This window comes from Caballeronia sp. SEWSISQ10-4 2, assembly GCF_030464885.1.
GTDB lineage: Bacteria > Pseudomonadota > Gammaproteobacteria > Burkholderiales > Burkholderiaceae > Caballeronia.
Genome location: NZ_JALPRJ010000036.1, coordinates 1 through 94,599, shown reverse-complemented (window position 1 = coordinate 94,599; position 94,599 = coordinate 1). Strand labels below are relative to the sequence as shown.

Below are 94,599 nucleotides of genomic sequence, written 5' to 3'. Positions count from 1 at the left end.
ACCATGCGCTTATTGCGCGATGACGGTAATGCCGACATTTCTGTATAACGACATGCGTTCAAGGATGCAACCATTTTTAGCAAGTCGAAACGTACGGGCATTGGAAAAATAGCTAACTGCGTTGTGAGTTATCACATATGCGGCAGGTCGGGATAACTTTAAGATCCGGTGTGCTTGCTGCCGTTGATTTGAACTTACGTCCAGGGTAAGGAGAAGTCAGGATATAGAAAGCGCCTACGCGCCGATTCTCTCACTGCCGACTTTCTCGTGATGGCGGGTAGCTCGCTCACAGCCTGAAATGGTTTAAAGACAAGCGGAAGTCGAACAAACGACCTTCATGCTAGTCGCCTACGCAAATTAACGTGCGCCACCCGACCGGGTAGGCGCTGGACGTTCACGAACCCGAAAGGTCCGTTTTGATGTCAAACAATTTGTCTGCTTCCTCCTTCGACACCGTTCTCTACGAAAAGAAAAATGCAACGGCCTACGTGACGTTGAACCGTCCCGAGGTAATGAATTCGCTGAACCGGAAAGCGATTGCAGAACTAAGCACAGCGTTTTCAGATGCACAAGACGACCCGCAGATTCGCGGCGTCATCATCACCGGTGCAGGCAATCGGGCGTTCATCGCCGGGGCCGACATCACCGAGTTAGCCACCGCGACGCCGATCGAGGCCGAACGCCAGACGCGGGCTGGGCAAGCGCTTCTCAATCTCGTCGAAAATCTAGGCAAGCCAGTCATCGCCGCAGTGAATGGCCTGGCGCTCGGTGGTGGATGTGAAACCGCACTCGCCTGTACTTTCCGGCTGGCCAGTCCGAGCGCAAAGTTCGGCCAGCCTGAGATCAAGCTGGGGCTCATCCCCGGCTTTGGCGGAACGCAACGACTCCCTCGCCTCGTTGGCAGGAGTGTCGCGTTGCAACTCATCCTCACCGGCGAGATGGTGTCCGCGGATGAGGCGTATCGAATCGGTCTGGTAGATGAAATCGTGGAAGCCGGCAATCTGATAGCCCGTGCCGAAGCGATTCTGGCACAGATTGCCGCCAACGCGCCACTGGCCGTCGCTTACGCAATGGATGCCGTCAACCTCGGACTCAACGCTGCCTTGCCAGAAGGACTCGCCCTCGAAGGGAAGCTCTTCGCGCTATGCGCCGCGACAGAGGACAAGAAGGAAGGGACGACCGCCTTTCTGGAGAAGCGCCCACCGAGGTTTCAGGGGCGTTGATACCTGACAGTTATTAGTTAGTCTAGCTCACGATCCAGACGGGCTCACGCCAGCATGGAGTCACTATCTAACCCCGAATCGGGAACACTTCCATGACCGACGGACAACACGTGTTTTCAGGTCTCAAGGTGCTCGACCTTGCGAGCTACATTGCCGGCCCTGCGGCAGCGACGATTCTGGCTGACTTCGGGGCAGACGTCATCAAGATCGAGCCGCCGGGCATGGGCGACGTCTACCGGTTCTTCTCGGCCATGCCGCCGAATCCAGTGGCCGACACGAACTACGCCTGGCAATTGACGAACCGCAACAAGCGCAGCATTGCCCTCGACCTGAAATCCAGCGAAGCGAGAGAAGTACTGGTGCGCCTCGTTCAATGGGCAGATGTCGTGGTCGTCAATTTCCCGCCACGTGTGAAGGCCGCTTTAGGCGTGACCTACGAGGCCCTCTCGCCGCTCAACCCGAAGCTGATCTACGCGGACATTACCGGCTATGGTTCCGAGGGGCCTGAGGCTGACACACCGGGTTTCGATGTCACGGCCTATTGGGCTCGCTCCGGCCTCATGGAGGTCACCCACGACGCTGGCAGCCCACCGACACTTCCCATTCCCGGGATCGGCGACCACGCTACGGCCACGACACTCTATGCCGCAATCGTCACGGCACTCTATACGCGCGCCACGACTGGCAAAGGTAGTCACGTGTCGACTTCGCTGATCGCCAACGGCATCTGGGCCGCAGCAGCGTGGGTCGAGGGCGGTCTGAATGGCGGTCGATTCTTCGCCCAGCACGACCGAAAGAATCCACCCAATGCGCTGCTCAATCCTTACCAGACAGCCGACGGTCGTTGGATTCTGCTGGTAGCGGCCCAACGCAAGGACTGGCCCGCCTTCGCCCGCGCTATCGGTATGCCGGAGCTTCTGGAAGACCCACGGTTTGTCGATGACCAACGTACCCATAACGCAGCCGCATTGGTCGAGATTCTCGATCCGTTGTTCGCCGGCCAGCCGCTTGCCTTCTGGAAACAAGTGCTCAACGCGGCGCGCGTGATTTTCGGCGTCGTGCAGATTGCCGAAGAGATCATTCACGATCCGCAGTTGGAGGCCAACGGTATCGTCGTGCCGTTCGACGTGCCGGGCAAGCCCACCAGGCGCACGGTCAGCAATCCGATCCAGATCATGGGGGAACAGAAGGTCAAACCGTGCGTTGCGCCGCAACTTGGGGAACACGGCGCAGAGATCCTGCAAGAGATGGGCTTCACCCGGGACGAAATCGCACACCTTCACGACGCCGGCGCGGTCGCGCGCTTCGAAGGCTCGGCCTGATCTCACCGCGTTGGACGATTTGAGCGAACGCTTTTGGCAGCCAGGCACTGGCGAGCCATTGCCCAGCCACTCACCTGGAGCTTTACATGACTGAAGACGAAATTCGCGCGCGCGCTTACACGATGCCGATCAGCAGCCCGGCTTATCCCAAGCCGCCTTTCCGGTTTGTCGATCGCGAATTCATCATCATTACCTATCGCACTGATCCGCAAGTTCTGGCCAGCATCGTACCTGCGCCGCTGCTTCCCGCCGAGCCAATCGTCAAATACGAGTTCATCAGGATGCCTGATTCAAGCGGCCTCGGCTCATACACCGAATCAGGTCAAGTCGTGCCTGTGTCGTTCGACGGTGTATCCGGCGGCTTCACACATGCCATGTACCTCGACAGCGGGGCCGGCATCGCGTCCGGCCGTGAGTTGCTGGGCTTTCCGAAAGTATTCGCACAACCGAAGCTTGAAATCCGCAACGACGCGCTGGTGGGAACCCTCGACTACAACGGTGTACGCGTTGCGACCGCAACCATGGCGTACAAGTACGAGCCGCTGGATCTCGCCGCCGTCAAGAAAACGCTCGCGGCACCTGGTTTCCTGCTGAAAGTTCTACCTCACGTCGATGGGTCGGCCCGAGTCTGCGAACTGGTCAGGTATTACGTAACCGACGTCACGGTAAAAGGCGCCTGGAGCGGGCCTGCTTCCCTCGAGCTGCATCCCCACTGTTTCGCGCCAGTCGCAAAGCTGCCGGTGCTCGAGGTTCTATCGGCGATCCATATCCTGACCGATCTCACAATCGGTGGCGCAGAAGTCGTGCACGACTATCTGAGCCTCCCCTCAAACGCATCCTGATCAACGCTCGAATGGAACTCGCCATGACTGCCAGCTCAAAGCCAAACCACCCGCTTCCGGCCCCCGACAGCGACTTCTATCTGCTTCACGAGATTCTGAGCGATGCCGAGAGGGCCCTGCTAAAGCGGGTGCGTGCCTTTATGGAGAGCCGCGTCGCTCCCGTGATCAACAAGTTTTGGGCCGAAGACGCTTTCCCGTTCGAGCTCATCCCTGGCATCCGCGATCTCAATATCGTCGGCGTCGGCTTCGAAGGATATGGCTGCCCTGGCGGCAGTACGCTCCTCGATGGATTTATCGCCATGGAACTGGCGCGCGTCGACTCGTCCATCGCTACCTTCTATGGGGTCCATAGCGGGCTGGCGATGGGATCGATCTATCTCGGCGGTTCGGAAGAGCAGAAGCAGAAATGGCTGCCGCCGATGGTGCGAATGGAAAAAATCGGCTGCTTCGGATTGACCGAACCGCTGGTGGGATCGGGTGCCGGCGGGGGCTTGCTGACCACCGCCAAGCGGGAAGGCAATACGTGGATCCTGAATGGCCAAAAGCGGTGGATTGGAAATTCTCCATGGTGCGACCTGTCGATCATCTGGGCACGCGATGTCGATGACAATCAGGTCAAAGGTTTCATCGTCGAGAACAAAACAACTCCGGGTTTTTCAGTCGAAAAGATCAAGAACAAGATCGCACTGCGAGTGGTGCAGAACGGCGTGATCACGCTCGACAATTGCTGCGTGCCCGAAGAGAACCGCCTCCAGGGGGATCTGTCCTTTCGCGATACGGCGCGGGTCCTTCGGCTTACCCGTCAATACGTCGCATGGGAATCCGTCGGCTGCAGCATGGGCGCTTACGAACATGCGCTGCGCTACGCGCAGACACGCGAGCAGTTCGGCAAACCGATCGCGTCGTTCCAGATGGTGCAGGACCTCCTCGCGAAAATGCTCGGCAACATCACAGCGTCCCAATGCATGGTCGTACGGCTTGCCCAATTGCAGGATCAGGGCAAGCTGCTGGACCAGCATGCTTCACTGGCCAAGGCATTCTGCACGACCCGTATGCGCGAGACCGTTGCCTGGGCGCGGGAAATATTCGGCGGCAACGGCATCGTGCTCGACTACAACATCGCTCGCTTCTTTGTCGACGCGGAAGCGCTCTATTCGTACGAAGGCACACGGGAAATGAACTCCCTGATCGTCGGCAAGGCAGTAACCGGCTTCAGCGCCTTCGCCTGAACACACCCCACTCGAAGGATGATTAGAATGAGCAATAACATCAATCGCATCGCCATCATCGGCACCGGCGTAATTGGTGCGAGCTGGGCCGCGCTGTTCCTTGCCAAAGGTCTGGATGTCGTCGCTACGGACATTGCGCCGAATGCCAAACCGAAGCTCGAGGCATTCATTGAAGCGGCATGGCCCGCATTGGAAAGGTTAGGACTGGCGCCAGGAGCCTCGCGCTCGAGACTGGAGTTCACGGCGAATCTCGACGACGCGGTGGCCGGCAGCGACTTTGTCCAGGAGAATGGGCCCGAGCGGCTCGATTTCAAAAAAAACCTCTACAGGCATCTCGACGACATCCTGCCGCCCAGCACGATCATCGCGTCGAGCTCTTCAGGCCTGACCATGAGCGAAATCCAGTCGGCTTGCGAGCACCACCCCGAGCGGTGCGTAATCGGACATCCGTTCAATCCGCCCCATCTGATACCGCTTGTGGAAATCGTCGGCGGCGCCAGAACATCGGAAGAGACGATCGAACGCGTCGCGGCTTTCTATAGCGGCCTGGGCAAGCGCACAGTCCGGCTGCACAAGGAGGTGCCGGGGCACGTCGCCAATCGGCTGCAAGCCGCGCTCTACCGTGAAATGGTTTATCTGATCTCGGAAGGCGTGGTCAGCGTGGCCGACGCGGATACGGCCGTTTCCTGGGGTCCGGGTCTGCGCTGGGGAGGCATGGGGCCTAGTCTGCTTTTTCACCTGGGCGGAGGCGACGGCGGCATCGAACATTTCTTCGAGCAGTTCACTGGACCCATGAGCGCATGGTGGCACGTGCTCGGCACGCCCGAGCTGACCCCTGAAGTTCGTGCAACCATCATCCGAGGGGTGCACGAACAGACTCAATCCCGATCCACGCACGAACTTGCCGCGCATCGCGATGAGATCCTGCTAGGCCTCCTGTCCCTTCGTCGAGACGAGATCTGATGTCGTAGTGCGTCTTGCCGGGCCGTTTTGCTCGGGCAAAGCGATGGCTTGCCTTGTGCCCCGCATTGGTAACGACGGCAACTGGCGAAGCCGTTCTCGAAACCAGTGGGACAGCACGAGCATGAAGCAACAACACACACTCGTAATATCCCCGGCCTTGAGTACGTTGAACGGGTGCGCCGCGCGAGGCGCGCCCTCGTTCGCGCTATTCGGCGCCTTCTTCCCTGCCTGGAACATCGTGCAGAAGTCGTGGTGATCGAGGGCGAGTCCTGTCGTGTGAAGGAGGCACGCGAACACGCTGAGCGCCGCTCAACGTACGAGGAATCCATACTTGAGCGGATCCCGCTCGTCGATGATCCAGTTCGCGAATCCACAAACATGGGCTGAGCCTTCGATCTCGGGGATCACGGCGGGGAACTCGCCGAGTTGCGTTTCACCGACAACACGCGCACGAAACACCGTGCCGATGATCGATTCATTCACGAGTACGTCGTCTTGCCTGATCTCGCCACGCAGATACAGTTGCGCCACGCGGCCTGCGGTGCCCGAACCCGTCGGAGAACGGTCTACTTCCCGGTCCGCGAAAATGCAACAGTTCGCCTGAGTCGATTCGGGAAATCTTGGCGCGCCGTGAATGATCGTGCCGTAGATATGGTTGATTTCCGGAATGTGCGGGTGCACGAGCGGAAACGCCCGATTGGCGGCAATCTTCACCTCCGCGCCGAATTTCTTGAGCACGTCCACCGACGACTCGCGAATAGCGAGGCCATGCGGTGCGCCGTCTGTGTAGAAATAGAACGCACCCCCGAATGCAATGTCGCCTGTCACTGTCCCGTAGGTTGGCGTCTCGACGCTCACGTCGCGCCTGTAAATGAACGATGGCACGTTAATGAATCGCACACCATTGGCGTGCATGCCATCCCACTTGACGAATGCTTCGATAAAACCACACGGTGCGTCGATGCCGACACGCGTCTCGGGTGATTCGCGCTGCACCCAGCCGAGTTCCACCGCAGCCGTTGCCAGTGCGATCACGCCATGCCCGCAGTGGTCGCTATATCCTTCGTTATGCAGAAAAATGACACCGAAATCAGCCGTGGGTGAAACGGGCGGCGTGAGATAGCCCCCGTACATGTCCGCGTGTCCGCGGGGTTCGAACATCAGGGCCTGGCGAATATTGTCCGCATGTTCGCGTACCCAGGCACGGCGCTCCACGATCGAGTTGCCCTGCAGGCGGGGAAGGCCCGAGGTGACGATCCGGAACGGCTCACCGCCGGTATGGACTTCGACGGTACTGATTGTGCGACCGACCTGCATATCTTTATATCCTCTACGTGATGCCTGCGCGCCACTCCGGACGCCATGCGACGTGCATTATGCTGCGACGGGCTCAAGCAATTGTCCAGCGTGCTTGACGCAGACCCCTGCCTTGATCACCATCGGGATGTGCTCGCCCTGACCGAGCAAAAGCGACAGATCCGCAACCGGGTCACCTGCCACGACGACCAGATCGGCCTTCGCGCCCACGCTAACCGTGCCTCGCACGCCGGCTTCGCCGATGATCTCTGCTGCTACCGACGTGGCGGAACGGATCGCCTCCAGATTCCCGACTATCTGCGCGCGCGCCACGAACTCGTCGGACTGGTGCACATGCAGTTCGCCGAGCATGTCGGAGCCGAAACCCGCCTTGACGCCGACGCGTGCCAGCAACCTCAGTGCTTCGCGACCGACAGACCGGGCCGCATCGATCTTTTCCAGCGACTCGGGCGGAAAGCCGAGCGCAGGTCCGTGCGAGAGCAGATGGTCCAGCGTAGCAAGCGTCGGCACCATGTAAACGTTGCGTTCGACCATCATGCGTGCGGTCGCCTCATCCACCAGATTACCGTGCTCGATGCAACGCACGCCGCATTCGATCGCGCGGCGGATCGCCCGCGGTGTGTAAGCATGCGCCATGACGTAAGTGCCCGCCGCCTCGGCTTCCTCTACCGCGGCGCGAAGTTCCGCCTCCGAGTACTGGGTGTTAGTGATGGAATCGTTCGGCGACGCTACGCCACCGGACGCCATGACCTTGATTTGCGTAGCACCCTTGAGGATCTCTTCACGCACGGCGAGCCGGATTGCGTCTTCGCCGTCTACGACACGTGCAATCGCGCCCTGACGGCCCAGGCAGCCGCAAGCGTCACTCATCAACTGGTCACTGCGCGGACGGAAGTCGCCATGCCCCCCCGTTTGCGATAGTGCCTTGCCCGAGGAGAGGATGCGCGGCCCCAGGAGGACGCCGGTATTGATCGCCTCGCACATGCCGAAGTCCGCGCCGCCCGCATCGCGCACCGTTGTAAAACCGCGGTTGAGCATGCCGCGCACAATCGGCACAGTACGCAGCGCGGCGAGAAAGTTCGGCATCACCGCATTGGCGCCGAGGTTGGTTTTGGAGGCGACTACATGCACATGCAAATCGATAAAGCCGGGCAGCAGCGTGTGTCCCGGTAACGTGTACCGGACGTCGGGAGACACCGACGGCGGCACTGTGCCGATCGAAGCAATGACGCCGTCGCTCACGCAGACGTCGACGCCTTCGAGGCGCGTGCCGCTGGCGGGGTCGAAGACATTGATTCGTTCAAGTACGAAAGTGCTCATGAAATTACGATTCCGCTCGGGATTGATAGGGTTTCATCAACAAGGTGCCGACCAGGCTGACGGCAGCCGCGAAAACGATGTAATACGCGGCGGACTCTGCATTACCCGTAACCTTGGTCAGCCAGGTGATGATGAATGAGGCGAAGCCGCCAAAGATCGTGACCGCGCCGTTATAGGCGAGTGACAGGCCGGTGGTACGCACGCGGCTTGGAAACATCTCGACGAAGAGCGCGAGAATTGGACCCGTATAACCGGCGATCAATACGCCGAAGATCACCTGGAACACCAGAAGCGTCGAGAAACTGCGAGAAGCGTTGAGGTATGAGAATAGAGGATAACTGAAGACAAGAATCAGGACGGCCGCCACCGACAATACGCGGCGCTTGCCCACGCGGTCGGAGAACGCGCCGACGATCGGCGCCATGACCATCAGGACCACCCCGCTCACCACACCCGACACGAATCCCTGTTTTTGGCTTAGCCCGAGATAGCGCGTCGCATAGGTCGGCATGTAAAAGAGAATGACGTAGGTGCAAACTGTCCATAGCACTACCATCATCAGACTCGATAACACCTGGCGTGGGTAGACGCGTATCACTTCGCGCAAAGGTGTTTCGGCGTGTTTCTTCTGTGTAACGAACTCGGGTGTCTCGTCGATCTTCAGCCGGATGTAGTAGCCCACAGGTGCGATCAACATGCCCACAATGAATGGAATTCGCCAACCCCACCGCAGCACGGCATCTGCCGGCAGGGCCGACACGATCAGCGTGCCGACAAGACTGCCAATCACGACGGCAAAGCCGACACTGGTCTGGATCCAGCTCGAATAAGTGGCTCGGCGATCCTGCGGCGCGTGCTCAGTCAGGAAGGCCGTCGCACCCCCCATTTCACCGCCCGCGGAAATACCTTGCAGCAAGCGAGCGAGCACGATCAGGCACGGAGCAAGAAGACCGATGGATTCGTACGTCGGTGCGAACGCAATGATTGCGGAACCCAACGCCATGAGCAGCATTGCAAGCGACAAAGCGCGCTTTCGGCCGGCGCGGTCGGCATAGATCCCGAATAGAATGCCGCCCAACGGCCGCATCACGAAGCCAACACCGAATGTGGCCAGCGCAAGCAGCAGTGAAGTCGTTTCGTTGCCGGCCGGAAAAAACAGCTTGCCGATGATGGCCGCAAAGAATGCATACCCTGAGAAATCGAACCACTCGAGGCCGCTGCCAATCACTGTTGCGAAGATCGCGTGACGTCGCGTAGCGGCGGGAGAAGTCGCGGGCGCCGCTCCCGTGACACCGCTGCGTATGTCCATTGCCATGACTGTTTCCTTTCCGTTGTTTTTGCATAAAGCGAACGTTCGCGGTCTGCGCACCCCTTGAATGTAATTTTTGACATGGGGAGAGGGAAACGCTAATTTCGCATTCGCGTTTGCGATATTTGCAAACGCATGACAACGGAAGGTTTGCCTTCAACGTGCTTCGCTCACGGCGTCTGCTGCGCGATGGCCCATTCACGGAAGCGTCGTGCGGGCACACTTTCCGCGCGTTCCAGCGGGCGTGTCAGATAGTAGGCGCCGCCCATCGTGGCTGAAGCTGCCGACGCTTTGACGAGCGTGCCATTCTCGAGCAGCAGGTCGATGACCTTGCTCCAACCGAGCGCGATGCCTTTGCCGTGCGCCGCGAGTTCGGTGATCAACGGATAACTGTTCACGATGATCGTCGAGGTGGGATTGGTCCGCGTCACACCTACGCGTTCGAACCAGCTATGCCACGACATCCAGTTGCGTTCGGCATCTTCAAGCACGAGCAGCGTGTGCGACAGCAATTGCGCCGGTTCGAGGAGCGTGCCGTCCAGATAGTCGGGCGAGCAGACGGCATAGACCTGCTCATCGAACAGCTTCTGCGTGTGGGTGCCGGGCACGTCCGCCGTGCGCAGATAGAAGACGCCCACGTCGTACTCCGCGGGAGAGACAACGCCGAAATGGTCCCGCACGATGATCCGCAGATCGATGTCAGGATTGGCTTCGATAAAGGAGTCGAGCCGGGGCGCGAGCCACAATGCTGAAAGCCCGGCCGTGCAGGAAATGGTCAGCCGCGACTTGACGACCCGCGCCATCATATTCGACGTGGCGCTGCTGCAAAGCTCGAGAATGCTTCGCACGTCTATCGCATATGTTTCGCCGGCGGGCGTCAGGCGCAGGGCGTTGTGTTCACGTGAAAAAAGACGCCGCCCGAGGAATTCTTCCAGTTGGGAAATCTGGCGACTGACCGCACTCGGCGACAGATGCAACTCTTTGCCAGCACGAGTGAAACTCAGGTGTCGCGCGCTTGCTTCGAATGCAAGCAGGCAGCCGAGTGGCGGCAGTGGGGCTAGTGCCATGAATGGTAGTCCTTAGCCAGGCGCGTGGAGTAGCGGAAGTATGCACTGAAAGCCGAAGGCCTTATGCCGCCTGCCAAATCCACCTCGCCTCGACCGTGTTCTCGCACCCCGCTGGTCAGCATCGGAAATGGAAAGTAATGGCGGCATCTCATACCAATTCCTGTTGAAGTAATCCGGGAAGTAGTAGTTGTGCAAAGGACGCCACGCTTGGCAAATCAACGTTCTGATACCAACCCCTGTTGTGAAGCAAATTCAAGGTCCCGACGGTTCGACCATCCCAGCGAATTGGCATATTGAGTACGCTTTCGCATCTGAACAGCTGAAGTCGACCCGGACGGGCTTGCGGCACTCAGAAGCAATGACCGCGAGAAAGCAATTTTGGTTTCTTCATCGCGAAACCCTACGCGACCGCCTCGTCAGCGTGACAAATCCGCGCAGCGCCTTAAAATGTCCCCGTCTAACAGTTGCATCGAGTTCCGGCCGTCCGCGTCAGACGCGCTTCGCAGCTTCGCGCTCGCTGTCAGTCACTCGCGCAAGGAACCGCTCGGCCGCCAAGGTGAACGACTGTTTCCATATCTGCTCCGCGTGATCAAAATCGTGTTGTTTCAGTGCTTTGGCCAAGGCATCAATGCGCTCGACCGCATCTTTTTCACGATCCGTATAAGACATGTTCAGCAGGTTATTGAAGCGTACAACTTCAGCCGTCAACTCTTCAAAGTAGCGCGCCGTCTTCTCAAGGTGGCTCGCCTTGACGATTGCATCCTGGAACTCCAGGTGATTGTTGATCGAGGCATTCTGGTCCGGCTCCTTCGCAAACCGCAGCGCGTTGCGAGCCAATCTCTCCACGTCACGGAGCACGGTACCGGTCAACAGTTCCGGATTTGCCGCGAGCGCACGAAGGGCGATTGTCCCCAATGCGGACCGGAGCGCATACACCTCAAGGATGTTTTCCGGATTGATCTCTGCCACAACGGCGCCCCGGTTTGGCCGTACCTCGACAAACCCTTCCCGGCTCAAACGCTTCAATGCCTCCCGCACCGGATGGCGGGAAACGTTCAGTTGATCGGTCAGTCGAGCCTCGATCAGGCGCGTCCCGGGCGCAAATCGCCCGGAAACGATCGCGTCGCGGATCTGCATGGCAGCATACTCGACGCTGTCGATCGCCAGCTTGGGCGCGAGAACTCCTGCCTGCGTCTTTGTTCTCAGAGTCACCGAAAGTCGCCTTGAAAAATGTTGATAATCGACATTGTACGGTAGTCTGAGCAACCCGAAAATGACGGGCATCAGGCGTCGGCGAAGCATCCCTTTGTCGCTGGGTTCAGGGTGTCTGGACACCCGCCGTATTGAGAAATACCGCGTACAGTGACGTGCTGGCGGTAATAAACAAGCGATTTCGCCGCGGGCCGCCAAAGGTCAGATTTGCCACCGTTTCTGGCGTCCTGATCTTGCCGAGCAGTAGACCGTCAGGCGAGTAACAATGCACGCCGTCCTCTGCGGCCACCCAGACGTTGCCGTGGACGTCAACTCGCAAGCCGTCTGGCACACCCGGTTCGATTTCGGCGAACACACCGCCGCCCTTCAACGTACCGCTGCCCTCGACCTCAAACACCCGGATGTGGTGAGGTGCATGTGGATCGTGCGTACGGCCTGAATCTGCCACATACAGCAACTTTTCATCTGGCGAAAAAGCCAGGCCGTTCGGCTTATCGAAGTCGTCGCATACGATCGCAAGCTGACCGGACCGTGGGTCTAAGCAATAGACATTGCAACGTCCTATCTCGCTGTGCGCCTTGTAGCCTTCGTAGTCCGTCAAAATCCCATACGTCGGGTCAGTGAACCAAATGGTTCCATCAGATTTGACCGCTACATCATTGGGCGAATTCAGCCTGCTGCCTTCATAACGATCCGCCAGTACCGTGATCTTGCCGTCCGGCTCGGTACGTGTGACGCGTCGGCCGCCGTGTTCGCAGGTTATCAAGCGCCCCGACCGGTCGCGTGTATTACCATTGCTGTAGTTTGACGGGAACCGAAACACGCTGACGTTTCCGGATTCTTCTTCCCATCGGAGCATGCGGTTATTCGGTATGTCGCTGAAGAGAAGATAGCGCCCGTCCGCGACATACACTGGCCCCTCCGCCCAGCGCATGCCAGTATGAAGTTTCTCGAGACTACAGATAGGAATCAGGAATTCGGAAAACCGAGGATCGTGCACTTCAAAATAACTCACTGTGCCTCCTTCTTTTCAACGACCATGCACCCGTGTTGGTGACGCAGAACTGTCAAGATCCGCATGTCGTGCTCCCATCGCCCTTATGGTCAGAGCGAGATGGTCAGCCGCTTCTGTTCCTGTTCACTCGCGCCCCGGTACGCTGTGATTTCGATCTCGAACAGATATTCCGGGCCGCCCAGTGGCGAGCAGGTAACGCAGCTTGCCGGATCGATACCCCGGAAACGCTCGCCGATGAAACCCATCACGTCAGCCACGTCAGACTGACGAGGGATAAACACGCGGGAGCGCACCACGTCCCCAAGCGTTGCACCCACAGAGGCCAGTGCACCCTCCACATTCCTGAAAGCCTGCTCGGCCTGCCCCACTGCTGTCTCCGGCATCTTGCGCGTCTTGTAGTCCCGCCCGGCGGTCAGCGACATGAAGATCCAATTGTCCACTGCGACCACTCTCGAGTAGCTTTCACGGTCTTCAAGAATGCTGCCCGATTTGACTTTGGTAATCTGCGCCATCTCTCTCTTTTCCTTATTTCACAAAATGATTAGAATTACGAACTATTTCAACGAAATCAAGGGAGTCGACAACACCATGTCAGCTCCAGCCGCCGTCCACCACGAAGCTCTGTGAGGTGCACATGCGACTGTCATCCGATGCCAACCAGAGCGCCATGCGTGCGACGTCGTCCGGCATGACCAGTTCCTTGAGACACTGGCGGCGCTGGATCTCGGCCTTGCCTTCTTCCGTTACCCACAGTTCGAGCTGCCGCTTCGTCATGACCCAGCCCGGTACAAGCGTGTTGACCCGGATTCCCTGCTGGCCGAGGTCACGCGCCAGACCGCGGGTCAATCCCTCGATGCCGGCTTTGGCCGCAGTATAGATCGGCATTCCGCCGAGCCCCACCCGCCAGCTGAAGGAGCCGACATTGATGACGGATCCTCCTCCACGTCGAACCATGCCAGCCACGACCGACTGCGTGCAGAAGAACAGATGCCTCAGGTTCAGCGCAATGCGCTCGTCCCAGTACTCGACCGAAACACTGTCCAGTTCATGCCGTTCATCATGCGCCGCGTTGTTGACCAGCACATCAATATCGCCATACGCCGCGCAGTGGTCCGCGATAACAGCCCGGATGACTTCTATGTTGCGCAGGTCTGCGTGGAGGAAAACGGGCTTCGTGCGCCCCTGCTCGTCCAGCTTGTCGAGAAGCGAACGCGCCGCCGCTTCGTCACGCTCGATAAAGACAACCCGGGCACCCTGACGGTAGAACTGCTCGACGTGCGAGGCGCCAATTCCGCTGCCGCCGCCGGTGACCAGCACGTGGCGATTCTCTAGGCTGGGGTACTGTGCAAATTTCATCACGATTGCTCCTCTACCATTTACAACGGCGCGTGCAACGCCGGCATCGGCCTACGCCGACATCAACACGCTCAACAGCGAGCCTCGGTGATTGCCTGACCGGCAAGCCGTTCCCGCCCGACATTTCCGATCGGACCCATTTCCTTTTCCACCAGCGGCAGGACTTCAGAGACGAACCGCTCCATCGAACGTCGTGCCCGGTTGAGCGGCATGCATCCGAACTGAAAATTGCACGCATAGTGCGTCGGATTCAGCCGGCGCAGGTCCTTGACGATCCGCGCGGCCACTTCTTCAACATCGCCGACGACCGTATTAGCCGCGTATTGCTCGATCGTCTGCTCCCCTTTGAACGGCTCGTCACGGATGAAGCTGCCATCCATGGGAAGGTCGTTAAATCGGAGGTGGTGAGCCATGCGCCCAACATAGCGCGCCCGCTCACCTGCCTCGAGGGCCTCCGCACGACTGTCGGTGACATGCACGTACTGCATGATCGCGAGGGGTTTCGTTTTGGGATCGACACCGATTGATTGCCAGTTCTCCTCGAGCTGATCGACCATCTTGTACAGGACCTGCGATCCGAGCGTACTGGCCGCGAGAAACGGCGTAGCGTTGCTGTGCTGGATACGCTTGAGCAACGGAACCTGGCTCGTTGTCACGTACACCGGAGGCATCGGGTTTTGCAGCGTCCTGACCGCGAACGTCGATTTCGGCACCTTGATGTACTTACCCTCGAACTCGACCTCCCCGTGGAGCAGCACGCTTTCAACGACGTTCCAGTATTCAAGGAACATCTCGATCTTTTCTTCGATGGGCAGGCGAAAACGCTCGAATTCGAACTGCTGGTAACCCGTACCCATACCGATCACGGCGCGCCCTTCCGACTGGATATCAAGCAGCGCAATTTCCTGGGCAACACGCACCGGGTTGTACAGCGGCAGTACGATGACCCCGGTGCCGAGCTTGATGCGCTTCGTCCAACCCGATGCGTACGAAGCCATCATTAACGGCGACGCACACATCGAGTAATTGCAGAAGTGGTGCTCCGCAAACCATGCAATATCGAAGCCCAGATTTTCGGCCGCCTGGACCATCGCCTTGGTGTCGCCCATCACACCAGCGGCTCCCTCGGGGTGATCACGCAGCGTCATGAGACTGAAAATTCCTAATTCCATCAAATTCTCCAGATTACGTTCCAATCAATACAGCTACTGTTCAGCAGCCTTCGCGCACCGCTTAAGACAACCAGCCGTGGGAAGGCGCCGATGCAGAACCCATCACACATTCGCTAACGCAGGAAGCGCCGCCGTAGCGGCATACGCTCCATTTTGGTAGATGAGGGGACTGACCTCTTCCGCGAACCGGACCTCTTCAACCTCGCCGATCACGACCACGTGTGTGCCGTACTGGACCGTGTGTCCGACACGGCATCGCAGATTGGCCTGCGCATCGGTCAGGTAGGGAATCCCCTTCTCGTCGCGTTCCCAGTTGCCCGCACAGAACCTCTGCTCGCCCTTGAACTTTCCTCCGAACGCGCTCGAGACTTCCACATGGGATTGCTTCAGCACGTTGACGTAGAACCGACCCTCAGCCAGCAGCGGCCCAATCACGGACGAAGATGCATTCATGCATATGACCATCGAGCATGGTTCGACCGACAAGGATGTGACGGCAGTGGCGGCCATCCCAAACCAAACTCCTTCGCGTGCGCAACTGATCACGCTGACGCTCGCAGCCAGCCTGCGCATGCATTGACGGAAGTCGCTGTGAAGATCGACGGTACTCATGGCCTGTCTCGATAGAGTGTGAACATGCCTAAATATTGCAGATTATCTACAATCCGTCAAATGAAATTTCCTGGTTCACCAATACCTTCAGACCTATGGGCAAGCCCTTTATCTACCTACGCAGCCACCTCCCGCCGCCCTGCTAACGCAACGGCCAATGCCGGTGGCCCGGCAAGCGCTTTGAATATCAGAGGGTAATACCGCCGTCGATAATCACCGTCTGACCGGTCATCATCCGCGCACCGAATCCCAGGTAGGCGATGGTTTCCGCCACGTCGCCCGGTGTTGCCCAGCGCTTCAGAGGCGTCTTTTCGATTGATTCACTTCTATGCTCTTCCGTCCAGCCTATCCCCCATGAGCTTTCCACCACGCCCGGCGCCACGGCATTCACGCGAACGTCCGGAGCGAGTGCACGGGAAAGGTTTTTGGTGAGATTGATCACTCCAGCCTTCGACGCGCTGTAACAGATACTGCTGCTCACTGACCCGAAGCCTGCGATCGATGCCGTGTTCACGATCGCGCCTTTCGCCTCCGTCAGCGCTGCGGCAGCGAATTTTGAGCACCGAAACACGCTCATCAGATTGGTGTTCATGATGAACGACCAGAGATCCTCGCTGATAGAGTCGAGATCAGTGACCGGAATCGGCTTCGTGAGTCCCGGTACCCCCGCGTTATTGACCAGCAGATCAAGACGTCCCAGCTCCTCGACGGCCTTTTTGACCATCGCCTCGACGCTATCCGCATTGCCAACGTCACCAGGGGCCTCAATCGCGGTGCCTCCGGCCGCCAGGATGGCCTTCACGGCTTCCGGACCACGCGGATCACCTGGAAGGAAGTTGACCGCCAGCGCGGCCCCGGAGCGCGCGAGAAGCTTTGCGGTTTCCAGGCCGATACCCGACGCCGCGCCGGTAACCAGTGCTGCGCGATTTTTGAGGTCAAACGAAATCATGGGAGTCCTTGCTTGTTCAAGTGGATGTTGCTCGGCGAGCACGCAACCGGCGCGCCAACCGCTACGATTTATTGACTGTCTTTCAGGCTCTGCTCAGGCTCTGTATTCCCGCTGAAGGAAACGCTGCGTTCTCTCGTCGCGAGGATTCTCAAGAACCTCCGCCACCGTCCCGATTTCGCAAACCCGCCCCGAATGGAGGAAGGCGACGCGGTCTCCCGACTGGCGCGCGAATGAAATGTCGTGCGTCACTACGACCATCGTCATGCCCTCCGATTTCAGCAGGCGCATCGTGTCGAGTACCTCTCCCACCAGCTCAGGATCGAGTGCCGAGGTGACCTCATCGAACAGCATGTAGCTAGGTTCCATGGCAAGCGCGCGGGCAATAGCGAGACGTTGCTGCTGGCCACCCGACAAGCGGGACGGGAACAGGTTCTCCTTGTCGCCGAGACCCACATGCGCCAAGTGCTTCTTCGCAATCACGCTGGCATCGATACGGTTATGTTTTGCAACCAGCCGGAGCGCGAGTGCGACATTTTCGAGAGCGGTGAGGTGCGGAAAAGCGTTGTATTGCTGAAATACGATCCCAAGCTTCTGCCTTAACTTGTTCACGTTGGTGTCTCTTGCGTGAACGTCGATACCATCGACAAGGATGGATCCACCCTGAATCGGCTCAAGCCCGTTGATACACTGGAGCAGTGTCGACTTCCCGGACCCGCTGGCCCCCAGCAAGCACAGCAGTTCCCCTTTATTCACGTCCAGATCAATCCCTTTGAGGATTTCGACGTCTCCGAACTTCTTGTGGACCGAACGGATTTCGATCATGATGCGAGGCCTTTTTGCAAATGAGCGCTGTAGCGCGAGACGGGATAACAGATCGCGAAATAGAACAGCCCGACGCCGAGCAGAAGCGGCAGGGTCTCGTTGGTACGGGATATGAGAATCTGTGCCGATTTCATGAACTCCACGTATCCGACGACGCTCACGAGCGCGGTATCTCTCGTCAAGCCAAGCAGAAGCCCGATCCACGCACTGAGACCCGTGCGAAACGCCAGCGGCGCAGAGATATGGATGAGTGTCTGAAAATACCCGATGCCCAACGAGCGTGCCGCACGGATATAGGCGTAGGGCACCGTTGACAGCGCGCCCCGGACCACTTCGGACGTAACCACGGTCATGGACGAGCTCAGGACAATGATGCTCAACCAGAAAGTGCTGAAGCCGGTTCCCGACATCGAAAGCGCACTGTTGACGAGAATCAGCTGGATGATCAGCGGAACGCTGCGCGTGATATCGACGTATGGCGCCGTGACGATTCGGATACCTGACGATGCGTGTCGAAGCCATCCAAGCAGGATTCCTCCGATCGTCCCGATTGCCCCCGCAAGAATGGAAACCATCAGGGTATGGACCGCTCCGACGAGTAGGAACTGCGCGTCGCTCCAATGAAAGCCTTGGTCGATTAATACAAACTGCATATGTTATGTCCTCAACGCACGACGAAACACAAGCCTTAATCCGAACTCGGTGGCTTTCGCAAGCACGTAATAGATTGCCGCAGTCACGATGAAAAATTCGAAGCTGCGGAACGACACCGATTGGGCCGCATTGGCGGCACCGCTCAGTTCCCTCAGGCCGATGAGCATCCCCAGTGACGAATTCAACAGTGCCCATACCGCCTGGTTGGTGAATGGCAGGATCACGTGCCGGAAAACCTGCGGAAATATCACGGTCCGGTATGCCTGCCACTGACTCATGCCCAGTGACCGGGCCGCCCTTAGCTGCTGAGGAGGAACAGCGGTCAGGCCCCCGCGAAAAATCTCTGCGAGGTAGCCCGCGTTGTTGAATGTCAGTGCGATGAGCACCGAAGAGAAGCTCGAGATGTTGATGCCGAGCGCACCGGCACCGAAGTACATCATGTACACCTGAAACAGCGTCGGCGTATTTCTCGCCACCTCGATCCATGACGCTGAAAACGCGCGGGCGACTCCCCGTGCATTTTGTCTTACGATCGACAACGGCATTGCCAGCAATGTTCCAAACAGCACTGAGAGACACGTGATCTCGATCGTCAGCCACGCCCCGGCCATCAGTTGGGGCCATGCATCCCACACTAGAGACCAGTAAAAGGTATAGCCAAACACATGTACTCCCAATAAGGCGTGATCCTGATGGCGTTTGTATCGCTAGCTCAGTAATCGACACTCTTGAGGCTGAGCGGCGCCGGCTCGCCGGGCGCAATGTACTTGTTATAAAGCTCCTTATACCTGCCCGATGAGACCTGATTCCAGATGAACAGCTTCACCCACTGCAGGAACTGGTAATCGTCCCGCTTTACCGCAATCGAGTCCATATCGGCCAGGTCGGCTGTCGCGCCAATGACGAACGCCGGGAATTTGCCACTCTTGACCAGCAGGTTGGCGGTGGACGCCGACACCAGGATTGCGTCGACTTTCCCTTGCTGAAGGGCGAGATATGCTTCGGTATCCGAGCCGAAACCCGTATAGGTCGTCTTTGGATCCTTCCACTGTGCAATGGACTTATTGATGAACTGCTCCGTTGACGTGCCGTTGACGCCTCCTAGCGGATGTCCCTTCATACTGCCGGACGACTGGATGTTCGTGCCTTTTCGGGTAAGCACAACGGTAAGGTAGTTGATATACGGTTGACTGAACGCCACAGAAATTCCGCGTTGTGCTGTGTTCGTCGTTGAGGCCACCAGGACGTCAATTCGATTCGACACCAGCGCGGGAATACGGTCGGGAGATGGCGTGTCGACGATCTCCGCCTGTGCGCCGAGCGCCTGTGCCATATCCTGACAATACGCCACATCAAAGCCGTCCGGCTTGTTATCCGGCGTCCGGAAACCGGCAGGCGGCGAATCCAGCATGACACCGCAGCGCAGCTTCTTCGACTGGATGACAGAATCGAGCGTTGATCCGTAGCTCGGTATCATGGCCGCCGCAAGGGCGACCGCCATCATGGCGCGTACCAACACATTAACTTTTGACATGTCCTGTCCTTTGCTAAAAAGCAGGCCGCGATTCTTCGCGGTACTGTTCACTGGATTGATCCCGGGAGGTGAAGCGCGTGCCCGATACTGCGCTCCCTTGCTTGCTACTTTGCCGCCACCAACCGTCGGCTATCTGCACCCGGTAAACGCAATGCGATCCCCTGGCGAACGCTCGGTTCGCATCTTCGACAAACCCGACGCCTGTCAACTTCCCCATTTCAGGGACGTCGGAGAAGTCGTGCAGTGACACTAAATTAAGTAGATTATCTACAATTGTCAACTGAACAAAAACCCTACCAAGGCGGGCAATGGAGCAGGTTATGTTCATAGCGCATTGAGCAACGCTCGTGTTTTGGTGCTGGTGCGATGCTGGGGGCTTCCGATCCAACGATGGGAGCTCGCCATGCAGCCAACCGAACTGGTGACGTTGAACATGCGCGAACTCGACCGTCTTAAAGTGATTCAAGCTGTCGTGGACAGGATGCCCAAGACTGGGCTGGTGCCGAGCGTTTGCACCGGGCGGTGCGCCAGGTCGAGCGCTTGGTGCTTCGATACAAACAAGCTGGCGCGACCGGCGTTGGGTCGGCTGCCCGAGGACGTCCGGGCAATCGAAAGCTCGATGAGGCAACGGCGTACCGGGCGCTGATTTTGATCCGAGACCGCTACGCCGATTTCGGTCCGACGCTCGCGTGCGAGAAACTGCGCGAGTGTCAAACTTGAAGCTGGCCAAGGAGACCGTCAGGCGGTTGATGATCGATGCCGGCTTATGGACGCCTCGCCGACAGCGCCCGCCGAAGATTTACCAGCCGCGCTCGCGACGCTCGTGCCTGGGTGAACTCGTGCAGATCGACGGCTGCGAGCACGGCCAGTCAACAGCGGTCGCGGCACCCGCACCGGCAGCGCCCGGAGGTCAAGACAACTGTGTTGGTAGCTACCTCCACTCTGTACATGTCAAACAACGTTCTTCCCCGTCAGAATGTCCGTTCTTAAAAAACTCAAGCAATGTCGGTGTTTTGTAAGTTGACGGCAGGCTTTTGCGCGAGACAAGACACGAGGAGACCCGATGAAACAGACGACACTGGCCGAGGCCCCGCCTTCTGGCTCTGCGCCGCGATCCAGCCCCTCGCCGGCCGGACGTAAGCCCGCCCGCACGGCAGGAAACGCGGCGCTGTTATGCGTATTGTCGATGTCAAGCGTGCAGTTCGGCGCGGCGCTTTCCGCGCCGACAATGAACACCTTTGGCTCGTTCAGCACGACGTGGATCCGACTCTCCTGGGCGGCGATCGTGCTCGCTCTGATCGTCCGTCCGAAGATTCACACCTACTCGCGCTCGCACTGGTTTGCAGCAGGTTCACTGGGTGTCGCGATGGCTGGCATGACCCTATGCTTCTTCGTCGCTATCCAGCGCATCCCATTGGGACTGGCGGTGGCTATCGACTTTCTCGGGCCGCTCACGGTCGCCACCATCGGCGTGCGCCGCATGCGGGCTCTGATCTGGCCGCTGCTCGCCTTAGCGGGCGTGCTACTGCTTTCGCGGGATCGAGCGGGTTGGGTCGGGGAGCCGCTCGGCGTCCTGCTAGCATTTGGCGCGGCAACGGGCTGGGGCGTCTACATCGTGCTGATGAAAAAGACGGGCGCGATGTTCAGCGGGCTTGAAGGTTTGTCTGTCTCGCTGATCGCGGCAGCCATCGCCGCCATGCCCTTCGGCTTGCTGCAAAGCGGTGGCCACATACCGCTCGCTCAGGTGGCTGCGACCGCCGGTCTTGCGCTGCTTGTGCCCTTACTGCCGTACGCGCTCGAGATGATCGCGCTACGGCATATGCCGGCCTCCTCGTTTGGCATTCTGATGAGCGTCGAGCCGGCGATCGGCGCGCTCGCCGGCTTCATCGTGCTGCGTCAGCCGATGACCGCGATGCAGTTAGCCGGCATGTTTCTCGTGGTGTGCGCAAGCATCGGGGTGGTGGTGTTAGCGCCCTGAGCAGGATTGCGGCAAACCGTCGCAAGGAAGCCAATCGTAAAACATGCGATTGCCGCGGGCCCGCAAAGCCTCGCTTTACCCGCCAGCAATCCGTCCAGCCAACTGCTAACATGCGAGTCGCCGAGGCGAGGACGCGCACGCGTCAAGCCTCCCTCACCCTCTCTAACCTGCCATGTCTCTGCTAAACCTGCTCGCCCCATGGGAGCCTTCTTTCGGGCTCGTGGCAGTTTTCGTTGTTGCAGCGGTGCTGTTTGCGCGAGGGTCGCGGCGTGTTCATATCAGCGTTGCCCGACGTATAGCGTTTTGGGTCGGCCTTGCGTTCTTCTACATAGCGCTTCACACAAGGCTCGACTATTACGCCGAGCATGAGTTCTTTGTACATCGGCTACAGCATCTGGTGCTGCACCATCTGGCTCCGCTGATCCTGATGTCCGCCTATCCAGGTAGCGCGCTTCGAGCCGGCCTGCCGTTGCGATGGCGCAGTGCGCTGCGACGTTGGCAGCATCGCCGGCCAGTGCGCATCGTAGCCGCCGTCGTGCTCAACCCCGCCTTCATCTCCGCGGCCTTCGTCATCTCGGTTGTCTTCTGGCTGATTCCATCCGTACAGTTCGTTGCGATGCTGGACTGGCGTATCTATACCTTCATGAACTGGTCGGTCGCGGTGAGCGGCCTGCTGTATTGGTGGATGCTGCTCGATCATCGGCCCCATCCGCCAAGCCGTACCCGGCCGGGCTTGCGGGTTCTGTCGCCGGTCATCACGATGACGCCACAGATCCTGGTCGGCGCGATCATCACGTTCTCGTCGCACGACCTGTATCCGGTTTTTACGCTTTGCGGCCGCGCGTTCACATCGGTTCCGCCGACGCTCGACCAGAGCCTGGGCGGCCTGATCATGTGGGTGCCGGCCGGTGTACTTGAAGCCATTGGCGCAATGATGGCCTTGCGCCACCTGATGCGCCTGTCCGAACTCCCCGCGCGAGTGCCGCCAAAATCAAGGCCCGTGAAACGCGGGGCGAAGCCGGTCCTCAGAGATCTTTAACCAGCCGCAGCGCATCGTAGATAGCCGCGTGCGTATTGCGAGCCGAGACAGCATCGCCAATTCTGAATAGTTGAAACTTACCCTCGGCATTTGAACTGCGCGTCTGTACCTTGCCGTCAATGAGCTGGTCGTAGTCGACGGCGCCCAGGTTGCTCGATAGCGGCTTCAGGTCGAAATAGAGGTCATCCATGGGGATGGTGCCGTGATTCACCACGACCTGGTCATATCGTTGCTCTTTGCGAATGCCGCCGTAGTCGCTTCCCACCACCGCCACCAATTCACTCCCCTCCCGATAAACCGCCTCCAGCCGATAGGTAACCGTGAACGTGACATCGAGCTTCTGTAGCGAGCGCATGTATGGCACCAGGTTCATGCTCATCACTTCAGGCGAGAAGGACCTGTCCGGCGTCATGATCTCGAGCTTGCCACCGGCTTGGGCGATCACCTCTGCTGCCTGAAGGGCGGAATGGTCACCGGCGTCATCGAAGAGCAGGACGTTCGATCCGGGTTTGACATCGCCTGAAATAATGTCCCATGCCGACACGACAAGATCGTTACCCGCGCTCAGTACGTCCGTGTGCGGCAGGCCGCCGGTCGCAACGATCACAACGTCTGGGTTCTCCGCAAGAACGGCATCGGATTCGGCCCACGAGTCGAATTTGAACTGCACGCCATAACGCTCGCACTGAGCCATGCGCCAGTCGATGATGCCGATCATCTCCTTGCGTCGCGGGCTTTGCGCGGTCAGACGGATCTGACCTCCGGGATAATGCGCCGCTTCATGGACGACCACATCATGCCCACGCTCACCGGCCACGCGAGCGGCTTCGAGTCCTGCCGGCCCTGCCCCGATGATCACCACCTTTCGCCGGATGTCGGCACGCGCAATATGGTGGGGCATGGTGAGTTCACGCCCCGTCGCCGCGTTGTGAATACAGAAAGCGGCGCCGCCCTGATAAATGCGGTCAAGACAGTAATTCGCCCCGACGCACGGACGAATATCGTCCTCGCGTCCTTCGATGATTTTCCGGACGATATGCGGGTCCGTCATATGGGCGCGAGTCATGCCCACCATGTCGATTTTTCCCGAGGCGATCGCGTGCCTTGCGGTAGGGACATCGGAAATTCGGGCTGCATGGAAGGTCGGGAAAGCGGTTGCTTCGCGAATCTCCCCGGCAAAATCCAGATGCGGCGAACTCTTCATGCCCTGAATCGGAATGACGTCGGTGAGTCCCGCATCCGTATCCAGATGACCGCGAATCACGTTGAGAAAATCCACCAGGCCGCTTTCCTTTAGCTTGCGCGAAATCTGCAGACCATCCTGTTTCGTCAAGCCGCCTTCGATCATCTCGTCGGCTGTGTATCGCACGCCGACCAGAAAATCCGGGCCCACGCGCTTGCGAATTGCCGTGAGTACCTCGAACGTGAATCGAAGACGGTTATCGATGGAACCGCCATACGGTGCGTCCAGCGTGTTGGTCAAAGGCGACCAGAACTGGTCCATCAAATGACCGTAGGCCTCGAGCTCGAGTCCATCGAGCCCGGCAGCCATCATTCGTTCCGCCGCGTCTGCATAGTCCCGGATGATGCGCTCGATGTCCCAGTCTTCGAGCTTCTTGGGAAAGGCCCGGTGGGACGGTTCGCGATTATGCGACGGTGAAATCGCAGGCAACCAGTCGCCTTTGTCCCAGCGAGTGCGCCTGCCTAGATGGGTCAATTGAATCATCACGGCCGCGCCGTGCTCATGGCATTCGTCGACCAGTTCCTTCATCCAGGGCACGACCTCATCCTTGTAGACCAGGACGTTATTGAATACCGGTGGACTATCGCGCGATACCGCCGCCGATCCAGCCGTCATGGTCAACGCAATGCCAGCCTTGGCGCGCTCGACGTGATACGCCCGATAGCGCTCCTTGGGCAATCCGTCTTCTGCGTAGGCCGGCTCATGCGATGTTGTCATGATCCGGTTACGCAAGGTCAGGTGCTTGAGCCGATAGGGTTGCAGAAGCGGATCATTCGTCATGACGGTGCCTTCAGACGTTGTTAGGGACATGCGCGGTTCTATGGCGGCAATTACAGCAGCAGGCGCGGGATCGTTTCGTCCCAGCTACGCTCGCGCACCATCTGCCCGTTTTCTTCGGCGCGTAACGTGCCTTTTAGATAAAAGCGTTCTTTATCGGAGGTCATCTGCACTTCGCTGCGCACAAGGATGTCCCACCCTTCGCGCCCCATGCGCAGCGATTGCGTCAGCGTATAGCGGGCGCTCAGCGGGTCGTTACCTTGAATGTTCAGAACACGCTTCAGGTTGTGCTCGACGGTTGTATCGATCTCGGCGAACCGCTGAACGCCTTCCCCAAAGAGGCCGCCGATGCCTTCGGTAACGTACGTCCATTCGCCCGTTGTCAGGTCGTAAGACGAAGTGCGCGTCATGCTCCCTGTACGTACCTGCTCGGCGGGTGTCGCGGGACCCCGCACGGGGGCATGGAATTCGAGCGGCGGCTCGTCCGCTTTCGCTTCACGTACCGGCAAATGAAGCGCTGTATTGCCGAGCGTAACTTCAACCGTCGCGTCTTCCGGCGCGGGCCAGATCAGCGGCCAATAGGTCGTCGCCAACGACAATCGAATCCGGTTGCCGGCTCCAAATTCATGTGCGCACGCATCGAGTGTCAGCCGCACGCGATACCGTTCGCCCGGCGTCAACGCGGCAGGTTCAGCTGACCCGTCACGGTGCGTCAGGTTGAAAACGCCATAACAAACCCGTGTTACCGCGCCGTCCGGCATGACTTCGGAGAGCCGTGCGCAGAGGTAGGCGACCGGCCGGTCACTCGATACATCCACTTCGAGTTCCGGCATGCCAAGCAGCGCTAATGGTTCAGTTAGCGGGGCGCTGTCGAATACTTGTGCGAGGCCATCGTCGATACGCTGGTCGGCGGGGGACTCACCTGCCACGCCCGTTCCCATCCATTCGCCGGCAGCCACACCGTGTCCTTGCGGCGTATGAATGAGCACCCGCGTCGCAGTGTCGGGCGCTGTGCGTGTCAAGGTACCGTCGCCCAGATACAGGGGCTGCATCGAGACCGCGGGACTTGGCCATGCTGTTTCGGAGATCCATCTGCCGGGTGTCGTGGCGTAGGTCGTCTGCGGAGCGCGCGGTGTCTCCATCCATACGCGCAGCGCCGGGCGGTCCGGCGCATCATGCGGGCCGTCAGTGCGCAGCCATCGGTTCCACCACTCCACGGCTTCCTGCAGAAAACCGACTGCAGGTCCGGGTATGCCGTCATGCGGATAGATATGCGCCCAAGGTCCGATCAGACCTTGCCTGGGCACCTGCAAGCCGTCCACCAGGCGGAATACGGCGTTCGTATAACTGTCAGCCCAGCCGCCTATCGCGAACACCGGGCACTGGATAGCGGACCAGTCCTCGCATATCGAACCATGACGCCAGTAGTCGTCACGGTGCGGATGCTCCATCCATAGCGCGGGAAAGAACGGCAGCGTGTCGAGCCGCTCGATCCACGCAGCACGCCATTCTTCTCCATACAATAAAGGGTCCGGCGGACGGCCCTGATAGGCGAGCATGATGCTGCCCCACCACAGGTTGTCGTTGAGCAGGCAACCGCCTTTGTAGTGGATATCGTCTGCGTAGCGATCGTCGGTTGAATAGACGGTGATGATCGCCTTCAATGCGGGCGGCCTGCGCGCGGCGACCTGCAACGCGTTGAAGCCTCCCCACGATTTACCCATCAAGCCGACCGCTCCGCTGCACCACCGCTGCCGCGCGATCCATTCGATGACCTCGAGCGCGTCGTCCTGCTCTTGCAGTACGTATTCATCCGCCATCAACCCATCCGACTCGCCGCTGCCGCGCATATCGACGCGCACTGCGGCGAACCCTTCCGATGCGAAGTAGTGATGCATCGGCTCGTCGCGCGATCGAGTGCCGTCACGCTTGCGATACGGAATGTATTCGAGGATGGCGGGCACGGGTGCTGCGTCGGTCCCGGCATCGTCCGGCAACCAGATGCGCGCTGCGAGCCGTGTCCCGTCCGCAAGCGGAATCCAAAGGTGCTCGATTACCCGCACCCGTCCCGCCTGCTCATTGTTCCGCTGCATACTTCAACTCTCCCGTGAACGTCTTCGATTCAGCCGGCCGTGCGCTGTGCAAGAGGTTTTCGTCGAGCCATCCGATCCGCAGTTCGGGAACCGATGACAGCAGTCGCTTTGTATAGGGATGGCTCGGCGCATTGAACACATCGGCCGTGGCGCCTTGCGCGATGACTTCGCCACGCAGCATCACCGCGACGCGCTGCGCAATGCGCCTTACCGTGCCGAGATCGTGGGTAATAAAAAGGTACGACAGCCCGATGCGTTTTTGCAGGGACTCCAGCAACGAAAGAATCCCGTCCGCGACCAGCGGATCGAGGGCGGACGTGACCTCGTCGCAAATCACCAGATCGGGTTGTGCCGCCAGTGCGCGCGCAATACAAACGCGCTGCTTCTGCCCGCCGGATAACTCAGTCGGCTTCCGGTCGATGAACGTTTCCGGTAGTTCAGTCAGGCGCAGTAGTTCCAGCACACGGTCACGAACCTTATCCTTATGGATGCCGAAATAAAATTCCACCGGACGGCCGATGATCTCCCCGACGGTGTGCATCGGATTGAGTGCGACATCGGGTGACTGATAGACAAGTTGGATGCGTCGCTTCAGTTCACGTGAGCGTTCGGCCAGGCGATGCGGCAGCAGAGCGCCGTCGAAGCGCAACGTGCCGCTCTGCTGCTCGATGAGCCCCACGATCGATCGTGCAACCGTGCTCTTGCCGCTGCCGGATTCGCCAACGAGCGCCAGTGTTTCACCGCGTGCGAGCGTTAGCGCGACGTCACACACGATCGCCTTGCCGTGATAACCGGCATTCAGTCCTTCGATACTAAGCAGCGGCTCGGTCGCATGAGGAGGACCGGCGCGCAACATGCCGGTCACGCTGCGCTCAGCGACCAGACGCTGGGTGTATTCCTCACGCGGCGCGTTCAGCACTGCGTCCGTCGTACCCTCCTCGACCATCCGCCCGCTGCGCAACACCATGATCTTGTCCGCGACCTGCGCGACCACTGCCAGATCGTGCGAGATGTAAAGCGCTGCCGCGCCGAACTCACGCACGATCCTGCGCAACACGACCAGCACCTCTATCTGCGTGGTGACATCGAGCGCCGTAGTTGGCTCGTCAAGCACAAGGATTGATGGCTTGCACGACATCGCCATGGCGACCATCGCACGTTGCAATTGCCCGCCGGAGACCTGATGCGGATAACGTTGCCCGAAGGCGTCCGGGTCCGGCAGATCGAGTGACGCAAACAACTCGCGCGCCCACTTCTGCGCTTCGTCGCGGCTCATCAATCCATGCCGCAGCGGCCCTTCGCAAACCTGCTCGCCGATAGTCAGCGCCGGGTTGAATGCAGCGGCCGCGCTTTGCGCCACATAAGCGACCTTGGTAGCGCGTAGTGCACGCTGCCGTTGAGGCGTTACGCCCAGAATATTCTCGCCGTCCAGCAACACTTCGCCACCGGTGATCCGGCAGCGGCCCCGCGCATAACCGAGCGCCGCCAGTCCGATGGTCGATTTACCCGCACCGGACTCGCCGATCAACCCGAGCACTTCTCCTTGCGCGAGCGTCACGTCGACGTTGTCGACCAGCACCTGGCCATTGGGCGCCTCCACGCGCAACGCACGCATCCTCAAGACTGGATTCATGCAATTGCCCCCGCCTGTCCGACCGCCCGCACCGACAGCAGCCAGTCGACGACCAGATTGATGCCTACAGTCAGCAGCGCAATCGCCGCAGCCGGGACAAGTGGCGCGATGCCGCCGAAATTGATCACCTGCGCGTTGTCTCGGACCATGCCGCCCCAGTCGGCGTACGGCGGCTGGATGCCCAGCCCGAGGAAGCTCAAGCCGGCCACGAACAGGATCGTGAATCCGAAGCGCATGCCGAACTCCGCGAGCAGTGGAGGCACTGCGTTAGGGAGTATCTCGCGGCGGATGATCCACGCGAGCCCCTCTCCACGCAGCCGCGCCGCTTCTACATATTCCTGCACGGCGATCCCCTGTGCGACGAGCCGGGCGAGCCTGAACACGCGCGTTGAATCGAGAATCGCGATCGTCCCGATCAGCACCGGCATCGACGTGCCCAGCACCGACAGGATCATCAGCGCGAAGATCAGCACCGGCATCGCCATGAGCGTGTCGACGATGCGCGACAGCACATGATCGACCTTGCGTCCCAGCACTGCCGCCGAAAATCCCGTGACAATGCCGAGCGAGAACGACAGCAACGTGATCGCGAGTGCGAGGCCGAGCGTCGTGCGCCCGCCATACAGCAGCCGCGAAAGCATGTCGCGCCCGATGCTGTCAGTGCCTAGCCAGTGACCCGCGCCCGGCATCATCCATATGTCGCCGACGGTCTCAGTCTCTCCGTGCGGCGCGATAAGCGGCGCGCCCAGCGAGGCCACGGCGATCACCGCGACAATCGCCATGCCAATCGCGGCGCTCATGGGCATCTGCTTGCCGAACACTTTCATTGCCCCTTACCTCGCATGCCGCAAGCGCGGATTTGCCCATACTGCGAGCACGTCGGAGACGGTATTCAGTCCAACATAGGCCGTTGCAAAAAGCATCCCGCACGCCTGGACCACGGGCAGATCACGCTTCGATACCGCGTCCACCATCAACTGCCCGACACCCGGATAAACAAACACGACCTCGACCATGATGACGCCGACAATCAGATAAGCCAGGTTGAACGACACGGCGTTGATGATCGGCGCGAGCGCATTGGGCAGCGCGTGGCGCACCACGATCCACCACTTGGGCAAGCCCTTCAGGATCGCGGTCTCGGTGTACGCGCTGCCCATCACGGCAAGCACGGATGCTCGCGTGGTGCGCAGCATGTGCGCGGCGACGACGAACAGCAGGGTCAGGGTTGGCAACGTGGTTGCGTAGATACGCTCGGAGAACGCCATGTCGGGCGACACGGAGGCCAGACTCGGCAGCACTGGAAACTTGACCGCGAGCAAGAGCAGCAGGATGTAGCCGACAAAAAATTCCGGCATCGATACGCTCGCGAGCGACAGTACGCTGGCCGCCCGATCGAATACGCTGTCTTGCCAGATCGCCGAAGCAATGCCGACCAGCACTGACAGTGGCACCGCGACGATCGCCGCGTAACCCGCGAGAAACAGCGTGTTGTACAGCCGTGGCAACAGGTCCTCACCGACCGGACGCCCGTTCGTCAGCGACGTTCCGAGATCGCCATGGATGAAATGCAGAAGCCATTGCGCATAACGTTGAAGCGCCGGATGGTCGAGACCGAGCGATGCACGCAGCGCCGCGACCGTTTCCGGTGTCGCCGACTGCCCCAGAATGGCTGACGCTACGTCACCGGGCAACAGCTCGGTGCCCACGAAGATCAGCACCGAGACGAGCCACAGTGTCAGCACACCGGCCAGCAGCCGGTGCAAAACAAGACGCTTCATTACGACTCCAGCCAGACGTGTTCCGCGAGCCGGCCACCCATGAAGTTAAACAGCGGATGCGGCGTGGCGCCGTGAAGCTTGCTGCTGGTTGCGTCGATATAGTCGGCGAAAAGCGGAATCATCGCGCCGCCGTTATCGCTCACCATGAGCTGCATTTCGCGGTACAACTCGTGGCGCTTGGTGTCGTCGAGCATGGCGCGCGCTTGCAGCAGCAACGCGTCGAACTTCGGATCGCGCCAATGCGTGTCGTTCCACTTCGCGTCTGACTTGTACGCAGTCGAGAGCATCTGGTCCGCAGTCGGCCGTCCGCCCCAGTAGCCCATGCAGAAAGGCGCCTGCATCCACACCTTGTCCCAGTAGCTGTCGGCAGGCTGGCGCCGAATTGAAAGCTGGATGCCGGCAGGCGCGCATTCCCCTTGGAACAGCGCAGCCGAATCCACCGCACCGGCGAACGCGGCATCCGACGTAGACAACTCGATCTTCAACTCCGACAGCCCTGCCTTCTTCAGATAGAACTTCGACTTGTCGGGATCGTACGCATGCTGCGGCAAATCCGCGGCGTGGAAACGGTCGGTCTTCGGAATCGGATGGTCGTTGCCGATCGACCCGTAGCCACGCAAGATTGTCGTCAATTGCTTCTGACGATCGATGCCGTATTTGACGGCGAGCCGCACGTTGTTGTCGGAGAACGGAGCCGTCGCGCAATCCATCAAGAACGTGAAATGCTGACCGCCGGACGAGCGCACGATGTTGACCGTCGGGCTGCGCTTGAGCAGGTCTACAGTCTTGAAGTCGACCCGGTTGATTGCATGGACCTGGCCGGAGATCAGCGCGTTTGTGCGAGCGGTGGCGTCGTTGATCACGATCAGCTCGACCGCATCCACATACGCCGCATCGGCCTTCCAGTAGTTCGGATTGCGCTTGAACAGCGAGCGCACTCCCGGCGTGAATTCGCCGAACACGAAGGGGCCCGTGCCGATCGGGTGGCTCCAGTCCTTGAAGCCGTTCGGCACCACTAGCAAGTGATAGTCGGACAGCAGGTAAGGCAGATCCGCATTGCCGCTTTTCAGCTTCATCGAGATCTGCAGCGGGTCGATCTTCGTGATCTCGGTCACGTCGGCGAGACTCGCCTTGATCGCCGACTTCGAGGCATCGCCGCGATGCAGGTTGATCGAATAGATCACGTCGTCTGCGTCGAGAGTCTTACCGTTGTGAAATACAACGCCCTTGCGCACCTTGAGAATCCATTCGGCGGCGCCCGGTTTCGCTTCCCAGCTTTCAAGCAACTCGGGCTGCGCGTGCATCTTTGCATCGATCTCAACCAGGCCGTTCATCAGCATGTACGCCTGATTGAGCGGCACCCAGTCGGGCAGCAGGGTCGGATCGATGGAGTCTGTTGTGTTGCCCCCGCTCATGCCGAGCTTGAGCAGGCCACCGCGCTTCGGCTGCGGTGCGGCAAGCGCGCTGGCCGGGAGGATCAGGCCAAGCCCCGCGCCTGCGCCGAGCGCTGCGGCGCCCTGGAGAAACTGGCGGCGGTTCAAGTGGCGATCCGGATTCGTATGCAGCGGCAGGTCAGGCAAGTCCCCTTGATCGTCGAACGGCTTCATGCTTGAACTTCTCCTCAGGGTGTCAACGCGTGGGATTGGGGTGCTTTCGGGCTCGCTCAATGCAAGCGCTTTTTAATCGGCCAACGGGGTCAGAGCGGTGACCTCGCGGCGAGTATCGGTAGGCAAAACTATGCGGTCAACGCACTTTATTTTCACTCTCGCATAACAACAGGTAATATGAACGCCAGCACTCCGGACGCAAGTTGCCATGCGAGCAACTCAAGCGTGTCCCGCAGAAAACTGGAAGCGCGAGAAATGAAAGGTTACCGTCGCCTGATTCCTTCGCTAAACGCATTGGTCGACTTTGAAGCTGTTGCGCGGCTCAAGAGTTTCACGCTGGCAGCCGACGAACTGGGCGTTACGCAGGCCGCTGTCAGCCGGCAGATCCGGTTCCTCGAAGACGCCATGAAATTGCAGTTGTTTCATCGGCTGCACCGCTCTATCGCGCTCACGAAAGAAGGCGAAGACCTGTTTTTCGTCACATCGGAATCGCTCCAGAAGATCGCGGGCACCTTCGACAGCCTCAGCAGTAATACACGGGAGCAGGAGTTTGCAATCCTGGCGACCGCCGCGTTTTCACAGTTCCGCATCTTGCCCAGGCTGCCCCTGCTGAAGCGGTTGCAGCCGCAGCTCAAACTACGCCTGACCACGCAGATGTTCACCGCGGACCTGCGTCACAACGAAGTGGATATCGCCATTCGCTACGGATCGGGTAACTGGCGCGACGGTCACGCAACCCTTCTCTTCAATGAAGAGGTGGTGCCCGTCTGTTCACCGTCCTGGCTCGAGGCGCACAGCCAACCTCAATCTCTGCACGACCTGAGCCATGCCCCGCTCATTGCGTACGACTCCACCTCCGAAGGCTGGATGGGTTGGGAAGACTGGTTCGATACATTGGGCATCAAGCGCAGCCGCCTGAACTACGTGCTGCGTTTCAGCCTCTATACCGATGCCATTCAAGCCGCGCTGCAGGGACAAGGGGTTGTGCTGGGCTGGCGGCGGATGCTGGGCGACCTGCTGACCTCGGGACGCCTCGTTCCGCTCGGCGATGCCTCCATCAAGATGACCGACGCGTATTACGCCGTCGTGCCGCATGGACACGCTGTCACGCCGGCGGTGGATGCAGTGATCGAGTGGCTTCGCGACGAGCCGGTCGCGTGAAGCGCTAACAGTCTGAACGCCGGGCTCGCATGCTGTTGCTATTACCTATAGTTATGCGAGCGAGAAAATAAAGCGCGTTGACGGCTCGAATTGGCCTATCGATACTCGGTTCACTCCGCGACTCAGGTCGTGCCAGTCAACGTAGAGAATCTGATAAGGACCAGTGGATGTCGAGCATCAATGGCACTACGCACGGCGCTTTGTTTCGCAGTCGGGCTTTAGGTCACGGCATGCCCGGCGCCCTGTTTGGCCGGCAGGATGTCTTTGAAAACGACGTTGATATCTTCTTCCACAAACACTGGATCATGGTTGGTGTATCGGCCGATGTACGCGAGCCGGGCGACATCTCGACTGTCGATATAGGCCGGGCCTCGATCATCATTGTCCGCGACGACGACAAGGTCATTCGCGCTTACCGTAACGTGTGCCGTCATCGCGGCGCGCGCTTGCGGGAGCCGGGCAAGGGATCGGTCGGTTTGCTCGTCTGCCCTTACCATCAGTGGACCTATGGCCTCGATGGCGGCCTGAAACATGCCGCGCATATGGGACAGGATTTTGACCGCACATGCCGCAGCCTGATGCCTGTCCGTACGCGCGTAGTCGGTGGCTTGATCTTTGTGTGCCTGAGCGATGACGCGCCCGCGGACATTGCCGTGTTCGACGAGACCATGACGCCGCGCCTCGAACCGTACGACCTGTCCCGCACAAAAATTGCCTTCGAAACCGATCTTATTGAAAACGGCAACTGGAAGCTGGCAATCGAAAACAATAGGGAGTGTTATCACTGCGGCGCGACGCACCCCGAGCTCACCGTATCGTTCCTGGCTGAAGATTTCGGCTTCTGCCCCGACGGGTTGAGTGAGGAGTCCGAGCGCGCGCTCGACGAATATCGTGCGCTCAATGCGGCTTCGTTAAAGAGTTGGGAAAAGGATGGGCTGCTAAGCTCGAGCGTTGAGCAGATGGATAACATAGCAACGCTATTCCGAACGCAGCGCCTCGTCATTGCCGGCAACGGCGAGTCACAAACAATGAACACGAAGGTCGCCAGCACGAAGCTTCTCGGCAACAACACGCGCCGCGATCTCGGCGATACGCATCTGTGGACGCACAGCTCGTGGTCGCACTTCATGAGCGACCACGCGGTCGTTTCCTACCTCATACCGCTTGCGCCCGATCGGACGCTGGTACGAACCAAGTGGCTCGTTCACGAGGATGCAATCGAGGGCGTTGACTACTCACTGTCGAATCTCATCGAAGTGTGGCAGGCGACCAATGCGCAGGATGCCCGTCTCGTCGAGATCAATCACCAGGGTACGCAGGACCCGGGTTACAGGCCCGGACCTTTCTCGCCGTTCACCGAGTCGTATCTCGAACGATTCTCGCGCTGGTACGCGGCGCGGCTGGAAGCACACGGCCTTTGAATACCGTGCGATCAACCGTGGTTGCCGGATATCGCCCAATCGATAGCGGCATCGAATAACGCTGAGCCATCGGGACTCAATTTGTCGAACGCGCGATTGCCCAGGAACAGCCCGACCCTGCGCGCCGGAGCAATGAAGTCATAGTCCATCGTCGCCCCCTTTTCATAAGCGAACACGACCGCGTGTTGCGGCTCGCCGGGAATGGTCGCGATGATCGTTGCACCGGGCGCTGGTTTGCCCCAGCCCATCTCGTCGTCGCGTGGATAGACCCAGCGTTTTCCTGCGGCCAAGCCGCCCGCTAGTGGGCTAGGCGCATTAACGACGTTGATGTAATGCTCCTTCTCGACCTCGCCGAAATCCTCACCTTTCTTCGCGCCCGTCAAACGCAGTGAGTCGAACAAGTCCGCCTCCCACGTGACCAAGGGGACGTTCACGTTCTTGTAAGACGTTCCCGTCATGTCGCGGGCGCTGACGACCGACGAGATGACCACCAGATCTTCGCCCTCAGTCGCTGTTGCAGGCGCGCTTTCATCGACCATGGTCACGATCATGCCGCGCTTCTCCAGATGCTCGCGGACCTTGTCATCGATTTCCCGATCCTTGTGTTTAAGCCGGGTGACGTAAAGCACCTTTTTCTGCGCCGTCACCTGCTCGCCGGCGGCCTGCTGGGCAGGGACAACCGGCGCATGCAACAAAGCCGCCAGCAGCACGAGCGGGGGCATTCTGCGAGCGTGCTTCAGGAAGCGGTCACGGATGGGTAACACGGGTGGGATCGTGAAGGAGCGGTTCATTGGCGGAAGAAAAAGAGTTCAGGACGTGATTTTAGATGGAGAATGAGATTCATTCGCATTTATAAACCAGACATCCGTTTAACTCAACTGTTTTCCGGACTAGCGCCTCCTCTCTCGGACGGATCGGCTTACGAAAGCACCATTCGGATACGTCCCGTCGAACTCATGCAAACGGCTTCTGCGCAGTAAGGTAGGCGACCCGGTCCGCGGTGACGAACTGGCGCGCTTCGACCCGTGGGCGAAAAATGTGCTCGAACCATTGCCGTTCTTCCGCGGTGAATTGCTCAGCGAGAATCACGCTAAGCGGCGGCGCCCACGGATGCGGCGAATAGCCAAGAAACACGTCCCAGGACGGCACCATGGCCGGCCGCACATCGATATGAAATTCCAGGTGAATTTCGACGAAACCGGCGTCAAGCGCAAAGCGGACCAGATCGCGCTCGCCAAAATTCGTGATCGGGCTCCTGGCGATCTTCTCCTCAGTGTCAGGAAACTGCGCAGCTTTCCATCGATGCAAAAATGGAAAAAAACGGTCATCGGATCCCGCCGGCAGCGAGTCGACCATTATCTTCAGGGAGCTCGCTTCGAACGCATCGTCGCGAAAGATGGGCTCGGCAATGGAAAAACGCCCGCCCGGTTTAAGAATGCGGTGGAACTCCCGCAATGCGGCCATCTTGTCCGGCACGTAGGCGAGCACTGCGCGAGTGGTCACGACATCGACAGACGTGTCTTCGATACCTGTTAGCGCCTCGGCCGAACAATTAATAAAAGTGCATTGCTCGTAGACGCCATGTTGAATCGCGAGCGCTTCGGCATGCCTGAGCAACGGGACGGAAATATCGGTAAGGAGCACGCGAAGCGATGGACCAATGCGATCGATGGCGCGCAACGCAACAAGACCATCCCCGGCGCCGATGTCGGCCATGACCATTCCAGGAGCTAGCCGTGCGCCATTGATCACGCGATCGGCGTAGGGTTCTATCGCGGCACGGATAGCGCGTTCCTGCTCCGGATCGCCGGCGTGACGCGTGTGCAAAAGCCAATCGGACCACAGGTCGGACCGGGACTCGGGTGGGATGTTATTCATCGCTCGCAGCGGCCCTGGCGTAGAAATAAAAGGTATTTGCCGCTAAAGACCAAAGGCGGCGAACTTGCGCTTAGGGATTCGGGCCGTGTCGCCAAGCGAACCCTGGGTCGCTGCGCGCGAGTCTAGAACACTAAGCTTAGGGGACGCTGAGGGCGTCCTGTCTCAGGGCGAAATATTGTGGCCTTAGCGCTTGCGCCCCTCGCTAGCGACTTGCGCATCCGCTTCCCGCTGCCAGCTCCAGCGCAATACACCGCCTCGCGCTAAACTAGGAGGTTAAAGCGACGCGACATGCACGCGGTCAGCAGCAGTTGACTAAACACTGGGACCACCGGAGACATTCGTTCGATGAACGGCGCAGACTTACCAGGCATGCTTCCCGATATGCTGCCGCGACTGTGGGCATTCGCGCTTCGCATTTCGGGTGACCGGCACGACGCCGAGGATCTCGTCCAGCGAGCATGCGTGCGGGCGCTCGAACGCGCGCATCAATTGCAGCCCGATACATCCCCGTTAAGCTGGATGTTTTCGATTGTCCACTCCACCTGGATCAATGAATTGCGAGCGCGCAGCGTACGCAAGCGCTCCAGCATGGAATGGGACGACGACTTCCTGGAAAACGTCGCCGACCCGGTCGACAAGGGTCCGGAAGCTCAGCTCATGCACGGCCAGATCATCAGCGCCGTTGAACGGCTGCCCGAAGCGCAGCGTGTGGTCATGCTGCTGGTCGCGGTCGAAGGCTTGAGTTATCAGGAAGCTGCCGAGGTTCTGGAGGTACCCATCGGCACCGTCATGAGTCGTCTGTCGCGCGCGCGGCAGGCCGTGGGCGCACTGTTCGGCACGCATGGTCCTAAGCCCAAGGCTTCGGTGACGCGAAAGGACTCCATCGCATGAAAACCGATGACCTTTTGTTGATGGCTTACGTAGACGGAGAACTGCCGCCCGACGAGTGCCTGGAAGTCGAGGAGCACATCCGCGCGTCCACCGAAGCGGCGGAGCTCGTAGCACTGCTCCGAGCGTCGCGTCTTGACTACAAGCAAGCGTTCGCTACGCAAAAATTGCCGCCGGTTCCGGATTCACTGACGCGGAAGATCGAAGCAATGGCCCGCGCGCATAGCAATAAAAGCGCGGCTCAGGGTGCCAACGACTCTTCGGTTCCGACACCGTCCGTAGCTATCACCGCGGCACCGGTTCGCTCGCGTTTGCGCTCGATGCCCACGTGGCTGGCGGCTGCGTGCGTCGCGGGCGCGTTTTGCGGAGGGCTATTTCTACGGCTCGGGCCTCTTCTGAATACGGGTGCACCGGGTTCGGGCAGCGCCGCGATGGCGAACGCCGGCAACCTGTCGCCATGGGTCGCCGCGGCCGTTGGCTACCAGAAGCTTTACACACGCGATACGCTGGCTTACGTCGAAGACAATCCCGAAGCGTCGTCAAAAACAGTCGCAGATATTCATCGTGACGACGGACTCGCGCTGCGTATCCCCGATTTACGCAGCGCCAGCCTGACCTTCAAGTCCGTGCAACGCTTGGTGTTCAATCACAAGCCGCTCGTGCAGATTGTTTATCTGCCTGAGAAAGGACCGCCTATCGCGCTATGCGTGATGAAGGACGTCAAACCGGATCAAGCGGTCGCCGCACAGGTGGTGGACACCATGCACGTGGTCACATGGCGGCAAGCGGAACTTAGCTATGCGTTGATCGGCAAGACCGAAGGTGTTGACCTGGACGCGCTTGGCAAGCGCATTTCGAACCGCGAGGTGGATCAGTTATTCAGCAATGCGACGTCGGTTTTAATGGCGCTAGCGGGATAGGCGCTAGCGGGCTTAAGGCTTAGGCGCTAAGTCCCGAGCCTTAATCCCTAAGCCGCGCGTTTTCGCCAAGAATCCGCCGCAAGCGCTGCGCGCTGTTGATTTTGCGTAAGCGGAATGCTTAGTCAATCGAACCACGTCCGGTTGCGCGAAACGCACAATGCGTTGCTCGTCGACGAAACGCGGCTACACTTGTAACAGGCTTGACTCGTCGATTTTCGCCGGCTCTTGAATCGGCGCACGAGAAAAAGCGAAAATCCAATCATCAGCGAAAGCAAAGCTCAGTCTTATTCATGAAATCGGACGATACCCTCCTGATGGCCTACGTGGACGGCGAACTGCCGCCGCACGAACGCGAGGAAGTCGAGCGCGAACTGCGCGCGTCTGCCGACGTGGCCGAGCGCGTTGCGCTTTTGCGGGCTTCGCGGCTGCCGTATCGCGATGCGTTCGCCGGGCAAACGCTGCCGCCGGTGCCGCCAAGCCTTAGCGCGAAGATCGAAGAAATGGCGCGTGCTGCAAAGGCTAAAGCCGCGCAGCCAGGTGCGGGTCCGAAGGTCAGTCCTGACGTTAGCGTCAATGATCCCGTGGTTCCCGGCGCTCCCGGGAGCGCGTCCACTTCATCCATACGCTCGCGGTTGCGCGTTGCGCCGGCGTGGCTCGGCGTCGCCTTCCTGGCGGGTGCTTTTGCCTGCGGCCTTGTGCTTCGGCTAAGCACCGGCGCAGGTCTGGCATCGAATGCGGGCGCTTCGCTTGCATCGGTCGGCACGGGCGTGTCGCCTTGGGTGATGGCGGCGGCCAGCTATCAGCAGCTCTATTCGCGCGAGACACTCGCGAACGTCGATACCAACGCCGATCTGTCTATCAAGACCGTCAAGGAAATTCGTCAGGATGATGGTCTCGCGCTCCGCATTCCCGATCTGAGTGCGGCCGGACTCACCTTCAAGCGCGTCCAGCGTCTGCGATTCAACAACAAACCGCTCGTCCAGATTGTCTACTTGCCCGAGAAAGGCGCGCCCATTGCGCTGTGCGTGATGAAAGAGGTCAAGCCCGATGCGGCGGTCGCCGATCAGCGCGTTGCCTCCATGACGGTCGTCACCTGGCGGCAGGCCGAACTCGGCTATGCGCTGATCGGTCAGCCTGACGGTGTCGACCTGACGGCTCTCGGCAAGCAGATCTCCTCAGGCGAGGCCGCTCCGCTGTTCAGTCGCGAAACCTCCCCGGCTTCGATGTCTCCCGCCCTGGCGTCAGCAAACGTGGCCGCTGGCTCCCGCCAATTTATTTTGGCTAGCGCGGAATAAATTCAATGCTTAGCTGTTCGAGCGTCGCTTTGTCAAGCGATGGCCCGGGCAAAGCCCGGGCCGCTTTCGTAGTTAATATTACGCTCCGGCACGCACGCGTTCCACTTCCGTGCTCTGCACGTTGTCACGTTGCTTGAACAGCGTGAAGTCAAAATCGATCAGCGCGAACTGTCCTTCAACACCATACGGTTTCCCCTCGGCTCCCTCCGCCTTCTTCAGTGCGGGCACAAGACCGTCACGCGTAGCAAACGCGAAGTCATCCCACAGATACGGATCTCCGTCGATATTGATCTGCGTAGTCAGCTTGCGATAACCCGGCGCCGAGACAAAGAAGTGAATATGCGCCGGACGATGACCATGCCGTCCCAACTGATCGAGCAGTTGCTGCGTCTTGCCCGCAGGCGGCACGCTGTATCCAACTGGCACGACGCTCGTAAAGCTATAGTTACCGGCGCCGTCCGTGCGGATGGTTCGACGCAGATTGAACGCCGCTTGCGACGGGTCGAAGTATGAGTAGTTGCCCAGATGATTTGCGTGCCACACCTCCACCAGCGCGTCCTTCAGCGGCTTGCCGTCCTCACCCACCACCCGCCCGCGCATGACGAGCGTCTCGCCCGGATCGGTGCCGTCGTCCAGACGCGCATGCCCCACTGATTCCGGCGCGCCCGCTACATACAACGGTCCTTCGATCGTGCGCGGCGTACCGCCTTCTATCCCCGCCTTCGCTTCCGCCTCGTCCAGACGCAAGTCGAGGAAATGCTCGAAGCCAAGACCCGCAGCGAGCAGCCCAAGCTCGCCGCTCTTGCCCGCTTCGCCAAGATAGTTGAGCGCGGTCCAGAACTCATCGGGCTGCACATCGAGATCTTCAATTGTATAAAACAGGTCCTGCACAATGCGGTTCACGATCGCCTTCGTGCGAGGATTGCCCTCGCTGGTGGCGCTCTCGTTAATGGTCTTGAGCAACGCGTCGATGGCTTGGCGGTTCATGTTTGTCTCCGTGTGTTGTATGGGGTCGGTGTAAGTCAGTGTGGGCCGCGCCGCAGCCGTTCGATACGCTCCCAGTCGAGCGTGATGCCCAGTCCCGGGCCTTGCGGCAGGTGCAAGGAAAAGTCTTCATAACGCAGGGGCTCCGTGAGGATCTGCTCGGTCAGCAAGAGCGGACCGAACAACTCCGTGCCCCACTTCAACGAGCCGAACGTACTGAAGAGTTGCGCCGAGGCAATCGTGCCGACCGCCCCCTCCAGCATCGTGCCGCCATACAGGTCGATATGGGCTGCAAGCGCGATCGATGCGACGCTTGCCGCACCCAGCAGTCCACCGGACTGGGCTATCTTGACGGCGAAGACGTCGGCGGATTGGTTGCTTGCCAGCGCGAATGCATCGGCGGGACCATGTAGTGCTTCGTCGGCCATGATCGGCACGCGGGCGAGGTTAGTGAGGCGCTTGAGACCTGCGTGGTTCGCGGCTGATATCGGTTGCTCGACGAGGCTTACGCCGGCGTCGGCGAATCGCGGCAACGCCCAGATAGTGTCCGACTCGCTCCACGCCTGATTCACGTCCACCCGCACATCGCCGCGCTCGCCGAGTGCCTGCTTGATCGCCACGACATGCGCGACATCGTCGGCCACCGTGCGCGAACCGATCTTCAGCTTGAACACGCGATGCCGCCGCAGATCCAGCATCTGTTCTGCTTCATCAATATCGCGCCGCGTGTCGCCGCTCGCAAGCGTCCATGCCACTTCAACCGAGTCCGTCACGCGACCGCCAAACAACTCGGAAAGCGGTACGCCGATCCGCTGGGCGTGGGCGTCGAAGAGCGCCGTTTCCACCGCGCATTTCGCAAAACGATTGCCCTGGAATAGTGTGCGCAGCTTCGCCATGGCCGCACCGGGCCGCGTTGCATCCAGCCCTTTGAGCAAGGGTGCGAAGTAGGTATCGATATTGATCTTGATGCTTTCGGGGCTCTCCTCGCCGTATGCAAGACCGCCGATGGTCGTGCCCTCGCCTACGCCGCTGAAGCCATCCGAGCAGTGAATCCGGACCAGCACCAGCGTCTGACAGTTCATTGTTGCAACTGACAGGCGATGCGGACGGATCGTGGGAACATCGACGAGAAGCGTCTCGACGCTTTCAATTTTTACCGTTGTTGCCGACATGCGCTTCCTCCTGGAAGACACATGGTAGAAATAAACGGGCTATGAAGTCCAACACCCGTTCCGACTGTTTTCATACCCTGAAGGTATGAAGCCCAAATTCTTCCAATAGATACATATAAAAATCAATGGCTTACATTGCGTCTCGCCAAGCCGGCATCCTGAATTAGTCGCTGTACCCCCACTTTACCCCCACTCCGGATGCGGGCAAGTTTGAGAGTCTTCGGCAATGTCTGGCATCACCGGCAACATGAATCGCCCGAGAATCTCGGTCCGCCGGACCCTTTGGTCAAGTTCCCTAGTGGTCGCCAAATTCACGTGCCAGTCGCAAAGGGCGAAGTCACATCCGCTTTGCTTGCGATACCAATTTCGTCATTGACCGTTCTTCGGTTCTTCGCGCTTGTTCGAAAGCATGTTCGCACAATATGCGGCCTTCCCGAATAGCCGAATTGGTAGACGCACTTTTCAAATCCTAGTGGTCATGCGACGAAGGTTCGAGTCCTCTCTTGGGCACCAACGAGTAGTCCGGAGCAATCCGAGGAAGTTCGAGAAACCCCGTAAAGCCTTGAGCCTGCGGGGTTATTTGTCTTTTGCGTTCCGATGCGGTCCAGTAACATCCGGCATTTTTACGTATACTGGTGCGTATACCAGTTTCGGGGGCAACGCCATGCCCAGATACGTCGAACCGAAGTCGGAAGTGGCGTTTCGCAACGCCAAAACGAGGCCAAAGCCCTATCTCCTGTCGGATGGCCAGGGCCTTTCCCTGCGTATACGTCCGAACGGCGCGAAGACCTGGTTGCTCCGATATCGCCGTCCCGGTACCGGGAAAGAAAACTTCCTGAGCCTTGGTCCCTATCCCGATGTCGGCTTGACCGAAGCGCGGCGTCTCGCCGCCACCGCTCGCGATCTCGTACGCGAGGGAACCGACCCGGTTGAACAACGGCGTGCCGACGTCGCCGCGCGAAAGCGCGCCGCCGACGGGGCCTTCCATCTCGTTGCCAAGGCATGGCTTGAATTCAAGCGCAAAGAGTGGGCAGATGAAACCTACCGCAAGGCCGAATTTGTCCTGCGCGAGTATCTGACGCCGGCGCTACGTAACAAGTCGATCTCGACGTTGTCCACCGCGCAGGTCAAACCCATTCTTGAGACCATCGCGGCGAAAGCGCCCAACCTTGCATCGAAGGCCCGTCAGTACGTTGGCGGTATCGTAAGTTACGCCATCCACAATGACCTGCGCGAAGACGGACTGCCGCTGGCGCTGCGAGGCGTCCTTCCTCGGCACAAAAAAGGTCACATTCCCGCGATCACGAAGCCGGCCGACATTGGCCCGCTCGTGAAGGCCATCAACGCCTACTCGTCCCCCATCACTCGCGCCGCGCTGAAGCTCGCGATGCTGACCGGGTTGCGACCCGGCGTCATCGCATCGGCCCCTCGGAGCGAAATCGATCTCGACGCGGCCGAATGGCATATTCCCGGTGAACGCATGAAGATGCAGCATGACCACATCGTTCCACTTCCCCGGCAAGCGCTAGTTGTTCTGAACGAACTCAAAGCAATCACGGGCGACAGCATCTATGTTTTTCCTTCGCCGGCCAAGCAGAAAACACCACACCTGCACCGCGACGCTCTCAGCAAGGCGCTGCGCGATATGGGGTTTCAGGGCAAGCACGCAACCCACGGCTTTCGGGGCATGCTCCGCACCGTCGGGCGCGAGCGGCTGGGCATCGATATCGACGTGCTTGAAGCGCAGTTGGCCCACGCGAAACGCGGCGACGTGCAGAAGGCCTATGACCGAACAACCTTCGATGACGATCGCCGCCGATTAATGCAGGAGTGGGCTGATTACATCGACAGTTGTGTACGGGGCAAAAAGTGACGAGACGCCTCACTGACTGTGAAACAAAGAAGAGGTCGCGCCGGGTTGAGGGGCAAAATGGGTCGAGAAGAGGCAGTCGTACCTGTCTGACAGCCGCCGTTCGTAAGAACTGCAATGAACGACGGTCCGACGACTCCCGGTAAGAAGCGTTCGACAATCGTGCTATTGCGAGAACTCTTCCTGGCTCTCTCAGACCGAGTCACTGACTGACCGATCTCCTTCACAGCTGCTACTAAGTACGCACATTGGTCGCCGTATTCGTATATGCCGACACATACATAGCGAGGATATCTTCGCGAAGTCATTAGATTCTCAACGATCCATACGATCCTGTCGACCGACCGTTTATGGGCCAGCTTGCGACGATGATGCGTACTCCAGATCTATGATCCGATCCTCGCGCCATAGGCCAATGTGCCGAAAAGTAGTCAGGTTCCGCCCCTCTCTTGGCACCATTAAGCTGTCTTACACGACTGAGGTTCGACTAATCCTCCGCGTTTCAGCCGGAGTTCGGTCGTACACCGTTTTGATTGTTTTTCAGGATTGCCATTCACTGCTCTATACAGGCTCGGCGAAGCGCGCTACTTCTACATCTATTCCTCGATGAAGCTTAACCAATTGTCGAAAGCCCGGCCGCAAGGCGCGCCTGCAAGTCAGAGCCCACGCGACGGAACCCGAGCAATCTCGCTGCGGTACGGATCAAATCCGTGTCAGAGCCACCGGCGTTGTCATCCCGAGCAATCCTCAGCGCCGCGTTGATCTCAAGCATCGAGATGCTCATGGATTTCAAGGTCGCTCCGCTCTCGGCGGACCGGTCTCTGACCGGCGGCGCGTCTGAGTGCTCTCGTGTGAACCAGAAGTCTTCGTCGGAGAGGATATCTTGATCGCGCGACTGTGCTTGAACCAGCGCCGAACGTGTCGCCGTCAGAATACGGGAACCGGCCTTCTCCTTGCCGAAGCATGCTGCGAGGCGCCGCGCGGCCTCCTCAAGATGGATCGGCCCCTCGGCTGCCACGATGCGCTTGGCCAGATCGGCCAGCATCGAGACATCAACCTCATGAGGTTCCTGTCGGCTGTTCACCGGGAAATGCGCACGCTGATAAGCGGGCATCTGCCTCGCGACGACCTCGGGAACCTCAAAGGTGGGAGCAGCCATCTCGACGGCCGCGGTCGGTCGTGCCCGGTTTGCGCCGTCGATTCTCACGCCGGCCTCGGCGATCTCGCGCGCGGCGTTAAGAGCGACGCGCAACCGTTCGATCTCCGCACGACGGTTGTAGAACCAGTCGGTGCTCCAAATCCGGTGAAAGCGCCATCCAAGATGTTCGAGCACGTCTTGTCGCAGGCGATCGCGCTCCCGGGCCCACAGCGCGCTGTGATAGGTCGCGCCGTCACACTCAACTGCCAGAACGTACGTGCCTGGGCGATCTGGATGCCGAACTCCCATGTCAATGCGAAAGCCCGCTGATCCCACCTGCGGGTCGGCCAGATAGCCGAAGCTGCGAATGACGTCGGCGACATCCTCCTCGAATGGCGAATCAGCCATCTCACCCGTCTGCTTAGCGTCATCCATGTTGCCGTTCTTCGCGAACTCCAGGAAGCGCTTAAGGATGCGCGCACCTTCGCGGCTTACGCGACTGGGGTCGATATCGCCGGGATCGAACGAGGCGAACACCTCGCATCGCACACGTGCGCGGGTAAAAAGCACGTTGAGACGGCGCTCACCGCCCTCCAAGTTCACAGGTCCGAAGGACATGCTGGCAAGCCTACCGCCGGGTGTGGCGGGGCCATAGCAGACACTGACCAGGATCACGTCACGCTCATCTCCCTGCACGTTTTCGATGTTTTTGACGAACAAATCCTCGGTTTGTCCTTCGCGAAGGAATCCGTCGAGAGTCGCGTCGCTGCGTCGCGCAAGCTCCAAAAGCTCCGTGATCAGGTTCTTTTGAGTCGATGAGAAAGTGACGATGCCGAGCGAAAGCTCCGGATGCATACGGGCATGCTCGGCCACGCGGGCAATAATCGCCTCGCCCTCTTTCCGGTTGTCGCGCTTACCGCCCTTGTCGTAGACACCATCGACGCGAGTGAAACAAAGGCCGTAGACGGGGTCATTTTGCAGCGGTGACGGAGGCAGTATGAGCTCATCATCATAGAACTCCCTGTTCGACATCCGGATGAGCGAGGGATCGCGCGAGCGATAGTGCCACTGAAGCATGCGCGATCCGAGGCCGCGGGCCTCGCAGAGGCTGAGGATACTTTCCATCGAACTGATCTTCGCGGCGCCGCCGAGCAGATCCTCCTCCCCTTCCTCACCCGGATCATCGTCGGCCTCGTCGTCGAGAAGCCGGTCGAAAAAGGACGACGGCGGCAATTGTTTCTGGTCTCCGACCACCACGATCTGCTTGGCGCGTGCGATGGCGCCCAGCGCATCCTCGGGACGCACCTGCGACGCCTCGTCGATGACAAGCAAATCAAAGGTCAACGCCCCAGGCGGAAGATATTGAGCCACGGAAATCGGGCTCATTAGCAGGACGGGCTTGATCCGCTGCACGGCCGTGCCCGCACTCGAGAACAGTTTGCGGACCGCGATATGCCCGCGCTTCTTGCCGATCTCGCCGCGGATCACCTTCATCTCGCCCATCGCGCCCTGCGGAACCTGTGCCAAATGTCCAGCCAGGATGCCCGTCACATTCTCCGACAAGCGCTTCCTCTCGAGCAAGGCGAACGTCTCGACGAGCTCATGGCGCCTCTCCAGCCTCATATCGCGAAGCACCGGAGACGAGTCAAGCGCTACACGCCAAAGCCGCTCGGCGCGTGCGAAGCGAAGTTCCACTGCCGCCGCTGCCCCATCGAATTCACCAGATTGCATCCTTCGCATCAGGTCCGGCACGCCAGCAGACGTCATGCGATGTTCCAAAAGCCTCAGATTCGTCCAGGCCGCGTAACGGTCGGTCGATGATGCCATCGCACCGAGGCGCGCTGCCATCTCGCCAAGCTCAGCCCTTTCCAGGCCCAATTCGCCGAACACGGTTGGGTCGAGAGTCAAAACGCGGACAACCTCGTCCAACCCGCGACGGGTCGTCGGCTCTGCTTCGCGTAGCATGCGCCGCGTCTTCGCGACCACATCCGGTTGCTGCGCGAGATTCAGCAGTGCGTCATGCGGGCAACTCAGCGCAGCATCGCCGACGCGCTGGCACCACGTTGCGATCGTCAGGAGGGGCCCCAAGTCCGTCCGCTCGCCACGCCAGGCATCGCCCATGACGCGAAGGCAATAGTCTTTATCGTCTTCCCAGCGCGCCTTGCGAGATCCGACACCGTCGAGACAGTCCACCAATTCGACGCGCTTATCCGCCGCCTTTGGCAGGGCGCCGCGCAGGAACCCCGCAAGCACGCGAGACGCGGTGCGATAAGCACCGCCCAATCGAGCGAAGAAGGACCGGCTACCGGCCACCAACGGTCCGCGCAAAGCGATCGTCGGCGCGGCGAATGCCGCCTCCACGAATATCTCCTCGGCAGTGTCTTGTGCTAACCGCCACGCAACTCCGGCCTCGATCGCCTTCTTGAGCCTCGGCAAGTCGGGCGCGGAAAGGAATGCGAGGGCGGTGTCGGCGGCTCCCGCCGGCAGCCCTTCCAGACGGTCAAGGACGTCCGCCAGGCTTACCACCGACGAAATGCTGATGGGAACCGTAACGCCCAATGCTCGCGCGGAACTGCCCACAGCTTCTTCGAGCACGACCACGGCAGCACGCGCAGTTTCGAGCAGCGTGGACAGGCGGGTAAGGTCGAGCGGCTGGAGATCAAGGTTTTGGGTTCCCGCGAACGGATGCCGGTCGGCGTCACCCTCCTCCTTAAGCAGTTCACCATAGCGAGCAACGGTTTCGAGCAGGTGTCGCTCCTGTTCCCGTGTCATCTGCGCGAGGTTGTCGCTGGAGATGGTCGGAGCCGGTGCGCCCGAGCCGATGTGGCGCACCTGCAGGCTCAACACGGAGAAAGCTGTCTCCCCCGTTGTTCCGATCGGACAGTGCAGAGCTTCCGCGAACAGGTTCAGCTTGTCGCGGGTTTCGGTAAGGGCAATCGGCGCGCCGGGCAAGGCGGGGACTGCGGCGGCCGCCCCAATCGTTCGGGCGAGCTCTGCGAGCACCGCTTTCTTGTTAGCGCTCCTGGAATGAAGCTCAAGGCAAACGTCACGCAGACCAACCTTCATGAGACGGTCATGCACGACGGATAGTGCGGCCATCTTCTCGGCTATGAAGAGGACGCGCTTTCCCTCCTTGGCCGCCGCCGCAATAATGTTGGTGATGGTCTGTGACTTACCCGTTCCCGGGGGACCCTGCACGACCAGGTTGCGGCCCGACCTTACTTCTTCGATGACGCGCGCCTGCGACGCGTCGGCATCAACCACGTGGAACAGCTTTTCGGGCGGGAGCATCTCATCGAGCCGGTCGTCGGGGCCAAAGAGCCGGGCCTCGGACTCGAAACCTTCGAACAGCAGCCCACGCGTCAGCTCGTGCTCGGCAATTGCCCCGTCAGGCCATGCGTCGATCGCGAGATCGCGGTACATGAGGAGCTTGGAGAAAGAAAAGAAACCGAGTTGGATCCCATCACGATCGAGCTTCCAGTTGGTCCGTCCGGCAACGAGCTCCTCAACCTGTTCGAAGTAGATCGAAGGTTTCCACTCCTCCTCGACCTCAATGTCGGGCAACTCGATGCCGAAGTCGTCCTTCAACCTCTGCTGGAGCGGCAAATTGGTAAGGACGTCTTCATCTCGGATACGGAGATCGTAGGTCGAGGTGCGCTGGTTGCGAACGAGCTCAACCGGCAGGAGGACGAGCGGCGCCTCGCGCGCCACCGCCGAGGACTTGTCCTCAAACCATGTGAGGAATCCGAGCGCTAGATAGAGGATATTGACGCCTGACTCCTCCTCAGCGGTCTGTGCCTCGCCCGCGATTTTGAGAAGTTTCTTCTGCAGGGCATCGGGGCCCATGCGTGTTTCGAGCTGCGCATCTGTGTAGCGCTCGGGCTCGAAGCCGTCGCCACCGGCATCGGATAAGTGAATGCCGTCGGTGGAATCATCTCGGTCACGCCCGATGGCCAGGAAGCGCATAACCTTTCGACCGGCAAGGATTGCGTTCACGTCGTCCGCCCGCTCGTTGACGATGTTCACGACATTCCCGCGTGCGTTCGCGCGGTTGACGTGCACGAGCCGGTTTCGGGTACCCGTTTCGACCAGCCGCTTGCGGGTGTCGTTGAACAGGCGGATCAAAGCCGACCGATCTGACTTATCGGTCGAATGCTCGTCGATTGCAACGGTTGCCACTTATCTGCCCCCTGTCCGCCGGTTTCTCTGATGCCGGCTTTTTTAAGACTTCTTGACTGGTGTCGATTCGTCCTTCCCTGCCCCATTCAAATAATGTTCTTTGGCGGAAGATAGATTTCACCTCAATCGACGCGTGCTGAATTTACCAGAATTTCTGCGCGGACCCGGACACGTCCCTCAGCTTTGTTAGTTAGGTCTCTGAGATATCGGATGATCGGCCCATTTTCTTTAGCTTCATCGGATAACAGAGCGCGAGTTAACCCGCAGACCAAGCGACGAATGTCTCAGCGGCATCGAGCAACACCGAACAGAATAGGCAAAAATGTGTGATGCGCGACCGTTCGGCCATGCCTTCGCTCGGACCCTCGAACGTCGGCTCGGCTGAGACAGCGTTCCTTAGCGCGTCGACTCAATTCGGCGAGTAGTCGGCCAATGCTGTCGTTCGTCCATTTATCTTGTATGCCCGCTCACCGTTCTCGTACCAGTCATCCGTCGACGGCGGCAGAGGATGGCTGCTACCTGCTTCGACGAATGAATATTGGCGGCCCACTTCAGTCGTCTGGTCCGCGCCAGAGCGGCTATTCATGCGCAGAGACACGCGGCTCGCCCCCGATATCAGACCTTCCGGATAGCGTCACAGGCGGCTGTGAGCCATTGAATGACCTGGCGTTTCCTGATCATCGTATCAACCGGGCAACCGCATCGATCCGTACCGCTAACTGAACTGGCTGTTTGAACTGGCTGTTCCAGCGTCTCGCGTTTGTGAACACCGTAGATGACTACGACGCGCTGCTCCGGCAGAAGTTGACTGCCGATCTCCAATGACCCTCGCCGTTGCCACACATCAAGCGTTGAGTAATTCTGCACGTACGGATCTCTGGGGGAGCGGGGAGCAATCCCCGTCCCTACCGCGACCGACCGGGCGTCGCCGTAGTTCATTTCATGCCGGGTGGCGGAAGAAGGCGAACAATATCAGGCGCACTATCGTTGGCCAAGTTCATGAATGAGATCAACGAAAGCGCGGAGTCCCGCTGGTAGCTGCCGCCCAGGGGGATAGTAGAGCGCTAGACCACGGTAGCTGGGCGTCCAGTCCTGCAGCACGCGCACCAGCCGTCCTGCGGCCAGGTCGTCACGCACATACCAATCGGCCAGATAGGCCAGGCCCGTACCGGCCAAGGCGGCTTCAAGCATGAGGCCCGGGTCGTCGAGCGTGAGTGGCCCGCTTACCTCGATATTCATTGGTTCGCCATGACGGGAGAACTCCCAGCGCGACGGCGCACCACTGGGAAACCTGGCCCGTACACAGGGGTGCCCGGCAAGGTCGGCTGGAGAAGCCGGGATCGGGAACCGTGAGAAGTGCTCAGGCGAACCCACCACCGCCATTTGGAGATCACCGTCGATCGGTATGCGGACCATGTTTTGCGGCACCATCTCGCTCAGGCGAATCCCGGCATCGAAGCCCTCGGCCACGATGTCGATCATTCGCCCCTCGGTCAGGATCTCTACCTTCATATCGGGGTAGCGGCTCAGGTACACCAGTACGATGGGTGCAAACACCATGCGGACTGCGCCCAGTGAGGCATTAATGCGGAGCGTGCCAATAGGCGAAAGGCGATGGAGCGTAGTTTCCTCCATGGCGCCGCGAATCTCCGACAAGGCCGGCCCGATCCGGGCCACGAAGTGCTCGCCAGCCTCGGTCAGCGAGACACTGCGGGTGGTCCGGTGAAACAGGCGAACGCCAAGTCGCGTTTCCAGTCCCGCAACAGCGTTGCTCACGGCTGTGGTCGAGATGCCGAGTTCATTCGCTGCGCGGCGAAAGCTCTGGCATCGGGCGACAGCAAGTGCGGCCTCCAGGCCGACCAGGCCAGATTTCTGCATTATCCCGATTCTCGAACCAAAATATCAACTTTTATCTATCTTATCAGAACAATGAGGCCATCGTATGCTGCGCGCACCGCCTCCGGATTGCCCGGGGACACACAGGAGCGATCATGCAAACCATCCACCAGATCTACATCGACGGCACCTTCGTGACCCCGCACGGGATCGAGACCGTTGAAATCATCAACCCGACCACCGAAAGGCCCCTCGCACGCTCGACCCTCGCCGATGCCGAGGATACGCGTCGCGCCATCGCTGCGGCAAAAAAGGCGTTGCCGGCATTTGCGCAAACGACAGTCGGCGAGCGCGTCGCCATGCTGAAGCGGCTGCACGCAGCCGTCCTGGAATGCAGCGATGCTCTGCGCGATGCGACGATCGAAGAATACGGCGCGCCTGTTTCACGGGCCACCTGGATCTCTCACTTCGCGGCGCAATCATTTCTTGACGCCGCAGTGACGCTGGAGGCCTACGAATTCACCCGCGTGATGGGTACCTCGACCGTAGTGATGGAACCTGTGGGCGTTGCTGCCCTCATCACTCCGTGGAACAGCACTGCCGGTTCGATCTGTAGCAAATTGGCGATGGCCATCGCCGCAGGTTGCACGTCCGTGATCAAGCCAAGCGAGTTGAGCCCGATACAAAACAGGATCGTGACGGAAGCCATTCATGCGGCAAGGTTGCCGGCAGGCATCGTCAATATCGTCACCGGACGCGGCGACGTCGTGGGCGCCGAATTGAGCACGCACCCGGATGTCGCGAAGATTTCCTTTACTGGCTCCACGGCGGTGGGCAAGATCATCCAGCGGGCGGCGACCGACACCATGAAGCGTGTCCACCTCGCCCTGGGCGGGAAATCCCCGTCCATCATCCTTGACGATGCGGATCTGACGAAGGCAGTTCCGCTCGCGCTCAATGCGGCGTTCATGAACAACGGGCAGGCATGCATTTCGGGGAGCCGATTGCTGGTACCTGAGCGGCGCTTGGCAGAAGCGATCATGGTGGTGAAAGAGACGGTGGCGCAGATGAAGGTGGGCGACCCGGCCGACCCAACGACCGTCATTGGCCCCCTGGCCAATCGCAACCAGTACGAACGCGTTCAGAACTACATCAGGCTCGGTCTCGCCGAGGGCGCTACGCTTATCACGGGTGGCGAGGGGCGTCCGGCGGGGCTAGAGCACGGCTATTTCGTCAAGCCGACGGTATTTGCCGATGTGTGCAGCGAGATGACCATCGCACGTGAGGAAATCTTCGGCCCCGTTCTGTCCATCCTGACATATGGCAGCGACGAGGAAGCGATCGACATGGCCAACGATACGGTGTTTGGCCTGCACGCCTTCGTCATGTCGTCCGATCAGGCACGGGCAAAAGCGGTGGCGACAAGGCTGCAGGCCGGTCGAGTGATGATCAACACGCTGCAGCACGATCCTTTGGCGCCCTTCGGCGGATTTAAGCAGTCGGGCGTCGGGCGCGAGTACGGCGTGCTTGGTCTGGAGTCGTACCTGGAGGCAAAGACGTTGCTTGGAGTGTCGTGAAACCATGGCGAAGAGCCGTGGCCGCGCACGGTCCCACGCTCGCAAGCGGCCTCACTGCTGGCCGTCGAGATCGCAACCGTCGTCGGCTCTACGCGCCTGGAAAGAGATGCCGGTAAAGGTGACGCCAGTGATGGCGACATCGCTACGTTTGTCGAACCTCTAGCGCGATATGCCGCAGGGGGCGATTCCCCTGCGCGAAGTTCAAGGCCCAGGCCGTCGAGGCGTGCAGACAGCCCGGGCTTTCGATGCCCCTCCGTCGCGATGGCCGACGGCATCAATACCAATCTCCTTCGTCGCTGGGTGTTGGCCGCGGCACAACCCGATGCCTTGACGACGATGCGGCCCGCGCATCAGCACGCATTTGACGTGCATTCCCATTGGAAAGCGTACACCCCGTACACCGTTCTGCGCGCCACCCCTTCTGCAGTATCCCGGCGCGAAGTACCCATCGCCGCTACTTCCACTCCGGGCACTGCTCTCCACGCGTCATAGTGATTCAAGCAGTCACGCCCACACGAGGCGGTTCAATAGTCATTTCACGCGCCTCCTCAACGGTCTAGACCAAATACTTGCAAGGTCGACTCTCCAGCGCGCAGCCTCGTCAGAATTTCCCTCTCCGCCGCCTCGCGTTTCTCGGCGGCGAGAAGCACCTCACTAATCCGCTCATTGGGGATAGAGACCACTCCGTCGATGTCACCTACGATCAGATCACCTGGACTCACGAAGATGTCACCCATAAGAACAGGCTTGTTGAGCCATCCCGTCGCACCAAAATCTTTCCCGGTACCGCGGATGCATAAGCCTCTTGAGAAAACAGGAAACCCAACTTCCTCAAGCAGAGCGCCATCTCTCACGCCCGCATCTATGACCAGGCCGCCCAGTCGGGCGACCATTCCTGCAGTCGACATGACCTCGCCCCAATATCCGGCTTCGTAGTGGCCGCTCGCATAGACGACCAGGATATCGCCCGGGCTGGCCGCCTTGATGGCTCGATGAATCCACAGATTGTCGTTCGGCGGGCAGTGCACAGTAAAAGCCGGTCCTGCCAGCCTGAAACTGGCGGCTGTCGGCTTGATCGACGACGGCAACGCCCCGATCCGGCCTCCAGCTTCGTGAAGTGTCGCCGAGCCGAGTCTGGCGGCACGCTTGATCTGGTCTGCAGGTAGCGCTACCGTTTTGCGCACCGAGATCGACGTATCGGCCAACGGATCGTGTTTGTCACTCATGCTGAGTCCTTCAAAGATTGAAGGCGGTGGTACCCAAACTGACGGCGAGCCTCGTCTAGCCGAGCACCCTTTCCTGCGAGAGCGCGAATTGCGTCTTCGGCACGCGAAATCTCCTCAGCCGCATCAAGGATGGCGTCCTCATGGGCGCTGGGTAGGACCACTACACCATCCGCATCGCCGCGCACGAGGTCGCCTGGCGCGACGCGAACCGATCCAATTGAAACCACGACTCCAGTGGCCTCCACCTGCACACGATCCTTGCCAGTTCGCATCCAATGTCCGCGAGAAAACACCGGGTATCCGAGCTTGCGACAGAGCGCGACGTCGCGACAGATTCCGTCTATGACTGTACCGGCAATCCCTCTACGATGAGCGATCTCCGTCAAGATATCTCCCCACACTGTTACATCTTCACGGCCCCCGTTGTCGAGGACGACAACCGATCCGGGAGGAACGTCATCGATATAGTCGCCGACCGTACCAGCGGGCTTGGACGCCGGCCCGTAAAGAAGCGTGAAGGCTCGTCCCGTCAACCGGAACTCGTCAGCACGAGCCTTGATCCAGGCACATTGCCCGTGGATTCCAAGGCGATCCAATGCATCGCTCAAAGTTGCGCAGTCGAGCGAGGCTGCACGTTCAACATTTCGGTCCTGATTCATCGCTTCAGCATCTCCTCGTAGTCGGCACCCATGACATCCGTAATCGACATCCCCTCCATCAAAGCCTTGCTCATGATGCTTTCGCGAGCTGCTATCTGCTCTGCTGTGTCGAGGACAGCGGTGATGTGCGAGGCTGAAACGAACACGACGGCGGTTCCATCTGCAATCACGTAATCGCCTGTTTGCACAGTTGCGTCCGCGATCTGCACTGTTCCGCCCGTCTCCAGTTCGGCAACCCGGCCACGCGCTGTGAGGGCCGTCGAGCCACGCGCATAGATCGGGAATCCCAATCCACGCGCTTCGTCAACGTCACGCACTAGCCCGTCAGAGATAACACCTGCGATCCCCCGAACTTTTGCGCCAGTCGACAAAATTCCGCCCCAGGATCCAGCGACGATTCCGGTACGCTGTTCGACTACGATGACGTCTCCCTTCTGCGCCATTTCGATCGCCCGCGCACCGAGGTGCGGAGTCGGCGTTCCTTTGTTCGAAACCTCATCGACCTTCACCAGTTTCACAGTCATAACGCGTCCGTATACTTTCGCGAGACACGATAGCGGTGAGAGTCCTGTGACTGTGCCTTTGAGAGAGAGCTTGTCCAGGCTGTCGGAAACGGCACAGGTGTCAAGCCGGCCCAGCCGCTCCAGGATCGTTGAATCGTTCACGTTGGTCATTTCAGTACGGCTATGATTTCGAGTTGAACAAGCATGCCGCCTCGGAGCGCGGACACGACTGTATGGCGAGCGGGACGGTCATGCGCGTCAGGGAAAGCGCGCAGCCATTCTTCGTTAACAGCAGCGCGATGCCCCTCCTCGCTAACGAGCACCCGGACATGGCCGACATCGCCCAAATCGCCTCCAGCCTTTTTCAACAGCCTTTCCATGTTTGCGAAAGCGAATCGGACCTGCGCAGAGAGACCCTCGGCCAGACTACCTGTCGACTGGTCGACTCCCATGATTCCGGAGGAGAACAGCATGTCCCCGACTCGGGTGCCAAAAGGAATCGGCACGGTATGCGAAATCCCTTCCAGATCAAAAGACTCGCGGTGTGGTCGGTCTGGGTTCATAGCCATTTTGCGAACGCCATGCCTACGCCCGTCCCACCTTCCGAGCGATATCCGGGAATGTAGTCAACGAGCGTCATGCGCATCCCTTCGAGCGCCCCGCCCGCCGCAATCCAGTTCAGAACCTCCGAAGATCCGGACTGCAACTTACTCCTCGGTACTGAGGAGAGCGCCTCGCCATCTCCCTTGGCAAGCCCCTCCAGTATCTGGCGGTCAAACTCGCTGTCGATAACGAAGTGACTGAGTCCACCAGAGGCAATCACCGCTACGCGTTCCGCGCCGGGCCACGATTCGATCGCCTGGCGGATTGCCTGTCCGAACGCGTAGCAACGCGCCGCAGTGGGTTGGTTCGGAGGAACGTAGGTGTTGATAAGCACGGGGATCATCGGGATGATCCTGTCCTCGCGCATGATGCGGCGCCGCACGAACGTAAAGGCGTGTCCCAGAGAGCGTTGTTCGTGCTGGCGTGAGTACTGAGCCACATCGAAGTTTTGCTCCATCAGATTTTCAATGATGTGGCGACCGAACTCCGGATGACCCGGATAGGCCTCCGGCGCCTCGCCATGAAATGCCCACAGCACTGACGCTCTGGAAGGAACGCTCATATCGCCATGGATAAATTCCGGCCTGTCCCAGCTCTTGTCGCCCCAGAAGACTGAGAACGTCGGCATGCAGTCGTCGAGAAACAGTTCCTCCTGGTCATCACCGATCAACACGACGACGTCGGGGGCGACATCGTCGAGTGTCTGAGCGAGATCGGCGATTGCACTCTGGATAGCGCTATGCTTTCTCTTCCAAACCTCTGGACTGAGTTCCTCGTCAATCCAGTCAGGCTTGCCCTTCAGAAGCTCTTCATAGGGCGTGCGATTCTGGTCCATCCGCGCCTGCTCGCTCCACCACTTCGGCTCCTGGCTAACTTGAGGACTGTGCGACATAGCCAGTCCCAGCACGATCTCGGCCATAAAACTCCTCATTCCTCGTTTGAAGATGCGCGCGCTGCGCATCGATGTGTACGCCTATCCGTCAGCGTCAACGTCAGCTCGCGGTCCATCCGCCATCCACCGGAAGAATCACGCCGGTTATAAAGCTCGCGCCCGCAGACGCCAGAAATAGAATCGGTGGACCTATCTCGTCTGGATGAGCGGCGCGACCGAGCGGCACCCTGTGCTGAATGAGCATGCGCCAGCGCTCGCCTGCCTGACTCTGTTGCGACATGTCCGTTGCAAATGGACCAGGCGCAACCGCATTGACGCGAATACCACGTGGCGCAAGTTCGACAGCAAGCGCTTTTGTCATCTGCACCACCGCGCCCTTGGAGGCGGCATAGGCCGAGCGCTCGCTCATTCCGATCAGCCCTGCAGTGGATGCAACATTGACGATCGCACTGCCGGGTTTCATGTGCGCCACCGCGGCACGGCAAATCGACCATACGCCGTATGCGTTCGCACGCATGACCTGCTCGAACTCGCCATCCGACGTGGCCTGCAACGTTCCACGAGCAATCGCGCCAGCAGAATTCACGAGAATGTCGACGCTACCCGCGAGTCTGATCGTCGCTTTCACTACCTCTTGCGCAGTTCCCGGCTGCGACAGATCTCCAGCGACGCAGGAAACCTTCGCACCAGTGCCTGCGAGTATTTCGGCCCGTTCATCAAGCGATTGTTGGTTACGTGCTACCAACACCACATGAGCTCCCGCAGCGGCCAAGGCGGCAGCCGCCGCTGCACCCAGTCCTCTCGATCCCCCGGTCACAACGGCGACCCGTCCAGATAAATCAAATGGCGCGCCTGCGCTATTGCTCATACCGATTTCTCCCGCAGAACACGCCGTAGCACCTTGCCCGAATGGGTCTTAGGCAACTCGTCGAGGACCTCGATCAGGCGCGGCACCTTGTACGACGCCAGCCGCTCCCGGCAAAACAGCGTCAACTCCTCTTGCGTAATCGTCGCCGATGGACGCAAGACGACGAACGCTTTCGGTGCTTCGCCACGGTAACTGTCAGGCACTCCAATCACCGCGGCCTCGCTGATCGCTGGATGCTCAAGCAATACGTCCTCGACCTCACGCGGCCAGACCTTGAAACCCGACGCGACGATCATGTCTTTTGACCGGTCTACGACATAAAACCAGCCCTGTGCGTCGGCACGCCCGATGTCCCCCGTGCGCAACCAGCCGTCTTCAAATGCAGCCGACGATGCGTCGGGCTTCCGCCAATACCCCGCGACGACCTGCGGACCCGAGGTCATCAACTCGCCAACATCTCCGCCGAAAGGCACCGTGGCCCGCGACTGCAAATCGACTATCCGGCAACGTGTTCCGGGGACGGGTACACCTATCGACAGCGAGCCAGTTAATTCATCCACCGGAGCCCGGCGCCCCAAAGGCACCAGGTGCGAAGGCGACGTCGTCTCCGTCAGACCATAGGCGTTGTGGATATACACACCCGTCGCTGCCTCCCATCGCTCGACGATCGCTGGCGCCACGGGTGCGCCCCCGCTAAACAACTTGCGAAAATGGGTTAGGCGCGAGGGGTCGAACGCGGGCTGGTCGAGGAGCGCAATGTAAGCAGTAATGGCCGCCACCGTCGTCGTGCAGCGATGGCGCGCCAGCAAATCGAGTACGGTGGCTGCTTCGAACCGATAGCACATGACTACGGCAGCTCCCGCGACCAACCCTGCCGCGATATGGGCGACCAACCCTGTCACGTGCGAAAAGGGCGCGGCCGCAAAGAGGACATCATCGGAGGTAAGTTCCAGCCATTGACGATAGACCTCCGCGTTGGACGCCACATTTGCGTGAGTGATGAGTGCAGCCTTGGGCTCGCCCGTGGTTCCTGACGTGTACGTCAGGAAGGCGATATCACCCCGATCAATCGACCAGCCAGACGATGTGCCTGGCTCGTCGAGAAGCGTCGACAGATGGCTCCATCCGTCGGGCATCTCAATGTTCTCACTGACTTTCCCGAGAAGAGCAGGCGTGTCGCCCTCGCGAAGAAACTCATTGGCAAACGAGACTGCGACAGAAAGGCTGCCTCCCCAGTCCAGAATCGCACCATGAAGTGCCATGGTCTGCTCGGCCCCGACAATCGCAGCACACGGTTCCGCGTCGTGCAGATAGTGAACCAGCTCTCGCCGTGTGAGCATGGGATTGAGCGGCACAACGATTGCACCCAGACGCCAGACCGCGAGCACGCCGATTACCGTTGCCGGAGTGTTTTGATTCAGGATGACGACACGGTCGCCTTTCTTTACCCGGTCGGCCCACACCGTAACCAGGGCGTCGACCTTTTGGCCGAGCTGCCGGAAGCTAAGCGCGGCATCGAAATACCAGAGCGCGATCGCATCGGGGCGCCTCGACACGTTGGCCTCAAAAGCGTCAAGCGGCAATGCTGGCTCGATAGCGACGTCCGGGCCGATACCAGGGGCGTAGAGGCGGACCCACCGGCGATCGTCGGTTGTCTCTTCATTACTCGATACTCCATCGGAGGGGCGGATCTCAGACATGGTCATGCCATTTCATAGAGTTCACGGAAACGGGCGGCGATCTGCTGGAGCCGTTCGAGCTCCAGCGGTCCCGCCTGGGCGGCAGCGATTGCTTCGTCGAGATGTGAGCGCTCGGAGATACCCACCAGAACTGTGTTGATCAGGGGTTCACTCAGGGCAAAACGCAGCGCAAGACTGGCCATTGAGCCCCCTTCCGGCACAAAGGCGCGAAATGCGTCCGCCTTCACGCGGTCCGCATCCACTTCGGCTCGAGACAGTGACGAATAGGATTTCGCAAAACGATGAAGCTCACCGCTTTCGCTAAGAGCACCGGCCGCGAGAACGCGAATACCGACCACGCCAACATCGCGGTTCGACGCCTTCGAGATCATCTCCTCGTAGTCCTGAGCCCGCCACGCTGCAACCGTCGTGGCAGCCGCGCTCGGGTTGATGAGGTTGTAGTACGCCTGAAAAAGGTCGAAGCGGTCGGCTTCGATGACCTCAAGAATCGAGTCGGTATGACCCAGACCGGTGAAACCAACGGCACCGACAATGCCTTTGCGTTTTAATCCTTCCATGACGTCAGCTACCCCGCCGGGCTGCAATACGTCGTCTACGGAGAGAACGCGACCGGCCAGATCCCGTTGACGTCCCACGCGGCTATGCAGGTACAGGATGTCCAGGCATTCGCGGTTCAGCCGTTCCTGGCTGCGCTGGACGGAACGGACGATTGTACCTTCCAGGTCATCGAGGTCGCCAGGGGCAAAGTCGATCTTGGTACTGATGATCGGTGATGCTCCGAGGGTCTTGAGCGTTTTTCCCAGGTTAACTTCCGAGTGGCCGCCGCCGTACGTTGGAGACGTGTCGAAGATATTAATGCCTTGCTCCAGCGCGTTACCGAGAACGGCGCACTGTTCCTGCTCGCTACCGCGGACCATGAGCCCCGCAGTCCCGCCACAGCCGAATGAAATCTCAGAAACTTCAAACCCGGTACGTCCTAAACGGCGCTTACGCATCGACGTTGCTCCTTGATGAGGCTGCATCCTGAATGACGACATGCGCTCCACGAACTACACCACCTTCGAGCAATCCTTTGAGAACAGCTTCCGCGGCCTCAAATCCGTGGACCTCCCCTGCAAACCCCTTTAGCCTTTTTCGCTCGGTCGAAACAATCTCCACCGCCTTTTTCAGAGACTGAGCCGACGCACCACGTCCGCCTTTGAGGGTGAGTCCCTTGCGACGAATCGTCTCCGGCTCCATCCCAGACGGTTTGGTTGATGTACATGCCAATATCACTCGCCCAAGTGGACCCGCCATTTCCACCGCAGCCGCGACGTACTCCACAGGCGCCTCTGTCACGACCACGACCACGTCGTAGGGTCCTTCGAGTTTCGGCGCAGCGGGAAAGCTGCGCACGTCGGCTCCCATTGCCCAACAGGTTTTGATCGCGTCTACGCCACGTGAATCGCCGTACACGACGACTTTCGACGCTCCCGCGTGTAGCGCCACCAAAGCCGTTGCCGCGCCCATCCGACTCGTGCCGAGGATCGCCACTGATTCCCCTGCCTTGATCTCCGCGCCAAGGTGGAGCCATTCGACGCCCGACGCGACGGGAAACGCGAAAGTCGCGAGATCGATGGGCAAATCTTCAGGTACCGGAACCAGTACTGATTGCTCGTCGAGTGTCACTGTCTCTGCATATCCTCCCCAGTTACTGGAAGACGAGTCTTGAACAATGTGTCCATATCGCGGTGATTTGCAGAACCGCTTTTGATCGCGCAGACACCAATCGCACTTCCCGCAAGGCCGTGCGTCATCGATCAGAACCCTTGCACCGCGCAACGCCTGTAGCACACGCGGAGCAGTAGGACCAACATCCTCGACGCGCCCCACGATCTCGTGCCCGAGTACCAGAGGTGTAGCCATCACCGGACCATATCCATGGAGTGTTTCGGCATCTCCGATACAAACAGCACTCCCTTCCACCCGGAGAACCGCCCCACGCTCACCCGCTGATACCGCTGGGAGATCGCGCAACTCCAGCTTGCCGTCTCCGATGTGAACAAGGCCTCGCATCAAGCGCCCTTTTCCAGTGACGCCGTTGACGCGGCACCGTAAAGTTTTTCCCACCAATCGTCACCGCGATTGATCGTCGCCGCAGCGCTACGTACCTGGCGGTAGTCGCTATTCAGCGCGGGGATTTCTGGTTCCTTGCCGTCGCGAATCTGACGAGCTGTTGCGATGAGCATGCGTCGCATGTGAACAATTGCCTTGTCGGTCATCCCCAGGTGCTCGATGCTACGGTCCTGGACCGGCCCCATCGACTCCTGCACGGCAATGTCCTGCATGGTCGTGCCATACAACCCGGTGTAAGTCTTACCCGACTTGATGCCTTCGCGATCCTGGAACCACCGGTTGCCGGCACGTCCTGGACGGCGATAATCGGGCAGCAGATCCTCTCCCATCCGCAAGCCGAGGAAGGTTTCGTGCGCCTTCACTTCGACCGGCGAGAGTGGCTGTTCGTTGTCGTACCAGACAAGATACATTGCCGTGTTTTCGCTATCTAGCGGCACTGACGCTTGCATGTACACGGGAGGAATCATGCTGTAGAACGGCAACGCATAAGCCGTCGCCCTCACGTACGTGAGTTTCTCCGGATCAGCCATTGCCTTGCGGATTGCGCCATAGATAAAGCCGAACTCGGTTTCTCGTACATCGATCTCGGGTGACGTATCGGTTGAAGGCCGCGAACGTCGGCCGTCGCTGTGTACTTGATCCTGATCGTAATCGCCCGACGCACTTGTCTCTGCGCTATGCAGAAAATCACTGTGTGCCGAATCAAGTGAACCCTCGAGCGACTGCACAAAGTTGACGTTATAGAGCGTTTTTCTCACGACGTAATGAGTCGACGGCAAGTCCATCCACGGAAAGCGTGGAAGTGGAGGTGGCTCTCCGGGTCCCAGGTAAGCCCACAACAGTCCACCCGCTTCGACGCACGGGAAGGTCGTGTTATTCACCCGTCCGCACATCCGGCTATCTTTCGGCTCGCCGGGCATTTCACATACATGTCCGGCGACATCAATCTTCCAGCCGTGATAAATGCAGCGCAGTCCGTCACCTTCATCGCGCGCGAGCATGAGCGATACACCGCGATGGGGACAGGCCTCGGACATCAAACCTACCCGGCCTTCGGCATTTCGCCAGGCCACGAGTCGCTCGCCCACCAGATTGACGCGAACCGGCCCTTCGCCGGGTGACGGAATCTCATCCAGCAAACATGCCGGCATCCAGAACCGCCGCAGGAAGATGCCCATAGGCTGGTCTCCCTCTACACGGCACATCAATTCATTGTCAGCCTTTGACAGCATGGGGTATCTCCATTGTTAGTCGAGCCGCCCCGCCCGATCTGCGGGACTGGTTGCGAGTTCGTTCGCTCGCTAGTCCTTGAACGCGCGCGAGTAAATCTTTCGGCAGTTCCCTTCGAAAATCTTGTACTTATCTTCAGCCGTCAGCCATGGGATGGCCTCAATCGCTGGCTTCAGGTCGTCGTAGTCCCGCCCCGTATGCCTACACGCAATCGAGCCCGTCCCCGGTCGTTCCGTGCCGAAGAGGCAGTTGTCTACGCCAAGCACCCGGAATTGGAATTCCAGCGCCTCGGGCGAATAGTTGCAGGTGTCGTAGTAGAGTTTGCGGACCTTCTCGTCGAACGTTTCACCACCCCGTCGCTCGGCCCATGCGCGAAAGCGCCCCATTTGATACGGAATAGCCCCACCGCCGTGCGCGACGACAATCTTCAATGTCGGGAAATCTTCGAACACGGAGCTCTCCAGCAAGGAGATGATCGAGATACTCTCTTCATTGATGAATTTCAGCGTGTAGGATTCACGCGGATTGCAGCAACTCGCTGAGTGAATGAGCGCCGGCACATCCAGCTCGACAAGTTTTTCGTACAGGGGGTACCAGAAGCGATCGCCAAGCCCGGGCGGCGCTGCTTCCTCACCCTCCGTGGGATCCGGATTCAACAGGCAGCCGACGAAGCCCAACTCCTTCACACATCGCTCCAGTTCGGCCAGGCAGTTTGCAGGGCTCTCGGCACGAAACTGCGGAAGGCCGGCGACTCCCCTGAAACGGTTCGGGTGCAACTGGCATTGGGCGTGGATAGCATCATTGACTGCACGAGTCCACAACGCGGTGACTTTGGCCGGCTTGATCGAGTGCAGCATCATGTATGGGCGCGGAGAGAGAAACTGCACGTCGGTTCCCACGCCGTCCATTATTGCGATCAGTCGATTCGAAACAGCGTGCAGCGCCTCCTCCCTGATTCCAGAGAACGGTGCGGCCGGGTTGGCACGGCTGGCGACCAGTTCGCTCATGTACCTATACAGTTCGTCGGTCATAACAACATGGGCGTGACTGTCGATAATCATGCGATAGCTCCGAAGCTGCGGTGGTCCATTGGACGAAGAATCATTCGGGATCTTCCATCCGTTATGGGATACAAGTTCCATATAAGAACAATATAACCTTGTCCGTGAGGCGTCAAGCGACTTTTGTCGGCAATCGCTGGATTCACTGTCGGGAATGTGTCTAGGCTTGCCAGAGCTGAGCGACCGAGGCGCTCGTGCACCGGTGCTACCAAACTCAACCTGGTACCGACAGCAAGGGAGATGAAGGGCCGGACGAGGTGTCCGCTATCGGGACAACGCTGCGAATGGCGGAGGCGGCGCAGCGGGCAAGTTCGGCATCGGAGCGACCCGCTCGGTCGGTGCAGGCTATCACCTGAGGCCGGCGGATTTTGGGGCGTGTGCGGCTATCGTAATATTCTCGCCGGCGCGGCCCACGTTGGTGGCAGCTATGACATGAGCGGCGTGGGATTCAGAATCGGGCCGTGCGAGTGTCTGGCGGATTTATATCAGAGGACCAGCAAAATCCGGGAGGCCAGCAACACGATCGAACGCGCGTGGGGCACGCAGAGCCGACACTACCCGCATCGCCCGATCGATAGGCACCCGGCCCGACAGATATGATCTCGGCTCGAAATATCGGCGTCGATATCGCAACCTGACTTTCCGCACTCGTCAGATGCATCGAAGAGACAGCACGGCGCCATGAATCAGAACCCGACCCATTGGACAGTCGATGGGCGAGCGTTCGCTGTCTGGGCGCTACAGGTATCCGAACTACGAAGTGATCACCGAATACAACACTCCGACAAATAGCACATCACCACGAGCCCAAACGCGTATTTTGATAACACGCGCGAGGACGCAATGAACGCGGATACGGCCGCATCCGTGCGCGCCTGTCCTCGGTCCTGCTCAAGATTTTCCCGACGTCGCGTTTCGCAATCCCGCTTGGGGTGGTGTAGTGCCGTATTACTGACGACGTCTATGCTGCATTTCATCAACGTTGTGCCACCTTCCGGGGCACCGTCTTCCGAGCGGTCTGCCTGGCGGCGACGGGTTCATCCGCGTTTTTTGCAGATTTGGACCCACTGCTTTGGTTCATTTCGGCCAACGCTGCCTTAAGAATGGCGAGAGCCCCCCAGATCTTGATCTCCCGAGCCTTTTCTGTGGAAAGGAAGCAGACGTCACGCAACACAACGGCCGACTCGATACCAATAAACAGGCTGAGCGCGCCGATTAACCTTTCGTAACGCTTCCCGCCAAGCTGGGTACGCAGCATACCGATCGCCGACTCAAGCACTTCTTTCCGTGCCCCTCTACGATGCGGGAGCAACTCGTCTTCCGAGCTCTCGCTGTTCAATGAGAGCTTCAGCATCGTGCGATAAAGGTAATCGTGGTCTGTAATCGTGACATCACTGGCCTCAACCACCGAGCGGAGGCGATCTTCGACCGTTTGCTTGCTCTCTAGCGCCGCGTCAATGCTTCGTTTTTCAACCTCCGTTGCCGCGTAGAGCGTGGCATGCACCACTAGTGTTTCGACGGACGGAAAGTAGCGATACGCTGTCGTGCGACCCACTCTAGCGCTATCTGCCACCTCGGCAACGGTGAACGCTTTCCCCTCGCGTACAAATTGTGCGGCGCATTCGACGAGCGCCATATGCGTGCGCATTTTCTGATTGCTTCTGCCACCAGCCAGGTTCGACATGATTCTCCAATCGGGCGCAGCCCGCCAACAAGGACGTCCTCAACATATATCTGCTGAATGGTACACCATCCCCATGGCGAGACAGAACAACCGAGTTGAACCTTTCTGGAACCGGGCATCGATGTGACGGAACCGCGGCCGCGTCATCCTCCCGCCGCTTCGGCTATCGCTGCCTGCAGAATTGCATTTGCCCCCCACGCTTTTGTCTCGCGCGCCTCCTCCGACAGTAAGCAAACATCCCGAAGCACGATGTCAGCCTCAATGCCAAGGAAGAGGCTAAGAGAAGCGATCAGCTTTTCGTAGAGCGCTTCGCCGATGCTCTGGCGCACCACATCAAGGGCGTCCTCGAGCAACTCCTTACGCCCCCCGGAGCGCCTGGGAAACGCATTCTCCGGAACACTGTCTCCGTTCAAAGACAGCCGAAGCATGGTTCGGTACAAGCGATTATGTTCAGCGACGGACTTGTCGCTCGCCTCGACCATTGCACGAAGACGCTCACTTGCTGACGCAGCGGTCTTGAGTGCAATACCGATACTTTGCTGCTCCACCTCCGTTGTGGCATACAACGATGCATGCGCAATCAGCATCTCAAGGTTTGGGAAGTATCGGTACGCGGTCGTCCTGCCGACATTAGCCCGATCTGCCACCTCGGAGACGGTAAAGCTAACCCCTTCCCGCACGAATTGCGCCGCAGATTCGACGAGCGCGATATGCGTGCGCAGCTTCTGGTTACTGCGGCCCCCAATGAGATTTGACATATCACTCCAGTCGACCAGGCACGGTCACGATAGAACTACCATCTTGACGTAAATGGTACATCAATCCCATAGTGGATCACAAATCCAGAAAACCTTTCAGTTGACTGTACGTGACCCCAAGGACTTGCGTGCAAAACTCAGAAGAGCGGCTAGCACTGCCATGATGGCCGAGACACCTATAGCAGCTTGGCCGACGTGACCAAACAATCGGAAAAATATCGCTACCAGCATCGCGCCAAGGATCTGACCCGACGTACGCGAAATCGCAACAAGTCCTGCCGCCGCGCCACTTCTGTGCATTGGAGCAGAAGACAATAGCGCACGATTGTTCGGCGACTGGAAGAAGCCGAAGCCTATACCGCAGACGCCCATGCGAATTGCAATAGAGGTCAGCTCCATTCCAGGTGAAAGCCACAGAAGTGAGCTCAACCCGGTTGCCATCACGAAAAGGCCAGACCCAATCAACACCTCGACCGACACGCGATCCGCGAGCCTGCCCGCAAGGGGCGCGGCGAGCGCCACGCCGGCAGGCCATGGCGTCATAAGCAAACCGATCTGCACGAGATTGAAATGCAAACCATCCTGAAGGTAGAAAGGAAGAGCTACCTGGGTCAGCGTCTGTGCGGTAAACGTGGACACTGACGTTAGCGCAGCCAAACGTACCAGGCGAACCCTGAGAAGGTCGATCGGTACAAGCGGTCGGCTCTGGGACAAACAACGATTCACCAGCACGGCCGCCGCAATGACGCCACCGATCAGGACCGCACTACCCCGCAACCTGGAAGGATTTCGCGTGACCATATCGACCCCACTCAGGAGCATCGCAAAAGCGATGACGTTCAGGACAATGCTCAATACATCGAGCTGCCTGTTTGCCTTCGGGCTCTCTGGCAATGTTCGCCAGGCCAAGGCTAAGGCCAGTGCACCAACCGGAAGATTGATCGCGAATAGCCATTGCCAGGGACCCAGCGCAAGCATGATTGAGGCAATCGTAGGCCCTAATGCGCCAAACGCGGCGATAATCAAAGCGTTCGCACCAAGCGCCGCACCGAGGAGCCGTGGTGGATACATAAAACGAGCGAGTGCACCATTCACACTCATAATGCCCGCTCCGCCGATGCCTTGAATGGCCCGCGCGACGACCAGTTCAGTGAGATCGTGCGACGTTACGCAGCCGAGAGAGGCCAGCGTAAATATACATAGACCGCCGATAAAGACTCGACGATAGGTAATGATTTCCCCGAGCGCTGACATTGGCAACAGCGAAATCACGACACCCAGTTGAAACGCGCTTACGATCGCAATTGAATCGGCAGGCGCAGTCCTTAGATCACGCGCAATCGTCGGGAGCGCAACGTTAGCAATTGAGCTGTCAAGTATGCTCACAATCAAGGCTAGCCAGACCCCGGCTAGCGCAAGATAGCGCCGCGGGGCGGGAAGACCTTCGTGCCACCGAGCCGCCCCGGCGACACCCTCCCGTGGCGCGACCGTTCCAGCCGGGTCGTTTAACTCAATCGAGTTATCTGGGTCCATTGGTCAATGTTGACTTTCAGGAATGGCCACAACCAGACCGTCTAGCGCCTCAACAACCTGCAATTGGCAAGAAAGCCGGGAATTCGGGAGAACAACCTGTGCGAAATCCAGCATGCTGGCTTCCATGTCGCCCACCTTGTTTACCCTGTCTTTCCAGGACTCACCGACATAGACATGGCACGTTGCGCATGCACATGCACCACCGCAATCCGCATCGATTCCAGGTATCCCGTTCTTGATAGCGGTCTGCATCACGCTGTCGCCAATTCGAGCATCCACGGTTCGATGCGTACCATCAACCGTAATAAAAGTGATCTGGGGCATAAACTCTTCGCGATCAGATCGCGACCTCCTTCATTGAAATACTTGGATTGCGCAGACGCTCTACGTCGATTTCGGTCCTGGCACCGATGAGTTGACGACCCATCATGAATTCAGGCACCGCGTTTACGGCTTCAACCGCCTGGATCCGTCGATCGGCGCTGACGTGAAAGACCGCAAACTTGTCTTCGTTGGGGTCGCCCCGAATGACTATCTCGGCAACATCCATGGGCAGACCGGCAATCTGCAATTTCACATCGAACTGATCTGACCAGAACCAGGGAGTCTCGGGTCGTGGTGCCGGCAAGTTACAGATAGATGCCGCCGCCTGCTTCGCCTGTTCAAGCGCGTTGGGCACACTCTCGAGACGCACCTTTCGGTTGTACAGTGGAAGCGGTCTACGCGTGCAATCTCCAATTGCGTAGACGTTCGGATCGTCTGTGCGCGCTGAGAGATCGACGAGCACGCCGTCATCGCATCGCAATCCAGCGTGACGTGCCAGTTCCTCATTCGGAACCGCACCCACTCCCACAAGGACCAGATCCGCCGGCAATTGTTCGCCGTCGTCCAGACACACGCTTGCCGATCCATCCAGCATTCGCACGGATGTAACTGACCGGCCCAAGCGAAAAGTGACGCCACGTTGACTGTGATAGCGAAGAAAGAAGCTCGAGAGTTGCGAGCAGGCAACCCGCGCCAAAGGACGCGCCTCCCTCTCAACTACCACCACTTCGGCGCCGAGAGCACGCGCCGATGCAGCTACCTCCAAACCCACATACCCGCCACCGACAATCACCAGTCGCGCGCCCGGTTTGAGTGCGAGCTTCAATTTTTCCGCGTCGGTCGCAGTGCGTAGCTCCAGCACGACAGGCAGTGATGCCCCTTCGAAAGGCGCAGTACGGGCTCGGGCTCCAGTGGCGAGGATGAGACTATCGTAATTCACTGTTTTGCCATCAGCCATACGCACTATCCGAGCCGGGCGGTCGATGGCGTCGACACGCGTGTTGAGGCGTAGCTGTATGCGGTTCTCGATATAGAACGTTGCGGGTCTCAACCGAAGACCTTCCTCGTTTGCTTCACCTTTGAGCCATGCCTTGGACAGAGGTGGTCGCTGATACGGCTCCAGCGGTTCCTCCCCAATCAAGGTGATCGATCCGGTAAAACCATTCTGGCGTAGAAACGCTGCGACCGATCCCCCGGCATGGCCTGCACCAATAATCACCGTGCCAGGTGATAGCAAAGAGCTGATACTTGTCTCCAACATGGTGTTCTCTCTTCAAGAGACGTTGACTGAATCACCCCATTGCAACGGCAACTCAACCAGACCGAGCGTGACACCCGTGTGGTAGGAGAGCGATGCTCCAGGCTTTACCCGCAGCTCGGGTAATCTGGGGAGCAGTTCTTCGAGCATGATGCGCAACTCCAACCGGGCAAGAGGAGCGCCAACGCACATGTGCGGTCCGGAACCAAACGCGCAATGCTGCCGTCGGTTTGAGCGATCAAAATCAACTTCAAGCGCCTGGGGGAATATTTCTTCGTCCAGGCCTGCGGCAGAGATAAGGCAAAGCACCATGTCGCCTTTATGAAGCTCTACTCCTGCGTAGGTTGCGTCTCGCGTGACTTCACGACCGATGCTTATGATGCTGAAACGGCGGAGCAACTCCTCAACGGCGTCAGGGATTTTGTCGGGGTTATCCAGTAGCTTCTGACGCTGATCCTCATGCTCGGCAAGATAGCGCACGACATGCGTCATCTGGGCAGCCACCGTGTCGAGTCCTCCATTGAAAAGAGTAATGAGGATCGACAGCATCTCCCCGCGAGTAAGCGGTCTTCCGTCGACTCGTGTCCTCAGCAACGAAGGCATGATGTGACCACCGCTTTTGACCGGATCTGCCAGTTGTTCATCGAGCCAACCACTGAGATAGGCAATCGACTTCTCATGCGCGTCGTTAGACTCCTGTTGCGACGCGCCATGAAAATAGCTCTGCACCCAACCGATCATTTCGTCGCGTCGTTCAAGCGGTAGACCGCACATTCGCATAAAAATCTCAACCGGCATACGCATGGCGAAGTCGCGCACAAACTCAGCTTCGTTACGTGCCGCCAACTCGTTCGCCAACCCGCGGGCTGTGGCGCGAATTTCTGGAGTGAGTTCATCCAGGATCCGATGACCGAAAAGCTCCACGACACTAATCCGATACTTACCGTGCTCAGGAGGGTCCATGTGGTGTGGAATCGACGGAACCGTACGTTCCACACGAGGCACTCGAATATTTCGGTTGGAGAACAGTTCGTAATTGCGCAGGATGTCGATGACAGTCTCACGCTTCGCAGCACACCAATGGCCGCCGAGTTCCGGGGAGTAGAAAAAGCCCGGACCGGATCCCAGGTCGTGTAACACGTTCCACGGATCAGTGACCATCGTTTCGCCAGTCCGATAGTTAAAGGACACAACCCGGTCCGCCGGAACATCATTCAACCTTCCATGCACTGGACAACCCATGTTCGCTCCTGTTTATCACGCCCGAGACCCAATACCTTCCTCGGGCTAAATTTTCATAATGGGATTGTTGTACCATTTAGAAAAAGCGCCTGTCAAGCACGGAACGAAACTTCGTGATGATCGTCGTCGATATGTTCGCGCCTGATTGCACTCTGACGAGCGATTTGCTGCTGCACACCGTGAAATCTACACATGCACGACTTTTAATGGTACTTTAGTCCCACAAAGGAAATTCACACCATGAAGGAGATGTGCATCTCTGATGTTGAACGCCGGACAACGGAGCTACGTTCCGGCCACGTCTGACTGTCTCGTACCCACCATTATTTTCCTGGCCATGGCAATGACCCTACAATCGAGAACTCTGTTTATCACTGGCGCAAGTCGCGGTATTGGTCTTGCAATTGCCCTGCGAGCGGCGCGAGACGGCGCCAACATCGTTATCGCCGCCAAAACTGTCGAGTCGCACCCGAACCTGCCCGGGACGATTTATACCGCCGCGGAAGAAATCGGGCGCGCCGGCGGTACTGCTCTTCCTCTTGTCGTGGACGTCCGTGATGAAGGGAGTGTTGTCCGCGCATTTGACGAGGCGGTACAGCGTTTTGGTGGTATCGATATATTGGTCAACAATGCAAGCGCCATTTCGCTTACCGACACGCCATCGACGGATATGAAGCGGTACGACCTGATGCAGCAGATCAATGTCCGAGGCACATATCTCTGCACTCGAACAGCACTACCGTATTTGAGCCGCGCAGCGAATCCCCATGTATTGAACCTCGCTCCTCCACTCGACCTCGATCCGAAGTGGTTCGGCCCACATGTCGCCTACAGTATTGCCAAATTCGGCATGAGCCTTTGCACGTTAGGACAGGCACGTGAATTCAAGCCACTAGGCATCGCCGTCAACTCGCTCTGGCCCGTTACCACTATCGACACCGCTGCAGTCCGCAACAAGCTCGGCGACATGGCCAACTCCAGTCGAAATCCCGAGATCATGGCTGATGCTGCCTACGCAATTCTGACGAAGCAGGCGACAGAAGTGACGGGCAACTTCTTCTTGGATGAACAGGTACTGCGCGAGGAGGGAGTGTCAGATTTCTCGTCTTACGCACGGAATCCACTCGCACCACTGACCGCGGACTACTTTGTTAGTGATTGGATCCTCGACAGTTTGCCGACAGAGCTAGTCCGCTTGCCGCAGTGACACCGACAATCATCGAGTTCACGATGGCTCCCTTGAGAGGGTGCCATCGAGCCGGCGCCTATGCGGCCAGCACCTCGCTGATGCCTGTAGTGGTCAGTTCATATCTCCGCTCGATGTGCAAGGCCGTGTAGCCAAGGACAATCCGAAGCGGACTATCCAGGGGCCCTTCCTTCTCCCGTAGGATCACCCGCACCGTCACCTCAGATGGCATCGCTTCCTCTAAAACTCGAGGGCATGCCACTTCTCACGACGATCGGCCGAAAACTGGTGATCTGCAGTTGCAAGGTAACCGCCGTCCACCAATAGATCGACACCCGTCATCAAACTAGCCGCTGGAGAAGTTACGAATCGAATAACCTCGGCAATCTCTGACGACGATCCCAGCCTTCCAAGTGGTAAATCGTTTCCGCGCTGATCAAGACCGGCCTGTCTTTGCGCCCCCATCGCGGTGTCGCCGAGTACACCAGGAGACACTGAAAGCAATCTCCCCTGCCGCTGCCCCCAGGCGTAAGCACGACGCTGCACCTGCAGAATCGTTCCGCGCTTGGAAGTCGCATAGGCCAGCCGATGTTTCGGCGCCGTTGGAGCCTCGGCTTCGATGACTCGTGCCAGGTCGGCCGGCCCCTGTGCAGGTTCTAACAATAAGGCGTCGAACCGATGTGCAAGCTTTCTATGTCCTGCCACCGAGGCCACACAGACCCCCACCACTCCGGGTTTTACCAAAGATTCGAAAGCTTTCAGTATATTGATAGTTCCATACAGATTTACCGCATAAATGATCTCGGGGGGCGTGGGTGGCGCGACGCCAGCGGCATGAATCAGCACTGCAAATCCCCCCATTTCGTTTGCGGCCGCCGCCAGAGCATGCGCGTCGGCCTCGCGCGTGATGTCCGCCGGCATCGCAACAGCATCTACCCCTTCGGCCTGGAGCGTACTCACTGTCGAATTGACCGCATCCGGTCGAAGATCTGAAACCAGAATTCGGTGGTCGCGAAACCGCCGTGCACAGGAGAGTCCAATATGACCGGCACCACCGGTAATGACCATAAGGGGCAATGTACTGCTATCGTCTGTCATGGTTCGATCTTTTCAAAGATTTGAAGCCGAAGCTAGGCAAGATGTATTGCGCTGGGGCGATCATCATCGATATCAATCGCGCAAATTAGACTATGATTTCGGCAATTCAGAATTCATATAAAAACGCATGGCAGGACGCCGCCCGTCTGGTGGAAAGACTCGCCATGCACCATCCTCGTGTTTGAAAAAGAAGATGGAAAGCGCCCTACTTGAGGAGCGCGCCTCAACTCGAACAGAGCGGCTGTGACACACGCCGCTCCATTTGAATCGGGTTACTCGGACGGGTGCAGCTGCAAACCACTTTTCAACAACTGACCGCAAACAGATTTCTGCGCTTTTCATCGACGTCTCCTTCCAGGCTGCAGCGAACCGGCCGCCTCAGCCTACAGCCCAACTACGCCTTTACGAAATGTGCACTTAAACTGCACGACTTCACCAATCTGCCGCGTGCGCTTCGCTTAACGCCCTGATCGATGACGGGCGGCATGAGACTTCCTACACGATCTTGATTTGGGTGTTTTGTATCGTTATGGGATTATGATCCCATAATAGGTCAACTGGCAATGAAGTGCAAGCCTTGAGCGTGCATCAGAGGGCCTCGATGATGGTGACATTCGCAATGCCACCGCCTTCGCACATTGTCTGCAAGCCATACCGCATCCCTCGCGCCCGCAGCGCATGCACTAGCGTTGCTGTAAGCTCCGCGCCGGAGGCACCGAGCGGATGCCCCAAGGCGATCCCTCCTCCGTTCACATTGAGGCGATCTGGATCCGCATTAACGGCCCGTAGCCAGGCGAGCGGTATCGGTGCGAACGCTTCATTGACTTCATAGAGGTCGATTTGATCGATTGATAGGCCTGCTCGCTTCAACGCTCTTCGCGTGGCCGGAATGGGCTCTTCGAGCATGACGATCGGATCGCCTGCAGTAACCGTAAGATTGAGAATTCTGGCACAGAGCGTCAGTCCATGCGCCTTCAATCCATGCTCATTGGCCATCAGAATGCCAGCGGAACCATCGCAGATCTGACTTGCGTTTGCTGCACTTAATACGCCGCCGTCCCGCAATAGCTTTACCGATCCAATCGACTCTGCCGTCGCATCGAACCGGATACCTTCGTCAACAATGTGTAACTCGCCATTCACCTCAAGCGGCACAATCTCGGCTCGAAAGGCCCCTGCATTGGTGGCTGCCGCGGCCCGCTGATGGCTTTTCAAGGCGTACCGGTCGAGCTGTTCGCGACTAAACCCGTATTTCCCTGCAATGAGTTCGGCCCCGGTGAACTGGCTAAAACCATCCACGCCATAGCGTCTGCGGATTCGTTCGCTCCAGGGGCCACCTACTCCTGCTTTCAACGCGAGGATTGTCGGCGTACCCATTGGTACGCGACTCATGCTCTCGACGCCAGCCGCGATCACGACGTCTTGCGTGCCCGACATGACGGCCTGTGCTGCGAAATGGAGAGCCTGCTGGGATGAGCCGCACTGCCGGTCGATTGAAACGGCCGGAACGCTATCGGGTAGCCTGGATGCAAGGACGGCGTTACGCCCAATATGGAAGCTCTGCTCACCAACCTGGCTCACGCAACCAAAGATGACGTCCTCTATGGCACCGGGATCGATTCCGCAGCGATCGACCAGCGCATTCAGCACTTCTCCTGCCATATCTGCAGGATGCTAATCGGCGAGTTTTCCGGCGCGGCGACCACCGGCTGTCCGGACCGCCTCGACAATGTATGCGTTCATACCGCGCTTTCCCGATGACTTGGACTGGCGTTGCGCTTGGAGACAAATGCCTGGATACGGTCACGAGTTTGCGACGTTCGGCTGAGTTCCGCGATAGCCCTCGCTTCGTCTTCCATCTGTGTCTCGAAACTCGTCTCCAGACTTGAAAGCAGCAGATTCCGCGTTCTTCCGATTGCGGCGGTGGTCGATCTTCCGAGTTGTGCAACTATCGCCCTGACCTCATCAGCCAGAAGTTCGTCATTCACCGCGCGTGTAACCAGACCTAACGTGGCCGCATCCTCTGCACCTAGCCGCTTGTTCGTCAAAACAATTTCTTGAGCCCGGCGCAGGCCGACAAGACGAGGCAGGAGCCACGTTGAACCGCCATCCGGGGAAAGACCAATGCCCGTATAGGCGGGAGTAAAGTGCGCCGAACGAGCGGACAGAGCGATGTCTCCGAGAACCGCCAGGCTGAGCCCAGCGCCAGCCGCCGGACCGTTTATGGCGGTAATCAACGGCTTCTGCATCCTCGCGAGCCGCGCTATGGCCATATGCAAGTACGCAGTCAGTTCTTTCAGCAAAGAAGGCACCGTATCTCCGGCCGATACGAATCCCCCCACATCGCCTCCTGTACAAAAAAAGCGTCCTGCACCCGTGAGCACGACGCAGCTTATCGAATCATCTTCGTCGCAATCGATAGCGGCCATCATCAACCTCTTCGCCAATGAGAGGTCAATTGCATTGCCTACGTCGGGCCGGTTCAGTGTCAACTTCGCAATGGACCCTTCGCGCTCGAAGAGCAAAGTACCTGATGAGTTCATGAAAGTGCTCCTTGCGACTGTTCCCAGGCCCGCTGTGCTACAAACGGCAGCGCAGCGACCAACTCCTTCGCATGGGGCGAAGCCGCCGAGCCACGCTTCCAACGTGCCTTGATGCCATGAAAAATCGCTGCGAGTCGAAACATATTGAAGGCGACGTAGAAGTTCAGGTTCGCAATACCGTCACGTCCCGTATGAGCACAGTAGGCCGCCACGTACTCACCTTCGCTTGGGATGTTCAGCTCATTCAGATTTGCGCCTTCAAGGCCCGCGATGATCAGCGGTGGCATACGGTACATCATCACGTTGTACGCAAAGTCGGCAAGTGGATGACCTAACGTCGACAATTCCCAGTCCAGGACGGCCAAAACGCGCGGCTCCGTAGGATGGAATATCATGTTGTCGACGCGGAAGTCACCATGCACGATGGTAGTTTCATCGCCAGCCGGAATGTGTGCAGGTAGCCATTCCATCAACTTCTCAAAATGCGGGTCCCGACCGGCCTCAGCGTCACCTGTGTATTGTTTGGACCAACGCGCAATCTGCCGCTCGAAGTAATTACCGGGACGCCCGAAATCAGTCAAGCCCACCGACCGGTAGTCGATGCTGTGCAACTTCGCGAGCGTTTCGTTGATCGCGTAGAAGTAGCGCGGTCGCTCGTCACGGATAACATCCGGGAACGTCGCGTCCCAGAAGACTCGCCCCTGTACGAAGTCCATCACGTAAAACCACGTGCCAATCACCGCATCGTCCATGCACATGCCGTGCAGATGAGGGACAGGGAAATCTACGCCTTCGAGTGCCCGCAACACGCGTGCCTCGCGCTCCACAGCGTGCGCGCCTTGCAAAAGATTGCCCGGTGGCTTGCGCCGAACCACGTATGCCTTGTCGGGCGTGTTCACCTTGTAGGTGGGATTCGACTGTCCGCCCCTGAATTGTTCGACCGTTACTGGTCCTCGAAATCCTCGAACGTTCTCAGTCATCCATTGCGTCAGGCTGGCGATGTCGATGCGGTGTTCACTTCGGACCTCCGAAGTCCCGTTGAATGAAATAGCTTCTTTCATCGGGCCATCCTATCCAGAGCATTCTTTCTGATCCTGTTCGCGAGCGACCATTTGTGCACTTCTGTAGGCCCGTCGTAAACTCGAAATGCGCGTATCTCCCGGAAAATTTTTTCAACTATCGTGTCGCCCGTCAAGCCTGTTCCACCCATTACCTGAACACAACGGTCTGCGACACGAAATAGTGCTTCGGATACAGCAACCTTCGTCATCGAAGACTCGCCAATACCCTTCGCGCCGCTGTCCAGCACCCCCGCGCACCAGTCAATCATCAACTCGGCCTGCTTCAGGTCGATTTGATTCTCCGCGAGCATGAATCCTACGCCCTCGTGCTCAATAAGTAGTTGACCAAACGCACGACGCTTCACTGCGTACTCGGTTGCAATCTCCTGAGCCCGGATGCACGCACCAAGCCAACGCATGCAGTGTGTGAGTCGAGCAGGTGCCAGACGAGTCTGGGCATACTTGAAGCCTTCGCCACTCGCTCCAAGTATCTGGCTCTCCGGGACGCGAAGACCATCAATACGCACGATGGCGTGACCTCCAGGCATCGAATCGTCGAGCGTGTCGAGAACACGCTCGATGCGAATCGCTGGATCCGGCAATGCAACCAGGAACATCGTCGCGCCCTGCTCGGAGCGAGCCATAACGATGCCCATGCCAGCGCCGTCAGCTCCCGTGATAAAAGCTTTGCGACCGTCGATCACCCAAAAATCGCCATCCCGTCGAGCGGTAGTCAGCATCATTGATGGATCGGAGCCGGCACCGTTGTCTTCGGCCGGCTCGGTCATAAAAAAGGCGGAGCGAACCCGACCTTCGATGAGCGGCGTTAAAAATCGATCCTTTTGCGCGGGCGACGCCACCCTTTCCAAGAGGTACATGTTCCCTTCGTCCGGTGCGGCGACGTTGAGCGCGAGCGGTCCAAGGGGTGACAAGCCCGCTGCACGCAAAACCAAAGCGGTTTCTCCGTGGGTCAGATGACTGCCATCGGGAAGCACATTGGGCGTCAGCAGCCCATCGGCGCGCGCCATGTCCCTCATTTGCTGCACGAGTTCGTCACTGGGGCCGTGCAGGCCCTGGCGAGGATCACGCTCAAAAGGCACGACACGTTCGCGGACGAACATCTCGACTCGCTCAGCTAGACGACGGCCTCGGTCAAGATTTGGAGTAGTAGAAAAATAGTTCATCGCGGTCCCATCCTGATCGCACCATCCAGTCGAATCGTTTCGCCGTTCAGCATTGGATTGCGCACGATACTTTCTACCAGGTGCGCATACTCCTGCGGTTTGCCTAAGCGCGCGGGAAACGGGACCTGACTTCCGAGAGAATCTTGAGCTTCTTGAGGCAAGGCAGCGAGCATCGGCGTCCAGAACAATCCGGGCGCAATCGTCACAACCCGGATTGATAGTGACGCCAGGTCCCGAGCCATAGGAAGTGTCATGGCGACCACGCCGCCTTTTGACGCTGCGTATGCGACCTGTCCGATCTGCCCTTCGTAAGCAGCGACGCTCGCTGTATTGATGATCACGCCACGCTCTTCTGCAAGCGGCTCGATCTTGCTCAGCCGTGCCGCGAATCGGGAACTCACGATGAAGTTACCGATCAGGTTCACCTCAATCGTGTCTCGGAACTGACGCAAACTATGCGGCGCTGCATCGCGACCTACCGTTTTTGCGCCAAGTGCCACGCCGGCACAGCCAACGAATACGCGTGCAACGCCGTGAAAGCGCTCCGCCTCGCCGAGAGTGGCAATAACGCTGTCCTCCTGAGAAATATCTACCTTTACAAACCTCCCTCCGATCGCTTGGGCTTGTGCACGGCCAGATTCTTCGTTCAAGTCGAAGATCGTTACCTTGGCCCCCAGCTCGGCCAAGTGACTTGCGGTTGCCCCACCCAGACCAGAAGCTCCGCCCGTGACAATCACCGCGACTCCAGCTATCTCCATGCTCATCTCCTCATGTCACTACATCAAGGGCGACCTCAGGCGGTGCTGATTGCATCCCTCAATCCAATTCCGGTTACAGGTTTTGTGTCCCATTGTAGCACTACAGTACCATGAAATTATTCGAGCACTCAATACGAATGCAGGCAGGACGGTGTATTGGTGCCCGTAGGGCGAGGACCGCGTCGGGAATTTGCGGTTGCATGAAACGAGGACGTCCGATTCATCCCCAGGTCGCCCTTCTCTGGCAGGGATTCGCCCATGCTGTTCGCACGCGGCACACTCACGTCTGACGATTGCTTGCTCAACGTCTCGAGCTCTTAATCACCAGGTATTTATTTCATTCGCCAGGAATCAGCCAGTTTTTAGCGCAGCATGGTCGTCCAGCGGTTTCGTCGATCTCAAACGACGGCCTCCACGGAGCGAAGCGCGGAACGTTCTCACTTTTGCCTTGACGACGCCGAAGACCGCGTTTATTGTACTTAAATCCCATTTCGGAACTTAATTTCCTTAATGTGCCCCGAGCTTACCGTGGGATAGGAGACAGTCTCGACCAGCCGATCTCGGCGCCGCGAGATGAAAACACAAACCTGCACACTGACCGAGGTCCATCATCTTGGCCCATCATCCTTTCCTGAACGACACACAACTATCCGCGGAGCCACGTGCTGGCGCACGTGCGTGGTATGCGGTCGGTCTGCTGCTATGCCTGTACATCCTGTCTTTTTTCGGCCGACAAATCATTTCGCTTTTGGTGGAGCCCCTCGAGAAGGACTTGGGCTTGACCGAGGTCCAGATCGGGCTTCTGATTGGCTTCTCGTTCACGCTGGTGTACGCCATTGGTGGAATAGCGTTTGGATGGTTCGTCGACACCTTTCCACGAAAGTTGATTATCTTCGTCGGCACAATTATCTGGGCCTTGAGTTGCATCGGCTGTGGGCTCACAACGTCGTTCGGATGGCTCTTCGTCGCTCGCATGGGCGTTGGCATCGGCGAAGCAACGTTGATGCCGGCGGCATATGCTCTCCTGAGCGATACATTCCCGCGGCGGCGGCTAGCCACTGCACTGGGAGTTTTTTCGTTTGGCGCCACGTTTGGTATCGCAATTTCTCTCGGTCTCGGTGGCTATCTACTGGCGCTGTTTGCTCGTTCTCGTGGGATAGAAACGCCCTTGGGCCACCTTGACCCGTGGCAAGCAGCGTTTGTTATAGCGGGGTGTCCTCCACTTGTCTTTGGCCTGCTGGCGCTGACATTGCCTGAACCCACCCGAAAAAAGCGGACCTTCGGGCATCCGCCTGCTGCGACTCCACTACTCGCCGTACTTCGTCGGCGTCGAGGCATCATGGCCGCCCAGTTCGCGGGGTTCTCCATGAATGCATTGATGGGCTACACACTCATGGCGTGGGCACCGGCATTCATGAGCCGGAGCTACGGCTGGAGACCGGGTGAGATCGGTCCAGCGCTTGCGCTCGCTTTCGGCTTAAGTGGCGCTATCGCGACTCTTGGCAGTGGATATCTGGCGGATCGCATGTGGGCACGCGGCATAAATGGCAGCCATTACATACTCGCCGCATCAGCTTTAGCCGTCTCCTCTCCATTCGGCGTTGTCGCCTTTCTCTCACCCAGTCCCTGGATTTTTCTTGTCGGAATATTCGTGGTGTATTTTGCGGCGGCAGTCTCACTCAACATGGGCGCCACCTCACTTCAGCTGCTTACACCACCTGCATTGAGGGGCCGTGTGTCCGGTCTATATCTTTTCTGCACTAATATGTTCGGGGCCGGCCTCGGTCCGCTGATCGTCGCGCTGCTGACACAGCATCTGTTTCATGACCGCGCCAAAGTCGGGATTGCGATGGCTATCGTGACGCCCACAGCCGCGCTGTCTGGCGCAATTATTCTTGGCTTGGCATGGCGTCGATATGCAAAGTTGATTACCGATGCCGAAGACTCAGTTGAGGGACTGAAGTCGGTAGACGTCGCGGTGTCTGGCGCCCCAGTATTAGGGACGAAATCATAACGTTACGATACCGGCGTTCGTCGAATACTCGTATCCGCGTGACCATCCCGACTTGAATTGCGCTGACCGACCCGGAAAGATCGCATCCGCTTAAATAGGTGGACACGTGAACACTATCGAAGAAGTACCGCGTGGCCGGTGCCGACGCCGGCGGTATAGTATGGAGTTCAAAGCCCGGGCGGTAGCGGTCTGTCGGAGGCCGGAGGTGGCGCTCGCCGCCATCGGTTTACACCACAGATCGAACGCGATCTGTAACAGGCAACGGGCGCAGCTTCACCTTGATTACCTGTCACCTGTGGCACTCACGCAGCGATACTATCTGAATCGGGTCGCGGCTTAACCCGTTTGTGTTCACGCATTCCCACCTCCGTTCGCTGTGCGCCACTATCAACGGTGATAGCGGTCAAGCCTCGCCTCCGCGAACTACACCAACAGCTCGCTACAGAATCGCATTGACCTGGGCGCAGTTCAAGGTTTTTCTCGCTCAAACTCTTTCAGGCGTTCTGCTCCGAGGCGTTGCCTCAATCCGCAGGCACTGGCTCCGTTTTTCTGACGCATCCAGTCGCTGCGTCTGTGCAGACGTAGCCCGTCTCGGCAGTTATCGACGTGATCATCACACTACCGTCGTGTCGAGCCTCCGGGACGGTCGTCGATGCCTTTCTCATGTGACGTTCAGGTCGTCACTCTCGACGGTGAGAGGCATGTCGAGGACTATGCGGCCAAGCTGCGGGTATCCACCGATATGTCATAGTGAGACTTTATTCCCATAATAAGATGTAAATACCAAAACAAGTTTCTTCTCCTCGTGTGCGCTTTCAATTGCCTGCACGTCTGGATCGTTTTGGGTCGCTGGTCTTGCGATCATGGCCATGGATGGCTGTCAAGCGATGCGGCCATACAACAACTGGGCCGACGTTTGCGCTGCATCACGATACCAATCGATGTCGCGACTTTCCTGGTCCTGTCACTTGCATGAGTGGCAGGATGTCCGTTACGAGTTTATGCCCACATTAGATACTAAGTAATACATATCAAGGAGATAGCGGTGAGGAGATACTTACATGGTTTGTTGATTGCTCTGCCTCTAGCTTCTACTCAGGTTCGGGCACAAAGTGACCTTACCTTATACGGAATCCTCGATACCAGTGTGGAACTCACAAATGTTGGAAATGGCGCGACGGCAAGAATGGATTCCGGGGGAGTGAACGGGTCCAGGTATGGCATGAAAGGTGCGGAAGACATCGGGGCTGGCTACAAAATAAAATTTACCCTTGAACAGGGGATTTCATCTGCCAATGGCGCCGCATCAAATCCTGCGCTCGCATTCAGCCGTCAGGCCTGGGTCGGAATGGCCGCTCCCTGGGGTGAGGTACGAGCCGGATTACAGAACTCGCCCGTGTACGTAACGGTGACTGCTGTGCTTGATGCATTTACCGTCAACACGTTAGCATCCGGCCTGGACAGCTTTTTAAGTATCTCGCCAAGACAAAATAATGCAATTACCTATCTGAGTCCCGACTTCCATGGACTTTCCGGCCAGGTCATGGTGAGCTTGCGTGATTCAAGTACAAAACCGGACAACGGTATTGCAGCCTATAACCTCGCCGCTGAATACAATCGCGGGCCGTTAAATTCTGCAATAGGTTATCAACGGGTTACCAACTTCGTGGGTAGTTCCACCCTCAACGCGCTGTTCATTGGAGGCAACTACGCATTCGGGCCGCTTAAAGTTTTTGCTGCATATCACAACGCAAAAATCACAGGTCTGGTTGATCGGGACGTTTATTCGCTATCGGCCAGCTATCAATTCAGCGTTTCAACAATGCTTTCCTTCGGTGGCGCTCACGCTCACGACAGGTCTGGCATGGGCAATGGAGGTGACCAGGTTGGGCTGATGTACTGGTATTTTGTCTCAAAGAGTACCACCCTGTATGCAAGCGCAGCATTTTTGGACAATCACAATCACGCAACTTTCACGATTAACGGTGCTCCGGTGGGGATCCCGGTGGCGTACCCCGGCGCCAACCCTAGAGGCATACAGCTAGGTATCCAGCATCGGTTCTAAGGATTGGCCCATGCTGCATGCAGGGTCGTCTTCGGACAAAACTCACCTGAAAATCGGGCTCAACTTCACGTTAGCTCCACTACTTGCAAATTGTATTCGGTCGGGCCCACTGCGCGGAAGCGATGAGTGTGGCCCGAGGTCGAGACATGACGTGGCCCGTGTTGCACTGACAATGCGAATTCCAAAACCGGGGACGATGCTGGATGCGCGCGCAGGTCCCGCCCCTCTGCAACGCCAACTCCTTTGGTCTGGCTCCCACGAAACACCAACAGCCAAACGGGTCATAGGCGTGTCGCCATATATGGCAGCGATTCCGCGCCCCCCCAAAGCGCGCATAACGAGCGTGCCCCCCCGCCACCATCAGCACGGTACCCACCAGCCGTAACCCGTTGAAGGATGTTGAGTTGCACCAACCAGGCCGAAATGATCGATCGCAACCGAGGCAATGAGGTTTGCACAGATCGTCAGGCCATTGAGCGTGCCGACCCCGGCCTTCTGCACCAGAGTCAGCCCCGCAAACACGGCGACCGCCCCAACGATACCGCCGAGCGGGGCTCACGATTTCATCCTGCGTAAATCTCCGAGGGTCGGAAGTGGCGTGGGCTGAACGCTGAACGCCGCGATGGTCAGAAATGTCACCAGCAGAAACGAAACGCTCGAAGCAAGCCACGGATTGGCGAGCGATCGCTTCAGCTCGCCGTTAATGGGTGCGTCGGCAGCCTGCAAGATGCCGTCGATGACGATAAATGGATAGACCCATGAGCTGCTCATCACGCTCCTCCGCTGGAATCCCTGAATGCCCGATCAGAAGCCGTGCACCCATCGCCAGTACGAGCGCGGACAGCATGACCACAGATCCGATCTTGAAAAACTTCATGAAATCCACCTCTTCACCCTCGCAGCGGATCGAGAGGAGCCACAGGATAGTGGCGAGTGAACCGGTGATCGACAGGTTCGGGCCAAGGTCCACGCCGATCAGCATGGCGTCGATCACCCGTTCCGGGCTGTGCGCCTGCAATGCGGTCGCGCTCGCGGCCAGCCCGGCCGGCAGATTGTTGATCGCATTGCTGCCCAGCGCGATGGCAAGCCCCGATGTCGTGGCTGCGGCCAACTAACTGTCCAGCGTCGCCCGCGCGAGCAGTTGCGAAAATTGCGCAATGACGCCTGTTTTCGCGAGCATTTCGACAAGCACGAAGAGTCCCGCAACGAGCGGCAGCACGCTCCATGAGATGGCGCTGATCAGCGCCATCGGCGACTCACGCTTCTTGGAGTAGAGAAGCTATGGAGGATCGATGCAAACGTGGGTGGTATGCCCTGTTCAACGGCCCGTGGCGAGACATCGCCCGATATCGTGCTTACCGTGCCGGAGAGGCGGAGCCTGTCGCGCACCAAGTCGTCAAGGGGTCCGAGTACAGACACGTCACGGTAGTCTTGGACGATGAAGAAGCCGGCGGCACGCTGTTTTCCTACGACAAGCTCTTCGGTGCAGAGGAACTGAGAACAACCGACCGGAATTGTATTGACGAGGGTAACGAAACGATCATCGACAGAACTCTGCGCCTTTTGTACGTGGCCTGCAGCCGGGCCGAGGAAAGTCTTGCTTTGATCCTTTCAGCGAGGAATCCAAAGGCCGCGCTCGGCGCGATCGAACAGGCTGGATAGTTTGCCGCGGACGAAGTGATCGCTGTACTAAACCGCTGACGCGGTAGTGGGAGGTGGGCACAGGTCTATGGCTGACGTTTCATGAAGAGGGTTGTCTGGCGCTGGACCCCAGCGAGGTGGTGAGCGGTGTCGCCGGGAGCAGTATGTGAACGCCCGGTTGGGCATTCCACCCACTGCTTCCAGGAGGCTCGCCATGACGCCACTGCGCCAACGCATGCTGCACGACATGCAGATCCGCAACCTTGCTGTCAACACGCAGAAGACCTATCTCCTGCAGGTTTCCAGTTTCGCCCGACACTTCCGGCGCTCACCCGAGGTGCTCGGTCCCGAAGAGATCCGTGCCTGGATTATCCACCTGACCAACGAACGCAAGCTCGCGCCAGCCAGTGTCCAACTGGCCGTAGGCGCGCTGCGCTTCCTCTACCGCATCACGCTCAGGCGGGGCTGGTGCGACGAGGACTTTCCGCTGCCCAAACGGCCCTTGAAGCTGCCCGTCATCTTGAGCTTCGAGGAAGTCACGCGTTTCTTCGAGTCGATTCCCAGCCTGAAGCAGCGCGCCATCCTGATGACGGCCTATGCGGCCGGCCTGCGTGTTTCCGAAGTCGTGCATCTGAAGGTCACCGATATCGACAGCCAGCGGATGATGATCCGTGTCCGCCAGGGCAAAGGCCGTAAGGATCGCTACGTAATGCTCTCGCCGCGTCTGCTCGAGGTCCTGCGACTGTACTGGCAGGACGCCCACCCGAGGGAATGGCTCTTTCCAGGGAGCATTCTCGGGCGGCCCATCAGCCGCCAGGCCGTGGGCGACGCATGCCAGCTTGCACGTGAGCGCAGCGGCATCACGAAACCCGTTACACCACATTCTTTGAGGCACGCGTTCGCCACTCATCTGCTGGAAACCGGTGCCGATGTACGCAGGATCCAGCTGCTCATGGGACATCGCAGCATGGCGACCACGGCACGGTACCTCAAGCTGGCGACGAGCACCGTGTGCGCCACCACCAGTCCCTTCGACCTGCTGCCGCATCCCGCACCCGTTCCACCCCAGCCGCCTGCGCCCGAGTACTTCTGAAGCCAGCGATGCGACCAGCGCTCGAGGTGGCGGACATCTTCCGCCGCTTATGCGCAAGTGAAGAACGATTTCCTGGTACTCGCAGGCTGTGTTAAAGCGGACATCCCCACAAACACAGCAGAGGACCTGCATGATGACAGCAAGACGAACGACCATCCGGCAACTGGCACTGACCGAGGTCGTTGACCGCGACACACCCGGCGCGACGCCGGTCAGTATCACCACTCCCGATGGCGGCACCATCTATCACACGGCCCCGCTCGCGGCCCCCGACACCGGCAAGCGACGCGACGCCCGCCCGCAGTGGATCGCAGACACCTTCCCTCTCTTTCCTGTTGTCCGTCTCGCTGAGGGTGCGCCGTGGGCCGAGGCGAACGTCTGGCTCATCGATATGATGGAGTCGAAGTCGTCACCCAACATGCTGACGTTCGCCGGCATCGCAGACGACCTGGTGGCGTTCCGTCGTTATCTGGATTACGAGGGCGTCGACTGGCTGACGTTCCCCGCGAACAAGCGGCAACGTCCGACCTACCGCTACAGCGCCTCGATCAGGCTGGCCGTACAGGCAGGCGAACTGTCTCCGGGTGTCGCCAAGCGTCGTATGGGCGCTGTGGTGCGCTTCTATCGCTGGCTCATGACCGAAGCAGGCTTCAGGCCCGCGAACGCGCCGTGGGTCGAATCTGACCGTTTCATCGAGTTCAAGGACCAGAAGGGTTTCAGCAGCGTGATCGAGGTCAAGACCACCGACCTGTCGATCAGTGGTCGGCGCGCCGAAGACCCGTGGGACGATCACATCCAGGACGGCGGTCGCCTGCGCCCGCTCCCGTCTTCCGAGCAGTCAGTACTGCTTGAATCGCTAGCCACACTCGGCAACACCGAGATGACGCTCATTCATCTGTTCGCGCTGTTCACAGGTGCTCGCATCCAGACAGTACTGACCGTGCGCGCGAAACACGTGATGCGCGAGCCGGAAGAGTTTCACGGTGACGATATCCGGCTCGCCTGCGGGCCGGGTACGGGCATCGACACGAAGGGTGGCGTCAAGGGCGTGCTGCTCCTGCCGCGCAGTTTCTACGAGCGGCTCTACATCTACGTGCACAGCGATCGCGCGCGCAAGCGTCGCCGTCTGGCAGACGGCGACGATCACCCCGACCAGCCGCTCTTTCTGAGCCATCGAGGTGCGCCACTCTACGAGGGTCGCGCGTCGCGCGACCCGCTCATCACTGGCGCGCGCGTGCGCCGTCACGTCAAGACCGGGCAGGCCGTGCGCCAGTTCATCAGGGACGAACTTTTGCCCATGATGCGCGTGCGGCTTGACAACCCCAGGTACGAGTTCAGCTTCCACGACCTGCGCGCGACCTTCGGGCTGAACATGGTCGACGCGATGACAGCGAACGGGACGAAGTACACGCGGGCGCTCGATCACTTGCGGCAGCTGATGTGGCACGTACAACCATCTACGAGCGAGCGCTACCTCGCTTACCGCGATAATCGCAAACTGTTCGACGCTGTGCAGGACGGCTGGGGAGCGCACCTGTCGACGCTGGTCACGCGCACCCTCAACACCGAGGTGGCATCATGAGCCGCCGGTACGAGGAAGTGCTCATGCCGCTCGCGGAGGGCACGACGTTGCTACACCCCGAGCGCGCGCTGCTCAGGTGGGAAGGCGTGAGGAGGCGTTCCGATATTGGTCAGATCTGCTACCTGAAACGTGACACGTCAAGCTCGCATCGCACGCGACGCACTTTCGACCACTCAAGCTTCTGCAGCGAACGCGCCAGGGTCGTACGCCTGCTGGTGACGCAGCTTTCCGGGCGTATGACCCTTGGCGCGATGCGTCCGAGGACGGTCCACGGCGCTTTGAGCGGCGTGCTTGAATTCGCCAACTGGGCCGACAGGCAGGGCTTGCATCAGGCGCTCTGTGACGAGAAGGCTACCGCAGAGGCGGTTCATTGCTACTTCCACGAGAAGCGCGAGCAGGTCTCGCTGGGTAACCTGAACCGAAATTCCGTCGCCAGCGATCAGCGTAATCTCTTGTCGATGCTGCGTGAGCTATTCCGAAACGACGACTTCTGCACTGATGCCAAGGTGTTACGCCACCAACAGGATGCTTGGGTGCCGACGGCTGTGCCTGACGCCGAGGCACAAGCCGTCCTGCTCGCATGGGCTGACGCGCTTTTCAGCAGCATTAGCGCCATGGTGGTCGACTTCCAACCGTACCCGGTGCGCGTGACAACGGTGCGAGGCGAGACTCTTTGTCTTGTTCCGCACAACTACGGCCGTAGCGTCGGCGATGACGCGTGCAGCCTGTTTGGCTGGAATCTGGAGACCGGAGAGCCGCGCACGCGGGAGGAACTCAGGACGCGGATGCTTGAGGCAGGCGCTAACAGACCGCTTGAGCGTTCGTGGAACATCGCCAGGCGTGCGGCTAGACATCTTGCGGTGGCGAACGCGGACGCGCAGTCGCCGATCCGACGCTCGCACGCTTCGATAGCAGTCTCTTGTTTCGCTGCGCTGTTTCTCGCCGAAACAGGCATCAACCTCGCGCAACTGTTGGCCATGAAGTGGAGTCCGGAGCTTGCCGCGAGCCTGCAGGATGCGTCGGTCGCGCGTCAGAAGTTTCGTGAGGTCAAGTACCGGGCAGGCGGGAAGGAGGTTACGTTCACCGTCTCGCTGAGCTTCATGCCCAAGCTCAAGACGTATCTGGCGTTGCGCGAGTTTCTGGTGCAGGACGCAGACCGGGACGCGTTGTTCGTCGTAGTCGGACACCATGCCCAACTGCGGCGGCTAACGGGTCTCACAACCCACTTTCTGGATCTGCTTTACTGTCGTCTCGACACGCTCGGGATCGCGCTGACGCGTATTAGCGCACGGCAGTGGCGTGCGGCAAAGCAGGATTGGGCGGTGCGCAACCACGACCCGCTCGTCGCGGCCAGACTGATGGGGCACTCGCTGGCCACGGCGCTCCGCTCGTACTCGAACGGTACCGATGCCGCGCACAAGGCTGAGATGGGCGCGTTCCTCGCTTCGGTCGAGAGGACCGTGCTGAAGCCTGGCGACGACCCGGCGGGCAGCATCAGGAGTGCGGTAGGCGTCTGCGTTGAGTTCCACAAGCCTGTGCCGATCACGGCGTCAGTCACCGTACAGCCTGACTGCCGCTCGACCGAAGGGTGTCTCTTCTGCGATCGGTACCGCGTGCACGCTGACGCCACCGACATTCGCAAGCTGCTGAGCTGCCGTCACTGCGTCAGGCTCGTGAGCGGGCGCGCCGGCTCGATCGAGCAATACGACAGCTCGTTCGGCGCGGTGCTGCGGCGCGTTGGGTTCCTGTTGGATGAACTGCGCAAGCGCAATGCCGCGATGGTCGATCGCATCGAGCAGGACGTTGACGTCGCCGGGAATCTGGACGCTTTCTGGTCGGCCAAGCTCGACCAGCTTTTCGAATTGGGAGTGGCATGAACAACACGTTGATTGCGCCGATCGTTGACCGCCCTGACTGGTACCGGGTCGAAGACGATACGGTCGTCACGCGCGACACGGCTGGGAACACTGTTTCGCTGTTTGGTGACGACGCCTGGGACGTCCGTGCATACGCGGTTGGGCTGCGCTGGACCCATATCAATTTCAGGGGCCACGTGCCTGACGACGTGAGCCGCGCCCTTTCAGCGGCGACTACGCGTCAGTGGAAGCAGGTCATGTACTTTCTGATGCATGAAGCGACAGATACGGTACCTGCGTCCAATACGCTTCAAACTCGTTCAATATACCTGAGGGAGTTTACGTTCTTTGCCGCCGCACGTCAGCTTACGCTCTACGAGGGGCTGTCCAATGTCGTCGTTGTTCTTGACTATGTCGCGCAAGCAGGGATGGAGACGAAGGCCCAGCGCCTTCATTCGATTCTGGTGAAGCTTCACCGTCTGGGTGTCGGGACCACGGGGCTGCGCGTACCGCTGGCCCAACTGCACAAGCCTCTGCTCGAACGCTACGCGCAACGTGCTGGAAGCTCACAACACCCTGTCATCCCGACGCGGATCTACCAGCACTTCCTGTCAACCTGTGAGCATGACCTCAGCGTCGCTGAGGGCGTCGCCGACATGCTGTCGGATTACCTCGCACGACTGTACGCCGCCGAGAGTCCGGTTGTCCTTGCAGAACTAGTAAGGATAACCACACACTTCGGGGGCGAGGACTCCCCTTACGTCGTGTCATCGCTTGTGGCGTCGATCAGGGCACTATGCCAGCTTGTCATCCTGTCATTCACCGGCATGCGTGCGATGGAAGCGGAGAACCTGCCGTACGACTGTCTGAGCGAGACCCGTCTGGATGGCGTGACCCACTACGCCATCGAGGGCATCACGACCAAGCTGTCGGGCGGTCGTCCCAGACGCGCATGCTGGGTGACCAGCCCTCTCGCTGCCCGCGCCATCAGGCTCGCCCAACGCCTGTCGGGCGAGGCGCACCGTGCGCACGGCGCACAAGATTACGCCGAATCGACGGATGGCTCGCACCTTCTGTTCTGCCGGATGGGTCTGCGTAGGGAGGGGTACGTGGCAAACCGGGCCGCGAATAACATACATGACGATATCGAAGCCTTTCGTGAGCGCGTCTTCCCGACGATCACGGTCGAGGACATCGCTGAGCTGAAGCGTGTCGATATGCACCGCGCGTGGGAAGACGAGCCGAAGTACGCGCTCGGGCAGCAGTGGCCATTCACGCGTCACCAGCTTCGCCGCGCGCTCGCGCTCTACGCGCACCGCAGCGGTCTCGTAACGCTACCGACGCTCAAGCGTCAGTTGCAGCACATCACGCAGGAGATGACCATGTACTACGCGCGCGGCTCCGCGTTCGCAAAGGGCTTCATCGACACCGACAAGACCCACTTCGCGAAGGAATGGGTTGAGACGCAGGGTCTATCCGAGTACCTTGCGTACGCCGAGCAGGTGCTGTTCTCTGACGAGCGGCTGTTTGGCGGGCATGCAGCGTGGACGCAGAGCCGTGCCGTGCAGGCGTCGCCCGTGTCGGTTTATTCGCGCGAGCAGACGGTGAGGATGTTCGGGAAGGGAGAACTGGCGTACCGCGAGACGGTGCTGGGCGGCTGTGCCAGCGTGGAGCCGTGCAAGTCGACGCCGCTCGACTGGATGCGTCTGGATTGCCTTGAATCAAATTGCCGAAACCTCGTGGTCGTGCCGTCGAAGCTTCAGCGCGTGATCAAGGCGCAGCAGGTTACGGTCGCGAAGCTGCGCGCTATCGATAAGGCGAGCGTCGAATACCGTATCGAGGCCCAGACGCTGCAACGACTGCTTGACGCGCAGGAGAAATCGATCAAGCCGGAGGCAGCATGAACGACGCCATGACCGACTACTACGCCGCCCTTGAGCGCCTGAAGAATCGCAAGGGTGTGCGTATCAACAATGACACCGTGGCGATCGAGGCTGGCCGCAAGAAGGGGAGCATCAAGAAGTCGCGCCCGCAGTTCACCGGACCGATCGCAGCGATCGACGTGGCCAACGCGGTAGTCGGGCGCCCGAAGCTCGAACTGACCGAGCGTCTGAACCGCGCGAAGGGCGACGTGAAGGAACTGCAGGCACAGCTTGACGAGTCGATGGCTCGTGAACTCGCATTGCTGCGGCAGGTGTTCAGCCTGCGCAAGGAACTGGCCGCGTTGCGTGGCGGTAGCGTCCTGCCCTTGCAACCGCGCTAGATCCGGGCGGGCGTCTGGGCTACTTCGCTTGCGTCGATGAACCCTTGACGCGCGATAGGTTGACACGCTCCAGCATGGTCGGAAGCCCCGACTTTATCGGGCTTCCGACCATGCGAAACCTGCGGCGAAAGATGGACACTCCGACGGTCGTTCTGTCCATTTCTTCTGCTAATTTTATGGACACCCTGCAACCTGCTGATTTCAGTATTTTCAAGGCTCCGTGTGATGTCCATTTTCCTTATCTTGCGCGTAGCCGCTGCGGCCCTCACTACCGGCAGACCCATGCCGACGCCCTCAGTCGTGCCCAGCGCCGCGCAATGAGCGCCATCGAGCTGTGCCGCACCGCCGCGCTCGGCGGTCATGTCGAGCAGTGCGATGCCTGCGGCCATCAGCGCATTGCCTACGACTCGTGTCGCCATCGCTGCTGTCCGAAGTGCCAGTCGCTTGCCCGCGCGCAATGGCTCGAGCGCCGGCACGCCGAACTGCTGCCTGACGTCGAATATTTCCATGTCGTCTTCACGCTGCCCGAGCCCATCGCCGCACTCGCGTACCAGAACAAGAAGACGCTCTACGATCTGCTGTTTCGCACCAGCGCCGAGACGCTGCGCACGATCGCCGCCGATCCCAAACACCTCGGCGCGGAGATCGGCTTCATCACGATCCTGCACACGTGGGGGCAGAATCTGCTGCACCATCCGCACGTGCATTGCGTCGTACCAGGCGGCGGCATCGCGCCCGATGGCGAGCGCTGGATCGCCTGCCGCCCCGGCTTCTTCCTGCCCGTACGGGTCCTCTCGCGGCTCTTTCGGCGGCTCTTTCTCGACCAGCTGCGCCGTGCGTTCAATGCCGGCGTGCTGCGCTTCCATGGCCAGCTCGAGCCGTTGCGTGACCCGCGAGCGTTCGCCGCCTGGCTCGCGCCCGCCGCCCAGGCCGAGTGGGTTGTCTACGCGAAACCACCCTTTGGCGGCGCCGAACACGTGCTCGATTATCTGGGTCGCTACACCCATCGGGTCGCCATCTCGAATAGCCGGCTGCTGAGCTTCGACGGCGACGCGGTCACCTTCCGGTGGAAGGACTACAAACATGACGCCGCAAGCAGAACCATGACGCTCGCTGCCGACGAATTCATCCGCCGCTTCCTGCTGCATGTGCTGCCCGACGGCTTCAAGCGCATCCGCAGCTACGGGTGGCTCGCCAACTGTCATCGGGCAGCCCGCCTCGCCACCTGCCGGCGGCTGCTCGGCGTCGAGCCGCCCGCCGCTGCGTCACCCGCCATCGGGGAAGACTACCGTGACCGTTACCTGCGGCTCACCGGCAAATCACTTCGCGACTGCCCCGTGTGCGGCAAGGGCCAGATGGTCCGCATCGAAGGCGGTGTGCCTGGCATCCTGCCGCGCGCTCCACCTGACCCGAGCCATGTGCACTGACCGGCATCAGCACCACCCCCGAGCACGTTGGTCTTCCCCCATGCGGCCAACGCGAACCGACTCGTGCCTTAGCGTCGTCGCACCATCACAAGGCCGCGAAACCCCGCGCTATCTGCCCGTTGACCCTCGCATTTCCGTTGTCTTCGCGCGACCGGCTCTGTCAGACCGCCCGGTTCCGGCGTGCGCCACACGTGCGCCGGGCATCGCGAATCAACGCGACGATCATTCAATGCCCATAGACGCCAGCGCCAGCGGAGCGGTTTAGCACAAACATTTTTTTGGTCACCGATCGCGGACTGGCCCCGACCGGCCTGTTCACGCGTCAGTAGCCGCGATCGCCAACCAAAAAAATCTCTGCTCTATGTCTTCGGAGACATAGTCGCCACGCGACGGCGGCGCATCTGTTGCAGGCTGGCGTCGACATCAGTGTCATTGCATTGTGGCTGGGCCATGAAAGCATCGACACGACGCACATCTACAAGGAGTCTGATCTTGCGCACAAGGAAGAAGCGCTAGGTCGCCTGCAGCCTGTCGGGCAGCGTACGGCGCGTTTTCACGCAACCGACAAGGTCATGGCGTTCCTCGAAACCCTCTGATTATGCGCACCGCAACGGCCGGGGTTTCGTGCTCCAGACGGCTCCCCGGCCGACGCTTCGCCTAATCTGCCGGTGTGGGTAATGCAAATATCTGAAGCTTCAGATACTAACGAATCCCGGTCGGGCCTCTATATAGAGCCCCAGTGCCGAACAAATGCAAGCGTGAGTTGCTGAGGCTTATGCGCGTCTGCTGACATTGCGGCCTCTGCTGGACGAGATTTTCCGTATCCTACCCGATGGGCCGATTGATGAATACTCTCAGCCACCGGACTTTTTAAGCGCGACGACCCCAGGGCGCACGGCAGTTTTAAGGCCGCTCCTTGGCCAGTTTTCGCCTGTGAGACTGACCGACGCCACCTTGCCTGCGGTCAATAGGCGCCGAAGATGCGGTCGAGCGCGACCAAGATGGCGTCGCGGTGATCCGCAAGGGAGCCGATGCGGCTGCCGAGCGCATTCAACGTTATGGCACTCATTGCAGGCGTGTCGACGAAGTGTTTCTCGCCATTGATCTCGAAGATCGGCAGCAAATCGGACGGTTTGCCTGAGAACCCGAGATCCGGGGTAGGTCGCAAAGGAATCACGATGCGCGTCGGCAAGATTCCGACATGCGAGCTCTGCACGTCGAGCAGGTACGGTGCAAGGCGCCGCGTCTGATCGTCGGGGTTACCGTAGAGATCAAAACGCGCCATTAAAACGTCCTGTACTTCGCGAGCGGCAGCCCGTCGCGTTCAACCATCGCCGTGTATGCTGCGACCAACTCGGCATTGTCGTCGGCCCAACGGCGAGCCTCAGTCTCCTGGATTTCTTCGCGCACACCACGCTCACTCGCGCGCGAAAGGTTGATCCCCAGCTCCTTGGCCCGATCCAGGACTTCAGGCGGCAGCGTGACGTTCGTGGACTTGCGCGCCCGGACTTCGAGTGCCTTACCCATGTGCATTTCCATGGTTGAAAACATGTGCATTATAGTCCACATGCCCGATGATCGCCAACAGGACGCCGGATGATTGTTATCCAACCCGACCGTCTGCCGGCTCATGGAACGCAGTAAGCACCCATGCCGGTACGCCAACTTATGGCGCGGGAGTAGAAACGCAATGGCTCTCGACTCTTCCTCTAGCGGGCACACCCGCAAACTGATGAGTAAGCGTCTCCCATGCTGCCACTTCCGCAGAGTTCTAATGCCGCCATTTTGGTGTAAAATTGATGCCAAATGGCAGGAGGTGAGTCGTGAGCGCTATAGAGACTGTTTCAGCAGACGCGTTGCTTGGCGGGCGGGCGGTATTTGCCCGCGCGCCTCGGTCGGGCCTTGAATGGGTCGATGTGGTCCGTCACGGCATCTCCTCGAGGGCCCTCGACTCAATGCTGAAGTCGATCGGCCTATCGCAGGCGGAACTTGCGCAGGCACTAGACATCCCCGAGCGGACCCTCGCGCGGCGCAAGCGCGAAGGCGTGCTCAGTCGCGAAGAGTCGGCGAAATTGCTACGACTCGCGCGGACGGTGGCCCGGGCCGCGGAGGTATTCGAGGGACTCGATGCCGCGCTCAATTGGCTAAAGACTCCCATTGAGGCTCTGGAAGGTGCGACACCGCTCAGCCTTATAGATACCGATATCGGGGCCGATAGTGTGATGGACACATTGGGCCGCATCGAGCATGGTGTGTTTGCTTGATGCGCACGGTATGGCGAGTGGTCACGCAACGATACGCAGATACGGCCTTTTCGGGGGAAGGCGCGCGGTTGTATGGCGGACGGTGGAACCCCAAGGGCCTCGCGATGGTTTATACGGCCCAAACGCAGTCGCTTGCTCTGCTAGAAATGCTGGTGCAGGACGCCCCACTTCATGCTAGCTATGTGATGATTCCAGTTCGCGTGCCCGAGCAAATCGTCGCGCATATCGACCAAACTACATTGCCTACTGACTGGCGCGAGCTTTCAGCCAGGAATGACCTTCAACAAATCGGGGCGGCGTGGATACACGCAGGAACGAGTGCCGTGCTTGCAGTTCCGAGCGCCGTCGTTCCTGCTGAGTTTAACTATCTACTCAATCCCACTCATTCCGATTGCGCGCTCCTCGAGATTGGGACGCATACGGAGTGGCTGACTGACCAAAGGTTGATGCGGCGCGCGACCGGGCCTAGTACAACATCCCCTAAATAGGTTTATTAATTATCTGACTGTAAATAGGGCTC

At 59.2% G+C, this 94,599-nt stretch carries 79 protein-coding genes and 4 pseudogenes; 28 read left to right on the top strand and 55 right to left on the bottom strand.

The window, feature by feature from the left end; genetic code table 11:
* Nucleotides 1-419: 419 nt before the first annotated feature.
* From M0D69_RS23950 to M0D69_RS23930, 5 genes are all read left to right on the top strand, one after another.
* Nucleotides 420-1,223, top strand: a complete 804-nt coding sequence (locus tag M0D69_RS23950; RefSeq protein ID WP_301784361.1) for an enoyl-CoA hydratase/isomerase family protein — start codon at nt 420-422, stop codon at nt 1,221-1,223.
* 92 nt (nt 1,224-1,315) lie between these two features.
* The gene (locus tag M0D69_RS23945; protein WP_301784360.1) at nt 1,316-2,545 is read left to right on the top strand and encodes a CaiB/BaiF CoA-transferase family protein; all 1,230 of its coding nucleotides are present in this window, start codon (nt 1,316-1,318) and stop codon (nt 2,543-2,545) included.
* Between the two features lie 86 nt (nt 2,546-2,631).
* A complete protein-coding gene (locus M0D69_RS23940; RefSeq protein ID WP_301784359.1) occupies nt 2,632-3,387 on the top strand; it encodes an acetoacetate decarboxylase in 756 nt (251 codons plus the stop codon).
* Between the two features lie 23 nt (nt 3,388-3,410).
* Entirely contained in the window at nt 3,411-4,616 is a 1,206-nt protein-coding gene (locus M0D69_RS23935) for an acyl-CoA dehydrogenase family protein (protein ID WP_301784358.1), read from the top strand.
* A 27-nt stretch (nt 4,617-4,643) separates the two neighbouring features.
* Nucleotides 4,644-5,579 carry a 3-hydroxyacyl-CoA dehydrogenase NAD-binding domain-containing protein gene (locus M0D69_RS23930; RefSeq protein ID WP_301784357.1) on the top strand — a complete coding sequence of 312 codons (936 nt, stop codon included), beginning with the start codon at nt 4,644-4,646 and terminating at the stop codon, nt 5,577-5,579.
* Between the two features lie 309 nt (nt 5,580-5,888).
* On the opposite strand, the gene lhpH is transcribed toward M0D69_RS23930, so the two are convergent.
* The 16 genes from lhpH to M0D69_RS23855 form a co-directional block, all read right to left on the bottom strand.
* Nucleotides 5,889-6,896: a trans-3-hydroxy-L-proline dehydratase gene (gene lhpH / locus M0D69_RS23925; RefSeq protein WP_301784356.1), complete on the bottom strand. Its 1,008-nt coding sequence runs from the start codon at nt 6,894-6,896 to the stop codon at nt 5,889-5,891.
* A gap of 57 nt (nt 6,897-6,953) precedes the next feature.
* Nucleotides 6,954-8,216, bottom strand: a complete 1,263-nt coding sequence (locus M0D69_RS23920) for an amidohydrolase family protein (protein ID WP_301784355.1) — start codon at nt 8,214-8,216, stop codon at nt 6,954-6,956.
* 4 nt (nt 8,217-8,220) lie between these two features.
* Nucleotides 8,221-9,525: an MFS transporter gene (locus M0D69_RS23915; RefSeq protein WP_301784365.1), complete on the bottom strand. Its 1,305-nt coding sequence runs from the start codon at nt 9,523-9,525 to the stop codon at nt 8,221-8,223.
* Between the two features lie 170 nt (nt 9,526-9,695).
* Nucleotides 9,696-10,592, bottom strand: coding sequence for a LysR substrate-binding domain-containing protein (locus tag M0D69_RS23910; protein ID WP_301784354.1), 897 nt, complete (start codon nt 10,590-10,592; stop codon nt 9,696-9,698).
* A 148-nt stretch (nt 10,593-10,740) separates the two neighbouring features.
* A complete protein-coding gene (locus M0D69_RS43845) occupies nt 10,741-10,941 on the bottom strand; it encodes a GAF domain-containing protein (protein WP_367619752.1) in 201 nt (66 codons plus the stop codon).
* A gap of 140 nt (nt 10,942-11,081) precedes the next feature.
* On the bottom strand, nt 11,082-11,876 hold the full coding sequence (locus M0D69_RS23905) for a GntR family transcriptional regulator (RefSeq protein ID WP_301784353.1): 795 nt from the start codon (nt 11,874-11,876) through the stop codon (nt 11,082-11,084).
* A gap of 34 nt (nt 11,877-11,910) precedes the next feature.
* On the bottom strand, nt 11,911-12,819 hold the full coding sequence (locus M0D69_RS23900) for an SMP-30/gluconolactonase/LRE family protein (protein WP_301784352.1): 909 nt from the start codon (nt 12,817-12,819) through the stop codon (nt 11,911-11,913).
* An 89-nt stretch (nt 12,820-12,908) separates the two neighbouring features.
* On the bottom strand, nt 12,909-13,331 hold the full coding sequence (locus tag M0D69_RS23895) for a RidA family protein (protein ID WP_301784351.1): 423 nt from the start codon (nt 13,329-13,331) through the stop codon (nt 12,909-12,911).
* A 79-nt stretch (nt 13,332-13,410) separates the two neighbouring features.
* Entirely contained in the window at nt 13,411-14,175 is a 765-nt protein-coding gene (locus M0D69_RS23890) for an SDR family NAD(P)-dependent oxidoreductase (RefSeq protein WP_301784350.1), read from the bottom strand.
* A gap of 71 nt (nt 14,176-14,246) precedes the next feature.
* Complete coding sequence (locus tag M0D69_RS23885) at nt 14,247-15,347, bottom strand: LLM class flavin-dependent oxidoreductase (RefSeq protein WP_301784349.1); 1,101 nt, start codon at nt 15,345-15,347, stop codon at nt 14,247-14,249.
* 102 nt (nt 15,348-15,449) lie between these two features.
* Nucleotides 15,450-15,920: a flavin reductase family protein gene (locus M0D69_RS23880; RefSeq protein ID WP_301784364.1), complete on the bottom strand. Its 471-nt coding sequence runs from the start codon at nt 15,918-15,920 to the stop codon at nt 15,450-15,452.
* A gap of 226 nt (nt 15,921-16,146) precedes the next feature.
* The gene (locus tag M0D69_RS23875) at nt 16,147-16,950 is read right to left on the bottom strand and encodes an SDR family NAD(P)-dependent oxidoreductase (protein ID WP_301784348.1); all 804 of its coding nucleotides are present in this window, start codon (nt 16,948-16,950) and stop codon (nt 16,147-16,149) included.
* A gap of 51 nt (nt 16,951-17,001) precedes the next feature.
* Nucleotides 17,002-17,730 carry an amino acid ABC transporter ATP-binding protein gene (locus tag M0D69_RS23870; protein WP_301784347.1) on the bottom strand — a complete coding sequence of 243 codons (729 nt, stop codon included), beginning with the start codon at nt 17,728-17,730 and terminating at the stop codon, nt 17,002-17,004.
* Nucleotides 17,727-18,383 carry an amino acid ABC transporter permease gene (locus tag M0D69_RS23865; protein ID WP_301784346.1) on the bottom strand — a complete coding sequence of 219 codons (657 nt, stop codon included), beginning with the start codon at nt 18,381-18,383 and terminating at the stop codon, nt 17,727-17,729. The genes M0D69_RS23870 and M0D69_RS23865 overlap by 4 nt, the downstream gene beginning before the upstream one ends.
* Before the next feature lie 3 nt (nt 18,384-18,386).
* On the bottom strand, nt 18,387-19,049 hold the full coding sequence (locus M0D69_RS23860; protein WP_301784345.1) for an amino acid ABC transporter permease: 663 nt from the start codon (nt 19,047-19,049) through the stop codon (nt 18,387-18,389).
* A 47-nt stretch (nt 19,050-19,096) separates the two neighbouring features.
* Nucleotides 19,097-19,918: a transporter substrate-binding domain-containing protein gene (locus M0D69_RS23855; RefSeq protein ID WP_301784344.1), complete on the bottom strand. Its 822-nt coding sequence runs from the start codon at nt 19,916-19,918 to the stop codon at nt 19,097-19,099.
* A gap of 403 nt (nt 19,919-20,321) precedes the next feature.
* Between M0D69_RS23855 and M0D69_RS23850 the strand changes: the two are divergent.
* The 3 genes and pseudogenes from M0D69_RS23850 to M0D69_RS23840 all read left to right on the top strand — a co-directional run.
* A pseudogene (locus M0D69_RS23850) lies at nt 20,322-20,781 on the top strand (ISNCY family transposase); the annotation flags it as partial.
* Nucleotides 20,782-20,981: 200 nt separating this feature from the next.
* The gene (locus M0D69_RS23845) at nt 20,982-21,896 is read left to right on the top strand and encodes a DMT family transporter (protein ID WP_301784343.1); all 915 of its coding nucleotides are present in this window, start codon (nt 20,982-20,984) and stop codon (nt 21,894-21,896) included.
* 220 nt (nt 21,897-22,116) lie between these two features.
* Nucleotides 22,117-22,935, top strand: a complete 819-nt coding sequence (locus M0D69_RS23840) for a cytochrome c oxidase assembly protein (RefSeq protein WP_367619751.1) — start codon at nt 22,117-22,119, stop codon at nt 22,933-22,935.
* Here M0D69_RS23840 and M0D69_RS23835 read toward each other — a convergent pair.
* From M0D69_RS23835 to M0D69_RS23810, 6 genes are read right to left on the bottom strand one after another with little or no spacing between them, the layout of a single operon-like run.
* Entirely contained in the window at nt 22,922-24,958 is a 2,037-nt protein-coding gene (locus M0D69_RS23835; RefSeq protein ID WP_301784341.1) for an NADH:flavin oxidoreductase, read from the bottom strand. The two genes, M0D69_RS23840 and M0D69_RS23835, sit on opposite strands and share 14 nt — an antisense overlap.
* A gap of 50 nt (nt 24,959-25,008) precedes the next feature.
* On the bottom strand, nt 25,009-27,048 hold the full coding sequence (locus tag M0D69_RS23830) for a CocE/NonD family hydrolase (protein ID WP_301784340.1): 2,040 nt from the start codon (nt 27,046-27,048) through the stop codon (nt 25,009-25,011).
* Entirely contained in the window at nt 27,032-28,681 is a 1,650-nt protein-coding gene (locus tag M0D69_RS23825) for an ABC transporter ATP-binding protein (RefSeq protein ID WP_301784339.1), read from the bottom strand. The genes M0D69_RS23830 and M0D69_RS23825 overlap by 17 nt, the downstream gene beginning before the upstream one ends.
* Entirely contained in the window at nt 28,678-29,508 is an 831-nt protein-coding gene (locus M0D69_RS23820; RefSeq protein WP_301784338.1) for an ABC transporter permease, read from the bottom strand. Before M0D69_RS23820 ends, M0D69_RS23825 begins: the two co-directional genes overlap by 4 nt.
* A 6-nt stretch (nt 29,509-29,514) precedes the next feature.
* The gene (locus M0D69_RS23815) at nt 29,515-30,462 is read right to left on the bottom strand and encodes an ABC transporter permease (protein WP_301784337.1); all 948 of its coding nucleotides are present in this window, start codon (nt 30,460-30,462) and stop codon (nt 29,515-29,517) included.
* The gene (locus M0D69_RS23810) at nt 30,462-32,069 is read right to left on the bottom strand and encodes an ABC transporter substrate-binding protein (RefSeq protein ID WP_301784336.1); all 1,608 of its coding nucleotides are present in this window, start codon (nt 32,067-32,069) and stop codon (nt 30,462-30,464) included. Before M0D69_RS23810 ends, M0D69_RS23815 begins: the two co-directional genes overlap by 1 nt.
* Before the next feature lie 255 nt (nt 32,070-32,324).
* Here M0D69_RS23810 and M0D69_RS23805 point away from each other — a divergent pair, with 255 nt between their 5' ends.
* Both M0D69_RS23805 and M0D69_RS23800 read left to right on the top strand, forming a co-directional pair.
* Nucleotides 32,325-33,230 carry a LysR substrate-binding domain-containing protein gene (locus M0D69_RS23805; RefSeq protein WP_301784335.1) on the top strand — a complete coding sequence of 302 codons (906 nt, stop codon included), beginning with the start codon at nt 32,325-32,327 and terminating at the stop codon, nt 33,228-33,230.
* Nucleotides 33,231-33,397: 167 nt separating this feature from the next.
* Nucleotides 33,398-34,651, top strand: a complete 1,254-nt coding sequence (locus tag M0D69_RS23800) for an aromatic ring-hydroxylating dioxygenase subunit alpha (RefSeq protein WP_301784334.1) — start codon at nt 33,398-33,400, stop codon at nt 34,649-34,651.
* 11 nt (nt 34,652-34,662) lie between these two features.
* Here the strand turns inward: M0D69_RS23800 and M0D69_RS23795 are convergent, their stop codons facing one another.
* Complete coding sequence (locus M0D69_RS23795; RefSeq protein WP_301784333.1) at nt 34,663-35,415, bottom strand: hypothetical protein; 753 nt, start codon at nt 35,413-35,415, stop codon at nt 34,663-34,665.
* Between the two features lie 190 nt (nt 35,416-35,605).
* Complete coding sequence (locus M0D69_RS23790) at nt 35,606-36,529, bottom strand: class I SAM-dependent methyltransferase (protein WP_301784332.1); 924 nt, start codon at nt 36,527-36,529, stop codon at nt 35,606-35,608.
* Between the two features lie 345 nt (nt 36,530-36,874).
* Between M0D69_RS23790 and M0D69_RS23785 the strand changes: the two genes are divergently transcribed.
* The 3 genes from M0D69_RS23785 to M0D69_RS23775 all read left to right on the top strand — a co-directional run bounded on the left by M0D69_RS23785 (nt 36,875) and on the right by M0D69_RS23775 (nt 39,632).
* Nucleotides 36,875-37,420 (top strand): RNA polymerase sigma factor, encoded by a 546-nt coding sequence (locus M0D69_RS23785; RefSeq protein ID WP_301784331.1) that lies wholly within the window; start codon nt 36,875-36,877, stop codon nt 37,418-37,420.
* Nucleotides 37,417-38,337 (top strand): anti-sigma factor, encoded by a 921-nt coding sequence (locus M0D69_RS23780; RefSeq protein ID WP_301784330.1) that lies wholly within the window; start codon nt 37,417-37,419, stop codon nt 38,335-38,337. Before M0D69_RS23785 ends, M0D69_RS23780 begins: the two co-directional genes overlap by 4 nt.
* A 290-nt stretch (nt 38,338-38,627) precedes the next feature.
* Nucleotides 38,628-39,632: an anti-sigma factor gene (locus M0D69_RS23775; protein WP_301784329.1), complete on the top strand. Its 1,005-nt coding sequence runs from the start codon at nt 38,628-38,630 to the stop codon at nt 39,630-39,632.
* Between the two features lie 78 nt (nt 39,633-39,710).
* Here M0D69_RS23775 and catA read toward each other — a convergent pair whose 3' ends face one another.
* A complete protein-coding gene (gene catA / locus M0D69_RS23770; protein WP_301784328.1) occupies nt 39,711-40,619 on the bottom strand; it encodes a catechol 1,2-dioxygenase in 909 nt (302 codons plus the stop codon).
* Nucleotides 40,620-40,654: 35 nt separating this feature from the next.
* A complete protein-coding gene (locus M0D69_RS23765) occupies nt 40,655-41,788 on the bottom strand; it encodes a muconate/chloromuconate family cycloisomerase (RefSeq protein ID WP_301784327.1) in 1,134 nt (377 codons plus the stop codon).
* A 694-nt stretch (nt 41,789-42,482) separates the two neighbouring features.
* Between M0D69_RS23765 and M0D69_RS23760 the strand changes: the two genes are divergently transcribed.
* A complete protein-coding gene (locus tag M0D69_RS23760; RefSeq protein WP_301784326.1) occupies nt 42,483-43,661 on the top strand; it encodes an integrase arm-type DNA-binding domain-containing protein in 1,179 nt (392 codons plus the stop codon).
* A gap of 610 nt (nt 43,662-44,271) precedes the next feature.
* Here M0D69_RS23760 and M0D69_RS23755 read toward each other — a convergent pair.
* On the bottom strand, nt 44,272-48,975 hold the full coding sequence (locus M0D69_RS23755; protein ID WP_301784325.1) for a DUF3320 domain-containing protein: 4,704 nt from the start codon (nt 48,973-48,975) through the stop codon (nt 44,272-44,274).
* Between the two features lie 981 nt (nt 48,976-49,956).
* A complete protein-coding gene (locus tag M0D69_RS23750) occupies nt 49,957-50,853 on the bottom strand; it encodes a LysR family transcriptional regulator (RefSeq protein ID WP_301784324.1) in 897 nt (298 codons plus the stop codon).
* Nucleotides 50,854-50,966: 113 nt separating this feature from the next.
* On the opposite strand from M0D69_RS23750, the gene M0D69_RS23745 reads away from it, so the two are divergent.
* Complete coding sequence (locus M0D69_RS23745) at nt 50,967-52,388, top strand: aldehyde dehydrogenase family protein (RefSeq protein ID WP_301784323.1); 1,422 nt, start codon at nt 50,967-50,969, stop codon at nt 52,386-52,388.
* 548 nt (nt 52,389-52,936) lie between these two features.
* Here M0D69_RS23745 and M0D69_RS23740 read toward each other — a convergent pair.
* The 17 genes from M0D69_RS23740 to M0D69_RS23660 all read right to left on the bottom strand — a co-directional run bounded on the left by M0D69_RS23740 (nt 52,937) and on the right by M0D69_RS23660 (nt 69,963).
* Nucleotides 52,937-53,614, bottom strand: coding sequence for an RraA family protein (locus M0D69_RS23740; protein WP_301784322.1), 678 nt, complete (start codon nt 53,612-53,614; stop codon nt 52,937-52,939).
* Nucleotides 53,611-54,273: an RraA family protein gene (locus M0D69_RS23735; protein WP_301784321.1), complete on the bottom strand. Its 663-nt coding sequence runs from the start codon at nt 54,271-54,273 to the stop codon at nt 53,611-53,613. Before M0D69_RS23735 ends, M0D69_RS23740 begins: the two co-directional genes overlap by 4 nt.
* Nucleotides 54,270-54,947 carry an RraA family protein gene (locus M0D69_RS23730; protein WP_301784320.1) on the bottom strand — a complete coding sequence of 226 codons (678 nt, stop codon included), beginning with the start codon at nt 54,945-54,947 and terminating at the stop codon, nt 54,270-54,272. Before M0D69_RS23730 ends, M0D69_RS23735 begins: the two co-directional genes overlap by 4 nt.
* Nucleotides 54,944-55,339: a RidA family protein gene (locus M0D69_RS23725; protein WP_185096980.1), complete on the bottom strand. Its 396-nt coding sequence runs from the start codon at nt 55,337-55,339 to the stop codon at nt 54,944-54,946. Before M0D69_RS23725 ends, M0D69_RS23730 begins: the two co-directional genes overlap by 4 nt.
* A complete protein-coding gene (locus M0D69_RS23720) occupies nt 55,336-56,298 on the bottom strand; it encodes a protocatechuate 3,4-dioxygenase (protein ID WP_301784319.1) in 963 nt (320 codons plus the stop codon). The genes M0D69_RS23725 and M0D69_RS23720 overlap by 4 nt, the downstream gene beginning before the upstream one ends.
* Before the next feature lie 73 nt (nt 56,299-56,371).
* Nucleotides 56,372-57,139 carry an SDR family NAD(P)-dependent oxidoreductase gene (locus M0D69_RS23715; protein WP_301784318.1) on the bottom strand — a complete coding sequence of 256 codons (768 nt, stop codon included), beginning with the start codon at nt 57,137-57,139 and terminating at the stop codon, nt 56,372-56,374.
* Nucleotides 57,136-58,845: an AMP-binding protein gene (locus tag M0D69_RS23710; protein WP_301784317.1), complete on the bottom strand. Its 1,710-nt coding sequence runs from the start codon at nt 58,843-58,845 to the stop codon at nt 57,136-57,138. The genes M0D69_RS23715 and M0D69_RS23710 overlap by 4 nt, the downstream gene beginning before the upstream one ends.
* The gene (locus M0D69_RS23705; RefSeq protein ID WP_301784316.1) at nt 58,842-59,834 is read right to left on the bottom strand and encodes an aldo/keto reductase; all 993 of its coding nucleotides are present in this window, start codon (nt 59,832-59,834) and stop codon (nt 58,842-58,844) included. Before M0D69_RS23705 ends, M0D69_RS23710 begins: the two co-directional genes overlap by 4 nt.
* A complete protein-coding gene (locus tag M0D69_RS23700; protein ID WP_301784363.1) occupies nt 59,827-60,894 on the bottom strand; it encodes a medium chain dehydrogenase/reductase family protein in 1,068 nt (355 codons plus the stop codon). Before M0D69_RS23700 ends, M0D69_RS23705 begins: the two co-directional genes overlap by 8 nt.
* Nucleotides 60,894-62,186, bottom strand: a complete 1,293-nt coding sequence (locus M0D69_RS23695) for a Rieske 2Fe-2S domain-containing protein (protein WP_301784315.1) — start codon at nt 62,184-62,186, stop codon at nt 60,894-60,896. The genes M0D69_RS23700 and M0D69_RS23695 overlap by 1 nt, the downstream gene beginning before the upstream one ends.
* 69 nt (nt 62,187-62,255) lie before the next feature.
* Entirely contained in the window at nt 62,256-63,245 is a 990-nt protein-coding gene (locus M0D69_RS23690) for an amidohydrolase family protein (RefSeq protein WP_301784314.1), read from the bottom strand.
* A gap of 976 nt (nt 63,246-64,221) precedes the next feature.
* Nucleotides 64,222-64,929 (bottom strand): TetR/AcrR family transcriptional regulator, encoded by a 708-nt coding sequence (locus M0D69_RS23685; RefSeq protein ID WP_301784313.1) that lies wholly within the window; start codon nt 64,927-64,929, stop codon nt 64,222-64,224.
* A gap of 143 nt (nt 64,930-65,072) precedes the next feature.
* Nucleotides 65,073-65,687, bottom strand: coding sequence for a TetR/AcrR family transcriptional regulator (locus M0D69_RS23680; protein ID WP_097275580.1), 615 nt, complete (start codon nt 65,685-65,687; stop codon nt 65,073-65,075).
* 96 nt (nt 65,688-65,783) lie between these two features.
* On the bottom strand, nt 65,784-67,220 hold the full coding sequence (locus tag M0D69_RS23675) for an MFS transporter (protein ID WP_301784312.1): 1,437 nt from the start codon (nt 67,218-67,220) through the stop codon (nt 65,784-65,786).
* Nucleotides 67,221-67,223: 3 nt separating this feature from the next.
* Nucleotides 67,224-67,544, bottom strand: coding sequence for a 2Fe-2S iron-sulfur cluster-binding protein (locus M0D69_RS23670; protein WP_301784311.1), 321 nt, complete (start codon nt 67,542-67,544; stop codon nt 67,224-67,226).
* A gap of 13 nt (nt 67,545-67,557) precedes the next feature.
* Nucleotides 67,558-68,805, bottom strand: a complete 1,248-nt coding sequence (locus M0D69_RS23665) for an NAD(P)/FAD-dependent oxidoreductase (protein ID WP_301784310.1) — start codon at nt 68,803-68,805, stop codon at nt 67,558-67,560.
* Between the two features lie 12 nt (nt 68,806-68,817).
* Nucleotides 68,818-69,963, bottom strand: coding sequence for a cytochrome P450 (locus M0D69_RS23660; protein ID WP_301784309.1), 1,146 nt, complete (start codon nt 69,961-69,963; stop codon nt 68,818-68,820).
* Nucleotides 69,964-70,387: 424 nt separating this feature from the next.
* Here M0D69_RS23660 and M0D69_RS23655 point away from each other — a divergent pair, with 424 nt between their 5' ends.
* The gene (locus M0D69_RS23655; RefSeq protein WP_301784362.1) at nt 70,388-71,251 is read left to right on the top strand and encodes an NAD(P)-dependent oxidoreductase; all 864 of its coding nucleotides are present in this window, start codon (nt 70,388-70,390) and stop codon (nt 71,249-71,251) included.
* Between the two features lie 219 nt (nt 71,252-71,470).
* Here the strand turns inward: M0D69_RS23655 and M0D69_RS23650 are convergent, their stop codons facing one another.
* From M0D69_RS23650 to M0D69_RS23625, 6 genes and pseudogenes are all read right to left on the bottom strand, one after another.
* On the bottom strand, nt 71,471-72,328 hold the full coding sequence (locus tag M0D69_RS23650) for an SDR family oxidoreductase (RefSeq protein WP_301784308.1): 858 nt from the start codon (nt 72,326-72,328) through the stop codon (nt 71,471-71,473).
* Nucleotides 72,329-72,916: 588 nt separating this feature from the next.
* Nucleotides 72,917-74,071, bottom strand: a pseudogene (locus tag M0D69_RS23645) (acetyl-CoA C-acetyltransferase).
* A complete protein-coding gene (locus M0D69_RS23640; protein WP_301784307.1) occupies nt 74,068-74,871 on the bottom strand; it encodes an enoyl-CoA hydratase/isomerase family protein in 804 nt (267 codons plus the stop codon). The pseudogene M0D69_RS23645 and the gene M0D69_RS23640 overlap by 4 nt, the downstream one beginning before the upstream one ends.
* The gene (locus tag M0D69_RS23635) at nt 74,868-75,932 is read right to left on the bottom strand and encodes a phosphotransferase (RefSeq protein ID WP_120311864.1); all 1,065 of its coding nucleotides are present in this window, start codon (nt 75,930-75,932) and stop codon (nt 74,868-74,870) included. The genes M0D69_RS23640 and M0D69_RS23635 overlap by 4 nt, the downstream gene beginning before the upstream one ends.
* The gene (locus M0D69_RS23630; protein ID WP_301784306.1) at nt 75,929-77,116 is read right to left on the bottom strand and encodes an acyl-CoA dehydrogenase family protein; all 1,188 of its coding nucleotides are present in this window, start codon (nt 77,114-77,116) and stop codon (nt 75,929-75,931) included. The genes M0D69_RS23635 and M0D69_RS23630 overlap by 4 nt, the downstream gene beginning before the upstream one ends.
* Nucleotides 77,113-77,874, bottom strand: a complete 762-nt coding sequence (locus M0D69_RS23625; protein ID WP_301784305.1) for an SDR family NAD(P)-dependent oxidoreductase — start codon at nt 77,872-77,874, stop codon at nt 77,113-77,115. The genes M0D69_RS23630 and M0D69_RS23625 overlap by 4 nt, the downstream gene beginning before the upstream one ends.
* A 613-nt stretch (nt 77,875-78,487) precedes the next feature.
* Here M0D69_RS23625 and M0D69_RS23620 point away from each other — a divergent pair.
* The gene (locus tag M0D69_RS23620) at nt 78,488-79,888 is read left to right on the top strand and encodes an MFS transporter (protein ID WP_165936815.1); all 1,401 of its coding nucleotides are present in this window, start codon (nt 78,488-78,490) and stop codon (nt 79,886-79,888) included.
* A gap of 1,045 nt (nt 79,889-80,933) precedes the next feature.
* Nucleotides 80,934-81,953 (top strand): porin, encoded by a 1,020-nt coding sequence (locus M0D69_RS23615; protein WP_165936816.1) that lies wholly within the window; start codon nt 80,934-80,936, stop codon nt 81,951-81,953.
* A 360-nt stretch (nt 81,954-82,313) separates the two neighbouring features.
* Here M0D69_RS23615 and M0D69_RS23610 read toward each other — a convergent pair.
* Both M0D69_RS23610 and M0D69_RS23605 read right to left on the bottom strand, forming a co-directional pair.
* Nucleotides 82,314-82,724: pseudogene (locus M0D69_RS23610) on the bottom strand (DMT family transporter).
* 28 nt (nt 82,725-82,752) lie between these two features.
* Nucleotides 82,753-83,232, bottom strand: a pseudogene (locus tag M0D69_RS23605) (ArsB/NhaD family transporter); the annotation flags it as partial.
* A 152-nt stretch (nt 83,233-83,384) separates the two neighbouring features.
* Between M0D69_RS23605 and M0D69_RS23600 the strand changes: the two are divergent.
* From M0D69_RS23600 to M0D69_RS23565, 8 genes are all read left to right on the top strand, one after another.
* Nucleotides 83,385-83,615, top strand: coding sequence for a hypothetical protein (locus M0D69_RS23600; protein ID WP_183085611.1), 231 nt, complete (start codon nt 83,385-83,387; stop codon nt 83,613-83,615).
* Between the two features lie 193 nt (nt 83,616-83,808).
* Complete coding sequence (locus M0D69_RS23595) at nt 83,809-84,687, top strand: site-specific integrase (RefSeq protein WP_301784304.1); 879 nt, start codon at nt 83,809-83,811, stop codon at nt 84,685-84,687.
* 130 nt (nt 84,688-84,817) lie between these two features.
* Complete coding sequence (locus M0D69_RS23590) at nt 84,818-86,269, top strand: site-specific integrase (protein ID WP_301784303.1); 1,452 nt, start codon at nt 84,818-84,820, stop codon at nt 86,267-86,269.
* Nucleotides 86,266-88,146, top strand: a complete 1,881-nt coding sequence (locus tag M0D69_RS23585; protein ID WP_301784302.1) for an integrase — start codon at nt 86,266-86,268, stop codon at nt 88,144-88,146. The genes M0D69_RS23590 and M0D69_RS23585 overlap by 4 nt, the downstream gene beginning before the upstream one ends.
* A complete protein-coding gene (locus tag M0D69_RS23580; protein WP_301784301.1) occupies nt 88,143-90,029 on the top strand; it encodes an integrase in 1,887 nt (628 codons plus the stop codon). The genes M0D69_RS23585 and M0D69_RS23580 overlap by 4 nt, the downstream gene beginning before the upstream one ends.
* On the top strand, nt 90,026-90,388 hold the full coding sequence (locus M0D69_RS23575; protein ID WP_301784300.1) for a hypothetical protein: 363 nt from the start codon (nt 90,026-90,028) through the stop codon (nt 90,386-90,388). The genes M0D69_RS23580 and M0D69_RS23575 overlap by 4 nt, the downstream gene beginning before the upstream one ends.
* Before the next feature lie 176 nt (nt 90,389-90,564).
* Nucleotides 90,565-91,815 carry an IS91 family transposase gene (locus M0D69_RS23570; protein ID WP_301784299.1) on the top strand — a complete coding sequence of 417 codons (1,251 nt, stop codon included), beginning with the start codon at nt 90,565-90,567 and terminating at the stop codon, nt 91,813-91,815.
* A 404-nt stretch (nt 91,816-92,219) separates the two neighbouring features.
* Nucleotides 92,220-92,411, top strand: a complete 192-nt coding sequence (locus M0D69_RS23565; RefSeq protein WP_301784298.1) for an integrase — start codon at nt 92,220-92,222, stop codon at nt 92,409-92,411.
* Nucleotides 92,412-92,779: 368 nt separating this feature from the next.
* On the opposite strand, the gene M0D69_RS23560 is transcribed toward M0D69_RS23565, so the two are convergent.
* Together M0D69_RS23560 and M0D69_RS23555 are read right to left on the bottom strand one after the other, a co-directional pair.
* The gene (locus tag M0D69_RS23560; protein WP_301784297.1) at nt 92,780-93,100 is read right to left on the bottom strand and encodes a CcdB family protein; all 321 of its coding nucleotides are present in this window, start codon (nt 93,098-93,100) and stop codon (nt 92,780-92,782) included.
* A complete protein-coding gene (locus tag M0D69_RS23555; protein WP_241202532.1) occupies nt 93,100-93,342 on the bottom strand; it encodes a type II toxin-antitoxin system CcdA family antitoxin in 243 nt (80 codons plus the stop codon). Before M0D69_RS23555 ends, M0D69_RS23560 begins: the two co-directional genes overlap by 1 nt.
* Nucleotides 93,343-93,638: 296 nt before the next feature.
* Between M0D69_RS23555 and M0D69_RS23550 the strand changes: the two genes are divergently transcribed.
* Together M0D69_RS23550 and M0D69_RS23545 are read left to right on the top strand one after the other, a co-directional pair.
* Nucleotides 93,639-94,079 carry an antitoxin Xre-like helix-turn-helix domain-containing protein gene (locus tag M0D69_RS23550; RefSeq protein WP_301784296.1) on the top strand — a complete coding sequence of 147 codons (441 nt, stop codon included), beginning with the start codon at nt 93,639-93,641 and terminating at the stop codon, nt 94,077-94,079.
* The gene (locus M0D69_RS23545; protein ID WP_301784295.1) at nt 94,079-94,567 is read left to right on the top strand and encodes an RES family NAD+ phosphorylase; all 489 of its coding nucleotides are present in this window, start codon (nt 94,079-94,081) and stop codon (nt 94,565-94,567) included. The genes M0D69_RS23550 and M0D69_RS23545 overlap by 1 nt, the downstream gene beginning before the upstream one ends.
* The last annotated feature ends 32 nt before the right edge of the window (nt 94,568-94,599 follow it).

What these genes read in the sequence shown, in the direction of transcription:
- M0D69_RS23675 (WP_301784312.1), bottom strand. Translation starts at nt 67,220, where the DNA reads ATGGACCCAGATAACTCGATTGAGTTAAACGACCCGGCTGGAACGGTC.
- M0D69_RS23820 (WP_301784338.1), bottom strand. Translation starts at nt 29,508, where the DNA reads ATGAAAGTGTTCGGCAAGCAGATGCCCATGAGCGCCGCGATTGGCATG.
- M0D69_RS23725 (WP_185096980.1), bottom strand. Translation starts at nt 55,339, where the DNA reads ATGAACCCAGACCGACCACACCGCGAGTCTTTTGATCTGGAAGGGATT.
- M0D69_RS23595 (WP_301784304.1), top strand. Translation starts at nt 83,809, where the DNA reads ATGACGCCACTGCGCCAACGCATGCTGCACGACATGCAGATCCGCAAC.
- M0D69_RS23715 (WP_301784318.1), bottom strand. Translation starts at nt 57,139, where the DNA reads ATGAGCAATAGCGCAGGCGCGCCATTTGATTTATCTGGACGGGTCGCC.
- M0D69_RS23555 (WP_241202532.1), bottom strand. Translation starts at nt 93,342, where the DNA reads ATGGGTAAGGCACTCGAAGTCCGGGCGCGCAAGTCCACGAACGTCACG.
- M0D69_RS23915 (WP_301784365.1), bottom strand. Translation starts at nt 9,525, where the DNA reads ATGGACATACGCAGCGGTGTCACGGGAGCGGCGCCCGCGACTTCTCCC.
- M0D69_RS23625 (WP_301784305.1), bottom strand. Translation starts at nt 77,874, where the DNA reads ATGGAGATAGCTGGAGTCGCGGTGATTGTCACGGGCGGAGCTTCTGGT.
- M0D69_RS23670 (WP_301784311.1), bottom strand. Translation starts at nt 67,544, where the DNA reads ATGCCCCAGATCACTTTTATTACGGTTGATGGTACGCATCGAACCGTG.
- M0D69_RS23920 (WP_301784355.1), bottom strand. Translation starts at nt 8,216, where the DNA reads ATGAGCACTTTCGTACTTGAACGAATCAATGTCTTCGACCCCGCCAGC.
- M0D69_RS23750 (WP_301784324.1), bottom strand. Translation starts at nt 50,853, where the DNA reads ATGCAGAAATCTGGCCTGGTCGGCCTGGAGGCCGCACTTGCTGTCGCC.
- M0D69_RS23905 (WP_301784353.1), bottom strand. Translation starts at nt 11,876, where the DNA reads ATGCCCGTCATTTTCGGGTTGCTCAGACTACCGTACAATGTCGATTAT.
- M0D69_RS23740 (WP_301784322.1), bottom strand. Translation starts at nt 53,614, where the DNA reads ATGAGTGACAAACACGATCCGTTGGCCGATACGTCGATCTCGGTGCGC.
- M0D69_RS23680 (WP_097275580.1), bottom strand. Translation starts at nt 65,687, where the DNA reads ATGTCAAATCTCATTGGGGGCCGCAGTAACCAGAAGCTGCGCACGCAT.
- M0D69_RS23870 (WP_301784347.1), bottom strand. Translation starts at nt 17,730, where the DNA reads ATGATCGAAATCCGTTCGGTCCACAAGAAGTTCGGAGACGTCGAAATC.
- M0D69_RS23940 (WP_301784359.1), top strand. Translation starts at nt 2,632, where the DNA reads ATGACTGAAGACGAAATTCGCGCGCGCGCTTACACGATGCCGATCAGC.
- M0D69_RS23790 (WP_301784332.1), bottom strand. Translation starts at nt 36,529, where the DNA reads ATGAATAACATCCCACCCGAGTCCCGGTCCGACCTGTGGTCCGATTGG.
- M0D69_RS23830 (WP_301784340.1), bottom strand. Translation starts at nt 27,048, where the DNA reads ATGCAGCGGAACAATGAGCAGGCGGGACGGGTGCGGGTAATCGAGCAC.
- M0D69_RS23745 (WP_301784323.1), top strand. Translation starts at nt 50,967, where the DNA reads ATGCAAACCATCCACCAGATCTACATCGACGGCACCTTCGTGACCCCG.
- M0D69_RS23810 (WP_301784336.1), bottom strand. Translation starts at nt 32,069, where the DNA reads ATGAAGCCGTTCGACGATCAAGGGGACTTGCCTGACCTGCCGCTGCAT.
- M0D69_RS23885 (WP_301784349.1), bottom strand. Translation starts at nt 15,347, where the DNA reads ATGGAATTAGGAATTTTCAGTCTCATGACGCTGCGTGATCACCCCGAG.
- M0D69_RS23695 (WP_301784315.1), bottom strand. Translation starts at nt 62,186, where the DNA reads ATGCTGTCAAAGGCTGACAATGAATTGATGTGCCGTGTAGAGGGAGAC.
- M0D69_RS23855 (WP_301784344.1), bottom strand. Translation starts at nt 19,918, where the DNA reads ATGTCAAAAGTTAATGTGTTGGTACGCGCCATGATGGCGGTCGCCCTT.
- M0D69_RS23800 (WP_301784334.1), top strand. Translation starts at nt 33,398, where the DNA reads ATGTCGAGCATCAATGGCACTACGCACGGCGCTTTGTTTCGCAGTCGG.
- M0D69_RS23690 (WP_301784314.1), bottom strand. Translation starts at nt 63,245, where the DNA reads ATGATTATCGACAGTCACGCCCATGTTGTTATGACCGACGAACTGTAT.
- M0D69_RS23665 (WP_301784310.1), bottom strand. Translation starts at nt 68,805, where the DNA reads ATGTTGGAGACAAGTATCAGCTCTTTGCTATCACCTGGCACGGTGATT.
- M0D69_RS23865 (WP_301784346.1), bottom strand. Translation starts at nt 18,383, where the DNA reads ATGCAGTTTGTATTAATCGACCAAGGCTTTCATTGGAGCGACGCGCAG.
- M0D69_RS23640 (WP_301784307.1), bottom strand. Translation starts at nt 74,871, where the DNA reads ATGAACTCATCAGGTACTTTGCTCTTCGAGCGCGAAGGGTCCATTGCG.
- catA (WP_301784328.1), bottom strand. Translation starts at nt 40,619, where the DNA reads ATGAACCGCCAAGCCATCGACGCGTTGCTCAAGACCATTAACGAGAGC.
- M0D69_RS23545 (WP_301784295.1), top strand. Translation starts at nt 94,079, where the DNA reads ATGCGCACGGTATGGCGAGTGGTCACGCAACGATACGCAGATACGGCC.
- M0D69_RS23730 (WP_301784320.1), bottom strand. Translation starts at nt 54,947, where the DNA reads ATGACCAACGTGAACGATTCAACGATCCTGGAGCGGCTGGGCCGGCTT.
- M0D69_RS23590 (WP_301784303.1), top strand. Translation starts at nt 84,818, where the DNA reads ATGATGACAGCAAGACGAACGACCATCCGGCAACTGGCACTGACCGAG.
- M0D69_RS23930 (WP_301784357.1), top strand. Translation starts at nt 4,644, where the DNA reads ATGAGCAATAACATCAATCGCATCGCCATCATCGGCACCGGCGTAATT.
- M0D69_RS23685 (WP_301784313.1), bottom strand. Translation starts at nt 64,929, where the DNA reads ATGTCGAACCTGGCTGGTGGCAGAAGCAATCAGAAAATGCGCACGCAT.
- M0D69_RS23780 (WP_301784330.1), top strand. Translation starts at nt 37,417, where the DNA reads ATGAAAACCGATGACCTTTTGTTGATGGCTTACGTAGACGGAGAACTG.
- M0D69_RS23585 (WP_301784302.1), top strand. Translation starts at nt 86,266, where the DNA reads ATGAGCCGCCGGTACGAGGAAGTGCTCATGCCGCTCGCGGAGGGCACG.
- lhpH (WP_301784356.1), bottom strand. Translation starts at nt 6,896, where the DNA reads ATGCAGGTCGGTCGCACAATCAGTACCGTCGAAGTCCATACCGGCGGT.
- M0D69_RS23710 (WP_301784317.1), bottom strand. Translation starts at nt 58,845, where the DNA reads ATGACCATGTCTGAGATCCGCCCCTCCGATGGAGTATCGAGTAATGAA.
- M0D69_RS23650 (WP_301784308.1), bottom strand. Translation starts at nt 72,328, where the DNA reads ATGACAGACGATAGCAGTACATTGCCCCTTATGGTCATTACCGGTGGT.
- M0D69_RS23635 (WP_120311864.1), bottom strand. Translation starts at nt 75,932, where the DNA reads ATGAAAGAAGCTATTTCATTCAACGGGACTTCGGAGGTCCGAAGTGAA.
- M0D69_RS23835 (WP_301784341.1), bottom strand. Translation starts at nt 24,958, where the DNA reads ATGACGAATGATCCGCTTCTGCAACCCTATCGGCTCAAGCACCTGACC.
- M0D69_RS23765 (WP_301784327.1), bottom strand. Translation starts at nt 41,788, where the DNA reads ATGTCGGCAACAACGGTAAAAATTGAAAGCGTCGAGACGCTTCTCGTC.
- M0D69_RS23705 (WP_301784316.1), bottom strand. Translation starts at nt 59,834, where the DNA reads ATGCGTAAGCGCCGTTTAGGACGTACCGGGTTTGAAGTTTCTGAGATT.
- M0D69_RS23950 (WP_301784361.1), top strand. Translation starts at nt 420, where the DNA reads ATGTCAAACAATTTGTCTGCTTCCTCCTTCGACACCGTTCTCTACGAA.
- M0D69_RS23805 (WP_301784335.1), top strand. Translation starts at nt 32,325, where the DNA reads ATGAAAGGTTACCGTCGCCTGATTCCTTCGCTAAACGCATTGGTCGAC.
- M0D69_RS23660 (WP_301784309.1), bottom strand. Translation starts at nt 69,963, where the DNA reads ATGGTCACTGATCCGTGGAACGTGTTACACGACCTGGGATCCGGTCCG.
- M0D69_RS23880 (WP_301784364.1), bottom strand. Translation starts at nt 15,920, where the DNA reads ATGCGCAGGCTGGCTGCGAGCGTCAGCGTGATCAGTTGCGCACGCGAA.
- M0D69_RS23890 (WP_301784350.1), bottom strand. Translation starts at nt 14,175, where the DNA reads ATGAAATTTGCACAGTACCCCAGCCTAGAGAATCGCCACGTGCTGGTC.
- M0D69_RS23630 (WP_301784306.1), bottom strand. Translation starts at nt 77,116, where the DNA reads ATGAACTATTTTTCTACTACTCCAAATCTTGACCGAGGCCGTCGTCTA.
- M0D69_RS23570 (WP_301784299.1), top strand. Translation starts at nt 90,565, where the DNA reads ATGGACACCCTGCAACCTGCTGATTTCAGTATTTTCAAGGCTCCGTGT.
- M0D69_RS23700 (WP_301784363.1), bottom strand. Translation starts at nt 60,894, where the DNA reads ATGCGAGGCCTTGTTCACATCGGAGACGGCAAGCTGGAGTTGCGCGAT.
- M0D69_RS23560 (WP_301784297.1), bottom strand. Translation starts at nt 93,100, where the DNA reads ATGGCGCGTTTTGATCTCTACGGTAACCCCGACGATCAGACGCGGCGC.
- M0D69_RS23825 (WP_301784339.1), bottom strand. Translation starts at nt 28,681, where the DNA reads ATGAATCCAGTCTTGAGGATGCGTGCGTTGCGCGTGGAGGCGCCCAAT.
- M0D69_RS23720 (WP_301784319.1), bottom strand. Translation starts at nt 56,298, where the DNA reads ATGGCCGAGATCGTGCTGGGACTGGCTATGTCGCACAGTCCTCAAGTT.
- M0D69_RS23845 (WP_301784343.1), top strand. Translation starts at nt 20,982, where the DNA reads ATGAAACAGACGACACTGGCCGAGGCCCCGCCTTCTGGCTCTGCGCCG.
- M0D69_RS23580 (WP_301784301.1), top strand. Translation starts at nt 88,143, where the DNA reads ATGAACAACACGTTGATTGCGCCGATCGTTGACCGCCCTGACTGGTAC.
- M0D69_RS23910 (WP_301784354.1), bottom strand. Translation starts at nt 10,592, where the DNA reads ATGGCACTAGCCCCACTGCCGCCACTCGGCTGCCTGCTTGCATTCGAA.
- M0D69_RS23575 (WP_301784300.1), top strand. Translation starts at nt 90,026, where the DNA reads ATGAACGACGCCATGACCGACTACTACGCCGCCCTTGAGCGCCTGAAG.
- M0D69_RS23815 (WP_301784337.1), bottom strand. Translation starts at nt 30,462, where the DNA reads ATGAAGCGTCTTGTTTTGCACCGGCTGCTGGCCGGTGTGCTGACACTG.
- M0D69_RS23655 (WP_301784362.1), top strand. Translation starts at nt 70,388, where the DNA reads ATGACCCTACAATCGAGAACTCTGTTTATCACTGGCGCAAGTCGCGGT.
- M0D69_RS23785 (WP_301784331.1), top strand. Translation starts at nt 36,875, where the DNA reads ATGAACGGCGCAGACTTACCAGGCATGCTTCCCGATATGCTGCCGCGA.
- M0D69_RS23945 (WP_301784360.1), top strand. Translation starts at nt 1,316, where the DNA reads ATGACCGACGGACAACACGTGTTTTCAGGTCTCAAGGTGCTCGACCTT.
- M0D69_RS23775 (WP_301784329.1), top strand. Translation starts at nt 38,628, where the DNA reads ATGAAATCGGACGATACCCTCCTGATGGCCTACGTGGACGGCGAACTG.
- M0D69_RS23735 (WP_301784321.1), bottom strand. Translation starts at nt 54,273, where the DNA reads ATGAATCAGGACCGAAATGTTGAACGTGCAGCCTCGCTCGACTGCGCA.
- M0D69_RS23935 (WP_301784358.1), top strand. Translation starts at nt 3,411, where the DNA reads ATGACTGCCAGCTCAAAGCCAAACCACCCGCTTCCGGCCCCCGACAGC.
- M0D69_RS23895 (WP_301784351.1), bottom strand. Translation starts at nt 13,331, where the DNA reads ATGGCGCAGATTACCAAAGTCAAATCGGGCAGCATTCTTGAAGACCGT.